General features: G+C 46.7%; 106 protein-coding genes, 1 tRNA gene, 1 other RNA gene and 1 riboswitch (1 of these 109 running past the window's edge). Of the genes, 53 read left to right on the top strand and 55 right to left on the bottom strand.

The window, feature by feature from the left end; all coding sequences use genetic code 11:
• Nucleotides 1-175: 175 nt before the first annotated feature.
• The 9 genes from K6Q96_RS10145 to K6Q96_RS10185 form a co-directional block, all read right to left on the bottom strand.
• A complete protein-coding gene (locus tag K6Q96_RS10145) occupies nt 176-466 on the bottom strand; it encodes a hypothetical protein (RefSeq protein WP_251875465.1) in 291 nt (96 codons plus the stop codon).
• A gap of 200 nt (nt 467-666) precedes the next feature.
• Nucleotides 667-1,278, bottom strand: coding sequence for a histidine phosphatase family protein (locus K6Q96_RS10150; protein ID WP_251875467.1), 612 nt, complete (start codon nt 1,276-1,278; stop codon nt 667-669).
• A gap of 156 nt (nt 1,279-1,434) precedes the next feature.
• A complete protein-coding gene (locus K6Q96_RS10155; RefSeq protein ID WP_251875469.1) occupies nt 1,435-2,172 on the bottom strand; it encodes a sugar phosphate isomerase/epimerase family protein in 738 nt (245 codons plus the stop codon).
• A gap of 360 nt (nt 2,173-2,532) precedes the next feature.
• Nucleotides 2,533-2,910, bottom strand: coding sequence for a hypothetical protein (locus K6Q96_RS10160; protein WP_251875471.1), 378 nt, complete (start codon nt 2,908-2,910; stop codon nt 2,533-2,535).
• A 166-nt stretch (nt 2,911-3,076) separates the two neighbouring features.
• On the bottom strand, nt 3,077-3,265 hold the full coding sequence (locus K6Q96_RS10165; RefSeq protein WP_251875473.1) for a hypothetical protein: 189 nt from the start codon (nt 3,263-3,265) through the stop codon (nt 3,077-3,079).
• A gap of 110 nt (nt 3,266-3,375) precedes the next feature.
• On the bottom strand, nt 3,376-4,185 hold the full coding sequence (locus K6Q96_RS10170) for a tetratricopeptide repeat protein (protein ID WP_251875475.1): 810 nt from the start codon (nt 4,183-4,185) through the stop codon (nt 3,376-3,378).
• Between the two features lie 220 nt (nt 4,186-4,405).
• Nucleotides 4,406-4,867, bottom strand: a complete 462-nt coding sequence (locus K6Q96_RS10175; RefSeq protein ID WP_251875477.1) for a RidA family protein — start codon at nt 4,865-4,867, stop codon at nt 4,406-4,408.
• A gap of 139 nt (nt 4,868-5,006) precedes the next feature.
• On the bottom strand, nt 5,007-5,360 hold the full coding sequence (locus tag K6Q96_RS10180) for a VOC family protein (RefSeq protein ID WP_251875479.1): 354 nt from the start codon (nt 5,358-5,360) through the stop codon (nt 5,007-5,009).
• A gap of 166 nt (nt 5,361-5,526) precedes the next feature.
• Nucleotides 5,527-6,183, bottom strand: a complete 657-nt coding sequence (locus K6Q96_RS10185; protein ID WP_251875481.1) for a DUF2268 domain-containing putative Zn-dependent protease — start codon at nt 6,181-6,183, stop codon at nt 5,527-5,529.
• Nucleotides 6,184-6,718: 535 nt separating this feature from the next.
• On the opposite strand from K6Q96_RS10185, the gene K6Q96_RS10190 reads away from it, so the two are divergent.
• Complete coding sequence (locus K6Q96_RS10190; RefSeq protein ID WP_251875496.1) at nt 6,719-7,411, top strand: transposase; 693 nt, start codon at nt 6,719-6,721, stop codon at nt 7,409-7,411.
• Nucleotides 7,412-7,764: 353 nt separating this feature from the next.
• Here K6Q96_RS10190 and K6Q96_RS10195 read toward each other — a convergent pair whose 3' ends face one another.
• Nucleotides 7,765-8,361, bottom strand: a complete 597-nt coding sequence (locus tag K6Q96_RS10195; RefSeq protein ID WP_251875498.1) for a class I SAM-dependent methyltransferase — start codon at nt 8,359-8,361, stop codon at nt 7,765-7,767.
• A 98-nt stretch (nt 8,362-8,459) separates the two neighbouring features.
• On the opposite strand from K6Q96_RS10195, the gene K6Q96_RS10200 reads away from it, so the two are divergent.
• Entirely contained in the window at nt 8,460-9,482 is a 1,023-nt protein-coding gene (locus K6Q96_RS10200) for an IS110 family RNA-guided transposase (protein WP_251875500.1), read from the top strand.
• Nucleotides 9,483-9,848: 366 nt separating this feature from the next.
• On the opposite strand, the gene K6Q96_RS10205 is transcribed toward K6Q96_RS10200, so the two are convergent.
• From K6Q96_RS10205 to K6Q96_RS10220, 4 genes are all read right to left on the bottom strand, one after another.
• Nucleotides 9,849-10,289 carry an HIT family protein gene (locus K6Q96_RS10205; RefSeq protein WP_251875501.1) on the bottom strand — a complete coding sequence of 147 codons (441 nt, stop codon included), beginning with the start codon at nt 10,287-10,289 and terminating at the stop codon, nt 9,849-9,851.
• Between the two features lie 113 nt (nt 10,290-10,402).
• Nucleotides 10,403-10,765, bottom strand: a complete 363-nt coding sequence (locus K6Q96_RS10210; RefSeq protein ID WP_251875502.1) for a hypothetical protein — start codon at nt 10,763-10,765, stop codon at nt 10,403-10,405.
• Nucleotides 10,766-10,886: 121 nt separating this feature from the next.
• Nucleotides 10,887-11,282 (bottom strand): hypothetical protein, encoded by a 396-nt coding sequence (locus K6Q96_RS10215; protein ID WP_251875503.1) that lies wholly within the window; start codon nt 11,280-11,282, stop codon nt 10,887-10,889.
• 155 nt (nt 11,283-11,437) lie between these two features.
• Entirely contained in the window at nt 11,438-11,962 is a 525-nt protein-coding gene (locus tag K6Q96_RS10220; RefSeq protein ID WP_251875504.1) for a GNAT family N-acetyltransferase, read from the bottom strand.
• A 138-nt stretch (nt 11,963-12,100) separates the two neighbouring features.
• On the opposite strand from K6Q96_RS10220, the gene K6Q96_RS10225 reads away from it, so the two are divergent.
• Nucleotides 12,101-13,300: an IS4 family transposase gene (locus K6Q96_RS10225; RefSeq protein WP_251875505.1), complete on the top strand. Its 1,200-nt coding sequence runs from the start codon at nt 12,101-12,103 to the stop codon at nt 13,298-13,300.
• 136 nt (nt 13,301-13,436) lie between these two features.
• Here K6Q96_RS10225 and K6Q96_RS10230 read toward each other — a convergent pair whose 3' ends face one another.
• The 5 genes from K6Q96_RS10230 to K6Q96_RS10250 all read right to left on the bottom strand — a co-directional run bounded on the left by K6Q96_RS10230 (nt 13,437) and on the right by K6Q96_RS10250 (nt 16,757).
• Nucleotides 13,437-13,850: a hypothetical protein gene (locus K6Q96_RS10230; protein ID WP_251875506.1), complete on the bottom strand. Its 414-nt coding sequence runs from the start codon at nt 13,848-13,850 to the stop codon at nt 13,437-13,439.
• 42 nt (nt 13,851-13,892) lie between these two features.
• On the bottom strand, nt 13,893-14,255 hold the full coding sequence (locus K6Q96_RS10235) for a hypothetical protein (RefSeq protein WP_251875507.1): 363 nt from the start codon (nt 14,253-14,255) through the stop codon (nt 13,893-13,895).
• Between the two features lie 102 nt (nt 14,256-14,357).
• Nucleotides 14,358-15,532, bottom strand: a protein-coding gene (locus tag K6Q96_RS10240; RefSeq protein ID WP_251875508.1) for an IS3 family transposase whose coding sequence is annotated in 2 segments (ribosomal slippage) — nt 14,358-15,247 and nt 15,247-15,532 — 1,176 coding nt in all. Because the reading frame shifts where the segments join, the coding sequence is not laid out codon by codon here.
• A gap of 86 nt (nt 15,533-15,618) precedes the next feature.
• Nucleotides 15,619-15,966: an NIPSNAP family protein gene (locus K6Q96_RS10245; RefSeq protein WP_251875510.1), complete on the bottom strand. Its 348-nt coding sequence runs from the start codon at nt 15,964-15,966 to the stop codon at nt 15,619-15,621.
• A gap of 137 nt (nt 15,967-16,103) precedes the next feature.
• Complete coding sequence (locus K6Q96_RS10250; RefSeq protein WP_251875512.1) at nt 16,104-16,757, bottom strand: hypothetical protein; 654 nt, start codon at nt 16,755-16,757, stop codon at nt 16,104-16,106.
• A gap of 667 nt (nt 16,758-17,424) precedes the next feature.
• On the opposite strand from K6Q96_RS10250, the gene K6Q96_RS10255 reads away from it, so the two are divergent.
• Complete coding sequence (locus tag K6Q96_RS10255) at nt 17,425-18,387, top strand: integron integrase (protein WP_251875514.1); 963 nt, start codon at nt 17,425-17,427, stop codon at nt 18,385-18,387.
• Between the two features lie 178 nt (nt 18,388-18,565).
• Here the strand turns inward: K6Q96_RS10255 and K6Q96_RS10260 are convergent, their stop codons facing one another.
• Complete coding sequence (locus K6Q96_RS10260; protein ID WP_251875516.1) at nt 18,566-20,080, bottom strand: fumarate hydratase; 1,515 nt, start codon at nt 20,078-20,080, stop codon at nt 18,566-18,568.
• Between the two features lie 317 nt (nt 20,081-20,397).
• On the opposite strand from K6Q96_RS10260, the gene pabB reads away from it, so the two are divergent.
• The 4 genes from pabB (at nt 20,398) to K6Q96_RS10280 (ending at nt 25,531) form a co-directional block, all read left to right on the top strand.
• Complete coding sequence (gene pabB / locus K6Q96_RS10265) at nt 20,398-21,750, top strand: aminodeoxychorismate synthase component I (protein WP_251875518.1); 1,353 nt, start codon at nt 20,398-20,400, stop codon at nt 21,748-21,750.
• 36 nt (nt 21,751-21,786) lie between these two features.
• Nucleotides 21,787-22,479: a CoA pyrophosphatase gene (locus tag K6Q96_RS10270; protein ID WP_251875520.1), complete on the top strand. Its 693-nt coding sequence runs from the start codon at nt 21,787-21,789 to the stop codon at nt 22,477-22,479.
• A gap of 201 nt (nt 22,480-22,680) precedes the next feature.
• The gene (locus K6Q96_RS10275; RefSeq protein WP_251875521.1) at nt 22,681-23,946 is read left to right on the top strand and encodes a serine/threonine transporter; all 1,266 of its coding nucleotides are present in this window, start codon (nt 22,681-22,683) and stop codon (nt 23,944-23,946) included.
• A gap of 223 nt (nt 23,947-24,169) precedes the next feature.
• A complete protein-coding gene (locus K6Q96_RS10280) occupies nt 24,170-25,531 on the top strand; it encodes an L-serine ammonia-lyase (RefSeq protein ID WP_251875522.1) in 1,362 nt (453 codons plus the stop codon).
• A gap of 107 nt (nt 25,532-25,638) precedes the next feature.
• Here the strand turns inward: K6Q96_RS10280 and K6Q96_RS10285 are convergent, their stop codons facing one another.
• From K6Q96_RS10285 to K6Q96_RS10300, 4 genes are all read right to left on the bottom strand, one after another.
• Complete coding sequence (locus K6Q96_RS10285; RefSeq protein ID WP_251875523.1) at nt 25,639-26,223, bottom strand: RNA polymerase sigma factor; 585 nt, start codon at nt 26,221-26,223, stop codon at nt 25,639-25,641.
• Between the two features lie 396 nt (nt 26,224-26,619).
• Nucleotides 26,620-27,843 carry an L-lactate MFS transporter gene (locus K6Q96_RS10290; RefSeq protein WP_251875524.1) on the bottom strand — a complete coding sequence of 408 codons (1,224 nt, stop codon included), beginning with the start codon at nt 27,841-27,843 and terminating at the stop codon, nt 26,620-26,622.
• A 683-nt stretch (nt 27,844-28,526) separates the two neighbouring features.
• Nucleotides 28,527-29,249, bottom strand: a complete 723-nt coding sequence (gene nfsA / locus K6Q96_RS10295; RefSeq protein ID WP_251875525.1) for an oxygen-insensitive NADPH nitroreductase — start codon at nt 29,247-29,249, stop codon at nt 28,527-28,529.
• 74 nt (nt 29,250-29,323) lie between these two features.
• On the bottom strand, nt 29,324-29,809 hold the full coding sequence (locus tag K6Q96_RS10300; RefSeq protein WP_251875526.1) for a YybH family protein: 486 nt from the start codon (nt 29,807-29,809) through the stop codon (nt 29,324-29,326).
• A 97-nt stretch (nt 29,810-29,906) separates the two neighbouring features.
• Between K6Q96_RS10300 and K6Q96_RS10305 the strand changes: the two genes are divergently transcribed.
• Complete coding sequence (locus tag K6Q96_RS10305) at nt 29,907-30,671, top strand: LuxR C-terminal-related transcriptional regulator (RefSeq protein WP_251875527.1); 765 nt, start codon at nt 29,907-29,909, stop codon at nt 30,669-30,671.
• A gap of 6 nt (nt 30,672-30,677) precedes the next feature.
• On the opposite strand, the gene K6Q96_RS10310 is transcribed toward K6Q96_RS10305, so the two are convergent.
• The gene (locus tag K6Q96_RS10310; protein ID WP_251875528.1) at nt 30,678-31,223 is read right to left on the bottom strand and encodes a dehydroquinate synthase/iron-containing alcohol dehydrogenase family protein; all 546 of its coding nucleotides are present in this window, start codon (nt 31,221-31,223) and stop codon (nt 30,678-30,680) included.
• 339 nt (nt 31,224-31,562) lie between these two features.
• On the opposite strand from K6Q96_RS10310, the gene K6Q96_RS10315 reads away from it, so the two are divergent.
• The 4 genes from K6Q96_RS10315 to K6Q96_RS10330 all read left to right on the top strand — a co-directional run bounded on the left by K6Q96_RS10315 (nt 31,563) and on the right by K6Q96_RS10330 (nt 35,970).
• The gene (locus K6Q96_RS10315; RefSeq protein WP_062661112.1) at nt 31,563-31,826 is read left to right on the top strand and encodes a GrxA family glutaredoxin; all 264 of its coding nucleotides are present in this window, start codon (nt 31,563-31,565) and stop codon (nt 31,824-31,826) included.
• Between the two features lie 217 nt (nt 31,827-32,043).
• Nucleotides 32,044-33,726, top strand: coding sequence for an aspartate:alanine antiporter (locus tag K6Q96_RS10320; RefSeq protein ID WP_251875530.1), 1,683 nt, complete (start codon nt 32,044-32,046; stop codon nt 33,724-33,726).
• A gap of 215 nt (nt 33,727-33,941) precedes the next feature.
• Nucleotides 33,942-34,616, top strand: coding sequence for a response regulator (locus K6Q96_RS10325; protein ID WP_251875532.1), 675 nt, complete (start codon nt 33,942-33,944; stop codon nt 34,614-34,616).
• A 1-nt stretch (nt 34,617) separates the two neighbouring features.
• The gene (locus tag K6Q96_RS10330; protein WP_251875534.1) at nt 34,618-35,970 is read left to right on the top strand and encodes an ATP-binding protein; all 1,353 of its coding nucleotides are present in this window, start codon (nt 34,618-34,620) and stop codon (nt 35,968-35,970) included.
• Nucleotides 35,971-36,103: 133 nt separating this feature from the next.
• Here the strand turns inward: K6Q96_RS10330 and pgsA are convergent, their stop codons facing one another.
• The 3 genes from pgsA to uvrY are packed head-to-tail and all read right to left on the bottom strand — an operon-like array spanning nt 36,104 to nt 39,187.
• A complete protein-coding gene (gene pgsA / locus K6Q96_RS10335; RefSeq protein ID WP_062661108.1) occupies nt 36,104-36,658 on the bottom strand; it encodes a CDP-diacylglycerol--glycerol-3-phosphate 3-phosphatidyltransferase in 555 nt (184 codons plus the stop codon).
• A gap of 42 nt (nt 36,659-36,700) precedes the next feature.
• On the bottom strand, nt 36,701-38,527 hold the full coding sequence (uvrC, locus tag K6Q96_RS10340) for an excinuclease ABC subunit UvrC (RefSeq protein WP_434802143.1): 1,827 nt from the start codon (nt 38,525-38,527) through the stop codon (nt 36,701-36,703).
• Nucleotides 38,528-38,542: 15 nt separating this feature from the next.
• Nucleotides 38,543-39,187 (bottom strand): UvrY/SirA/GacA family response regulator transcription factor, encoded by a 645-nt coding sequence (gene uvrY, locus K6Q96_RS10345; protein ID WP_251875539.1) that lies wholly within the window; start codon nt 39,185-39,187, stop codon nt 38,543-38,545.
• A 428-nt stretch (nt 39,188-39,615) separates the two neighbouring features.
• On the opposite strand from uvrY, the gene K6Q96_RS10350 reads away from it, so the two are divergent.
• The 4 genes from K6Q96_RS10350 to uraH all read left to right on the top strand — a co-directional run bounded on the left by K6Q96_RS10350 (nt 39,616) and on the right by uraH (nt 43,509).
• Nucleotides 39,616-40,332 (top strand): glutamine amidotransferase-related protein, encoded by a 717-nt coding sequence (locus K6Q96_RS10350; protein ID WP_251875541.1) that lies wholly within the window; start codon nt 39,616-39,618, stop codon nt 40,330-40,332.
• A gap of 193 nt (nt 40,333-40,525) precedes the next feature.
• Nucleotides 40,526-41,410, top strand: a complete 885-nt coding sequence (locus K6Q96_RS10355; protein ID WP_251875543.1) for a sulfotransferase family protein — start codon at nt 40,526-40,528, stop codon at nt 41,408-41,410.
• A 323-nt stretch (nt 41,411-41,733) separates the two neighbouring features.
• Nucleotides 41,734-42,945, top strand: coding sequence for an MFS transporter (locus tag K6Q96_RS10365; protein ID WP_251875547.1), 1,212 nt, complete (start codon nt 41,734-41,736; stop codon nt 42,943-42,945).
• A gap of 210 nt (nt 42,946-43,155) precedes the next feature.
• Entirely contained in the window at nt 43,156-43,509 is a 354-nt protein-coding gene (gene uraH, locus K6Q96_RS10370; RefSeq protein WP_251875549.1) for a hydroxyisourate hydrolase, read from the top strand.
• Between the two features lie 82 nt (nt 43,510-43,591).
• Here the strand turns inward: uraH and K6Q96_RS10375 are convergent, their stop codons facing one another.
• Together K6Q96_RS10375 and K6Q96_RS10380 are read right to left on the bottom strand one after the other, a co-directional pair.
• Entirely contained in the window at nt 43,592-44,134 is a 543-nt protein-coding gene (locus K6Q96_RS10375; protein ID WP_251875551.1) for a cytochrome P460 family protein, read from the bottom strand.
• Between the two features lie 22 nt (nt 44,135-44,156).
• Entirely contained in the window at nt 44,157-44,717 is a 561-nt protein-coding gene (locus K6Q96_RS10380; protein ID WP_251875554.1) for a cytochrome P460 family protein, read from the bottom strand.
• 166 nt (nt 44,718-44,883) lie between these two features.
• Between K6Q96_RS10380 and K6Q96_RS10385 the strand changes: the two genes are divergently transcribed.
• Complete coding sequence (locus K6Q96_RS10385) at nt 44,884-45,822, top strand: AraC family transcriptional regulator (RefSeq protein WP_251875556.1); 939 nt, start codon at nt 44,884-44,886, stop codon at nt 45,820-45,822.
• A 5-nt stretch (nt 45,823-45,827) separates the two neighbouring features.
• On the opposite strand, the gene K6Q96_RS10390 is transcribed toward K6Q96_RS10385, so the two are convergent.
• The 3 genes from K6Q96_RS10390 to K6Q96_RS10400 all read right to left on the bottom strand — a co-directional run bounded on the left by K6Q96_RS10390 (nt 45,828) and on the right by K6Q96_RS10400 (nt 49,203).
• Nucleotides 45,828-46,406, bottom strand: a complete 579-nt coding sequence (locus tag K6Q96_RS10390; RefSeq protein ID WP_251875558.1) for a hypothetical protein — start codon at nt 46,404-46,406, stop codon at nt 45,828-45,830.
• A 116-nt stretch (nt 46,407-46,522) separates the two neighbouring features.
• Entirely contained in the window at nt 46,523-48,349 is a 1,827-nt protein-coding gene (locus K6Q96_RS10395) for a M28 family metallopeptidase (protein ID WP_251875560.1), read from the bottom strand.
• Nucleotides 48,350-48,723: 374 nt separating this feature from the next.
• Nucleotides 48,724-49,203, bottom strand: coding sequence for a GNAT family N-acetyltransferase (locus K6Q96_RS10400; RefSeq protein ID WP_251875562.1), 480 nt, complete (start codon nt 49,201-49,203; stop codon nt 48,724-48,726).
• Nucleotides 49,204-49,578: 375 nt separating this feature from the next.
• On the opposite strand from K6Q96_RS10400, the gene K6Q96_RS10405 reads away from it, so the two are divergent.
• Nucleotides 49,579-51,210: an MFS transporter gene (locus K6Q96_RS10405; protein WP_251875564.1), complete on the top strand. Its 1,632-nt coding sequence runs from the start codon at nt 49,579-49,581 to the stop codon at nt 51,208-51,210.
• On the opposite strand, the gene K6Q96_RS10410 is transcribed toward K6Q96_RS10405, so the two are convergent.
• Nucleotides 51,207-51,893 (bottom strand): ribonuclease T2 family protein, encoded by a 687-nt coding sequence (locus K6Q96_RS10410; protein ID WP_251875566.1) that lies wholly within the window; start codon nt 51,891-51,893, stop codon nt 51,207-51,209. The genes K6Q96_RS10405 and K6Q96_RS10410 overlap by 4 nt on opposite strands.
• Nucleotides 51,894-51,956: 63 nt before the next feature.
• Entirely contained in the window at nt 51,957-52,448 is a 492-nt protein-coding gene (locus K6Q96_RS10415) for a DUF2867 domain-containing protein (protein WP_251875568.1), read from the bottom strand.
• A gap of 298 nt (nt 52,449-52,746) precedes the next feature.
• On the opposite strand from K6Q96_RS10415, the gene K6Q96_RS10420 reads away from it, so the two are divergent.
• From K6Q96_RS10420 to K6Q96_RS10445, 6 genes are all read left to right on the top strand, one after another.
• Nucleotides 52,747-52,893, top strand: a complete 147-nt coding sequence (locus K6Q96_RS10420; RefSeq protein ID WP_251875570.1) for a hypothetical protein — start codon at nt 52,747-52,749, stop codon at nt 52,891-52,893.
• A 105-nt stretch (nt 52,894-52,998) separates the two neighbouring features.
• Nucleotides 52,999-54,012 carry an adenosine deaminase gene (locus K6Q96_RS10425; protein ID WP_251875572.1) on the top strand — a complete coding sequence of 338 codons (1,014 nt, stop codon included), beginning with the start codon at nt 52,999-53,001 and terminating at the stop codon, nt 54,010-54,012.
• Nucleotides 54,013-54,089: 77 nt separating this feature from the next.
• Nucleotides 54,090-55,892: an amidohydrolase gene (locus K6Q96_RS10430; protein ID WP_251875574.1), complete on the top strand. Its 1,803-nt coding sequence runs from the start codon at nt 54,090-54,092 to the stop codon at nt 55,890-55,892.
• Between the two features lie 142 nt (nt 55,893-56,034).
• Nucleotides 56,035-57,255 carry a glycosyltransferase family 87 protein gene (locus K6Q96_RS10435; RefSeq protein WP_251875576.1) on the top strand — a complete coding sequence of 407 codons (1,221 nt, stop codon included), beginning with the start codon at nt 56,035-56,037 and terminating at the stop codon, nt 57,253-57,255.
• 279 nt (nt 57,256-57,534) lie between these two features.
• Nucleotides 57,535-58,761 carry a sodium/glutamate symporter gene (gltS, locus tag K6Q96_RS10440; protein ID WP_251875578.1) on the top strand — a complete coding sequence of 409 codons (1,227 nt, stop codon included), beginning with the start codon at nt 57,535-57,537 and terminating at the stop codon, nt 58,759-58,761.
• 163 nt (nt 58,762-58,924) lie between these two features.
• Entirely contained in the window at nt 58,925-59,908 is a 984-nt protein-coding gene (locus K6Q96_RS10445) for an FUSC family protein (protein ID WP_256481717.1), read from the top strand.
• A gap of 68 nt (nt 59,909-59,976) precedes the next feature.
• Here the strand turns inward: K6Q96_RS10445 and K6Q96_RS10450 are convergent.
• Both K6Q96_RS10450 and K6Q96_RS10455 read right to left on the bottom strand, forming a co-directional pair.
• Nucleotides 59,977-60,121: non-coding RNA, RtT sRNA (locus K6Q96_RS10450), on the bottom strand.
• A gap of 44 nt (nt 60,122-60,165) precedes the next feature.
• Nucleotides 60,166-60,256: transfer RNA gene (locus K6Q96_RS10455), tRNA-Ser, on the bottom strand.
• Between the two features lie 554 nt (nt 60,257-60,810).
• On the opposite strand from K6Q96_RS10455, the gene K6Q96_RS10460 reads away from it, so the two are divergent.
• From K6Q96_RS10460 to K6Q96_RS10485, 6 genes are all read left to right on the top strand, one after another.
• Nucleotides 60,811-61,956, top strand: coding sequence for an amino acid ABC transporter substrate-binding protein (locus K6Q96_RS10460; RefSeq protein ID WP_251875583.1), 1,146 nt, complete (start codon nt 60,811-60,813; stop codon nt 61,954-61,956).
• 84 nt (nt 61,957-62,040) lie between these two features.
• Nucleotides 62,041-63,249 (top strand): amino acid ABC transporter permease, encoded by a 1,209-nt coding sequence (locus tag K6Q96_RS10465; protein ID WP_251875585.1) that lies wholly within the window; start codon nt 62,041-62,043, stop codon nt 63,247-63,249.
• 3 nt (nt 63,250-63,252) lie between these two features.
• Nucleotides 63,253-64,353, top strand: a complete 1,101-nt coding sequence (locus tag K6Q96_RS10470) for an amino acid ABC transporter permease (protein ID WP_251875587.1) — start codon at nt 63,253-63,255, stop codon at nt 64,351-64,353.
• 18 nt (nt 64,354-64,371) lie between these two features.
• Nucleotides 64,372-65,121 carry an amino acid ABC transporter ATP-binding protein gene (locus K6Q96_RS10475; RefSeq protein WP_002539046.1) on the top strand — a complete coding sequence of 250 codons (750 nt, stop codon included), beginning with the start codon at nt 64,372-64,374 and terminating at the stop codon, nt 65,119-65,121.
• Nucleotides 65,122-65,334: 213 nt separating this feature from the next.
• The gene (locus K6Q96_RS10480) at nt 65,335-66,000 is read left to right on the top strand and encodes a Bax inhibitor-1/YccA family protein (RefSeq protein WP_251875589.1); all 666 of its coding nucleotides are present in this window, start codon (nt 65,335-65,337) and stop codon (nt 65,998-66,000) included.
• A gap of 92 nt (nt 66,001-66,092) precedes the next feature.
• Nucleotides 66,093-66,422, top strand: coding sequence for a TusE/DsrC/DsvC family sulfur relay protein (locus K6Q96_RS10485; RefSeq protein ID WP_062661065.1), 330 nt, complete (start codon nt 66,093-66,095; stop codon nt 66,420-66,422).
• A 40-nt stretch (nt 66,423-66,462) separates the two neighbouring features.
• Here K6Q96_RS10485 and yccX read toward each other — a convergent pair whose 3' ends face one another.
• Nucleotides 66,463-66,735, bottom strand: a complete 273-nt coding sequence (gene yccX / locus K6Q96_RS10490) for an acylphosphatase (protein WP_251875591.1) — start codon at nt 66,733-66,735, stop codon at nt 66,463-66,465.
• A gap of 98 nt (nt 66,736-66,833) precedes the next feature.
• Here yccX and K6Q96_RS10495 point away from each other — a divergent pair, with 98 nt between their 5' ends.
• From K6Q96_RS10495 to K6Q96_RS10535, 9 genes are all read left to right on the top strand, one after another.
• Nucleotides 66,834-68,219 (top strand): methyl-accepting chemotaxis protein, encoded by a 1,386-nt coding sequence (locus K6Q96_RS10495; protein WP_251875593.1) that lies wholly within the window; start codon nt 66,834-66,836, stop codon nt 68,217-68,219.
• 138 nt (nt 68,220-68,357) lie between these two features.
• Entirely contained in the window at nt 68,358-69,545 is a 1,188-nt protein-coding gene (locus tag K6Q96_RS10500; protein ID WP_251875595.1) for a class I SAM-dependent methyltransferase, read from the top strand.
• A 67-nt stretch (nt 69,546-69,612) separates the two neighbouring features.
• Entirely contained in the window at nt 69,613-70,275 is a 663-nt protein-coding gene (locus K6Q96_RS10505) for a YccT family protein (protein ID WP_251875597.1), read from the top strand.
• Between the two features lie 594 nt (nt 70,276-70,869).
• Complete coding sequence (locus tag K6Q96_RS10510) at nt 70,870-74,040, top strand: chitinase C-terminal domain-containing protein (protein ID WP_251875599.1); 3,171 nt, start codon at nt 70,870-70,872, stop codon at nt 74,038-74,040.
• Between the two features lie 273 nt (nt 74,041-74,313).
• Nucleotides 74,314-76,143, top strand: coding sequence for an ABC transporter ATP-binding protein (locus K6Q96_RS10515; RefSeq protein WP_289623561.1), 1,830 nt, complete (start codon nt 74,314-74,316; stop codon nt 76,141-76,143).
• Between the two features lie 122 nt (nt 76,144-76,265).
• The gene (locus tag K6Q96_RS10520) at nt 76,266-76,517 is read left to right on the top strand and encodes a hypothetical protein (RefSeq protein WP_251875601.1); all 252 of its coding nucleotides are present in this window, start codon (nt 76,266-76,268) and stop codon (nt 76,515-76,517) included.
• Nucleotides 76,518-76,566: 49 nt separating this feature from the next.
• A complete protein-coding gene (locus K6Q96_RS10525) occupies nt 76,567-76,824 on the top strand; it encodes a hypothetical protein (protein ID WP_251875603.1) in 258 nt (85 codons plus the stop codon).
• 295 nt (nt 76,825-77,119) lie between these two features.
• Nucleotides 77,120-78,496: a hemolysin family protein gene (locus K6Q96_RS10530; protein ID WP_251875605.1), complete on the top strand. Its 1,377-nt coding sequence runs from the start codon at nt 77,120-77,122 to the stop codon at nt 78,494-78,496.
• Nucleotides 78,496-79,512, top strand: a complete 1,017-nt coding sequence (locus K6Q96_RS10535) for a CNNM domain-containing protein (RefSeq protein ID WP_353621785.1) — start codon at nt 78,496-78,498, stop codon at nt 79,510-79,512. Before K6Q96_RS10530 ends, K6Q96_RS10535 begins: the two co-directional genes overlap by 1 nt.
• A gap of 103 nt (nt 79,513-79,615) precedes the next feature.
• On the opposite strand, the gene K6Q96_RS10540 is transcribed toward K6Q96_RS10535, so the two are convergent.
• The gene (locus tag K6Q96_RS10540; RefSeq protein WP_256481718.1) at nt 79,616-81,220 is read right to left on the bottom strand and encodes an ABC-F family ATPase; all 1,605 of its coding nucleotides are present in this window, start codon (nt 81,218-81,220) and stop codon (nt 79,616-79,618) included.
• 224 nt (nt 81,221-81,444) lie between these two features.
• Nucleotides 81,445-82,488, bottom strand: a complete 1,044-nt coding sequence (locus tag K6Q96_RS10545; protein WP_251875607.1) for an extracellular catalytic domain type 2 short-chain-length polyhydroxyalkanoate depolymerase — start codon at nt 82,486-82,488, stop codon at nt 81,445-81,447.
• Nucleotides 82,489-83,023: 535 nt separating this feature from the next.
• Between K6Q96_RS10545 and K6Q96_RS10550 the strand changes: the two genes are divergently transcribed.
• Nucleotides 83,024-84,085: an acyltransferase family protein gene (locus K6Q96_RS10550; protein WP_251875608.1), complete on the top strand. Its 1,062-nt coding sequence runs from the start codon at nt 83,024-83,026 to the stop codon at nt 84,083-84,085.
• Between the two features lie 526 nt (nt 84,086-84,611).
• Here K6Q96_RS10550 and K6Q96_RS10555 read toward each other — a convergent pair.
• The gene (locus tag K6Q96_RS10555) at nt 84,612-85,340 is read right to left on the bottom strand and encodes a helix-turn-helix domain-containing protein (protein ID WP_251875609.1); all 729 of its coding nucleotides are present in this window, start codon (nt 85,338-85,340) and stop codon (nt 84,612-84,614) included.
• Nucleotides 85,341-85,477: 137 nt separating this feature from the next.
• Here K6Q96_RS10555 and K6Q96_RS10560 point away from each other — a divergent pair, with 137 nt between their 5' ends.
• Both K6Q96_RS10560 and K6Q96_RS10565 read left to right on the top strand, forming a co-directional pair.
• Nucleotides 85,478-87,661 (top strand): sterol desaturase family protein, encoded by a 2,184-nt coding sequence (locus K6Q96_RS10560; RefSeq protein ID WP_251875610.1) that lies wholly within the window; start codon nt 85,478-85,480, stop codon nt 87,659-87,661.
• Nucleotides 87,662-87,674: 13 nt separating this feature from the next.
• Nucleotides 87,675-88,697: an enolase C-terminal domain-like protein gene (locus K6Q96_RS10565; RefSeq protein ID WP_251875611.1), complete on the top strand. Its 1,023-nt coding sequence runs from the start codon at nt 87,675-87,677 to the stop codon at nt 88,695-88,697.
• Nucleotides 88,698-88,759: 62 nt separating this feature from the next.
• On the opposite strand, the gene K6Q96_RS10570 is transcribed toward K6Q96_RS10565, so the two are convergent.
• Nucleotides 88,760-89,884, bottom strand: coding sequence for a M14 family metallopeptidase (locus tag K6Q96_RS10570; RefSeq protein WP_251875612.1), 1,125 nt, complete (start codon nt 89,882-89,884; stop codon nt 88,760-88,762).
• Nucleotides 89,885-90,078: 194 nt separating this feature from the next.
• Nucleotides 90,079-90,726, bottom strand: a complete 648-nt coding sequence (locus K6Q96_RS10575) for a hypothetical protein (protein WP_251875614.1) — start codon at nt 90,724-90,726, stop codon at nt 90,079-90,081.
• Between the two features lie 545 nt (nt 90,727-91,271).
• Here K6Q96_RS10575 and K6Q96_RS10580 point away from each other — a divergent pair.
• Both K6Q96_RS10580 and speG read left to right on the top strand, forming a co-directional pair.
• Nucleotides 91,272-92,474, top strand: coding sequence for a sugar transporter (locus tag K6Q96_RS10580; RefSeq protein ID WP_251875616.1), 1,203 nt, complete (start codon nt 91,272-91,274; stop codon nt 92,472-92,474).
• A gap of 159 nt (nt 92,475-92,633) precedes the next feature.
• Nucleotides 92,634-93,158 (top strand): spermidine N1-acetyltransferase, encoded by a 525-nt coding sequence (gene speG, locus K6Q96_RS10585; protein WP_002539068.1) that lies wholly within the window; start codon nt 92,634-92,636, stop codon nt 93,156-93,158.
• 68 nt (nt 93,159-93,226) lie between these two features.
• Here speG and K6Q96_RS10590 read toward each other — a convergent pair whose 3' ends face one another.
• The 6 genes from K6Q96_RS10590 to K6Q96_RS10615 all read right to left on the bottom strand — a co-directional run bounded on the left by K6Q96_RS10590 (nt 93,227) and on the right by K6Q96_RS10615 (nt 99,888).
• Nucleotides 93,227-94,201 carry an ABC transporter permease gene (locus K6Q96_RS10590; RefSeq protein WP_251875618.1) on the bottom strand — a complete coding sequence of 325 codons (975 nt, stop codon included), beginning with the start codon at nt 94,199-94,201 and terminating at the stop codon, nt 93,227-93,229.
• Nucleotide 94,202: 1 nt separating this feature from the next.
• Complete coding sequence (locus K6Q96_RS10595; protein ID WP_251875620.1) at nt 94,203-95,321, bottom strand: ABC transporter permease; 1,119 nt, start codon at nt 95,319-95,321, stop codon at nt 94,203-94,205.
• Nucleotides 95,318-96,862 carry an ABC transporter ATP-binding protein gene (locus K6Q96_RS10600; RefSeq protein ID WP_251875621.1) on the bottom strand — a complete coding sequence of 515 codons (1,545 nt, stop codon included), beginning with the start codon at nt 96,860-96,862 and terminating at the stop codon, nt 95,318-95,320. The genes K6Q96_RS10595 and K6Q96_RS10600 overlap by 4 nt, the downstream gene beginning before the upstream one ends.
• A 144-nt stretch (nt 96,863-97,006) precedes the next feature.
• Entirely contained in the window at nt 97,007-98,005 is a 999-nt protein-coding gene (locus K6Q96_RS10605) for a BMP family lipoprotein (protein WP_251875622.1), read from the bottom strand.
• A 220-nt stretch (nt 98,006-98,225) separates the two neighbouring features.
• On the bottom strand, nt 98,226-99,335 hold the full coding sequence (locus K6Q96_RS10610) for an endonuclease/exonuclease/phosphatase family protein (RefSeq protein ID WP_251875623.1): 1,110 nt from the start codon (nt 99,333-99,335) through the stop codon (nt 98,226-98,228).
• Nucleotides 99,336-99,387: 52 nt separating this feature from the next.
• Entirely contained in the window at nt 99,388-99,888 is a 501-nt protein-coding gene (locus K6Q96_RS10615) for a hypothetical protein (RefSeq protein ID WP_251875624.1), read from the bottom strand.
• Between the two features lie 388 nt (nt 99,889-100,276).
• On the opposite strand from K6Q96_RS10615, the gene mobB reads away from it, so the two are divergent.
• From mobB to fabV, 3 genes are all read left to right on the top strand, one after another.
• Nucleotides 100,277-100,858, top strand: coding sequence for a molybdopterin-guanine dinucleotide biosynthesis protein B (mobB, locus tag K6Q96_RS10620; RefSeq protein ID WP_251875625.1), 582 nt, complete (start codon nt 100,277-100,279; stop codon nt 100,856-100,858).
• A gap of 224 nt (nt 100,859-101,082) precedes the next feature.
• On the top strand, nt 101,083-101,538 hold the full coding sequence (locus K6Q96_RS10625; protein ID WP_251875626.1) for a methylglyoxal synthase: 456 nt from the start codon (nt 101,083-101,085) through the stop codon (nt 101,536-101,538).
• 10 nt (nt 101,539-101,548) lie between these two features.
• Entirely contained in the window at nt 101,549-102,745 is a 1,197-nt protein-coding gene (gene fabV, locus K6Q96_RS10630) for an enoyl-ACP reductase FabV (protein ID WP_251875627.1), read from the top strand.
• Nucleotides 102,746-102,806: 61 nt separating this feature from the next.
• Here fabV and K6Q96_RS10635 read toward each other — a convergent pair whose 3' ends face one another.
• Nucleotides 102,807-103,100 carry a winged helix-turn-helix domain-containing protein gene (locus tag K6Q96_RS10635; RefSeq protein WP_251875628.1) on the bottom strand — a complete coding sequence of 98 codons (294 nt, stop codon included), beginning with the start codon at nt 103,098-103,100 and terminating at the stop codon, nt 102,807-102,809.
• Nucleotides 103,101-103,352: 252 nt separating this feature from the next.
• On the opposite strand from K6Q96_RS10635, the gene K6Q96_RS10640 reads away from it, so the two are divergent.
• Nucleotides 103,353-103,604 carry a hypothetical protein gene (locus K6Q96_RS10640; protein ID WP_434802144.1) on the top strand — a complete coding sequence of 84 codons (252 nt, stop codon included), beginning with the start codon at nt 103,353-103,355 and terminating at the stop codon, nt 103,602-103,604.
• Between the two features lie 1,300 nt (nt 103,605-104,904).
• Here K6Q96_RS10640 and K6Q96_RS10645 read toward each other — a convergent pair.
• From K6Q96_RS10645 to thiD, 5 genes are all read right to left on the bottom strand, one after another.
• Nucleotides 104,905-105,849 carry an RDD family protein gene (locus tag K6Q96_RS10645; protein ID WP_251875630.1) on the bottom strand — a complete coding sequence of 315 codons (945 nt, stop codon included), beginning with the start codon at nt 105,847-105,849 and terminating at the stop codon, nt 104,905-104,907.
• A 664-nt stretch (nt 105,850-106,513) separates the two neighbouring features.
• Nucleotides 106,514-107,722 (bottom strand): voltage-gated potassium channel protein, encoded by a 1,209-nt coding sequence (kch, locus tag K6Q96_RS10650; protein WP_251875632.1) that lies wholly within the window; start codon nt 107,720-107,722, stop codon nt 106,514-106,516.
• A gap of 128 nt (nt 107,723-107,850) precedes the next feature.
• Complete coding sequence (thiE, locus tag K6Q96_RS10655) at nt 107,851-108,474, bottom strand: thiamine phosphate synthase (RefSeq protein WP_251879630.1); 624 nt, start codon at nt 108,472-108,474, stop codon at nt 107,851-107,853.
• A 14-nt stretch (nt 108,475-108,488) separates the two neighbouring features.
• Nucleotides 108,489-109,274 carry a hydroxyethylthiazole kinase gene (gene thiM, locus K6Q96_RS10660; protein ID WP_251875634.1) on the bottom strand — a complete coding sequence of 262 codons (786 nt, stop codon included), beginning with the start codon at nt 109,272-109,274 and terminating at the stop codon, nt 108,489-108,491.
• Between the two features lie 13 nt (nt 109,275-109,287).
• Complete coding sequence (thiD, locus tag K6Q96_RS10665) at nt 109,288-110,133, bottom strand: bifunctional hydroxymethylpyrimidine kinase/phosphomethylpyrimidine kinase (RefSeq protein WP_251875636.1); 846 nt, start codon at nt 110,131-110,133, stop codon at nt 109,288-109,290.
• 66 nt (nt 110,134-110,199) lie between these two features.
• Nucleotides 110,200-110,297, bottom strand: a riboswitch (TPP riboswitch).
• A gap of 182 nt (nt 110,298-110,479) precedes the next feature.
• Between thiD and K6Q96_RS10670 the strand changes: the two genes are divergently transcribed.
• The 4 genes from K6Q96_RS10670 to K6Q96_RS10685 all read left to right on the top strand — a co-directional run.
• On the top strand, nt 110,480-110,869 hold the full coding sequence (locus tag K6Q96_RS10670; protein ID WP_251875638.1) for a hypothetical protein: 390 nt from the start codon (nt 110,480-110,482) through the stop codon (nt 110,867-110,869).
• 86 nt (nt 110,870-110,955) lie between these two features.
• Complete coding sequence (locus K6Q96_RS10675) at nt 110,956-112,332, top strand: TolC family protein (RefSeq protein WP_251875640.1); 1,377 nt, start codon at nt 110,956-110,958, stop codon at nt 112,330-112,332.
• Nucleotides 112,333-112,345: 13 nt separating this feature from the next.
• Complete coding sequence (locus K6Q96_RS10680; RefSeq protein WP_251875642.1) at nt 112,346-114,091, top strand: efflux RND transporter periplasmic adaptor subunit; 1,746 nt, start codon at nt 112,346-112,348, stop codon at nt 114,089-114,091.
• On the top strand, nt 114,088-115,343 hold the beginning of the coding sequence (locus K6Q96_RS10685) for an efflux RND transporter permease subunit (RefSeq protein ID WP_251875644.1). The gene runs 1,873 nt beyond the window's last position; the window shows 1,256 of its 3,129 coding nt (coding positions 1-1,256); its start codon is at nt 114,088-114,090; its stop codon lies off the right edge, out of view. The genes K6Q96_RS10680 and K6Q96_RS10685 overlap by 4 nt, the downstream gene beginning before the upstream one ends.

The raw sequence follows: 115,343 nt of genomic DNA on the forward strand, positions 1-115,343 counted from the left end.
GACAGGGATCGCCTTTATAAGTCATCCGCACTGCCAATAGCGAGAGTAGAACCTTAATCACTTTTACAACAAGCTCGTTCTTTGCCTTTAGGCGGAGCTTTATTCCAAATATGATTTCGATTCTTGAGCCTCCTCACTCTATAACGGCGCGATAACAGGAACCTAGGCCAAATAACTAAGACATGATGGCTGTGCTTCTAAACAACGTCTTTTTGCAAGATAGGCAAATGTGTTTATAACGGGGATCATCATGAACTGTTAGCGGCTGAAAAATAACTTTATCTGAATGACAGCTAAAGCATTTAGCGTTTTCTGGGTCATCTGTTTTGCATTCTGGATGAGTATCTAAATACTCTGCGAGCGTTGGTAGTTTTCGCCAATTTTCATCCTGAGGCTTTGAATACAAGACAAAGTAATAAAATGCAGCCGCGCCTATCAAAACCAGCACTGCGACACCTAAATCCATTTCCACCTCCTAAGTCACCAAACCCTATCAACAGGAAAAGAGCATCCCTGATACGAATCTGGCGGAAATATTAGCAAATAAGCTGCATATACAGATAGAGAATGGATCATGTAGTGGCTCGCAATATTTGACAATGTTCTCTTGCCCGGATAAAGCTCTTACATGTTAGCTTTCTTACCCATTTAATCATTCAGCGATTCTTATTCATTGCAAATTTCGTCGCAGAACTGCTTAACGACTAACTGCGAACCAACACCACTGATAACTATGCTATGCGATAAGTTGGTAGCGAATGGCCCTTCCCATAACTCATCCAAGGGCTTCGACTGTAAACTTGTAAGTAATGTTTTAATTAATGCCGCGTGTGACACGACCAATATTCTTTTTCCTTCATACTCTTGCGAAATTCTTTTAATACAAGTAATAGACCGAACTTTTAAATCATGAAATGACTCTGCACCGCTCATTTGAAAGCAACCAGGTCGATTCCAGAAATCATAATAGTCTTCTGCATATTGTTCTTTAACTTCATGATGACTCATTCCTTCCCAAGAGCCCATATTGATCTCTCTTAGCTCGTCGGTCTCATATATTGGGGTATCTACGTCATTGACTAAGATCCTTGCCCTATCAGAAGCCCTCGAACTTGTCGAGCAAAAGACAGCATCAAATTCTAGGTGCTCAATCTTTTTTCGGGCAGCTACAGCTTGGGCTTTTCCAAGTTCCGTAAGAGGCGAATCTTTGAAGCCCTGCATGCGGCCTTCAATGTTCCATTCAGTTTCACCATGTCTAAAAATATGAATCTCTGTCACGTAAATTATTCCTTACTTACAGCGTCGGACAACTAGAAACGAAGACCCGACTAAGTGCGAGTGACGCCTTACCGAACCAACATTGATCATCGTAAACACGTAATCCCAATTTGACGTTAAAATTGCCGAGCGCTGCGAATCCAACTGAAGCGCTTGTTACGCAACTTTTTCACGCAGAAGGTTCAAGTGCTGCCAACTTTGTTTAAAGAGCGTTTTGAAATTCGAAGTTGGCTCAAACTCGACGACTACCCACTTAAGCCGATTAAGTTCACTAAGTTGTTTATATACTTCGGGTAACGGAACACTTCCCTGGCCCAGAGCAACAGACTCTGCATTGGCAAAATCTCTTAAGTGTAGGTGTGATACTTTGTCACTATGCTCATAAAGAAAGTCATTAACATTTACGTTAGCTAAATGAAGCCAACCGACATCAATGCAAAGATCTACATGTTCAAAATGAAGCTCATTTTCAAGTATTGAAAAAGGAGTAGAAGTTTCACCACGGTTTATTAAAAACTCGAAGTCATGGTTATGATATTGAAGCTTAATACCTTCTTTGGCATACAGTTCAGCCAAACTGTTTAAAAAACCACATGTGGTTTTGAAATTTCCCAGACTTCTATCGTGCCACCCCAAAGGACCAGAAACATATAAGTTTCGGCATTCATGACGGCTTAAATAGCTTATTAGCTCATTATGTTTCACGAGTTGTTCTGGCGCGACATGTACACCGACGCAATCTAACCCAAACTGATTAAGTTCTCTCTCGGCTTCTAGTAGGAAAGGGAATTCAACCCCATCATAGCCAGTCTCACCTATAAACTTGAGAACATGCTCTAACTCACTTTTCAAGACTTCTTCAGGAACACCAAATAACTGAGCTCCTATTTTCATCTACCCTCCTACGTTGCGTTTGCGATGAACGGACAGCGTAATCCGTGCGTCTAGCCACCGGAGATGGCGATGTTTGATGGCATTGTTATGTCCGATGCTCACTACTCCTTTTGTTTTTCTCTGTTGTGTGAGTGATTGCATTCTCACATCCCAAAAGTGCAGTATCTGCAAATACATAGCACCGCACTGACCATCAATCGCAAATTAACCCCTAGACAGAAACCTTAGAATATAACGTTGTGATAATGGGCTCTTTCCAAGTCATCCAAAACTACTTAATCCCTTGTATCCAAGTGACTTCTAGAAGGTACTGCATTGACAAATGCGTTTCGTTAATAGCCTTGTGAAGCCAGTGACAACCTAAGTACAATACGCCATTTTTGTTTCACTAGAAGTGCTTTGAGTGCTGAAACCAGATTCAGGACTTTTTGCAACGAAGTTGATGTGCTGATTAGCTATCCATTTCTCAAGTGTCATTCGGTTGAACTTTTTCAGAGCAACGTTATCCGGTTTATCAAAACTGAATCCGCCCTCGCACAGAACACCAGCCACCGCCTTGAACTTTGATTCTATTATGGTTAATGAAGGTTTACCTACTTTGCCGTCATATACCGCTAACAACAAGTATGCGCGTTCTTCTATGGCTCTGTTAAATATAACAACATTGGAGTTAGGTGAATTTTTAGAAGTACAAGCAAATAAAAATAGCGAAGCAAATGCCACCAAAACTTGTTTCATAAAAGCCTTTCTCTTTGAGGTATAACGCTGTAATGACGGGCGCTTACTAAACCACCCAAACTGATTTAATCCAATGTATTCACGCCACCTTGAAAAGGTGACGTGTGGACAAAGCGTCCCGGCCATAGCTTTGTTATACAAATGCATTTGGCCAAAGACCAAGAACTTATATAGCTTCAATAACCAGCTCTGCGTTAACTTCGCTTGAAGGAGAGGATATGATTACTTTACTATTGGGGCTCGGCACTTCAATTGTAAACTCAGCACCAGCAGCAACATTGAATCCAACTTTAATACCATCAATATCTAGGACGATGTCACCCGCATGTTCACTTTTGTTTCTGAAGGTTTTCATAAAATTTTCACCTTATTGTTAAAGTTATATAACGCTGCCACAAACGGCGAGCGTGTTTTTTCGATTTCAGTACCCGAATGGCGCGATGTTTAATAACCTTGGTATTTTTGTTAACTTCCCGGCTCAATGAAGCCTTTCACTATCTCATTAAATACAGATTGATAGGCTGCTGTGTTTACCAAGTCAGGTCGAGTTTTAGACAATAGAGAAAGAGTGACTTTTGCATTTTCAAAGTCTTCCAACGCTACGTGTGACATAGCCAAAACTAACATTGAACTTTCGTCCTCGCTCACTCTCTTATCAAGTTCAAATGCTTTCAATATAGAACCAACTGCGCTTTCATAGTTTCGCTCATTGAAATAAGCTTGGCCAAGGAGCGAATATGCTTTTGAGGTTTTTTGCATATTCAGCGATTTTTTAAAGTAAACTATGGCATCAGAGAAATCCCCTTGAAGAAAGAAAGTTGAGCCCAAACTAAAGAAAATAGCATGACTTACATCATTATCTTCAACCATACCTAAAAGTACTTTTTGGGCTTTAGCTAACAGTTCAATTTGAGATTTTTCATCTTGACTATATTGAGACTGTGTAATATACAACTGAGCCAAATCGTTTGCATAAGTGTTGTTTTTTTCAACTGAGCTTATAAAAGCTCGCTCTGCATCAGGAAAATTTCTCTGTGCCAAGTAAATATAACCTAATTGTCTTTCGAAGTATCCGTTATCTTTATCACACTGTCTTTCAAGTTTTCTCCAAGCATCTAAGTAACGAACCGGGGCATTCTGCAAATGATCATAATTTATGTCTTCCCAGAATAAAGTACATTCATCTAATATTTCACTATTCGCTACACTAGATGTACTCATAAAACCCAAAATCGTTCCTAGCATAAGGAATTTTGAAAGGAGATTTTTATTCATAAGAAATATCAAGCCTAAATTTAAAATTAAATAATTATTATTTTTCAACCCCTAGACATGTCATTAAAATAATTTTAATCAGATTTTTTCTCACCACCGATAAACATAACTCCCGCTTAACTTGCTACCAACTGCAACACACTCAAACGAGCCACCGTAATCACAAAAGCCAAACCGACCAAAAATGCCATAGGTTCGCAGCTTGAATTGCTTGTTATATTTAGTCTGCAATTTCAAATATGGAATCAATGATGATAGGTAAATTACCCCTTACGGACATGGCTCCAAAAACTGAACGCGCATGAACACCCTTTTCACCAAACACGTCAGCCATTAAATCAGAGCACCCGTCCAACACTTTAGGATGTTGTTCAAAGTCAGGGGTGGCATTAACAAAGCCTTGGAGTTTTACAACTCGGGCTACTTTGTCTAACGAGCCCAGTTCGAGTTTAACCGCCGACAAAATGTCTAAACCCGCAGACTTGGCAAAAGTGTACCCTTCTTCTGTTGTGTATTCTTGACCTAACTTACCCTTCGGTACTTTGCTTAAGCCCGCCACCGGCCCTTTACCTGAAACATAGAGTAAGTTGCCAGTTCTCACACAATTACAATAACTACCTTGAGGATCGCTTGCTTGAGGTAACTCCAACCCAAGCTCTGATAGTCTCATCTCGATGTCCATTTATCCTCCATGATTGAACAAAAATATAACGCCGCAATAACGGGAACTTACCAAACCGCCCAAAACTGATTTAACCCTTTGTATACACAACACCTTGAAAAGCTAAAGCAGTGACAAAGCGTCCCGTTGATAGCGCTTGTTATGTAACTTTTCCGCGCAAACCGATTAAGTTTCCGAACGGATCTTCGAGCTGACACATTATTAGCCCATGCTCAATCACCATTGGCCCCCGATACAACTTAGCTCCGAGGGCCTCCAGACTTGAAAGCCTCTCCGACCAATTTTCAACAAACCAGTAAACAACCGTACCCTTTTTGCCTTCTGATACTTTTTCATCTGCTTGGACTATCTCCAAACTAATGCTGTTTAGCTCAAGCACTGTAAAGTCTGATTCTGGGTAGTAAACAGATGATGCTTCTGGGAAGGCTTTTTGATACCACTTGAGTCCCTCTCTGATATCAGGAACATGGATAAGTACTGCTACTGGAATCATTGCTTTCCTTCGTACATAACGTTGCAATAACCGGCGCTTACCAAACCACCTAAAACTGCTTTAAGCCCTTGTATTAACGACACTTTGAAAAATTACCGCATTGACAAATGCGTCCCGTTCATGGCCTTGTTATGCCAGAAGCCTTGGGTTAAATTTGCCCCTAAATTTATGTAGTTAGTTGAAGTCCCGCATTCAAAAAGTGGTTGGCGTCTAACCCAATCATTTCAGCCTCAGTGGTGTTTTTGGTTTTTGCATATTCCGAAACCAAGTTGTAACCAATCCAATAGCCAGCGTATTTCGGAAACTCTTCCGGATGTGAACCTAGAAACAACTTATCAAATGAAAAATCCGTTGTATTCATAATATGTTTCATTTTCCCTAGCCCATTACGCCAATCATAGCTTTCTAATTCTCTAAATAATGACGATTGCTTCCCATTCGTAACCACATACTCAAAGTGACACGCCAAACCTTCCATGATTATTTGCTCTAACAAGGTCCCTGTTGGCATTTGGTAGCTCAGTCTCGTTGCGTGATGAAGCTCATGCGCAAGGACCTCAAGTAAATCCTCTTGAATAACTTTGGCAATATCGTTGCGAGAGCAATCAATTAACAATTCAACTCTATGTTCACTTAGCGCATAGCCACCCAAGCCTGAAGGTGACTCCTCACCTTTTTGGAATGGCGAAACGGTAATATCGATTCTAGATAATTCAAAAAACTCACTTATTCGATCTAAAGCGCGTTCAATTGTATCTTCCAGTAGACCTGAATAACCACTTAGCATTCCAGATGAATTGAGTATCGTAATATTTATTCCCAAATCTTACTCCATTAATTATGGCTGAGCTTAAACAGGATATAACGTCGCCTTAAAGGGCTAAAAACACACACTTAACGTGTTTTAACCACCGTAAACTACAAAATTTAAAAAAATCAAAAAATGATCCAGTGTTTTTAATCCCATTCAAGGCTTTGTTATGAGTTTGGTACAACATCAGCCGAACTAAATCCTCTGAAGAGATAGAGCATAAAACCCGACACGGCAGGAAAAAGGAGAGAAAACAAAACCAAGAGAACTTTGTTATAAACACGCTTTGCGGAAAAGGCCACACAAAATGAGTAAATAGTCATGTGCAGTAAAAACAACAGTACCATCGTCTTCAGCGATATCTCTGCCCAACCATCAACAGGCAAGTAGGTCAAAGCAATGGCAACCAAAAATGTGCCATAGCAACTAACACCAGCATACTTAGTTATCAATTTGGTTCCCTCCTAAAACTCATAACGAATGACATGGATTCCCCCTCACGAGGATTTGCCACACTTAGGTGTCGCGTTAAATATCGGAGGTAACCATGTCTTCTCAATTCTTTTGTGGCGTTGACCTCGCCAAACACCATTTCTCTCTCCACGCGGTTGATGACCGAGGAAAGGTCATCCTTCATAAATCCGTGTCACGTGCTAAATTGCTGACTACATTAGCAAATATGCCAGCTATGCGTATAGGCATTGAGGCGTGTAGTGGTGCGCATTATTGGGCCAGAGCGTTCACCCAATTAGGCCATGATACCCGCATCATGGCGGCTAAGTATGTCAGCCCATACCGCACAAAAGGCAAAAACGACCTTAATGATGCCATTGCTCTCTGTGAAGCCGTTCAACGCCCCAATACCCGGTTTGTTCCTGTTAAATCACCTTGGCGCCAAGCCATTCTTGCTGCCATCGGTAAAGGTGAGCAGTTCGACGCCGGCAGAGACTTTGCTGCTTGGTTGGGATTAGTTCCCAAACAGTATTCAACCGGCGGTAAACCTCGCCTTGGACGCATGAGTAAACGGGGCGACAAGTATCTACGAACCTTGCTAGTTCACGGCGCGAGGGCCGTCATAACCAACCTCGGGGAAAAACAAGACAGGCTCAGTACCTGGGGGAGAAGCGTCCTCGAACGACGAGGGATGAACCGAGCCATTGTCGCACTGGCAGCTAAGAACGCCCGCATTAACTGGGCGTTGTTACACAACCAAACCGAATATCAAGACTACGCCGCCTGAGTATGAGGCGGCGCAGGGAAACACACCAACCGGGTCATTGCAGACGCAGCTGATGAGGATAGGTTAAGACCATTTGCAGAGAGCCTGTTAATGCGGCGGACACATTGATGTCTTCTAACGCCAATCTGTTTAATAGAAAGGGGCACTGCAACCGCGTAATGTCATCAGGGCCATGACGTGAGTCAGTGAAAAGCCGAATATAGAGCGGCAGTCCAAAACCCATTTTCAAAAGTCTAGCGGATGCTTGACGAACGGGGGAATCCATGTAGCCGCGTTAAGTGGTGAGCGAACGTGTGCCATGTCTGAGCGAAGCGAGTTCGGCACACGTTTGCGAATCCGACTTAAACATTTTGTTATGTACGTCTTTGCACTACCAAAGAATATGTATGCCAGTGCTTTTCTTTACCAATCAGGGTTTTGCCAATTTCATCTCTTTCGTTGAATCTCAAGATGTCGAAATCTGTAAATATCTCGAGCAGCTCCTGTTTAGTCACAGGAGAAGTAGGAACCCGAAAACCACTAGCCCAGCTATCTTTGTACCCTAGAAAATCACCAGCAAATACACCACCAATTGCAATTGAGGATGTGATCTTTTTCACGGTTGATTTGAATGCGTCAGGATCAGCGAAGAAGAGACTTGAATTGGCAATTACAATACCTGCGGTTTCAAAGTTAAACGATTCAAATGATCGTTGCTGGAGGTAGACATTTTCTATTGAATCGAAGCGTTCACGACAAATTGAAATAGAATCCTCATTAACGTCGAAGCCAAAAACATCGAAACCTTGTTCATTTAAATAAGCAATGTCACTGCCAGTACCACAACCACAGTCTACAGCTACTTTGGAACTAGAACCATTGGATTTAACTACAAACTCGGTGCGTGGGTGATGTGGGCGAGATAGTGCTTTTTCATAGTACTTTCGCCAATTTTCGGTATTTTCATCCATGAATATTTATAACCCTCAAAGTACATAACGAATGACATGGATTCCCCCTCATGAGGATTTGCCACACTTAGGTGTCGCGTTAAATACCGGAGGTAACCATGTCTTCTCTATTCTTTTGTGGCGTTGACCTCGCCAAACACCACTTCTCATTGCACGCAGTTGATGACCGGGGAAAGGTCATCCTTCATAAATCCGTGTCACGCGCTAAATTACTGACTACATTAGCAAATATGCCAGCTATGCGTATAGGCATTGAAGCGTGTAGTGGTGCGCATTATTGGGCCAGAGCGTTCACCCAATTAGGCCATGATACCCGCATCATGGCGGCTAAGTATGTCAGCCCCTACCGCACAAAAGGCAAGAACGACCTTAATGATGCCATTGCTATCTGTGAAGCTGTTCAACGACCCAATACGCGCTTTGTTCCTGTTAAATCACCTGAGCGCCAAGCCATTCTTGCTATTCACCGAATGCGTGAGCATTGGGTGCAGGAGCGGACTGCCCTCATTAATCGTATCCGTGCTTTGCTCGCCGAATTTGGCATCGTCGTTCCAACCGGACGTGCCGCTGTCCATCGCGAGGTTCCTCTTATTCTCGAAGCCGCTGAAAACGGCTTACCTGATATCGCCCGTGCTGTCCTGGCAGATTGCTTCGAGCACTTACAGACACTGAATCAACGTGTCGAAGACACCGACCAGTGCTTTGAGATGGTAGCCAAAGCCAGCCCTACTGCGCAGCGTATGCTCAACGTCCGAGGCGTCGGACCTCAAACCGCCACAGCCATTATTGCTGCCATCGGTAACGGTGAGCAGTTCGACTCCGGCAGAGACTTCGCCGCCTGGCTAGGACTAGTCCCGAAACAGTATTCAACCGGCGGTAAACCTCGCCTTGGGCGCATCAGTAAACGGGGCGACAAGTATCTACGAACCTTGTTAGTTCACGGCGCGAGAGCCGTCATAACCAACCTCGGGGAAAAACAGGACAGGCTCAGTGTCTGGGGGAGAAACGTCCTCGAACGACGAGGGATGAACCGAGCCATTGTCGCACTGGCAGCTAAGAACGCCCGCATTATCTGGGCGTTGTTACACAACCAAACCGAATATCAAAACTACGCCGCCTGAGTATGAGGCGGCGCTGGGAAACACACCAACCGGGTCATTGCAGACGCAGCTGATGAGGATAGGTTAAGACCATTTGCAGAGAGCCTGTTAATGCGGCGGGCACGTTGATGCCTTCTAACGAATTAGGCACTGCAACCGCGTAATGTCATCAGGGCCATGACGTGAGTCAGTGAAAGGCCGAATGTAGAGCAGCAGTCCAAAACCCATCTTCAAAAGTCTAGCGGATGTTTGACGAACGGGGGAATCCATGTAGCCGCGTTAAGTAGTGAGCAACGCTTACACCTAACCTAACCCATTGTGCCGTATACACTAAAGCTGAATCAAACCAAAAATGCCGAGCGTTGCGAATCTGCCTTAAACGCTTTGTTAGCTGTTGCGCCGAAGTCTCGCGACTGACTCACCAACAACTGCCTTAACTTTTTCTGGGTCTTGGTTCTCACAGTACTCACGATTTATAAACAGCATCACATCATTGCCGTCAGGTTTATCGAATGTACAATTCGAATTCTGACAAATTTCCTTGATTACATTTTCACTAACTGGGACGGCATGAAAGTGACAATTGAAGCCCTTTGAGAAACCAAGTTTGGAGAAAATTACCTTTTGAGGAGAAAAATTTCTTTGAAGTAACCCTTCGACTTCCGCTAAAACCAGACCTAATGAAGCTAATGATTTTTGGCACAAATCCGATAGTTCCGTTGATTCCGACTTTGAAGCAACCATCAAATAACCGGCATAAGTAGAGTTCATCCTATGATTCACGACCCAATACTCATTTTCAAAAACTACATACTCATCTGGGATCATTATTTACTCCTAAGACAGCTAACGCCTCGCTTAACCGGCGTAAAATAGCAGGCTAAAATTAGCGACGAAGGAGCGCAAGCCTGCTGTTTTGCGTCCTTTGGTTTAAGCGTTTGTTATGAGTAAATAGAACTCCACTCTATAATTGAGTCCCATTCTAATTCTGACTCGACCACTTTACCTTTTGCGTGGTAATTCTTACGGTAAGAAAAGATATTATTGTTTAGCTTGAAACCACTAACAAAAACTTTTTCTACAACCTCTAAACGAGATACTAATTTATTTTCTAAATCAAAGATCGCAACTCTAGTTATTGGACCCTTTTTATAGTCAGTTGTCAGCCACTCTTCAATAGCTAAATAACGGCCATTTAATAATTCACTACGAGAGAAGCCATAAAAGAAGTTAGGAACTTTTTTTCCTTCAATCTCTAATGAGTAATATGCTGGACCAAACCTAATTTCATTCTCGTAGTTCAATTGATACCGCATACTCGAATTTACTCATAACGCCCGCTTAACTTGCTGCCAACTGCACCACACTCAAACGAGCCACCGTAATCACAAAAGCCAATCCGACCAAAATGCCATAGGTCCACAGTCAGGTTGAAGCGATTGTTAGCTTTGTGCGCTGATGCTCGTCTGGGATAGCTACAATCTGGAAGTCATCTTCATATATGACTAGACCCGGAACATCTGATGTTAACTCGGTAACTATGAAGCCACATTTTTCAACATACGGAATTATGGCAACTACATGAGCAATGATATCAACCGCTGTATCCTTAAACCAACAAACACCTTTCAAACTTTCTGGATTGTCAAAAACATCAGGAATTGGAAATGAACTCATCAACCATTCTAGATGTGTATCAAGGTCAGCTATACAGGTTCCCTCAGCTTGCCTTTCTCGACTGATGCGATAAGCCACGCCTAAGATTCCTTGATTCACTCCAGACTGTTTGTTGATATGCCCAACGACAAAACGTTTGAACACTATTTGTCCCTCATGACTCAATCAAAAAGCTAACGTCGCAATAACGGGCGCTTATCAAACCGCCAAAAACCGCTTTAATCCTTTGTATTCACAACACTTTGAAAAGCTGCCGCAGTAACAAAGCGTCCACGTTCATGGCCTTGTTAGGCGAAATTTCAGAGAGTTATACGCATGTCCGCACAATCAAAAAGACCATCACCCAAAGCGGGAAAACGCGTATGGTTTTTAAGCGTACCATGATTTGTAAAACCCGACTTTTCTAATACTCTTAAGCTTGCAACATGCTCGATGAAAGGACTTGTTCTTACTTCATTTATGCCCAAACTTCTTAAGTACTCCAGACCATTACGGCACAACTCAGTCGAAATGCCTCGATTACTAAATTTGTCTGATATACCAAAATGAATCTCAGCATGTTGTTCGTTAAACACAAAAACAACTAACCCAAACACAAAGTCATTTTGGGTTTCTGCCACACCATAAACGCGTACCTTGGGATGAATTTCTATATAGAATTTTCTCCACTGTTTGATTTTCGATAGAGTGGTTTTAGTCGAATCGTGAGGTGCTGTTGATATGAACCTTGCTGAAATACTAGAGCCAGAGTAAAGATTAAATAGAGAGTTCGCATCGGTCTCTCGAAGTTCCCTGACTCTAAAGATCTCGGTCTCAAAATTCATTGAACCTCCATTCGCCTAACGCCGCGTTCTAGCGAATCCCCTCAAAATTCCTTTTCTAAACAATAAGAAGGACGCGCACCGTACCCTTTGATCTAATGAATTTCGCCAAAAACACATTCCAATAAAAAGGAATTACCGATGCGCGATATTCAGATCCTACAAGAGACGCTAACCAATCATTGTCCCACTATTCATAAAAAACGACTTCAATCTCTGCTACTTGCGACTGAGTCTGCACTCGATGGGGCTGACCTCACTCTTACCAAACTTGGCCGGTCTCTTAACACCACAACCACGCCTAAACACACTATAAAACGGGTGGATAGGCTTCTCGACAATGTACAGCTACAGCGTGAAAAGGATGACATTTATAAATGGAATGCCCGACTTATTACTGGCGCTAACCCTTGCCCTGTCGTTCTTATTGATTGGTCTGATGCCAGAGAGCAACTGCGTTACATGACACTAAGGGCATCCATCGCGCTTAGCGGCAGAGCAGTCACTCTCTACGAGCAAGCCTTTGAATATGCACAATATAACTCACCCAACACACACCAGTACTTCCTTGATAAACTTGAGAAAATATTGCCTCAAGATGCTACGCCTATCATCGTTTCTGACGCGGGTTTTCGAAATACTTGGTTCCGTCAGGTTCAAGCTAAGGGATGGTTCTGGCTTGGCCGTGTTCTTGGTGAGGTCTCTATAAAGCTCGAACGAGACGATTGGCAATGGAACAAGAAGCTCTATCCCAAAGCGACGAGCAAACCTCTTTTTCTTGGGCGGTGCCAACTTGCTCGCCGCTCACCTCTCAACTGCTATGCATATCTTGTGAAACAAACACCTAAAGGACGAAAAGCCAAACGTCACTCTCGCACATGTCAGAAGCACAGTGCGTCTCGACTCTTCGCTAAAAATGCCAAAGAACCTTGGTTACTCGTTACCAACATTCCTACAAAAACGCTGAATGAAGTTCAGATCACTCACTTATATGCCAAGAGAATGCAGATTGAAGAAGCCTTCCGAGATTTAAAAAGCACAGCCTACGGCTTAGCATTACGTCACAACCGAACGCGTTGCACTAAACGACTGAATATATTGTTATTAATTGCACTGCTGACTGAGTTACTCATGTGGTGGAATGGCCTCGTTGCCACCCGAGCACAGTGGCAGTACGACTTTCAAGCTAACACTATCAAGCATCGTCGCGTGTTATCCGTCCCCCGACTAGGACGCGAAGTCAGAAAGCGGCAAAGGTACATCATCAGCGAACAGCAATATCGATGGGCTATCCTCGAGTATCTACAGCTGACTCATTATTCTGGACTCGGGCAATTATGAGGGGATCCTTCAGCGCCGCGTTAAGTGGTGAACAACGCGACCACCTAACCTAAACCATTGTGCCGTAAACACTTAAGCTGATACAAACCAAAAATGCCAAGCGTTGTGAATCCGCCTTAAACGCTTTGTTAAATGGTTATTCCTCGTCTGGATCAAATGTATATTCAGGATAATAGTTGAGAACATTGTACATTTTAGGTTTACCTCTTACGGTTTGAACCTCAACATCAACAACAAACGCGAGCTCTTGCCAAGGCTTACCTAAAGAAGGATCCGGATGCAACATCGCTTCTTTTAGTGCATTGTTTTCAAAAATAACTTTCAATGCTGATTTTGAAATGTCATCGATAATTGCTTTGTTACCTGTGTCAGAGTTGGGGTCAAACTTAGTTTGATACCAATACATTACCTTTTTAAGGTGTTTATTCTCTTGGGGAGTATCAATATCTTCAACCAAGCGACCGATACGGTTTTGAATTGCAGCGGCTTCAGTTGAATTGAGAATGAACTGATTGATAACCTTACCGCCATCTGAAACATTGATGTTCATTTGCGAACCATGGTCTTTAGCAATTGGCTCTACAATTTTGTTCTACTCTTGCAAATCTTGTTTGGTCATCTCTTTAGGTGGATGATTAGTATTACCCAGTAACCAATTACAAGTATTCTGAACCACACTTGCCCATTGGGCTAACGAACCGCCCTCCCAAATTAACGGAACTATAGGGGCAGCCTGTGAAACTAGCTCTACAACTATTGAGCCTTTCCTCACTTCTTTAATGAGTAATTCCGAACCAACATCTGTTAATACGTCGGTCTCTGACTCCACAAACTTGTGGAACTGCTTGTTGAACGACAACAAAGACAAAGAAAGGTCTTCTAGCCCAACAGGAAGCCTATTATCAATTGTTATCTCTAACTTTTTCGAAAAGTCGATTTCAATTATATTCGACATTATTTCCTAACCATTTAACGCTGCCATAAACGGCGAGCGTGTTTTGCGAGTCCAGCCCCCGTAGGGGGTGATGTTCCCCCGATTAAGCGGACACCTAATTACCTAAATCTGTTGTTTCTCAAACGCTATTGGAGATACATAACCGATACTCCCATGGAGTCGTGTTCGGTTGTAAAAGTAATCAATGTATCGCCGGAGTTTCTCTTCAAGCTGCACCAAACTTCCAATAAACGCATCCTTAATTAATTCGCCTTTCAGCGTTTTGAAGAAGGACTCCACTTCCGCGTTATCTGTGCAATGACCAGGACGATTCATACTTTGCATTGCACCGATACTGCTCAGGTAATGACGTACTCGATCCGCGCAATATTCACGACCTCTATCTGTATGGAATAATAACCCTTGCTTAGGCTTCCTAGCTCTCACCGCCTTCGTGATTGCGAGCATGGTCAAGTCCGTGTCTAGTCGATGACTTAAAGACCAACCCACAATTTTCCGCGAACATAAATCGATGACAACGGCTAAGTATCCCCACTTGTTGCCGACTCGAATGTAGGTCACGTCCGACGACCATTGCTGGTTAATTTTTAAGGGCTTAGACAACTCTCTACGACGATTTTTGAGCCCTTTGAAGAACGCTCTACTTTTGTTTCGACGGCGATAGACTCTGTCAACGCGTGCCTTTAATCCGGCCTCTTTCATCAGGCGAGCTACGCGTTTCTTACCCACTCTGACGCCTTCCTGCTTCAACGCTTCGTGTATTTTCGGGCTACCATATCTGCCTTCACTACGTTTGTGCAAAAGCGCTATTCTTTCGCCCAGCACCTTGTCTATCTGTGCATGCTTAGATACACCACGTTGCAACCACGCGTAGTAGCCACTACGTGACACCCTAAGGTGCAGGCACATTAACTTCACAGAATACACACCAGTGAACGCTTTTATGAATCGGAAGGCTTGCGCCTTTGTTCTGCTTGAAATCGTTGCCACTCCTTTAGGATGTCATTTTCCTCTTCAAGCTCTGCAATACGCTGTTTTAATGCAGATATTTCGTCTTGTGATTTTGGCTTATTCTGCGATTTTGGAGGGACTTTAGGCATACCAAACACTCCATCTAGGTAAGCCCGTCGCCACTTCGAAAGCATAAACGGATGGATATCTAATGCTTCTGCAACTGACTTGACTGTGCGGTGACTTTGAAAGCTCCACTCCACCGCTTTACGTTTAAAGTTTAGTGAATATTCCGCTGTCTTTTTTCCTGATTTGTAGGCTGGCATAAGGCCCCCTCTATGGACTGAAATGTGTGTCCACTAAATCGGGGGAGGTCCAGGGCGATGTTTGATGGCCTTGTTATGTTCTCAGGCTAATTGCCAATTTCGCTTGTTGAAAAGATCTGCTCATTACGCATTTCAACAATAAGTTCTTCTGAAATGTACTTTCTTCCGCCATGTTCAGCGAACCACTGCTCAATTCTATCGCTATGAGCTTCGTCAGCCCTAACTCCAGCCTCAATTTGCTCATATGCCTCTTTGCTGTCATATTCCCAAATAGCGAAAATCTCAACATCACCACTTTCCAGAGCCTTCATCCAGCGGCCCGTTAACCTTGCTCCGTGCTTTAGCTGATTAGGTAAATTGATCGTATTGAATAACTCATTAAAGCTATCGACAAACTCACTTTTTACGATGTAGAACTTTCTTCTATGAAACATCTACCTACCTTAATATGGTTACGACCTTGGACCTATTGAGAACATAACGCCCGCATAACGGGCAAATAATTAGCTTGGCTAAACTGAGGAACGAAGTGACAAAAGCCAAGCTTTATTTGTCACAGTTAATGCGCTTGTTAGCTACAATTTATTGATTCCAAGTAATAGCCAGAAACCCCCACTTTAACTGTAGCTTTGCAACTTCTATTACGTTTAGGACATAAATGGCCGTAATCATAGAGGCTCCATTCACCTTCATTAGGAACCTGTAATACAGAGTACAGGCCTTTACTTCTAGAATTACCAACATCAACACATCTAACATCTAAAACATCACGACTGTCTGAAAAAAACTTCGTTGGTATTGCCGGTATAGAAAAAATCAAAGCAAACAAAAAATAAGCACCGAAGGCGCTAAAAATAATTACACCTACAATGAATTTTGAGAGCTCAACAAACTCACCATCAAAAAACAGCTTTTTTAATCTATCAAAACCAGATGGCTCTTTCGATTTTCCTTCAAACACTTTAAGAAGGATAATAAAACCCAGAACAAACAATATAAATAAGCTAATTAGGGCATACGTTTTAACTATCGCAAACGTGTAATATGGGAAACGAGCATGATAGGCCAAATAAAACATAATTAAGCCTACTGACATCGCAATTACAAATTGTGATTTGGATACTCTCATTACAGACCAGTAGCTAACGTTCGAATAACGGGCGTTTACTAGCCCAAACTGATTGAAGCGCCGAAACCACTGCGTTTCTATGAAAAAATGCGCCACGAGTAAACGTCCCTCGTTCATTCGCTTGTTATGTTTACCTTACTTTTCCTGTCAACACTTTAAAAGTGAAAAAGATCAGTAAATATAGAAAAAACATACCATGCGTGAGAAAAAAAACTCCGAAAGTCCAGTAATGATATTGATATCTTATAGCACTGCCGTGTGATACGGTTTTCAAAAGGTTGGGATCATTTAAATACCCAAAGTATGCTATGCAAATCAAGGAAGAAGAAACAGCAACTAATGTAAGGAGTGCCCTAGCCATATGCTTTTTAAGCACATACTCGCACTTGGAGTGAAGCTCACGAAGGAGATATGCATAGACAAGAACGAAGGATACGGAAAAAGACAGAATAAAATAGTCATCCATACCTGTCCCTGCGTCTAACACAAGTCCAAACACAGGTATTGCAATTAAAACTATCGGATTAAATCTATATTTCATAGTAAACATAACAGTGTATTGGACACCAAAGTGGTGTATTTAAACACCCCATTGTGTCCACCAATAACAAGTCACTGTATTTTATTAGTGACCAACATATTGATTTCATTTATCTATCTGCAAGTTCTCAATTCCAGTCTGAGAAAATGCACCAAACCGCCTTGCTTCGGTATTATCGACCATTGACAACCACACTGGATAAAACCACAGGCACTCCAATCAATGAAATCTCTGTTCCTTCAAGCCATCAGCGAGCACATGTACAAGCGTCGCTATTCTAAGCGAACCATACAAACCTATCTTCGTTGGATTGCGGCTTTCATAAGGTTTCATGATATGCGACATCCCTCAACCATGGGTGACCCAGAAGTAGAGCAGTTTCTGAATTACTTGGTGAATCAGCGAGATGTCGCCGCCAACACGCAAGCCATTGCACTCAATGCATTGGTTTTTATGTATCGGGATTTTATTCAAAAACCACTATCACAAAAGCTTGATTTCATCTCGAGCCAAAAGAAAACCAAACTACCTGTTGTTTTAACCCGCGCCGAAGTGAAGCGCTTCTTGGAGCACTGCCCTGTTCAGCATCACCTGGCATGTTCACTAATGTATGGCAGTGGCCTGAGAATAATGGAAACGGTAAGGCTTCGCGTCCAGCATATTGATTTCGACTATAAATGCATTCGGGTGATTGATGGTAAAGGCGGGAAAAACCGTGTCGTTACACTTGCGCCAGAACTATTTTCGGCGATTAGAACTCAGATTGAACTCGTCCAATATACCTTGGTGACAGACAACGATAATCCATCTTTTTCTGGTGTATGGATGCCACACAGGCTGCGCGATAAGTATCAGTCAGAAAGTAAAGATTTACCTTGGCAATACTTATTTCCCGCCAAAGACCTCAGTAAAGACCCTGAATCAGGTCTTGTACGCCGACATCATATTGATGAAAAGCAAATCCAACGTGCAGTAAGGAAAACAGCAAAGAAAGCGGGCATTGATAAACACGTTACCCCTCACACCCTGCGACACTCTTTTGCTACACACCTTTTGCAGTCGGGTGCAGACATTCGAACGGTACAAGCTCAGTTAGGCCACTCAGATGTGCGAACCACTCAGATCTACACACACATCCTTCAAAATGGTGCGCATGGTTTAACCAGCCCGTTATCAAATATGTAAGCACGCTACCGCCCCTGTGCGCGCAACCCAGTAGTCGTATTGATTGAAATACTAATAAACTGGGCACCACAATAGAAATTCTGGGAATACTTCTACGATCAACCTCAAGCAATCGGTAAACAAAAACCGCGGCCTAGGCCGCGGTTTTATTTAGTTTTTAAACAGATACCTTTTGGACTTAGCCTTCCATTTCGGCGATTTTCACCTTCCAGGTGTCTGGGCCGATTTGGTGGGCGTTGTCACCGCGCGAATCGACGGCAACGGTCACTGGCATATCCACGACGTCAAATTCGTAAATCGCTTCCATACCCAAATCTTCAAACGCTACAACGCGTGCTTTCTTGATGGCTTTTGCAACAAGGTAAGCTGCACCGCCAACGGCCATCAGGTATACCGCTTTGTGTTCTTTGATGGATTCAACCGTTGCAGGACCACGCTCTGCTTTACCAATCATGCCGATAAGACCGGTTTCGCTGAGCATCATGTCAGTGAACTTGTCCATACGGGTTGAAGTCGTTGGGCCTGCAGGACCAACAGCTTCATCGCCGACTGCATCAACAGGGCCTACGTAGTAGATGAAGCGTCCATTGAAGTCCACACCTTCTGGCAGGCTTTGACCGCTGTTCAGCATTTCCTGAATACGTTTGTGCGCGGCATCACGACCGGTCAGGATCTTGCCTGAAAGCAGAACCGTTTCACCGGTCTTCCAGTCTTGGATATCTTCTTTGGTCACTTCATTCAGGTTCGCACGGCGAACGTTTTCGCCAACTTCCCAGGTCACTTCTGGCCATTCTTCCAGTTTTGGTGGCTGAAGGTCGGCTGGGCCCGAACCATCAAGGGTGAAGTGAACGTGGCGAGTCGCGGCACAGTTAGGGATCAAACAAACAGGCTTAGACGCTGCATGCGTTGGCGCGGTTTTGATTTTCACATCAACAACCGTGGTTAAGCCGCCAAGACCTTGTGCTCCGATACCCAGTTTGTTCACGCGGTTGAAGATATCAAGGCGAAGCTCTTCTTCTGCGTTTTCTGGACCACGGTCAATCAGCTCTTGAATGTCGATGTGTTCCATCAGAGATTCTTTTGCCAGCACAGCCGCTTTCTCTGCCGTACCGCCGATACCAATGCCGAGCATGCCCGGTGGACACCAGCCCGCACCCATGGTTGGCAGAGTTTTCTCTACCCACGCTGCTACATCGTCAGATGGGTTGAGCATTACCATCTTGGTTTTGTTTTCAGAACCGCCGCCTTTCGCCGCGATTTGAATTTCCACTTTATCGCCCGGCACCATGTTGATGTGAACTACCGCTGGGGTATTGTCTTTGGTGTTCTTGCGTGTACCCGCAGGGTCTGCAACCACAGAGGCCCGCAGCGGGTTGTCTGGGTTGTTGTATGCGCGGCGAACACCTTCATCGACCATTTGTTGTACGGTGAGGTCGCTTTCCCACTGAACGTTCATACCGATGTTCACGAAACAAGTTACAATCCCGGTGTCCTGACAGATTGGGCGTTTGCCTTCTGCAGACATGCGGGAGTTGATCAGAATTTGGGCGATGGCGTCTTTAGCCGCTTGGCTTTGCTCTTTTTCGTACGCCTTTTCGAGGGCTTGAACAAAATCGATAGGGTGATAGTAGGAGATGTACTGTAGGGCGTCAGCGACACTGTCGATGACATCTTCCTTACGAATGACAGTCATAGTTGCCTCTTTAATTTTTATGATTCCTTGGCGCTGTTCGCTCACTTATCAATGCAGGCTAAACAGTGCTTCCAGTCGAGCTTTGTATTACGAATAGGTATTACAAAATAGTAGGCCGCTTTCTCCTATTCGGCAGCTTTGCCAGAGAAGCGACCCTCTCGCGTCCTTGATTGGGCGAATGACTTTTCGCCGCTTGATTTTTCACTTTCCAAACTTAGCTTTAAAAGCCACGATTATGATACTCTTACGGCCGATTTAGCGCCAACAGACGCTTCAATGCCGATCACAAAAACACGAAAATGACCGAATCGAGACGAATGCCTATCACTCTGCAGTTTCTTCAGTACTCGCCATCAGCACTCACGTCGCTTTTTTCCCGTATTGAATCCCAACCTTGGGCAATGCTGCTGCAGTCTGCAGCGGAAAAACATCCGGATAACCGCTTTGATATTCTGGTGGCGGACCCCATCGCGACGCTTTGCAGTGAAAGCGGCATCAACCGCATTTGGCATCGTGACGGTCGCACCGCCTCCAGAGAGACTGATCCGTTCGAAGAGTTGCACGCGCTTCAGCTTTCCCTTTTACCTCGCACAGAGCCTATCGCACCTTGGCCATTCCTTGGCGGGGCTTTGGGTTACTTCGCTTATGATCTTGGCCGTCAGGTAGAAACTCTGCCTGAGCTGGCAACCCGTGATATCGACATTCCAGATATGGCGGTGGGTATTTATGACTGGGCAGTGATTGCAGACCATAAAGAGAAAAAGCTGGTGCTGATCCAGCCTGAAGGTGAAAACAAACTGGCATGGCTGGAAGGCCATAAGGAAGTTGAAGCCTCAGCATTCGCTATGAAAGGTGAATGGCAGGCGAACATGACGCCGGAAACCTATGAAGAGAAGTTCGACCGTGTGCAGGCGTATCTAAAGTCGGGTGATTGTTACCAAATCAACCTTGCTCAACGCTTTGAAGCGCCGTATCAGGGTAGCGAGTGGGAAGCTTACCAAAAGCTGGCCAAAACCAATGGCGCGCCCTTCTCCGGTTTTATTCGTTTGAAAGATTCTGCCATTCTTTCTGTCTCTCCAGAGCGCTTCTTGCAGCTTCATGGCAGGGAGATTGAAACCAAGCCGATTAAAGGCACCCGCCCTCGTAATAACGACTCTGCAGTTGATTCGGCAAACATCCATTGCTTGAAGAACGCGCAGAAAGATCGTGCCGAAAACCTGATGATTGTTGACCTGCTTCGCAATGATATTGGCCGAGTCGCCTCGCCAGGTTCGGTAAATGTACCTAAACTTTTTGATATTGAGACATTTCCAGCCGTCCATCATATGGTCAGTACCGTAACGGGGACGCTTTCTGATGATAAGTACGGTGAAGATTTGCTCCGAGCCTGTTTCCCTGGTGGTTCCATAACCGGAGCGCCCAAAGTGCGCGCGATGGAGATCATCGAAGAACTGGAGCCGCATAGACGCAGCATTTACTGTGGCAGCATTGGCTACTTGAGTCGTTGTGGCACCATGGACACCAGCATTACGATTCGTACGCTGGTCTGCCATCAACAACAAATATATGCCTGGGCTGGCGGCGGCGTGGTCGTAGACAGTGAGGCGGCATCGGAGTATCAGGAAACACTCGACAAGCTCAGTCGGATTCTTCCTGTGCTGACTTCATAAAAGGCGGTACAGCGCATTCTGAAGTAGGTAGGACGCATGTTAAAAACACCATGGATGGAAAACACCTCGCTACAGCAACCGGCCATTCTGGCGCATCAGACGCGCCAAAGCCCTATGCATCCCCTATCCCGCCATTGGTTAATACAGCGTTTTAGCCTGAGCCCCAGTTACCATTACGACAAACGCGTGATTCAACGTGCTACCGATGCCATGCGTCGGGAAGGAACACCAGATCTTCGTCCTGCCGCTGTGATGATCGCCCTTGCAGAACGTGATGGCGAACTGCATGTCTTGTTGACTAAACGCGCAACGCATTTGAAACACCATCCAGGACAAATTAGCTTCCCCGGCGGTAAAGTCGAAGAATCGGACACCGATATAGTGGAAACAGCAATTCGTGAAATGGAAGAAGAGATTGGCGTCACCACTGACAGAGCACATCTCCTTGGCTGTTTAGCGCCACTTCCAACCGTCAGCGGGTACCTTGTTACGCCTGTTATCGCCTTTGTGGATGCCGATTACTCGCCCGTGCTGGATGCCAATGAGGTTCATAGCCTTTTTGAGGTGCCACTCGCTCAATTTTTAAGACGCGACGCCATTACCAAGCAACCTTTCCATGTTCGTGGTAACACCTACCACATCTACGCCATGAGCTATGAAAACCACCTGATCTGGGGTGTTACGGCTCAGATACTTCACGCCCTCAGCCAGCAACTTGTCCTCAACTAAGTTTTAATACCTAAACTTTTTTTTGGGTCTTTAAACGGCATTTTTAAACCATAAAAAATGTGAATGTAGTAAGGTCAAATAAATTCGTCACACGAAATATTGTTACCGCAAAAATGATCCAAATCACAGTTTGCAGTGAAAAAATGTAAACAATACGCATCAGTTCCCGATCTGTTCCGTATTATTTTTGGTGATTAAACGATGCAAACTCAGTCAAGCACGACTTCGAGCGCAGGCAAAATGAAGTGGTCTGCTCAAGACACCACCTGGATGCTATCTCTGTTTGGTACAGCGGTAGGTGCAGGTATTCTGTTCCTTCCTATTAACGCTGGTCTGAACGGTTTCTGGCCTCTGGTTGCTCTGGCAATCCTGGTTGGTCCTATGACTTATCTGGCTCACCGTGGCCTTGCACGTTTCGTTCTGTCTTCCAAGAAGCCAGGCAGCGACATCACTGAAGTGGTTGAAGAGCACTTCGGTGCGACTGCGGGTCAACTCATCACTCTGCTTTACTTTTTCGCGATTTACCCGATCGTTCTGATTTACGGTGTTGGTATCACCAACACTGTTGACTCTTTCATGGTTAACCAGCTTGGCATGGAATCTCTGCCACGCGCTGTTCTCTCTATCATCCTTATCATGGGTATGATGTCAGTCATGCTGGCAGGTGAGAAACTGATGCTGAAAGTGACTCAGTTCTTAGTTTACCCTCTGGTTGCCATCCTGCTGTTTATGTCTATCTACCTGATCCCTGACTGGAACATGTCTGCACTGCAGCAAATTCCTACAGCGGGTGATTTCATGACAACCTTGTGGATCTCTATCCCAGTACTGGTTTTCGCGTTCAACCACAGCCCTGCGATCTCTGCGTTCTCTATGGCACAGACCCGTGACTACGGTGACAATGCTGAGCGTAAATCAAACCAAATCCTGTTGCGCACCTCGGGCATGCTGCTTGGTTTCGTTATGCTGTTCGTGTTCTCTTGTGTTCTGAGCCTGACGCCTGCTGATCTGGCAGAAGCGAAAGCACAAAACCTGGCGGTTCTGTCTTACCTGGCGAACAAGCACGAAAGTCCATTCATCTCTTACCTGGGTCCAGTCGTTGCCTTCGTTGCTATTGTGTCTTCTTTCTTCGGTCACTACTTGGGTGCACGTGAAGGTCTGAACGGTATCATCATCAAGCAACTGCGCTCTCGCGGTAAGCAAGTGAACATGAAGAAAATCGATATGTTCACCGTGGCATTCGTTATCATCACCAGCTGGATCGTGGCAACCATCAACCCAAGCATTCTGGGTATGATTGAATCACTGGGTGGCCCAATCATTGCGACCATTCTGTTCATCATGCCGATGTACGCCATCAAGAAAGTACCGTCTATGCAGAAGTACGGCGGTAAGGCGAGCAACATCTTCGTCACTTTCATGGGTATGGTAGCGATTTCAGCGATTATGTACGGTTTCATCGCCTAATTAATCGTGTAGAATGCACAGCCCCAAAAGAGCAAGGATGCTTAAATTCCTTGCTCTTTTTTGCTTTTTCACTGAGCCACGGAAAGGTACATACCCAACATTTAAGGTCAACAAAACCTAGGGTATATCGGCTCAGCAATATGTCGCCTCCACGGATGGATATAAACGAATTAATCCAAATGCCCGTCCATGTAAACCACGGGCATTGACTGAGGTATGACACATGATCAGCGTTTTTGATATCTACAAAATCGGCGTAGGTCCTTCCAGCTCGCACACTGTTGGCCCAATGAAAGCCGGTAAATCATTCATCGACGATCTGACCCGCATGGAGAAACTGCAGGACATCACCAAGATCACTGTGGATGTTTATGGCTCTCTGTCTCTGACCGGTAAAGGTCACCACACTGATGTGGCTATCATCATGGGTCTGGCGGGCAACTCTCCAGAGAACGTTGATATCGACAGCATTCCTGGCTTCATTGCGCGTGTTGAAGAAACCGAACGTCTGCCAGTAGGTATCCAACTGCACACTGTCGACTTCCCACGTGAAGGCGGTATGAACTTCCACACCACTAACCTGCCTCTGCACGAAAATGGCATGACCATTACTGCATGGTCTGGTGAAGAGAAAACCTACGCCAAAACTTACTACTCTATCGGCGGTGGTTTCATTGTTGATGAGGAGAACTTCGGCAAAGAAGACGAAAATAAAGTCGCTGTTCCTTATGAATTCAACAGTGCGGAAGAACTGCTGAACCATTGTAAAGAGACTGGCCTGTCAATCAGTGCGGTTGTGATGGCAAACATGCGTGCGATGCACACTGAAGACGAAATCGAAACCTACTTCGGTAACGTATGGCGCACCATGCGCGAGTGTCTGGATCGCGGCATGAACAACGAAGGTGTGTTGCCTGGTCCACTGCGTGTTCCACGTCGTGCGGCAGCGCTCCGCCAACAGCTTCTGTCTACCGAGAAGTTCTCGAACGACCCAATGGCAGTAGTTGACTGGGTAAACATGTTCGCGTTTGCGGTTAACGAAGAAAACGCCGCTGGCGGCCGTGTTGTAACCGCACCGACTAATGGCGCGTGTGGCATCATCCCAGCGGTTCTGGCCTACTATGACAAGTTCATTCAAACCGTGAGCCCACGTGAATACACCCGTTACTTTGCGGTTTCTGGTGCTATCGGTGGCCTGTACAAGCAAAATGCGTCTATCTCTGGCGCTGAAGTAGGTTGTCAGGGCGAAGTTGGTGTTGCGTGTTCAATGGCAGCAGCAGGTCTCGCTGAACTGATGGGCGGCAGCCCACAGCAGGTATGTATCGCTGCGGAAATCGGCATGGAGCACAACCTGGGTCTGACGTGTGACCCTGTTGCGGGTCAAGTTCAGGTTCCTTGTATCGAGCGTAACGGTATTGCTGCTATGAAAGCCATCAACTCTACCCGTATGGCGCTGCGCCGCTCTTCTGAGCCACGCGTGTCTCTGGACAAGGTTATCGAAACCATGCTGGAAACCGGTAAAGACATGAACGCTAAGTACCGTGAAACCTCTCAGGGTGGTCTGGCAATCAAAGTGATTTGCTAATCACCTTTGGTGATTCTCAATACACCACCTTTGGTGATTCTCAATACACCAAAAAGAAAACCGCCCAAGTAGGCGGTTTTCTTTATTCACGATTTGCTATTTGAATTTCAAGCTGTTGCAAGCAGGCCCTCCTCGTTCTTCAGTACATGCTTCTCTGCCGCATCAATGGCGCGGTAAAGACGCATTTTCGTCGCACTTAAACCAAGGCCAAGTACGTTACTGATTTCTTCGAGCGAGAGGTCATGTTCAAAACGCAGCACAAGGATTTCCTGTGCAGTTTTTGCCAATGATTGCACTGAGTTTGAAATACCCTGATCAGATGTCACGGGGCACTTCTCTTCAACGCCAACTTCCTCTTGCAACTCGTCTGAAACAAAACGTTGCGAGTGTGTCGCACGCTTCTTCAAATAGCTTCTGCACTGATTGTCTGCAATTGCATATAACCAGCTTCTGAATGCAGCTTCGCCGCGATAGGCGTGGATGTAGCGGAAACTCCGCACCAAGGTTTCTTGCAACACGTCATCCGCGTCATAAGGACAACCTAACCATGCCATGCATCGACGATGTAATGGTGACAGGTAGCTCGCGACCAGTTGGTCGAAGTAGTTGCGGGCTAACGGGTGCCCCGCCTGAATCTTAGCTATCTGTTCACGCTCACTGTTTTTAATACAGGTTGAATCCACTGAATGCATGTTAATACCCTCCTGGTATTCGAGTGGTGAACACAACCTAGCCAATGCAAACTGAACAATCAAACAGTGTTTTCTATTCAAAAATGCCTGTGTATATCAACAAACATGACCAGTTATTCATCACCGCTATTGAACGGCGTTTTATTATCAATCACTTATTGATACTGATTTAGAACAGCGTTCAATTACCCTAAAAAAGTTGCGACTTTAGAATGTCTCAGAAAGTCTCACCCGTGGAACACATTATCAGCTCTGGTCTAAGGTCAGACCTCGGATTTGCATATAATTCGGAGGGATTAATGATGCGATAAAGAGGACGAAAATGAGGAATTCTAGAAAGTTTGGATATAAAAAAACCCGCATAAAGCGGGCTTTGAAAAGCTTTGTTGTTAGCGATTACGCTGCAACTTTCTGAGCGTTTGCTGCTTCTGCTTTCACTGGTTTGGTAATGAAAGATAGAACAACCGCAACGGCCAGCATTGCTGCACAGATGGTGTATGCCATCACGTAGTTGCCGGTCATGTCTACTGCGGTTGCAGCAACAACAGGACCAATGAAACCACTCACACCCCATGCGGTGTAAAGCACGCCGTAGTTACCGCCGTAGTTTTTCAGGCCGTAGTAGTCAGCAGTGATAGATGGGAATACTGCCAGTAGTGTGCCGTAACCTACACCTGCAACAGCTGCACCTACCATCAGTGTGAACTCGGTATTGTAGGTGGCGAACATCATCATGTTGATACCTTGCATGATGAACGCCAGCATCAACGTTTTCAGGCCACCAATCTTGTCAGACAGGATACCTGCAGCAACACGACCGCCTGAGTTGAAGATAGACAGAACAACAACCAGAAACGCAACTTGAGTCAGGTCAGACTGGTTGATCGCGATAGAAGTGATGTTACCTATCACCATCAGACCCGCAGAAGACGCCAGCGCATACATCAACCACAGTGAATAGAACTGTGGAGTCTTAACCATTTCACGCCAACCCATGTTGCTGTCGCCAGCGCCTGCTTTCGCTACGTAGCCAGCAGGTGCTTCTGGCGTGTAGTCCGCAGGTGGGTTGTTAATTGTGCAAGCCAGTGGAACAGCGATGGCCAGAATACCTACACCGAGGATCATGAAACTTTGCTGAATGCCGTAACCTTCAATCAGCATAGAAGTCAGTGGCGCCAGATATACCGCCGCCAGGCCGAAACCTGCTGCGATAAGACCGTTAACCATGCCCTTCTTAGAAGGGTGGAACCACTTCATTGCTGCTGGAGACAGACACGCATAACCAAAACCGATACCACAACCAGTGATCACGCCGAAGCTCAGCAACAGAGTCATAGGAGATGAAGCAAAGCTAGATACGATCATGCCGATACCGACCATGATGGTACCCAGGATCAGAACTTTACGAGGACCCATGCGGTCTTGCAGGTTACCCGCCACCAGCAGAGAAAGTGCAAAACAGATGGTTGCAACGGTGTAAGGCATAGATGCATCTGCGTTCGACCAACCCTGCTCTACCAGTGACTGCTTGAATACAGACCACGCGTACAGGATGCCGATACACATATTGATAAAGAAACCGGCTGCAAGTACGCCCGTAGCTTTGTTCAGTTTGTTCATGTTACGACTCAATAAATTCACTAATAAAAGGTGTCGCCGGCAAAAGCCCCCTACTACGCCACCCAACCCAACATCCCCGCATAACTCGTTCACTAAAATGATGAATTAATAGTCAAAATTGCGAAGATATAAATTATTTTTGGCATTCTTCAAATTTGATGAGAATGACAGAAGCGCGCGGAGTCTATCAGGGAATGAGAGCGTGATCACCATCTACTTTTGTTTATCGCGAAAAAAGTTTTTTCTTCGGTGATTTATACCCAAACAACCTGAAGATGTAGAATTCAGCGAGATTGACTGGCGTTGTGATCGCGGCGTTCCTTTGCCGGTGTAGTCACCTCCATCAAAAAGGAACAACAAAGAGCACGACGTCAGTCAACTCGCCCGAAGGGAGGGCCTCAATGCGCCCACTTCTTTGTTAAATTCCATGAAAATAGAACCACTATTCCTCGCGAAATTTGCCTCGAATTGAACGCATTGATGACCTCTGAATACCAGCATCTTCAGGTTGCTTGGGTATATCGATCAATAGGTGTAACAAAACATGTAGGAACGTAGAAATGAAATCAGCCCGAGTCCCTTTGCAATCAAGGGTCGGGATGACAGATATCTATATCATGAAACGTCGATATTCTGATGCCATGCTGACCAAATCAAGGTCATTGACATCGTCTTAGAAAAGACTACTTGATGCTAAACCCTTTGCTTTCAAGGAAAGCTTTCATAAACGGACGCGCTTCTTTGCTGAGAGTCCCGGAAATTTGCTCACTCCAGCTCATCTCTTTGTTGCCGCCAGTGCGGGTTCGGTAATACTCGCGCACCTCATTGTCATAGTTTTCCAAAACAGCTTTATCCATCTCTGAATACTCATCGGTGTGAACAACTAATTCTGATGGCAAGCGTGGTTTCACTTCAGGATCTTGCGCCGGATAGCCAAGACATAGCCCAAATAAAGGAATCACCTGCTCTGGCAATTTTAGAAGGTTAGCGACTTTGTCAGGGTTGTTTCTGAGCCCACCAATATAAACACCACCCAACCCTAAAGACTCAGCCGCTATTAGGGCATTTTGGGCCATCAACGCGCCGTCTATCGCACCAATCAAGGTTTGTTCAGCAAAGCCTAATTGCGCATCTGGTTTAATCTGTAAATGACGGTTGAAATCAGCGCAAAATACGAAGAACTCTGCGGCATCAGCAACATAAGCCTGATTCCCCGCATATTCAGCAAGACGTTGCCTTTTCTGTTTATCGATCACCCGAATAATACTGGTGCATTGAATAAAGCTCGAGGTAGATGCCGCTCTCGCGCAATCGATAATCGCATTGCGTTGTTCATCCGTAATGCGTTGCTCAGTGAACTTTCTTATCGAGCGGTGAGAAAGAATGGTATTGATAGCGGTATTCATTAAGAAGGCGTCCCTGATTTATACCAATAGTGGCCAATAATGACATAAAGAACAAAGACGCCTGCATACGAAGCTTAATTGGCGTTAACAACGTCAAAAATTATTTTGGGTGGCTTAATACCGAAAGGATGCACGCGCCAAAGCACGGTGTAAGAACCTGTCTGTTGAATAGCGCCATCTGGGGTGTTAATGGTCAGTACATAGTTACCGGTTTCGACAACCTTACGAAATCCAGTTCGGATGATTTCAATCGGTTCCAGTTGAAGGTTATCGACGCCTTGCTCAAAACCAGCACGCCAAGCCTGAACAATGTTATCTCGATAATGTACGGACGGATTCTGATCCAACTTCAACGTGGCCGTTTTAGCGTAAAAAGGACCCAATTTGTCAGCATCTTTTCGATTGTATGTTTCCTGAAATAATTGGCTGGCGTTAGTCACTTGCCCGACAGGATCCATAGGTTTTACCCATCTCTGTTCCGATGCCGAGACAAAGCCGGAAAAGACGAAAAAGAAACTGGTGATGGCGATAAGAAATTGCTTTTTTTGTAGCAAGGACATGATAGCTCTCCATTGGTTATTTAACGTTCTTTTCGAGTTTAACCAGCGTTAAAGGTGGTGGGCGATGACAAGAAATACCTAAATCAGGGATGTTAGGATGCTAAGTTACTCAGATAGAAAAACGCTAAAACGAGATTTATTAGATAGACGTAGAAAATCTCTGGATGGTGCCACTCAAGACGCTATCGCTCATTTGATTCTTGAACTTGATGATCCCGGTGCGATGCTCAATATCGCTACCCGGTATTTAGGCGAGCACCTTAAGGCAAACCGTGTTGATGCCGGTTTATCTTCACGTAAAGAGCGCAACTACAACCCAACCAATGAATACAGCGATGCGACAGGAGAGTTACCGTCAATGATTGGTGCTCAGATCTCTAATCGACACCTGTCAATGCAAACCATATGGAAATCAAACGTTCCTGTTCCGTTTCATCATGTTCAATCCAACCCCTTATTGAACGGCCTTCATGATGCATTGGCTGAAGCCGAAGCAGTATCTATGATCGCCGTATCAGTAAAGGTTCCAAAAAAGGATCTCGCGGTCTTGTGCATAGACCAATGTGATGGACACCGAATTTGGACCCCAAAAGAAACGGAACACATTTACCAGTTTTCCAATACCTCTCTGGCACCACTGCTCAATGCAAGCAGGAGCTCTGCGGTAACTAAAGATTGCCTGATAACGAAAGCTGAGTTGCAGGTCGTCAAACTTGCAGCGGAAGGAAAAAGTTACTCACAGATCGCTGATAAGCTTCATAAATCGCAACGTACTATCGAGAATCAGTTAAGAAGCGCCAGAAAAAAAACCGGTGCACAAAATCAAACGGATCTTGTGCGCAGATGCATCCACTGGTTTTGAATATGGTTAGCTGGGATTTGCGCTCAAGAATTCAGAAACAGATACTTCATCGCATATCCGACTGAGAATATTGATCAATCGCTCTTCATTCAATGGCATCGCATTACCTTTGATTGAGCTTGATTTCATCGCCCTTGTCACAACATCTTTGAACACAGATTCGCAAAGCCCGTATTGGCAAAGAGGCGACAATTCCAGACGCTTCAAAGTGCGTTGCACCCAGACAATCCCATCACTTGGCTCAGCATTCATTCGCTCGGTCAGAATACAAGCCAACTGGCGGTAGCGGTTAAGCAGACTTAAGCGCCCTGCTTTACGTGCTGCAAGAATATTTTCGGCCATGACATAAGGGGCAAGTTGCGCCGTGATTGCTCCATGTGGCGTATCTAAAACCGCGCCCAGAGCTGCTGCCAAGCCATGCACTGCGCCTAATTTGGCGTTTGATTGCGCCATACCACCTAGCATGGAAGCGAATGCCATATCTGCCCGGGCTTTCGAATCATCATATTCACAGGCATGAACAATCCGCGTTGCGGTCATAAACTGAAACATCGCACCTCACTGGATCTGAACAGAAACGAAAAGCAAATCCTCAAAGCGACCCCCTCAAACTACGCACTTAAGTTAAAATAAAATTGATACAAAGCAGAAACTGAATGTTTAAAACTTCCCTGTTTTAAACATGTACAGCCTTCATCACACCCTTTCAAAAATGCGCGCTCTGTTCATTTTCCGATTGATAGATAATTTCGATTGAATTAAAAGACAAAACCTTCTTTTATCTGCCAGATGCTTAAGGCATAGTTGTTCTCAATCAGATGATGAAGCCGCGGGATAGCCTCCCCTACACACGGCACCATCTAATCAAATTAAATAAGAAAGGAAATGAATATGTTCGTGGTTATTTTTGGTCGCCCAGGTTGCCCATTCTGTGTTCGTGCAAAGGACCTTGCTGACAAACTGAAAGAAGAGCGTGACGATTTCAACTACCGCTATGTAGACATCCACGCAGAAGGCATCAGCAAAGCTGACCTTGAAAAAACCGTGGGCAAGCCAGTTGAAACTGTGCCACAAATCTTCGTTGACCAAGAACACGTTGGTGGTTTCACCGAGTTCGAAGCTTACGCAAAAGAAAATCTGGGTCTGTACCAGTAATTTCCTTTAGATTTTCCTGAAAAAGCCGGCAATCTTGCCGGCTTTTTTATTGTTCAAAAACAGAAAGTTGGCACCAATGCAGGCTTTCATACTTTCCATTAGGAAAGTCAGCAAAATTTAATACTATTTTTCATGCGAGTTTTCATTACATTTCATTGCAAATGCGTATAATGGCGCTCCAGAATTTCCCTTTGACCCGTGCGCGGATTACTGTTCAGTGAACATAGACGTCTACAACCTGCTTGTTAATAACGACATCCTCCTTCTTTTCGTTGTTTTGGCCATTGGCCTCACCATCGGCAAAATCAGAATCGGCAGCTTCCAGTTTGGTAACTCTATTGGTGTACTTGTCACCGCATTGTCTTTTGGCCATGCAGGCTTCTCGTTTAGCCCAGAGGCACTGAACATTGGCTTTATGCTGTTCATTTTCTGTGTAGGTATCGAAGCCGGACCAAATTTCTTTGGCATCTTCTTCCGCGACGGCAAATCCTATCTGGTGCTGGCATTTACCGTACTTGCCGCATCCGTTGGCATTACCCTTTTGATGCGTTACCAGTTTGGTGTGGATGGCAGCATTGCTACGGGCATGATGGCAGGAGCCATGACAGCAACGCCGGTTCTGGTAGGTGCGAAAGATGCACTAAACGCAGGACTTGCTGGCAGCTTCACCCCAGATCAACTCGCCGGGATGATTGATAACCTGAGCGTAGGTTACGCATTAGCTTACCTGGTGGGTTTGGTAAGTCTGATTGTGCTCGCGAATTTTATGCCCAAGCTGCAAAAGGAAAATCTTGAGCATTCTGCACAGAAAATTGCGATGGAGCGTGGGCTTGGTAATTCTTCACAACGCAAAGTCTACCTGCCGATTATCCGTGCATACCGTGTTGGCCCAGAGCTGATTAACTGGGTGGATGGCCGCAACCTTCGTGAGCTGGGTATTTATCGCCAGACGGGTTGCTATATCGAACGTATCCGCCGTAACGGCATTCTGGCAAACCCGGATGGTGATGCCATTTTGCAGGAAGGCGATGAAATCGCACTGGTGGGTTACCCTGATAGCCACGCTCGCCTGGACCCTTCTTTCCGAAATGGGAAAGAGGTATTCGATCGTGACCTTCTTGACCTCCGTGTGGTTGAAGAAGAAATCGTGGTGAAAAACGACGCCATTATTGGAAAACGCCTGTCTGATTTGAATCTGTCTGAGTACGGCTGTTTCTTAAACCGTGTGGTCCGCGCGCAGATCGAAATGCCAATGGACCACAACATCCTGCTTTCCAAGGGGGATGTGCTGCAAGTAAGTGGTGAGAAGCGTCGTGTTATGGGACTCGCTGAGCGAATCGGCTTTATCTCGATTCACAGTCAGGTTTCAGACATGTTGGCGTTCTGTTCTTTCTTCATCTTCGGTCTGATTTTTGGTTTGATCACCATGACGTTCGGGCAGATGACACTCGGCTTGGGTAATGCTTCAGGACTGCTGATTGCAGGGATTTTGCTGGGCTTCCTGCGTGCTAACCACCCTACGTTTGGTTATGTTCCGCAAGGCGCGATCAACATGCTGAAAGAGCTTGGGTTGATGACCTTTATGGTCGGTGTGGGTCTGAGTGCAGGTGGTAACCTGGTTGAATACCTCCAACAGATGGGTTTCACCATCATGTTTGGCGCATTGGCGGTGAGCGTGATGCCAGTGATACTGGCTTACCTGGTTGGAGCCTATATTCTAAACATGAACCGCGCACTGCTATTTGGCGCCATCATTGGTGCGCGTACCTGTGCACCAGCCATGGATATGATTAACCAACACGCTCGCAGCACCATTCCAGCGCTGGGGTACGCAGGTACCTATGCTATTGCGAATGTGCTGTTGACGTTTGCTGGCACACTTCTCGTCATTCTCACCTAATCTGACGTTCTCAGTCAGCAATGATTCAGCGAACAGGCGTTAAACTGTTCGTTGAATCATCCAAATCAATACAAGTCAGTACAACTCAGACATCAAGCCTTTCGAATTTGTTGGTTGGGAACAAACCGACAACTTCTTTGCCATCGTGCAAGATTTTCTCAGGAACTTTCGATAGGCTGGCTGAAAGCTAAGACAGATCAGTAAGGTAACGATTTATGCGCATTCTCATTGTCGAAGACGATCCACTTCTGAGCCACCACCTAAAAACCGAACTCTCCGAACTTGGCAATCAGGTTCACTGCGCGAAAACCGCCTCTGAAGGGCTGTTCGTTGCCAAAGATTATCCCAATGACATCGCAATTGTGGATCTGGGCCTGCCAGACAGAGATGGTCTTAGCCTGATCCGCGATATTCGACGTGCGGAAATTCGCATGCCCATCCTCATTCTCACTGGTCGTGCGAACTGGCAAGACAAAGTGTCGGGTCTCGATGCAGGTGCTGATGACTATCTGGTAAAACCCTTTCAGAAAGAAGAACTGGTAGCACGGCTTAATGCTTTGGTTCGCCGCAGTGCTGGCTTCGTGAAGCCGGAAGTCAAAGCCGACAAAATCTCCATCGACCTGTTGGCGAAAAAGGTATCGATTGAAGAAGCTCCTATCGAACTCACCGCTTTTGAGTACGACTTGTTGGAATATTTAGTGCGTCACAACCGCCAAGTTGTATCAAAGCAGCGTTTGTTGGATGTGCTCTATCAAGATCAAGAAGGTGATCCCAATACCATCGAAGTGATGATGAGCCGTCTTAGAAAGAAGCTCACCCAAGCTGGTCAGGATAACCCCATCTCTACCGTCCGTGGTCAGGGTTATATCTTTGAATTGCAGGTGACCTGATATGGCGCGGAAAATGATGCCTCAGATCCACAAGCGAGTCATTTCCACCTCCATTGCCATTATCTTCTTGTTCTCACTGTTGGTGGGCTTTCTCATCAATCAGGTTTACGTGAAGAACTACGTGGCCATGTATTCCTCCCAGTTGGTGGCACAGGTGCCTCATATCGTCGGTGAACTTCGCCGGGACAATATGCTGGAGCTTGGCCAGAACGCGCCGAACCAAGGCCAACCCATACCAGAAACTAAGCACTCTGATTATTTGGCATTTATCTGTGAACAAGACGGCTCAGCCTCTTGGATGTCATCTGAAGCGCGCAACAGCGGAATGAGTGACATTTGCCTGTATGTCCCTCACTCAATGAAAGAGCCGGACATGATCTACTACAAGGAATCTCCTTATGTTGTCCATGTCATCTCTGAAGCAACCTATTCCACCAGCGATCTTTTTATTGTGGTGCGTGATGTTACCCCTCAACTGGAAAAGCTCGCTCATGTAAAACGCCAAACGTGGTTCTATGTAGGATTAGCCTTCCTTGCCGCAACAGGCTTGCTTTATGCTGCGTCTTACTGGAGTTTCAGTCCGTTGCGTAAGCTCGCGGGAGAGTTAAACGAGATTGCAGAGTCACGCCGTGAAACCCTGGCTTCCGATTACCCTAAGGAATTGGAAGATGTCACCGATGCGCTAAACCGAATGATTACACTGCGTAAAGATCAGACACAACGCTATCGCCATGCGATGGATGATCTTGCCCACAGTCTAAAAAGCCGGTTGGCCGCCACTAACGCACTATTAGATGACAGCTCATTGAGCCGAGAAATCATGAGCAAACGCATCGTAGAACAAGTCAGCCAGATGGATGATATGGTTCAGTACCAATTGAAGCGAGCCTTAGTCGGTCAGCGTGGTTTGGTACGTGAGAAAACTGAACTACGACCCGTTATCGCCAGTCTGTCGGGTATGTTTTCCAAGATTTACAGCGATAAGCCTGTAAACGTTACGCTGAACCTTCAAGAGCTAACGTCACTACCATTGAACAAAGCTGACTTGACCGAACTGCTCGGCAACCTGCTAGAAAACGCCTTCCGTTTCTGTATAAGTGAAGTGCGAATCTCCAGCCGCGAAATGCTGGAGCACTGCGTACTCACGGTTGAAGATGACGGCCTTGGTGTGGCTGAAACGCTGCGTGAATCTATATTCCAACGAGGTGTGCGTGCCGATCAGTTGAACCCGGGAACCGGGATCGGTCTGGCGGTTTGCGACGAAATTGTCGAAAGCTATGGCGGTAAGATTCGCGTGATTGAATCGGAGCTGGAAGGTGCTGCATTCATCATGACCTTCCCGAAATTGCGATAGGATTACGGTGAAACGAATCTAACCGAACACGCCCTACTAAGCAGGGCATTTTCTGATCAAGAATCCGCAAATTGGTAGCAAAACTGCAGACACAAAAAAGGCCGCTGATGCGGACTTTTCATTCAATTCAGTTTTAATCATCTGCGTTCAGCAAATCGTCTTTAGCTGCCAACAGGTATTGGTACATCGACCAGTAAGTCAGTGCTGTCGCGATGTAAAGTGCTGCATAACCTACGTAAATCACCCACTCACTGTCGCGCCAAAGAAGCATAGTCAGAGCAAACATTTGTGCTGCAGTTTTGAATTTACCCACCCAGGAAACGGCCACATTCGCACGCTTACCCAGCTCTGCCATCCATTCACGCAAAGCTGAAATAATGACTTCGCGGGCAATCATCGTCGCTGCAGGAATAGTCACCCAAATAGAATTGTAATGTTCAGCGATAAGCACCAGCGCAATTGCTACCATCACTTTGTCAGCCACAGGGTCCAGAAATGCACCGAATCGGGTGGTTTGACCCAAGGTTCGAGCGAGGTAACCATCCAACCAGTCGGTGGCACCCGCGATAACGAAAATCAGAGCAGCAGCGAAAGCTGACCATTCATAAGGGAGATAGAACGCGATAACAAAAACAGGGATTAATGCGATGCGTATAAGGGTCAGGATAATGGGGATATTCAGTCGCATACTTATAATACTTTGTGAGTGACGGCCTATGGTGCTTGAAAGTCAGTGTTGTTGCAATGACGAATGAATCTTCTCAGCCAAAACACGACTTATACCCGGCACTTTGGCGATTTCTTCGACAGAAGCACGCTTAAGTTCCTGAATTCCACCCATGTATTTGAGCAACGCCTGACGACGCTTTGGCCCCACCCCTTCAATTTCTTGCAACACACTGCTCTTCCGCGCTTTGGCACGTTTCGCTCTGTGACCGGAAATGGCATGGTTATGGCTTTCATCGCGAATATGCTGGATGAGGTGTAGCGCAGGAGAATCTGACGGCATAGAAAACTCTTCCCCCGTCACTTTAATCAGGGTTTCGAGACCCGGACGTCTCGTCGTCCCTTTTGCCACGCCAAGCAACAGAGGATGCTTCGGCCAGTCGGCAAGCAGTGGCTTCACCACTTCCCACGCCCGGTTCAGTTGCCCCTTACCACCATCAATCAAAATGATGTCCGGGATCTTTTCCGGGTCGACCTGTTTGCTGTAGCGTCGCTTTAGCACCTGCGCCATTGCCGCATAGTCATCACCGCCAGTAATACCTGTGATGTTATAGCGACGGTATTCCTGTTTAACAGGACCATCCTGATTGAAAACCACGCATGACGCGACCGTTTGCTCACCCATGGTGTGGCTGATATCGAAACATTCCATGCGTTTCACCGATTCAAGTTCCAGCGCTTCCGAAAGCACACTGAATCGGTTGTGAATGGTCATCTTGTGGTTGATTTTGCTGGTGAGCGCCGTCGCTGCATTGGTTTGGGCGAGCTTGAGGAAACGAGCGCGGGCGCCTCGTGGTTTACATTGCAGGTGCACTTTGCGGCCTGCAATGTCGGACAATGCGGTTGCGAGGTCTGCCAGCTCGTCACCCAAATCCTGACCAATCAGAATACTGGTTGGAATAGTGTTTCCTTCCGCCTGTTTCACATAAAACTGACCGATAAAGCTCGAAACTAGTTCATTCACATCGGTATCAGCCGGCATTTTCGGGAAATAGCTGCGGCTGCCGAGCACTTTGCCCTGACGCAGGAAAAGCACGTGGATACAGGCCACACCGTTCTCAATAGAAACACCAATAGCATCCAGATCGTCATCGCTGTCTTGCGAAACGAACTGTTGCTCCTGAACGCGGCGTAGGGCTTGTATTTGGTCGCGATACTCTGCCGCTTTCTCAAACAGCAATGCATGGCTCGCGTTCTCCATTTTCTCCACCAGCGAAGCGATAACCTGACGATCTTTACCTTGCAGGAACAAACGGGTGAAGTTCACCAGTTCGTCATAATCTTCATCGGGAATGATGCCCTTTACGCAGGGGCCAGCACAGCGTTTGATTTGGTACATCAAACACGGGCGGGTACGGTTGGCATAAACGGAATCTTCGCACTGGCGAACTGGGAAAATTTTCTGCAACAAATACAGACTTTGGCGCACCGCACCGGCGTCAGGAAAAGGACCGAAGTATTCACCTTTGCGTTTTTTAGCCCCACGATGAACGGCAATTCGCGGGTGTTTGCTTGCAGAAAGGAAGATATAGGGATAAGACTTGTCATCACGCAACAGCACGTTATAACGTGGTAGGTGCTGCTTGATAAGATTGTGCTCGAGGATCAGCGCTTCTGTTTCGCTATGCGTGATCGTGACTTCGACGTTGGCGATATTTTTCACCAGCGCACGAGTCTTCTCTCCCGAGACATTAGTACGGAAATAGCTGGAAAGCCGCTTCTTGAGAGATTTGGCTTTACCGACATAAATTATCTCACCCGAAGCGTCCATCATTCGATAGACGCCGGGTTTGTCAGAGACTGTTTTTAGGAAATTTTTGGCATCAAACACAGCGAACAGAAATAGTTAAAGCGTTTCTGTATCTAGCATACCATGACGAATCGCCAGATGGGTCAGTTCAACGTCACCATTGATACCTAACTTACTGAACAGACGGTAGCGATAGCTGTTGACTGTCTTCGGGCTCAAGTTTAGCTGCTCTGAAATGTCAGTCACTTTCTGCCCTTTCGTAATCATCATCATGATTTGGAGCTCGCGCTCTGAAAGGTTTTTGAAAGGATTCTCCTGCGCAGGAGAAAACTGACTCAAGGCCATTTGCTGAGCAATCTCTGGTGAAATGTAGCGCTGACCGCTATTCACCGCACGAATTGCGTTAACCATTTCATTCGCTCCGGCCCCTTTCGTTAGGTAGCCAGCCGCGCCCGCCTGCATAACTTTGGTTGGAAATGGATTTTCTGTATGAATTGTCAGAACAATAATTTTTGCGTCTGGGTTATAGCGTAGGAGCTTTCTCGTCGCTTCCAAACCACCAATACCAGGCATGTTCATGTCCATCAAGATAATGTCTGCATGATTGCTACGACACCACTTGACTGCTTCCTCACCGCTTTCGGCTTCCCCTACCACTTTTACACCACGCTCGTCTTCAAGAAGACGGCGTATCCCTGTGCGAACCAGCTCGTGATCATCTACAAGGAAAACACTAATCAAGCTTGTTTCTCCACTATGATTTTGGCTCGCCATGCGCCGGGATGGCGCTCGACTTTCGATGCATATTACTTGAGTTTAACCCAACAATAAAAGAGCGAACACATTGATTCTGTGTAAGAGAGCATGTTTTTATAGCCAATCAGTCATAATTTAAACAACATGATGTCTCAAATTCGTCTTTTTTAAAAATTTGGCGGAAAATTTTCTATTGCGTACAGAAAGTTACGCCCTACTACCAATTTTTAGTTTTCTGTCCGAACATCTAAAAAGCGCGACACCTTGATATTATTGATCGGCATATTTTATGCTTTTTTAGGTCTATCGTTATCGTTTGCTTACACATTTGGTTGGTGAAATCTGCCTTTTGGGCTCACTTTTCCAGTAAGTCTTCACAGTCACACAAACCTTGCAAGGAGCATATTCTCGACATGAAGCTGGGCATTTTACTCTGCGACGATCACTACCCTGATTCCATCCCAAAGTATGGGCACTATGATGAAGCATTCAAGCGCATGTTTGAGGGCAGCAGCATATCCGCCTTCAAAAGCTACCGTTGCCACGAGGAAAAATATCCGTCCTCGCCAAAGGATTGCGATATCTGGTTAGTAACAGGCAGTAAATGGGGCGTTTACGACACTGACCCTTGGATTGAAGTTGTCGCCCAATTTGTCCGTGATTGTAATGAAACCAATCAGCCCATAATTGGCGTCTGTTTTGGGCATCAGCTTATCCATTATGCATTGGGAGGACATGTCGAGAAATCTGATAAAGGTTGGGGCATGGGCGTTTATCCCATCAAAAAAAACTTTCAACCTGTCGCTTCAGGCGTGGCTCTCTCCAAAACACTAAACTTGATTGCTTGTCACCAAGATCAAGTTATTTCTCCGGCAAATGGGTTCGACGTGATAGCAGGATCCGATTTCTGCCCTATCGCTATCACTCAGAAATCACAGACTGCCTTGACAATGCAATGCCACCCAGAATTTACGCCCGAGTTTCTCATCCAGTTGATTGAGCGTTTGCGTGAAAACGCAGGTAATGAGGTCGTTGATAATGCCATTAAGTCACTGGAGACTCTGGGTGAAGGCGATCGTGAACAAGTAATTTCACTGATTTTCAACTTCTGTAATAGGGAGAAAGACTAGCTTTCTTACACCCCACAAAAGTTCCCATTAAGCTTGAGTGCGATTCGCAACAGAATCGCCATTCTACATTTTCATTTTGCAATCCAAGATGACACCCCGTATTTCATACCGTTTTATCCCTATGAATTAATGGGTTAATCACTTTGGCACCCTAATTGCTCCTTGATGCATATAAATTCGAAGGAGTGTTGATATGAACAGAGCCTCAACCTTAAACCAACCGTTGATCTTTGTGGGCCCACCTCGCTCAGGAGTGACGCTCATCTCAGATATCGTGATGCATCACGACCAGATCTGTTGGCTTGATGAGAGCTTTGACAAACACCCTAAGTCTGATTTTCAGCATCGTCTTTTCAAACGCAAATGTGCATTCAGAAACAAAGCACTGCAAGACAACTCGTTTTTGGGATCGCTGGCGCGAGAGTTTTCCCCTGCACCGTCAGAAGCAATGAATTTCTGGGAAGACCATACCCGCGAAGAAATTGATTTTTATCGCGGCTTTGCCAGAGGTAAACACGCCACGCCTGTGGAAATATCCTCCATAAGGGAAATCCTTAGCCGTCGAGTTGAGCTCTCTAGCCGAAGCCGTCTTGCACTTCGATTTACGGGTCCTTCGCGCCTTTGTTATCTGAACAGTCTTTTCCCAGATGCCAAGTTTGTACATATTTGCCGCGACCCTGCCTCGACTGTGCACTCAATGATATCTAATGAAGAGTGGGAATATCAGGGTAAGAATCTCCTTTGGTGGCGCGGCGCTTACTCATTGCAGGAGCTTGCTCAGTACGATCGTCTCCGCGGTCATGCCGTTGCAGGAACTGCATTCCAGCTCAACAAACTCATTCAAACCGCTAAGGCAGAAGCAACAGAACTGGATTTGAACATGCTGTCTGTGAATTATGAGGACTTTGTTGCCGCACCAGAACGGGTAATAGAGAAAATCCTCGACTTCGCAGAGCTACCCGCCAATGAAACGGTCAATGCAGCACTGCAACAGAATGAAATCCGATGTAGCAACAAGGTCCTGAAAATGCCAGCTACCGACGTTAACACCGTGTATACATGGTGTCCGGCAACATAACTACTTCCATAATGTATAAGCCATGCGTTTTACGCATGGCTTATTTGCGTCTAATTCATTTGTTTCATGTCCTTATTCTCCCTACCCTACGCGCTCTTTTGGGTTCCGCTTTGAGGCACCATGTTTTCACAATCACTTTTCGCCCAGCTTGTTAGGTGGTTACTGGTACTGATTGTCACTCTGGTGAGCGTTCAATATTGCACACCCTTACAACGCGCTTTTGCAGATTACGCAGTAGATGGAGGGTGCCATCAACACCATCAAATGAATAACGAAAATCAGCCCCACGGGTCTCACATAACACCATAAACAAAGGTAACTTAATGAGTATTTTCCGCTTCCCGCTGCTTGTATGGCTGGGGATAGGGATTTTGATTATAAGCCTAGGGATCAGGCAATCTTTCGGTATCTTCATGATGCCTATCACTGACACTTTTCAGTCAGGTCGTGAATTTTTCAGCCTTGCTATTGCTCTTCAAAACCTTTTGTTTGGACTTTTCCAACCTTTCGTGGGCATGGCGGCGGATAGATTTGGTGCGAAACGCATTATCACCATGGGTGGCGTCGCTTATGCACTGGGTCTTTACCTCACTTCAATCGCAACCGGTACGGGTGTGCTCTACATCTCTATGGGTGTATTGATTGGTTTGGGCTTGAGCGCAACCAGCTACGTCATCATTTTGGGCGCTGTCGCCAAAGTCGTACCCGCGGAGCACACGGCAAAAGCGTTTGGTCTAACAACAGCCATGGGCTCATTTGGCATGTTCGCTGTGATCCCCGGTGCCCAGTCGCTGCTAGCAAACTACGACTGGCAGATTGCGATGCAGGTGTTTGCGATGTTCTGTACCCTGATGATCGCTTTCGCTGTTTTCATGAAAACAGCGAATTCTTCCTCTTCAGCGAGCGGGCAAGCGGAACCAGAACAAACACTAAAAGAAGCAATAGCTGAAGCAGCTCGCCATTCAGGCTATTGGCTGATCCATGCTGGTTTCTTCGTCTGCGGCTTCCAAGTGATGTTTATCGCGACTCACCTGCCGAGCTATATCGCAGACAAAGGTTTGCCAGGAAACACTGCTGCGATGGCATTAGCCTATGTCGGTATCTTCAACATTTTTGGCTCTTATTTCTGGGGCCTAATGGGTGACCGATTTAACAAGCGCTATGTAATGACTTCTCTTTACATGATGCGCTCAGTGGTACTAACTCTCTTTATTACCGTGCCTTTAACCACGAATACAGCCACTATTTTTGGCGCAGCCATTGGCTTCTGCTGGTTAGGAACAGTACCACTGACATCCGGTTTGGTGCGCCAGATCTTCGGTCCACGTTATATGTCAACGCTATATGGTCTGGTATTTTTCACTCACCAATTAGGTAGTTTCATTGGCGCATGGGTTGGCGGGCGTGTGTTCGACTACTATGGTTCTTACGAGCCAATCTGGTGGGCAACGATCGTTCTGGCATTCGCTGCAGCGCTTATACACTTACCGATAAATGATAAACCCGTCGTTCGTCCAACATTACAAAGTGCTTAATTCAAAACCGGGCTGTAGTCGCCCGGTTCTTACTCTCAACTATTTGCCCTTACCCTCAAAAAATATCCAAAATTCAACCGCATTCAGCGCTTGCTCAAACTTTTGTCACTTCGCGTTGGGATATTGACACATCAAATGCTAATTTTTTGTTAAGACCTCTTCAGGTCGGTATCACAGCAGAAAGTCGACGTCTCACACTGAGGTGAAAAAATGGGAAAACTGACGACGCATGTTCTGGACACCGCGCTAGGGAAACCCGCCAATGGTGTAAAAGTATCACTTTATCGAATTGACGAAGAAGGCCTTCACCCGCTGGCCACCACCATCACCAATAATGATGGCAGAACAGACTCACCGCTTATTGAGGAAGGGTTACTCACTTCAGGTCAGTATCAGCTTGTCTTCGCTACCGCTTCCTACTTCAGAAATACCAATACGCCTATGGAAACTGTACCTTTTCTTGATGAAATCGTGATTCGGTTTGGCGTTTCTGACCACAACAAGCATTATCACGTCCCACTGCTTGTTTCCCCTTATGGTTATTCAACGTATCGCGGAAGTTAAAAAGACTTCATAGGAATTAATAAAGCCAGCCTTTTGGCTGGCTTTTTCTTACGAGGGATTAGTTATCCATTAACCTATTTTGCTATTCACTCAGGATTGGATATGCTTCGGTGTAAATCCAATCATTGGCTTTTGCCGGTACATGGCAGCCAAGACAATCCGTTTTGTAATCTGCAGAGGCATTCTTGTTCATATCATCAGTTTTGAACAGGGCCCAGCCCCAGCCATCACCCCACGAACCATTGTCGGAAAAGCGGCCTTTGCCGTCTTTCACCATCACAAACCATTGCTTAAGATCACCGGTTTCATGGCTGACGCCGCTTCCGGTTGTGTAGTTACCCGTGTTGTGAGCACGCAACTCTTTCACAAGGGTTGCACCATCTGGGAATTTACCGTTCTTGCGAAACGCTTCCACAGCTTCTTTTTCGGTGTAAACACCATGGAAACCGCTTGCACCGCCTTCAGGAACAAACCAAGATCCTAAATGGACCATGTTAGTTCTAAAGTCTTTGGGAAAGCTGATGTCTCCTTTGTCATCAACATAAGGTGAAAACGCGTCATTGGCAGCAAGTGCGGTAAACGCTGTACCTGCAGCAAGCAAGCCGACAAGAAGTGCCTTCTTCATACATTACTCCATTGCTTTCTGATTATTTAAGGCTGGAACTGTGTCCGCCAGTGGCTGCCTCACCTTTTGCTTTTCCTGCACGCAACACCGGGTAGTATTGCGTAAAGACGAAGTCATCCGCTGCTGCAGCTTGGTGACAAGCATTGCATGCTGCTGCAGGGAAAGCCTTTGCGCTCTCTGTCAGAGCTGTGTGATCAGGCGTTGAAAAGCTGTAGTAAGACCAATGACCTGGCTCATTTGGGTTCAGGCTCTTACTCTTGATAGTGGCTTCCAGACCAATGAAGTCACCTTGAAAATAACCATTGCCACTGACGGCAGCTTTACTACCGACGCTAACAAGTTCTTTAATGATGATTGTCCCATCTCGGAACTCGCCCTTCTCTTTCCATACCGCCCAGCTCTCAGGATCGATATAGACATTGTGATGCTCTGGGAATGCCGCCTTGCCATTGTTCATGTCATTTGGTGTCACTGGTGTGCCGACATATACCCACTCGCGGTAGCCAGTAGGGCGCTGTAGCTCACCATCTTTAACGGTGAAATAGTCCTTGGCGATAGCAGCTGTTGAAACGAATCCACTCATACCGATTACCGATGCTAGGATTAGAGGTATGTACGTATTTGCATTTGCTATGTTTTTCACATCCATTTTCTCACCTTGCTTACAGTTAAAACTCTCAATAGGAGAGCATTGAGCATCAGTCTAGGCTAAATTAGCAACCAACATTACCTCATAGGGAATCAGATCAGTGCCTCAGGGAATCAAAAGCGAAGAAACCTTTAATTATCTCTCGGATGTCTTTGAAACTCTTAGGTTTAGGGGGAATATCTTTTTCAGTTCCGATCTCAGTGCACCTTGGGGCATGGATCTGGAAAAGCGGGGCTTCCCGCGGTTTCATATTGCCCTCAAAGGTAGCTGCTTTGTTGGTCTGGACAAGGCTGAGCCTCTTGAAGCAAACGAGATGGATATCTTTCTATTACCTGGGGGGGATGCGCATTGGCTAGCGGATTCACCGGAGAATGAGAGAACGCTAAGACACATCGCTGAGGATGCATGTGAGCTAGGTAAGCCCTTATTTCAAAACGGACCAACCACTCACAAGTTAATGTGCGGTCTTATTATGTTTGATGCTGGTTTAAGCCACCCCATTATTGATGCGCTACCGCCTATTATCCACCTCAACAACATCGGACACGACAGCACTATCTGGCAAATCGTCATATTGATAGACAAAGAGATTGCGGAACATGGATATCGTAAAAATGCCATCGTCGATAAACTAACAGAAGCGCTATTTCTAAAGATAATGTCTCACTTCTTAATCGAAAGTGAAGAAAACTTCAGTTTCCTAAAAGCCGTAAAAGATAAACGTATCCATCAAGCTCTCATGTTGATGCATCGCGAACCTGGAAAAGACTGGACACTCGAAGAGATTGGACGCCAGGTAGGCATGTCTAAAGCCACGCTGGTTCGTCATTTTCAGGAAGCGCTTGGAATGGCACCTATTGCCTACCTTAGCCAATGGCGGCGCCTCAAAGCCTATAACGCCTTAAGATACACCAAAGACCCGATTGATAAGATTGCGCTGTCTTTAGGGTTTACTTCTGGGAGAACTCTCAGCCGCGCTCTCGTGAGGGAACTCGGGATGACGCCAGCGGAAATTAGGAACAAGGAACACTTGAACTAAAAAAACTAAAATCCCACTGTCCATCCATCAGGTAAGCCGCGTGATATTAATTCTTCACGGGCTTTATCTGCTCCTTCTTTGTCGTAGGTCCTGAACCTAGCCCTAAAAGTGGAGCTTCCCGTTTTGTCGAACGTTTCTGTGCCAACAAAGCCTCTACTAGCGAGCGTCACAGTGTTTGCCTGGACTTCAAAATATACGCTGCTTGAGTAGGTTAGATAGGATTTAGCACCGTTGAGCGTATACCTATTTCTGGCATAACATTTGTATTCAGTGAAGACATAATCACCAGGTGCTAAGCCAGTTATTAAACCCATATTAGAGGTATTGTTTAAGAACAATTCCCAAGTCTGACTTTCTCGAGGTTCTGAAGGCTTCCAAAACGCCTTCTCCACATCAAAAACAATCGAGCGACATGCATATTTTTTATTCACTGGGATATCGCTCAAGTCTATAGGAATCACAACAGCTCCTGTTCCATTTGCAGGCGGAAGATTTTCTGCGGTTTTTGGTATCCCTGCGCAACCAATCACACCAATAGCAACTGACGAAAAGAGCATCGCCCTAAATATTTTTATTTTTTTCATTTGTTTGCTCCTTGAATTAACAAAACAAGGATAGCTGAAAACTTGACACTTTAATGTCTTTAATTGAAGACAAAAAAGGGAGCCAAACGGCTCCCTTTTTTGTCTAGCTCATTGTGTTACTTGCGATCTTGGTCGAAGTCGCCATGGAAATGACCATGATCTGCCACTTCACGTGACGCAGATTTGATCTTCTCACCAATACGGTGCTCGTGTTCATGATCATGTCCGTCATGAACGGCCAAGGTTCTCAGCGTACGAGTTTCTGGTGCTGCATCCTGTTGGTTTTTGTCATCAGCATACAGGTCTTCACTCATCGCATAGAAGGTTGCCACGTAAGCCAGTGCTCGCGAGTTCATCTCCATCGCAACGCTGTTGACGTTGTTGATGTCATCACACGCCTGGTGGTAACACTTATCGTAGGCGACATCCACTTCACCGCCAAACTGTTCTACTTCCTCTGCTGATTTGGTTTTCTCAGCACCGGTGAACAAGCCACCAAATGCAATGCCCCAGTCTGCAAAGCCTGAGTAGTCAGAGCGCTTAGACAACGCCTGAGGAACCGTCACTTCGTCTTTGTCAGTAAAGAACTCGTTAAACAGGCCTTCAATATGACCTGTGCCTTCCGGCGGCTCGAAGTCACCTGGGTAGGCGTTGTCAGGGCTGTCTTTGGTGTCAGATAAATCGCCATCCATGACGCCATAGATGTAGTTAGGTGACGCAATCATGTCGAAGTTGAGGTACATCTTAATCGGGTTGATTTCGAGGTAACGCGCTTCGACCATCTCACGCTGTTCATCCGTTAGCTCACTCGGGTCAGAAATACCCAACTCTTCCATGATTTGCGCTTGCGCATCCGCGTAGTAAGCGCCAAACACTTCGCCTGTGTAGTATTCAGAACCCACAAGGCCTGCTTCTTCCGCAGCCCACCAAGCAAAACGCACTTTATTTTTCTGGGTGACTGGCAGTCGCTTCATTTTCTTCTTGAGGCGGATGGCATATTCTAGAATCGCCGCTGAACCAGACCCGTTATCCTGAATACCCGGGCCCTCAGGTACAGAATCCAAGTGCGCACCAACCATCACAATTTGGTCAGGGTCACCCGCTTTGGTTTCAGCCAATACGTTTTCCGTTACCACAACTTCATCCTGTGTCTGGACAGACAGTGCTGCGGTAATCGCGCCCGATTCCAATGCGTCATACCAGCCTTTACCCAAGTCGTAACGCGCGCCAAACGCTGGAATAGTGGCTGCAGAGTCGCTACCTAAGGTGCCGTTAACCACACCTTTGCGCCCTTCGTCATTGCCTTGGTTGAAAACAATTACGCCTACTGCGCCAGCATTTTCAGCATTCACAACTTTGGAATCAAACGTACAGCCACCCCGCTGGATAACAGCCACTTTTCCAGTTACATCAACACCTTCAAAGTCTGAGGCTTCACAGCCATCGGTATCGTCATAGTCAGGCGAATCAAAATTAAAGTCGGGAGTAACAAAAGCGATGTCTGCACTAATTGCGCCATCTGAACTACCTGAATAAGACATGGCCGCATAGTCTGCTGGAATATCATCAGTCGCATCACGAACATGCACCAGTTGCTGTCCGTTAACGCTCAAAGTTGTGCCATCAAGCTCAACCCAACTACGGAAATCAAATTCCTGTAGGGTGACTTCATAGCCATGCTTCTCAAGCGTTTTCATGATGTAGTCTGCGGAATTCTCATAACCGTCAGTCCCTGCTGCACGGGTGATGGAATTACCATCCGGCGTTGGAACAGAAGCCGCTTCCAGCGCCTCCAGATGGTCAAACAGGTTTTTCTCTTTCATCGCTTTACTGACTTTGTTTGCAACCCACCTTGGATCTTCACAGCCTGCAAAGCCTGTTAGTAGTGCTGCACTCATTGCAATCACTACAAATTTTTTACCACTAACGTTGAATGTTTTCATTTGTGTCGTCCTTTTTAATTGACGCCATCAGTCAAACATTCACATCAATAATCTTCCAGAAAATCGCTTTATTAAACTTTTGTTAACGGAAAGGGTGTCACAATTTCTCACTGAAAAGAGAAAAAGCTTTCACTAGAAATATATGAACAGTTCAAGAGGCAGATTTTACTTAATAAGATAACACTGTAAGAAAAATAAATCAGCACTGCATTTTAGTTATTTATTTAAACAGACATCTTTATATATGGATATAACATTACAATTTCAACAAATTTAATAAACATCATAAAGCATTAAAATGCAAAATTCCAATTGGTATATTCACTTTCTGACGTTTATCAATTCTGACTTAAACAATTATCATACAAGATAAACTAGCTCTCTTTGTGCAACTTCGCCCGCATGATGTGTTGCGGACCAACGGGACCACCGAGGTAGAGCTCTCCGGTATCCTCGAATCCACCTTTCATGTAAGTCTGATAGGCGACTTCATTCTTACAATTCACAGTGAGATAAACCCACGTAAAAGTCTTAAATTCTTCACTAATTGAACTTGCTAATATAGAGACCGTCTTTTTTCCAATTCCTTTTCCTTGATACCGACGATCAATAGCAAAACTTCTGAGTCCTACCCCGGTATTATTTTTACCTAATACCTCCGAGTGAAAATCATTATCTATTTTGAAATATCCAACTAGAGTGTCACCCTTGGAAATAACAAACCTAACAATATTCGCTTCGGTATCAGAGACGAAATTTTCTGGTGACGCAGTAAACTTGACTTGTTCTTCTTCCAACAAGATAGCGAGCACGTCTATCTCATCTTCTTGTTTGAATTTCCTAATCGTTATCATTTTAAACCCTTTAATCTTATACCCTATATGAATATCAGAAGTCTGTGTTTACGTTTTATTTTTTACCTAAAAAATCTATAGACACTTGAAACCTTTCCATGCCGAATTCCTTCAGACTACTCAAAACTAGACCATACTTATTCATGAATAAGAAACCTGTCGGATTTACGAGAGCCAGCAGTGAAAGCCATTGAGTTCTCTCATTACCACGCACTCTCAGTGGTAACATTTTCAGGCTAACACGCATTTTTGAAGCTCAGAGTCGGTTTGATAGAAAACTCTCATAAAAACTTCAATCTTTTGCTCTTTAAACCACTCATGAAAAGGTTCCAATTCTTTCACTTTTGGAGCTGGTATTACGCGGCATATACGGACATGAAAGCAAATATATTCATACGGATACGACCCATTCTCTTCACGATATTTGGGTTTGCTATCAGCCACAACCTCTTTTTTGTCATGCTACCTATTCGCATGAAGGAAAACGGCTATCCGACAGCCGATATCGGTCTGGCAATGAGTATGTTTGCTGTAGGCGCAATTTGTGCCGGACTGTTTGGCTCCAGAGCAGTGCTCCGTGCCGGACACATTCGTGCATTTGCTTCAATGGCAGCGACGCTTTCCATCGTTTCTGTCGTCCACAGCTATACCACGGACATCGCCGTCACGGCCGCTTTGCGCGCGGTTGCGGGGTTTTGTTATGTAACCTCATTCATCACGCTGGAAAGCTGGCTGAATGTACTCAGTGACCGCAGCAACCGGGGGCGCGTTTACGGCACATATCAAATCTGCTTTGCTATCGGTTTCGGTACGGCACCTTTTCTTTTCAGTGCGTTTAATGAGAACGACCCTAGACTTTTTGGTGTGATTTCCGTTTTTCTGTGTGTGTCACTCATCATTATGTCGATGAGTCGCTTACCTGCACCCGAATTGCCCAAAAAAGCCGTTCCTATTTCACTGAAAAAGCTCTGGCAATACTCTCCTTCAGGAACATTGGCCTGCTTTTGTGCCGGATTAATTAACGCTGCCAGCGTTTCGCTTATTTCGCTTTACGCCTATAGCAAGGGCATATCTGGCATTTGGCTATCTTTGATTCTGGGTTCTTATCAAATGGGCGGCTTGCTAACTCAGTTTCCAACAGGTTGGCTGGCTGATCGCTATGACAAACGTGTCGTGGCATCAGGCCTTATGTTTATGGGGATTATCAGCAACAGTCTGATCGTATTGGATAACTTCTATCCCTACCCGATTGAAATTCTCGCAGTACTGTTCTGGATTTCAGGCGGTTCTGGCGTAGCCTTATTCCCACTCGCCGTCACTCAGGTGTTTGACCATATTGATTCAAAAGAAGCTATGCCAGCCACCAGCACGATGCAAATCTTACTCGGCGTCGGCGGTGTTATTGGTCCCATCGTAGCCAGTTTCCTGATGAACGAATTCAGCGTGGTTTGGCTGTATTACTACATCATTACTGTCCATATCTTTGTGTTTGTGTTCCTCATGGCACGAAAACTCTTTGTGCGCACGGAAACCCTGCCTGCAGCCTCGACCTTCAAGGTCAACGTTCAACCTCTGGGTAGCTCTAGCGACTATGACCCAATGATGGACTTCAAAGATATCGACAAGGCTAACCCTGAGCTCAAACTTTTGATTGCAGCTCTTGGGCAAAACCCTTCAGACCCTGGCATTTTGATTCGACTTGCCCTTCAAGGCTCCTCGCTTAACGCTAATGACGTAGCAAAGAATATTGTGCTTGCTTACCCGAAACGAAGTGGTGACATGCTTCGCCACTTGATTGAGCAGTTCCCCAAACGGCGATTGGAAGTAGCTTACTCGCTTCATGACCTGTTCATATTGAGGAAGGAGCGGATTAACAGCCTGCTGCAGGAAGCTTTGTTGGATGGCGCTTCAGAGGAAGAGGCGACGAAGATTAATGAGTTGTTGGACGACATCGCCAAGGCTAACAATAAGCCTGACGAAAGCGATGCCGCCAAAAAGCCCGCTTAGCGCTTTCGCGGGCAAGACATCAAGTTGAATGCTTTATCAAAGCAGATACCAAATTCATGTCGGCTTTGGTGCAGCCAAGTGTCTTTAAGCTCAGGATTGTTATCACGCATCCAGCGGATCGCTTTTTTAGCATTGAGACTGGCTGGCGGCAACTCAAATTGCTTGGCAAGCTCCAGCGTTTTATCGAAGTATTTTTCTGCCGTATCAAAGTCGCAAGCTCCATGCTTTTCCCACTGACCTTGTAGCAATCGCGTACCCGGGCTCATGCAGAGGTAAGGTTTGATGGTGTCCAACGGAAGAGGCTGCAAATCCCCTTTGCAGAATCGCGGATGTCCTTTGTTGTTACCAGATTTGTAGGCCTTTTCTGATTCTCCCCAAAGCCCATGAATCACCCAACCAAAGTCGTTGCCAGATTCACATTGAAAGCGGACGGAATTTTCACGACCTTTTCGCTTCATGGCTTTACAGAAGCCCGGCGAATTGGAGTAAACCAACAGGAAGAAATCGGTAGGAATGTTTTTGTTTTGGTAGTCGAGACGGTTGTCATAGCGCAGGTTGAGGTCAGAGACATCAATATCACAGCTTTCGAGAGTTAAAGCGTGAGCGCTTGTTACTGAGCCGAAGAAAAGCGCTAAAGCAGCAACGAGCGAAAAGTGTTTTAGTGAAGGAAGGAATCGAAGCACAACGCATACCCTGATAACCAATGGATGGCTTGAAAGATATTATGCTTCGTATCAATTGTCACATCAGAGCTTCTTGAGTGTCGCTGGCACGATAATTTTGTGCACTGGCCCAACGAAGAACATATATACCTTGCCGAAGGTGTTTTTAACGTGAACAACAGAGCTCGCCGTGACCGACGCTTTGTCACCGTGAGGTTCAACAAAGAATGACAACTTCACGTCTAGATGTTTATCTCTGTCTTCCATGATCACTTCTGAGTGAGATTTGTAGATCATTTCGAAAATGCCGACTTTATCACCCACCTGATAGTCATCTGCCGTTTTCTTAGGGTAAAAGTCATCGAGATTACCAAGGTGTTTTAAGCCCATCCTAGAAACCACTTCGTTGCGGATTTTCATCAGCTTGTTCACCCAATCTGGTGTGCTTTTCATCACCCGGAGATAGACCTCCATGGCTGATTCGCCCTGATAATCGATCTCTTTGGTGAAGTTATCTGCAAAATAGGCATTGTCTGAATAACGATGAAGCTCAGTGAAACCGGGGATTCCATCCATGATTTATCCTCTCTTAATGATTTGACGATTCGTCATTTTTTAATACCGTATCATATGCATAGAGAATTAGGTATGCTCGAATTCATTTCTGGTCACAAAAACCAGACGTGAAAAAACCGCAAACTATTTACGGTTTAGTGATTGACTTACCTGATGGTTACCATTAATATCCGCGCCCAGCAAAAAGAGAGCTATAAATAGATAATCTTTTCAATGGCTTAATAGATAGTTGTCAGCTTTTCCCGGTCAGTTTTTTTCTTTTTTAGTAAATAGGAAGACGACAAAATCTGGAATCGGCATGACTGCAAAAGCACATACTCACCTCAATACGAACTGGCAATCCAAAGCCATTTTTAGCGTCGCATTCTCAATGAAACGCTTATGGATAGAACATAATTTAACCACCAAAGGTCAACAGACCCTAGATGCAACCCCTAAAATTTGACCGATGGGTCAACACCAACTAGCTTTTATCCATACAGCATTCCATTCTCAAGATTTTGCCCTTCCAATTTATATTTTTCAGATAGTTACAAACAGGGAGAAGACGATGGAAAAGTTTATCCGGTGTTTACCTAAGGTCGAGTTACACCTTCATATCGAAGGCTCCTTAGAACCAGAATTGATGTTTGAGTTAGCAGAAAGGAACGGTATTTCAACGCCCTATTCCAGCGTTGAGGAAGCCAGAAGCGCCTATCACTTCCATAACCTTCAATCATTTCTCGATATTTACTACCAAGGTGCCAATGTCCTCATTACCGAACGCGATTTCTTCGATCTGACTTGGGCTTATCTGCTTCGCTGCAAAGCTGACAACGTCATGCATACGGAAATCTTCTTTGACCCACAAACCCATACTGAGAGAGGTATTGCCTTCGATACCGCTATTAATGGCATTTATCACGCGCTCCGTCAGGGCGAAAAAGAGCTGGGTATCACCAGTAGACTCATTATGTGTTTCCTCCGCCACTTATCAGAAGAAGCTGCTTTTGAAACGCTCGAAATGGCGAAACCTCACCTCAATCGCCTTGTTGGTGTTGGTCTAGATTCCTCTGAGCTTGGGCACCCACCGGAAAAATTCGAGCGCGTTTTTGCTGAAGCCAGAGCGCTTGGACTAAAAACCGTAGCCCACGCGGGTGAAGAGGGGCCACCTAGCAATATTTGGGATGCCATAAATCTGCTCCATGTCAGCCGCATCGACCACGGAGTTCAAAGCAGTGAGGATCCTAAACTCGTCAAATCTCTGGCACTTTCTCGAATACCACTGACTGTTTGCCCGCTATCTAACATCAAGCTTCGCGTGTTCGACAAAATGGAGGAGCACAACATTCTCACTCTTCTGGACCAAGGTCTTTGTGTCACTGTGAATTCTGACGATCCTGCGTTTTTTGGTGGTTATATGACAGACAATTTCATTGCCCTTAATAATGCACTGTCACCCAGCCTATCGCAGTTGGCGCAATTTACCCGTAACGCTATTGAGGCCTCATTTGTATCTGATGAGCGCAAGCAGGAAATGATGCAAAATCTGGACGACTTTTGGGATAAACACGGCATACACTGATTCCAATCAGCTTGGATACCCAAACAACCTGAATGAAAGGCGGGCTTGGCCCGTCTTGTCTTTCCTGAGGAGTCTCTATGAAAGCTTCAATCGCTGCCGTTTTAGCGCTGTTTGTTTCCGCTCCAGTCTTAGCGACCAGTCCACCCAAGCCTTTTGCCGACACTATTTACCATAATGCGCAGGTCGTTACCGTGAATGACGCTCAGCCTGAGGCTCAGGCGGTAGCGATCCTGAATGGGAAGATTTTGGCAGTCGGGGAAAATGCCGATGTGTTGCATTTAAAAGGCGACAAAACCAAGGTTGTCAACTTAAAGGGACTCACAATGATCCCTGGATTTATTGACGCCCACGGCCACGTGATGAATACCGGTTTGCAGGCGGTTTCTGCGAACCTCTTGTCGCCGCCGGATGGTCCCGTGACTGATATCGCGAGTTTGCAGCAAGCCCTTAGAAAATGGGCGGAAGTGCCTGTCAACAAAGCGCAGGACTTTATCATTGGATTTGGCTATGACGACTCCCAGCTTAAAGAAAAGATACATCCGACGCGATTTGATCTTGATAAAGTCTCAACCGACGTTCCCATCCTGATCATTCACCAATCAGGGCATCTTGGCGTGATGAACAGCAAGGCGCTGGACATGATGAAGATCACTGCGAAAAGCAAGAACCCTCCCGGGGGAATTATTCGCCGTGTGAAGGGGAGTGACGAACCCAATGGCGTACTGGAAGAGTCCGCTTTCTTTGGCGCTTTGATCCCGCTATTTTCGCAAATCAGCCCCGATGAAAACGAAATGCTATTCCGTGCAGGTATGGATTTGTACGCCAAATACGGTTACACCACGGCGCAGGAAGGTAGGTCCATGTCCGACAGCATCAAAACCATGTATGAGATAGCCCAGCATGACCCTCTCCCCATTGATGTTGTGGCCTACACTGACATTCAACTCGGTACCGAGACACTGAAAGCGCCCTATCTCAGCGACACCTATACTAACGGCTTTCGCTTAGGCGGCGTCAAACTGACGCTGGATGGCTCGCCACAGGGGAAAACTGCCTGGCTGACCAAGCCATATCTTATTCCACCAGAGGGCCAAAATGCTGACTACCGTGGTTACGCCATCATGTCTGATGAAGACGCCGAGAAGTATGTCGGCATGGCGATGGAAAACGGCTGGCAACTTCTCACCCATGCTAATGGTGATGCATCGATTGACCAGTACATCCGCGCAATAAAGAATGCGACAGCGAAATACGGCGTAAAAGAGCGTCGATTCGTGGCTATTCACGCACAAACTGCACGTGAAGATCAGGTTCAGGCGTTCAAAGACCTCAACGTTATCCCGTCGTTTTTCCCTATGCACACCTTCTATTGGGGAGACTGGCATGCACAATCCGTTTTGGGTGATGAACGTGCTGAGAACATTTCCCCAACGGGCTGGGCACTAGATAGAGGCATGATTTTCACTTCCCATCATGATGCGCCGGTCGCCTTCCCGGATTCGATGAGGGTCTACTCTGCAACAGTTAACCGCATTACACGTAGCGGTCGCATTCTGGGTAAAGATCAGAGAGTTTCTTCAATGACAGCTCTGAAAGCGCAAACCATCTGGTCTGCCTATCAACATTTTGAGGAAGACACTAAAGGCTCGATTGAAGTAGGCAAGGTCGCCGATTTGGTTCTACTTTCAGATAATCCTCTCACCATCGACCCAATGAAACTCGCGAACATTTCTGTTTTAACAACGATTAAGAACGGGAAAATCATTTATACCAAAGCCAACGACAAAACGGCTTTGGAAAGCTGTGCCAGTTCGACCAGATGCCAGAAACTCGCCTCTCATACTATGATGATTGCGGGCCTGATCCCTCATAAGCACTAGGCAAAAAAGTCAGAAAGCTGCAAAAACAGGCTGCCATTAATGTGCAGCCTGTTTCGTTTGGGTATAGGCTTATTGATAGGGGATAAAATAGCCGAGCATGATCCTGAACACTGGTTCCAGTGTTCACACACAGGGGTTTGCTATGCGCTTTACAACGACTTTGGAGAACGGACTTACGTTTCGAAACCTCCTCAATCTTGCACTGGCAGCATCGTCGGTGCTGTTTTCTGTTGTCTTTATTTACTGCATTTATCGACTTTTCCAGACCTATGACTGGGGACAGCCTTTCACCAAGTTTTTGTGTTTCAGTGGACTATTCGCGCTTTGTCTAACCCTTTTCAGGCATCGTCAACAAACTCAGTCCCTCCCCAATTTTCTGTTTATTGGTGAAGCCCTGTTTGCCTCGCTGGTTGTTATTGCCATTTTCTACCGTATGTTAAACGGCTATGGCGATGCCCTTTTCACCGCACCTACTGTAGACATTGGCTATACCACGGAGCACGCAGCGAGACTCTTTTTCCTCCAAGGTGAAAACCCTTACCTCAGTCAGGAAATCAACATCAGGCCAGAGCTCGCTGCCGAACACAGAGGCTTTCATTACGGTCCGGCAATGCTGCTTGGTTATGCACCTTCTGCATTTTTCCCGGGGGTTGGTTACAAAGTCATGAGTATGGTTTTTCTCGCCATTGCAGCTATTTCCATGTGCTTGCTTATCGTCGGCAACATGAAAGATCAAAATCGCTGGCAAGTCCGGAGCACTGTACTTGTCGCTTTAATGCTATTTTTCTTGCCGGAACGTCTTTGGTACGAGGTTTTCCAGGTTGGTGCGAACGACATCTATCCAGTCTCCCTGTTACTTTTGGGAATGGTATTCGCACAGCGGGATAAGTGGCTTTGGGCTGGTATTTTGATGGGATTATCGTTTGCCACCAAGTTCTCCCCTGCCGCTTTCCTGCTCGCCATGTTCCTTCGGAAAGACATCAGAATGATGTTTCTGGCAGGGTGCGTGATTGGTGTAACACCGATGATGGCATTCCTTGCATGGGATTACCAAAGCCTGATGGAGAACGTCTTCTTTCTCCGGTTTGGCCTCAACTATGACTCCACCAGTTTGTACTCCATTACACCACCAGTACTGCACGTACTGTTCCCACTCGCACAACTCAGTGCTTTGGTATATTTGCTGGTAAGAAACTTTGGACGGACGTTATCCACCGAGGAAACCCTCGTCTGCTTCACCTTGCTACTGATCATCATTGAGGTCACCTTCAAGGAGATCCACGCTAATCACCTGATTTGGTTTTATCCTCTGATTGCCTTCATCGTGGCGACTTATCGGCATAAACTGTTTCCGCAACGCTAGGTAGGGTCTGTTGACCCTACCTACTCTTCCTAAAAACAGAAGATCGCGCCTTTTTGGCGCGGTCTTTTTTGTACCCAATCCTACATAATCTGAGTGAATATTTTCCCGGATAGACTTGTCATTCTATTCAACAATATGAGATAACATCGCCCTGTTTTAAGCCAGCAAGCGCTAGCGGTTACGGATACCGCCACCAGATTTAGTCAAAAACTCTCTCCATAGCGCGCTAGAACGAAGACTCTCACTCATTACGGACGATGATGAGAACACAGAGGCTTTATGAATCAACTCATTTCCGTGGGCGCACTCGAATCCTTCCTGATTGCGATTTTCGTACTCTTCCTTGGACACTTTATTAACGCCCGCGTATCCGTATTTAAGAAGTTCAACATCCCTGAGCCCATTGTCGGTGGTTTGGTTGTGGCTGGTGCAATTACTGCACTGCATTTCAATGGTATTGAGCTGGAGTTTCATCTTCCGCTTCAGCACACCTTTATGCTGATGTTCTTTGCAACCGTCGGACTGGCAGCGAACTATACCCAGCTTCTAAAAGGCGGTGCGAAAGTCTTTATTTTCCTTGGTGTTGCATCACTATATATCGTGCTGCAAAACGGCATTGGTATCTCGATGGCGACTGCGCTGGGGCTAGACCCGCTGATGGGTTTGATTGCCGGCTCCATTACCTTATCTGGCGGTCATGGTACTGGTGCCGCTTGGTCTCAGACTTTTCAGGATGTTTATGGCTTGGAGAATGTGCTCGAGATTGCCATGGCATCCGCCACTTTTGGCTTGGTGATGGGCGGCGTTATTGGCAGCCCGGTTGCTCAACGTCTGGTTGAAAAGAATAAACTCAAATCCCAGTACGGCAACACCAACAATACGCATGAGCAATTCCCTGAACTGGTCACGTATAACGAGAATGAGCAGGACAAAGTCACCGCGAAAAAAGTCATCGAAACCCTGTTTGTGTTGTTGATCTGTGTGACAGGCGCAAAGTATCTCGAGCAGTGGGTCAGCAGTTTTGAAATCAGCTGGCTGATGATCCCTGACTTTGTTTATGCCCTATTTATCGGCGTAGTCATTACCAACGTTCTCGAAGTGACTAAAGTAGAAAAGCTGGATGTGGAAACCGTCGATATTTTGGGTACGGTTTCACTGGCACTGTTCCTTGCCATGGCGCTAATGAGCCTGAAGCTTTGGAACATTCTCGACCTGGCGCTGCCATTTCTGGCGATTCTGATAGTGCAGTCATTGATGTTGGCGCTGTTCTCCTACTTCATAACCTACAGAGTGATGGGCAGAAATTATGATGCCGCAGTCATTTCCAGCGGCCATTGCGGTTTTGGCTTAGGCGCAACGCCGACCGCCGTGATGAATATGGGTTCAGTGGTAAACCGGTTTGGCCCTTCACCGCAAGCCTTCATGGTGGTCCCGATTGTGGGCGCGTTCTTTATTGATATCGTCAACCTCATCATTTTACAGACAACGCTGACGTTCATCGGCTAACACAATCCCCGCTTTGGGCGGGGATTTGTCTATTCCTGACTGTCGCACTATTAGAAAAGCAAATTTGCACGACTGTGAATAAGCTTTTTGCATCATTCTTCCAGCGCATTTCGCTATGTCCCATTACCGCAGTTTTGCAATTCAACATTCACGGCTGCTTTATATGCTGAGGGTCGCATTGGTAATGGGATTAATCCTCGTGATTGTCAGACAGTTCAACCTTCCTTATGGTTACTGGGCGCTGATCACCGCGGTCACCATACTCGGTGCAATTCCCTTTGTTGGTGGTGTGGTATCCAAAGCAAACCAGAGAATTTGGGGCACGGTCGCTGGAGCCGCTGTAGGGTTAGCCCTTTTCCTTATCCCTCCGCAATATCATTGGACACATCACCTCGCTTTTTTTGGCCTACTTATCAGCACTATGTACTTCACGCAAGAGAAATACGCTTACGCTGCACTCATGGCAGCGATAACCATAGTGATCGTGGCTGGTGGTGGCCCAGCCGATTTTGAAGCGGCAGGCTGGCGTATTCTCAACGTTGTTTGGTCAGCAGTATTGTCGATTCTCGCCAGTCTTTATGTTTTTCCAGCCAGAGCTACCGATCAATTCATCTACCTACTTGAATCCTTTTGCCATCAATGCGGTCAGTTTTATCATCAACACAATGAAACCATGTCAGACAATACATTTGTCCCACAAAATGCCATTTCGCTGTCTAACCTGATTGAGAAGCAACAAGGCTTACTGCCACATGCCGCGAGAGAATCCGGCCCGTTAAAGCCTGTTTTGGTCTCTATTCTTTCCATAGAAAAACGCATTCATACCGACTTGGAAACCTTGATGAGCACAAACTGGGATAGCCAACAAGGGAAAGAGAAGATCGGCGATCTTGATGGATTGAAAACGGCTAAGGAAGAGTTAGCGTCACAATTTGATGCGCTGAGAGATGGCCTGGTGAACCGTGAAGTCAATATCTTGGATTCAGAATCTTTGCTCCTGATGAGCCTCAAACCCAAACACCAATTGTCTGACGATGATGATGCGAGTGACATCAGTTATTACGGTTATCTTTGGTTGAATCGCGAACTTGCTAGACAGTTGGTGCACCTTACCGTAGCAGGCAAGAAACTTTTCCAGTATCGATAAGTGGAGATCGAAATCAATACTGATAGAAACGAAAAAGGCCGCGGATAATTAAGCGGCCTTTTCTAATGTGGCGGAGAGATAGGGATTTATGCGGTCGCTTCGCGCCCTTCCCTGCGGGCCGTTGCCTATTCGGCTTCGCCGGGCAACGTTGTCTCGCTTCGCTCGGCTGAACCTAGAGTCTAGGGTTCTTCACCCTATATCTTGCGAGGGTTCAGAATGCAAAAAGGCCGCTGATAGTTCAGCGGCCTTTGCTAATGTGGCGGAGAGATAGGGATTTGAACCCTAGATACGCTATTAACGTATGCCGGTTTTCAAGACCGGTGCTTTCAACCACTCAGCCATCTCTCCGTAAGTGCTGCGTATACTAATGTGCAGTTTGCATGGTGTAAACCCATTATTTATGCATTTTAGTTCGAATGCATACATTTAAGCCATCATGTGCATATACCCTTCAGCTCCTGACACATATTCAATCAGTTATCCCTAAATAAGCTTTATATTGAATCTGAAAGTGCATAAACATCTAATCAAACTTGAGACAGTATTCTAGTCACAACTAAACCCTAAAAAACAATCGGGTAATGGCGTTGTTGCCATGTGTTGATTATTCGTTAAACATTTTCACCTCTCATTTACATAAAAACAGCATGTTAGGTGTTGTACTTCTTCACATTTTCTCCCAAAAAATGTCTCATTTCTTCGAAGATCAATGCCTAGATCACACCTCTAAACTGTTCAATTTGCGCCCATGTTTTCAACCCCTATACTAAATTTTGTTAACTATGTGTTAATAAAACTTCGAAATGGTTTTACGAGGTTCACATCATTTTTAGGCTGCTTGCCTCTTATGAGCCTTGTCCATGAGTAACAAACCAGTAATAACCAATAAAGGATTGATAGGTATGGTTAATAAAAAGTCGACACTCGGGCTCGCAGTGCTCTCAGCTCTACTGCTTGCAGGCTGTGATAGCGGTGGTAACAGCGCTGAAAGTCAGAAACAAATCGACGACCTTCAAAAGCAGGTAGCTTCGCTCGAGAAGCAACTGTCTGAAGCAAAAGCGAGCACTGCACAGGCACCTGCTCCTTCTGCCCAAGGTGAAAATACTCTGGAGAAAGTGAAGAAAGCAGGCGTTATTAGCTGTGGTGTGAGCACCGGTCTTCCAGGCTTCTCTAACCCTAACGCTAACGGCGAGTGGGAAGGTATTGATGTTGAGTTCTGTCAGGCAATGGCTGCTGCAGTACTTGGCGACAAGAGTAAAGTTAAATTCGTTCCCCTGACAGCGAAAGAGCGTTTCACCGCGCTGCAATCTGGTGAAATCGACTTACTTTCCCGTAACACCACCTGGACACTGCAACGTGACGGTACTCTGGGCTTGAACTTTGTTGGCGTTAACTACTATGACGGCCAGGGCTTCATGGTGAAAAAAGATTTGGGCGTGAAGAGCGCTCTGGAGCTTGATGGAGCGTCGGTATGTGTTCAATCGGGTACAACGACAGAGCTTAATCTATCTGACTACTTCCGCTCTAACGGCATGTCTTTCAAACCAGTGGTTTACGATACGTACGATGCAACTGTAAAAGGCTTTGAGTCAGGCCGCTGTGATACACTCACTACTGACCAATCTGGTCTGTATGCATCACGCATCAAGCTGGCTGATCCAGCCAGTGCTGTTGTACTGCCAGAAATCATCTCTAAAGAGCCTCTGGGTCCTGTTGTTCGTCAAGGTGATGACAACTGGTTCAACATTGCTAAATGGACCTTGAACACCATGATCAATGGTGAAGAATTCAACATCACTTCTGCAAATGTCGATGAGATGGTGAACTCTAAAGATCCAAACATTCGCCGTATCCTGGGCCAAGACGGTCCTAAAGGTAAAGGTCTCGGCCTGAATGATGACTGGGGTTACCAAGTAATCAAACAGGTAGGTAACTACAACGAGAGCTTCCAGCGCACTGTCGGCTCTGACTCTCCACTGCAAATCTCACGTGGTGTGAATGCGCTTTGGAGTGACGGCGGCATCCTGTATGCGCCACCTATCCGCTAATAAGTCGTTCGTTTAATAAACGCATGCTGGGGCACAGGATTCTGTGCCCCATAATTAACGTTATAAGGATAGAGGTGCAGATGTATGGCATCTAAAGATAATGCGCTGAACTCAGGATCCGTCGCACGACCTGAGAAGAAGCAAAGCATCATTTACAATCCGACCTTCCGCTCTGTCGTATTCCAAGCTGTAGCTATTATCGCGCTGGTGTTTTTTGTCTACACCATCGTCAACAATGCCCTGACCAATCTTGAGTCACGTGGTATTGCTACAGGGTTTGATTTTTTGACACAGGAAGCGGGATTTGGGATTGGTTTGACGCTGATTGAGTACGATGAAACGTATTCTTATGGCCGAACCTTTTTCGTTGGCCTGTTAAATACCGCGTTGGTCTCCGTGCTCGGTATCGTCTTTGCAACTATCATCGGTTTTCTGATGGGTATCGCGAGACTATCGAACAACTGGCTGCTAAGCCGTTTTGCTGCGGTTTATATTGAAATTTTCCGAAATATCCCGTTGCTTCTTCAAATTTTCTTCTGGTATTTCGCGGTTCTTCAAGCTCTGCCATCCCCAAGAGAAAGTATCAGTATTGGTGAATCCTTCTTCCTTAACGTGCGAGGTATGTTCTTTACCCGTCCCGTCTTTGAGGAAGGTTCCACCATCATCTTTGTTGCGTTAGCTGCTGCGCTGGTTTTCAGCTTTGTGCTGGCCAAATGGGCAAAACGCAAACAGGAAACAACAGGTGAACAAACGCCGGTATTTACCATTTCATTGGCAGCCATCATAGGATTACCGCTGATAGCGTTCTTCGTTGCGGGTATGCCGGTATCACTGGAATACCCAGAGCTGAAAGGGTTTAACTTCCGCGGAGGGATTTCCATTATCCCTGAGTTAGCGGCGTTAACACTCGCATTGTCTATTTACACGGCCTCTTTTATTGCAGAGATCGTGCGCTCCGGTATTAATGCTGTGAGCCATGGACAAACAGAAGCAGCGATGGCATTGGGCTTACCGCGCGGTAAAACACTGCGATTGGTTATTATCCCGCAAGCAATGCGCATCATCATCCCACCTCTGACCAGCCAATACCTGAACCTGACAAAGAACTCATCACTAGCGATGGCTATCGGTTATCCGGATCTGGTGTCAGTGTTTGCGGGTACGACCTTGAATCAAACGGGTCAGGCTATCGAGATTATCGCTATGACGATGGGGGTTTATCTAACTCTCAGCCTACTAACGTCCTTGCTTATGAATATTTACAACGCCAAGATGGCACTGGTTGAGAGGTAACCCATGACAAGAAAACATGAGTTTCAACCTGATCTGCCACCACCACCTAATACGGTAGGTGCGGTCGGTTGGCTGAGAAAAAATCTCTTCTCTAGCCCGCTGAATTCAGTGATGACAGTCGTGCTGGCCTATATCGCCATCATGGCGCTATGGTCTGTGTTCGACTGGGCGTTCTTGAATTCAGACTGGGTTGGCACAACGAGGGAAGACTGTACAAGTGATGGCGCTTGTTGGGTATTCATTAATGTTCGCTTTGAGCAGTTCATGTTCGGGTTCTACCCGAGTGAAGAACTCTGGCGTCCTAAACTCTTCTACGCGATTCTGGCTATTTTCACGGCACTGCTGATATACGAAAAAACGCCAAAACGCGGTTGGATTCTGCTGCTGTTCTTGGTGGCATTCCCCATCATGGCGGTCTTCCTGCTGTTTGGTGATGTTGCTGGTCTGCCTAAAGTGGAAACGCACCTTTGGGGTGGCTTATTGATCACCATGATCATTGCCATTGTGGGTATCGTGATTTCACTGCCTATCGGTATTGTGCTGGCACTGGGCCGACGTTCAGAAATGCCTATCATCCGAAGCCTGTCTACCGTCTATATCGAGGCATGGCGTGGTGTTCCGCTGATCACCGTTCTGTTTATGGCGTCGGTGATGTTGCCGCTGTTCATGTCAGGTGAATCGGAAACCAACAAGTTAGTGCGCGCACTGATTGGTGTGGTCATGTTTGCTTCGGCATACATGGCAGAGGTAGTACGTGGTGGCCTTCAGGCAATTCCAAAGGGCCAGTATGAAGCCGCTGACGCCCTCGGACTCACATACTGGAAGAAGATGAATCTCATCATCCTTCCTCAGGCGCTCAAAATCACGATTCCATCCATCGTAAATACCTTTATCGGTCTGTTTAAAGACACCAGTCTGGTTCTGATTATCGGTATGTTTGATGTACTAGGTGTCGGCCAAGCCGCCAATACCGACCCGAACTGGCTCGGTTTCGCAACAGAAAGCTACGTGTTCGTTGCTCTCGTTTTCTGGATCTTCTGTTTCGGCATGTCGCGCTACAGTATCTATCTGGAAAACAAGCTTCATACCGGTCACAAGCGATAAAGAACAAGGATTGTATTTATGAGTCAACAAGACGCCCCTGTTATCAAACTGACTGATATGAACAAATGGTACGGTCAGTTCCATGTACTGAAAAACATCAACCTGTCGGTCGCGAAAGGTGAGAAAATCGTTATTTGTGGTCCTTCAGGCTCAGGTAAATCCACCATGATTCGATGCATCAACCGTCTTGAAGAGCATCAACAAGGCTCGATCGTTGTTGCAGGCACAGAATTGACGGACGATTTGAAAAACATCGAAGCGGTGCGTAAAGAAGTCGGAATGTGTTTCCAACACTTCAACCTCTTTCCTCACCTAACGGTTCTGGAAAACTGTACCCTTGCCCCTATTTGGGTGAAGAAGATGCCGAAAGACGAAGCAGAAGCGATCGCCATGAAGTATCTCGAGCGTGTAAAAATTCCAGAGCAGGCTGACAAATACCCAGGTCAATTGTCTGGTGGTCAGCAGCAGCGTGTGGCGATTGCCCGTTCACTGTGCATGAACCCTAACGTCATGCTATTTGATGAGCCAACTTCGGCTCTCGATCCAGAAATGGTTCGTGAGGTGCTGGATGTCATGGTTGAGCTGGCAGAAGAAGGCATGACCATGCTGTGTGTGACGCACGAAATGGGCTTTGCGAAAGAAGTAGCTGACCGTGTGATCTTTATGGATGCTGGTGAAATTATTGAAGAAAACGTTCCAGAGGAGTTCTTCAACAACCCTCAATCGGACCGAACTCAACTTTTCCTCAGTCAAATCCTGCATCACTAATTGTTAATAAAAAGCCGCTACACTTACTGGGTGCAGCGGCTTATTAACATCTATTTACAAACTCGAATGCGACCGTATGGCACGATACTTTAGTATTTTCAGAGGCTAAGCCGCATTATTATCATTTGTGCGACAATTGTGACTTGAAAAATTAAGCCGAAGACGCCATTAATGTCGTAATAGATACTATATGTACCCCATTGGGAGAAACCTATGAACGAACGTTTTGTTTCAGCCAGTCAAACACAAGAGAGTGCGTTGGCGACAAACAAAGTACTGCGTAACACCTACTTTCTGTTGTCACTGACTCTGGTATGGGCGGCTCTCGTAGCCGGCGTATCAATGGCTGCTAACCTACCTTACCCAGGTATCATCATCACTCTGGTTGGTTTCTACGGTCTGCTGTTCTTGACTGAAAAGAACAAGAACAACTCAATGGGCCTGGTGTTTACCTTCTTGTTCACCGGGTTCACCGGTTACACTCTCGGCCCTATTTTAAACATGTATGTAGGTGCTGGTATGGGCTGGGCAATTGCTCCGGCACTGGGTGGCACAGCACTAACCTTCATGGCGTGTTCAGCCTACGCACTAACTACCAAGCGTGACCTTTCGTTCCTGAACGGTATGCTGCTGGCTGGTTTCGTTGTGCTGGTAGTGGGTATGATTGCAAACATCTTCCTGCAAATGCCAATGCTGTCTGTCGCAATCAGCGGTATCTTCGTGCTGTTCTCAACAGGTGTTATCTTGTTGACCACTCAGTCTATCGTTCGTGGTGGTGAGACTAACTACATCTCCGCGACAATCAGCCTGTACGTGTCTATCTACAACCTGTTCCTGAGCCTGCTGCAACTGCTTGGCATTTTCGGTGGCGACGATTAACCGAACATATTGATTTGAAAAAGCTCCTTCGGGAGCTTTTTTTGTTTCTGTTTAGGTATTATCCTTTGCGCGTTCGAAATACGAGGTTATCCATGTTGGAATTAAACGGTAAACAAATCGAGACCGATGCTCAGGGTTACCTGAAAAACTTTGCTGATTGGCATGAAGAGTTAGTTCCGATGCTGGCTGAACAGGAAAACATCGAGTTGACTGAGGCGCATTGGGAAGTGGTCTACTTCGTGCAGGACTTTTATAAAGAGTTCAACACCTCCCCTGCCATTCGCCTCCTGGTGAAGTCGATGGAACAAAAGTATGGCCCGGAAAAAGGTAACAGCCGTTACTTGTATAAGTTGTTCCCTAAAGGTCCAGCAAAGCAAGCGACCAAGCTAGCGGGTTTGCCAAAGCCAGTAAAATGTATTTAAAAAAGGAGCCTTTGGCTCCTTTTTGCGTTTCCAATGTCTGCTATTGAATAGAGAAGCCATCAATCGCCTGCCAATCAACATACTCACGTATCAAATTCGTAACGTTTGCTGTCGGTGGTCCCTTGTCCAGCCAAGTTAACAAAGCCTCAACATTCTTCTCGTCACCGCACATTAAAACAGTCACAGTACCGTCGGTTTCGTTTCTCGCATAACCACTCAGTGACAACTTCAAGCCTTCGTGAGCCGTGTGAAACCTGAACCCAACGCCCTGAACTCGACCAGAGACGGTTGCCTTGACGCATATTTGTGACATTTATCACCATTCCTGTATTAGTGTTGTGCATATGTAACGGTGTAATATTCCATACGGTATATATGCACGTGCTCACATTTATTGGGGGAGCTAACATCATGAAAGAAACTCCATTCCGCTGGATCGATCAGTACCTGATCAAACTCAGTCTGAAAGAAAAATTCTACGCACTTTATGTTTTCATTTTTGCTCTTGCTATCGCAACGGGTTCAATTTTTTATTCTGCTTCTCAAGCTCAAGTTGCACAGGTACAAGAAAAACATAGTGCAGCATTAACCGCCGTGTTGTCTCACTACGACATCAGTGCCAACGAAGCCGCAAGTGTTCTAGCGCAAAATGGTATCAAGCAAACATCTGCCTACGGCGCGCCAGCGGCTTACGAACCGACTTACACAGATGGTTTCTGGGCGCAAATCAGCGCAACCTCTTGGGTGGTGATGCTTGCTTTGTTTGTTCTGGGTCTGATGACACTGCATTACGTATCGAGCTTTATTGGCGGTGCCATGTATACCATGAACCACGCCCTTCAGCGCATGCTGGATGGAGACCTGACAAGCCGAATGAACTTTTTCCCAGTTCGCGACGAATTCAGTGTGATTGCAACTACTGTCGACAAAGTTGCCGACCGCGAGCACGAACTTGTTAAAGCAATCAAGAATGCTTCAGAACTGATGGAAGAACTTTCTGCAGATCTGGGTCGTCGAAGCGCTGATAGTGAGAACCTCTCAACGGAGCAACGTACTTACCTTGATTCTCTGGCAAGTGCGACGGAAGAAATGGCAGGCTCAATCCGTGACGTTGCTTCCCATGCAGAGCAAACCTCAGACGAAATTTCTGAAGCTGGCGTTGCTTCTCAACAAAGCCGTACTCAGGTAACCCAAACTCTGCAAGCGATTCAGGCACTGGCATCAGAGATCGAAGCAGCATCCCAGGCAGTGGCTTCACTGGAGCAAAATTCCAATGAAATCGCCAGCATGGTTGCGACTATCAGTGCGATTTCAGAGCAAACCAACCTTCTGGCACTTAACGCGGCGATTGAAGCGGCGCGTGCAGGCGAGCAAGGCCGTGGCTTTGCTGTTGTTGCAGATGAAGTGCGCTCTCTGGCAGGTCGAACACAACAGACGACTGTCGAAATTCAACGGATGATTCAGGATCTTGAGAATAACACTGCGCATCTGCGTGGTGTGATGCAGGGCACTGTTGATAACGCAGCGGCGAGTGAAAGCCTGATGCAGAACATCGATCTGGAAATCAGCTCTATCTCAGAACGTAGCCAGCGTATTACCGATCGCAGCACTGAAATAGCAACTGCTGCGAACCAACAAGGCAGCGTTGCTGGCACCATCTCCTCAGATGTTGAACGTGTGCGCCAGCAAGCTTGGCAAGTAAGCGAAATGATTCAGCAAACATCTCAAGATGTCACTAATCTGCAAAAACAATCGTCCAGTCTTACTGATCTGGTGAAAGGCCTTCGCACCGAATAACGGTTGTTCTGATGAAAAAACGGCCGCCTAAAGTGCGGCCGTTTGCATTATTGCCAAGCTTCTCTGACAATACACCACCTTTTACCGGTTACCGCGTTTTCAAAGCTCGGTACCCATATTTTGAAGTTAGGAAAACCAATGAATCCGTCTGTTTATCTGGTTAAAGGCCGTGAAAAATCATTGCGCCGTCGCCACCCATGGGTTTTCTCCCGTGGAATTCAACGCGTAGAGGGTAAACCATCCCTCGGTCAAACAGTGGATGTATATGATCATCAAGGCCAATGGTTGGCTCGCGGTGCGTTTTCTCCTAATTCCCAAATTCGTGTCCGTGTTTGGACTTTCGAACAAGAAGAAGTCAACGTCGAATTCTTCAAAAAACGCCTTCAAGAAGCGCAAGGTCTGCGTGATGTTTTGGCTACCCGTGATGGCCTGACAGGTTACCGCCTGATTGCCGCTGAATCTGATGGTTTACCTGGCATCACTATCGATCGCTATGAGAACTTCTTGGTTTGTCAGCTATTGAGTGCTGGCGCGGAAGCGCAAAAAGACAATCTGGTCGAGGCGCTTATCGCACAGTACCCAGAGTGCAGTATCTACGAGCGTTCAGATGTATCAGTACGTAAGAAAGAGGGCCTGAAAGAGCGCACAGGCGTTCTACACGGTGATTTACCACCAGCCTCTGTTGTGATTGAAGAAAACGGTGTGAAAATTAGTGTCGATATCACAGGTGGCCACAAAACCGGCTTCTACCTTGACCAGCGCGACAGCCGAGAAGCGGCAGTTAAATACGTTAACGGCAAGCGTGTACTGAACTGTTTCTGTTACACAGGCGGGTTTGGTCTTTACTCGATGAAGGGCGATGCAGTAGAAGTCATTAATGTGGACGTTTCACAACCTGCGCTGGATATCGCAAAATCTAATGCCGAAATGAACGGTTATGACCTGTCGAAAGCACAGTTTGTAAATGCGGATGTATTTAAGTTGCTTCGCGAATATCGTGACGCCGGTGAGCTGTTTGACGTTGTCATCATGGATCCACCTAAGTTTGCTGAATCTAAGGCACAATTGACTGGTGCATGTCGCGGTTACAAAGACATCAACATGCTGGCTATGCAGATCCTGAAGCCTGGTGGAACGTTACTGACTTACTCTTGTTCTGGTCTGATGGACAACGCTTTGTTCCAGAAGATCATTGCGGATGCAGCACTGGATGCACATCGCAGCGTTCAATTTATCGAGCGCTTTGAGCAAGCCGCCGACCATCCAATTGATAGCGGCTACCCAGAAGGTTTCTACCTGAAAGGTTTCGCGTGCCACGTTAAATAACTATAAAACAAGCAGCTCAAAGACCATGTCTTATGGGCTGCGCTTTACATCTTTCTTGGGGAACACAATGAAGAGAAAATTCGCTTTTGCGTCGGTGTTAACCGCATTGCTTTCTTTTGGCGCTCACGCTGACGTCAAACTTAATTTGAACGATAACGTTGAGCTACTTACCTACAACGGTAAAACTCACAAATCTTCTGTATTTGGCAAGGAAGAATCGGTGGTACTTCAAAATGGCACCCAACAGGTGGCATTTCGCTATGTGGAAAGCTTTGAGGGAGGCAAAGACGTATCTTTTGTCCGCTCTGATGTGCTGGTCGTTAAGTTTTATGCGGCTGATACCGAAGTTTTCTTCGATTTCCCAGAACACAAAAACAAGCGTCAGGTTCGACAGTTCAATGACAATCCTGAATTCGCCATTCTGGATACCAACGAATCCCCTATCGCATTTGAGCAGAACAAACTGCTTAAATCAGGCTTCCAACTGAGTCGCGATTACCTCTCCGAAATGCAACGCTTTAACCAAACAGATGCACCAGCATCATTGCAGCTGACCGCATCAGAAGTCGTTTCACAGCCAAAAGTACAGTCAAATAAAGCTCCACGAGCAAAAGTGGTTGTTGGTGGGCAAGATGCATTGAATGAAGTGGAGTACCAGCTCCACTACTGGTTTGAGAAAGCAGATGCCGAAACACAAGCACGCTTTAAAGCCTTTTTAAACGCTCGCTAAGCACTCAACATTTGAGAGAGGCCGCAGTTCAAGTGGCCTTCTTTTTTTCTGCCTATTAACAGGGTCTGTTGACCTTTGGTGGTTGAATTTTGTTCTAGCCATGAGCGTTTTAGGCGTGGCGAGGTGTTTGCCGCCTAGTCACTCTGAGCAAATAGACCTCAACAAAGCATAAAACTGAGTCGCATTCTTCCCTGTTCACTCCCAAAGTTATCGACACTTCTTTCGCAACACATCTCTCAGAAAAACGAATACTGTTAACAATATTCATGATGTTAGTAATGAAAAACCATTTAGAAACTAAATATAGACATTTATTGTCGACATTTATCATCTGACATTGTGTATCTCACCTTTGCTGACGAGCATATATTCACCGCACAAATTTAATGCAGCATGTGAAAATTTATCCATTGAAACTGTGAGTCGTTACCAAGAGCGTAAAGCTTTTCAATTCAGGAACTGATTAGAGATCTAAATCTGACGAAATCTGGGGTGTCTCACTCTTGCAACTCCTCTACTTTATTCATTGCGCGATTTAAGTGCGCTAACAACATACAAATTAATAGATAACATTTTATTTTCGAGGGATATCCAATGGATGTGACAGGTAAGAGCAAAGGATTCGCGCTCTCGGCAATCGCCGTAGCGTGTATGTTCTCTTTCAATGCACAAGCTGCTGTTGACTGTACCAACATTGAAAAATGGTCAGCAGACAAAGCATATGGCGGCGGCTCAACAGTTCAAAACGACAACAAGGTTTATACCGCTAACTGGTGGACAAAGGGTAACAGCCCAGCAACTTCATCAGGCGATTACAAAGAATGGACGCTGGTTGATCAGTGTGATACTGGCGATGTAACGCCACCGGATAATGTTCTACCAACTGTATCTCTGGACTCGCCAAGCTCATCTGACGTAATCAACACAGGTGACGTTGTCACAATCAACTCAACGGCATCAGATTCAGATGGCACCGTTGCTAACGTCGAATTCTTCGTTGATGGCGCGTCTATCGGTTCAGATACTTCTTCTCCATATTCCTTTAACTGGACGGCGGCAGAAGGTGAGCACATTATCTTCGTTCGCGCGACAGACGATAAAGGCGCAGCAACGCAAAGCGCGCCAGTTAAAGTATTCGTACAACCTAGCGTGGTACTGCCAGACAACGAAGCACCAACCGTGTCTGTTGCAGCATCAGCAACAGCTGTTGATCAAGGCGCAGTTGTTACCCTGACAGCAGATGCAGCGGACTCTGACGGCACTGTATCAAAAGTTGATTTCTATGCGGCAGGCCAATTGGTTGGTACATCAACCGCAGCTCCATACACCCTGGATTGGACAGCAAGCAAAGCGGGCAACGTCTCTGTATATGCGAAAGCGACAGACGACAAAGGCGCATCAACTGATTCTGCACTGGTCACTGTTGCCGTAGCGGGCATTCCAACGGTATCTAACTGTCGTCCAGAAGGTCTATTCCAAACACCAGGTGTTAACGTTCCATACTGTACGATCTACGATGCAGAAGGCCGTGAGGACATGGGTGCTGACCACCCTCGCCGTATCATCGGTTACTTCACCAGCTGGCGCTCAGGCGATGACTCGCAAGCCGCTTACCTTGTTAAAGATATCCCATGGGAAGAACTTACCCACATTAACTATGCATTCGTAAGCATCGGTGCTGACGGTAAAGTAAACGTCGGTGATGTGAACGATCCAAACAACGCCGCAGTTGGTAAAGAATGGCCAGGCGTAGAAGTTGATCCAGCACTTGGCTTTAAAGGTCACTTCGGTGCACTTGCAACATACAAAGCGAAACATGACGTTAAAACACTGATCTCTATCGGTGGTTGGGCGGAAACCGGCGGTCACTTCGGCCTTGACGGTAACCGTGTAGCAGACGGCGGTTTCTACACCATGACCACCAACGCTGACGGCTCAATCAACCATGCAGGTATCCAGAAGTTTGCGGACTCTGCTGTTGAAATGATGCGTAAGTACAAGTTCGATGGTCTGGATATCGACTACGAATACCCAACCTCAATGGCCGGTGCTGGTAACCCTTACGATAAAGAGTTCATGGAACCACGTCGTCAATACCTGTGGGCTTCCTACCAAGAGCTGATGCGCGTCCTTCGTGAGAAAGTCGACATCGCTTCTGAGCAAGACGGTCACCACTACATGCTGACCATCGCAGCGCCATCTTCTGGCTACCTGCTGCGCGGTATGGAAACCTTCGATGTGACCAAGTACCTCGATTACGTCAACATCATGACCTACGACCTGCATGGCGCTTGGAATGATCACGTTGGCCACAACGCAGCACTGTTCGACACAGGTAAAGACTCTGAGTTGGCAGCTTGGAACGTATATGGCACCAGCCAGTATGGCGGTATCGGTTACCTGAACACTGACTGGGCGTACCACTACTTCCGTGGCTCAATGCCAGCGGGCCGCATCAATATCGGCGTTCCTTACTACACCCGTGGTTGGCAGGGCGTAACAGGCGGTGAGAACGGTCTGTGGGGTAAAGCAGCACTTCCAAACCAAGCTGAGTGTCAACCAGGCACCGGCGAAGGTGAGAAGAACAACTGTGGTCACGGCGCGATCGGTATCGACAACATGTGGCACGATACCGATCCAAAAGGTAACGAAATGGGTGCAGGTTCTAACCCAATGTGGCATGCGAAGAACCTTGAGCATGGCATCTTTGGTACCTACGCATCTGCGTACAAACTAGACCCAGCAAACGATCCACAAGACGTTTTGAAGGGCACTTACCAGCGCAACTACGACTCAGTCGCTGTTGCACCATGGCTCTGGAATGCTGAGAAGCAAGTGTTCCTGTCGACTGAAGATGAAGCGTCAATCAAAGTAAAATCTGATTACGTTATCGACAAAGGTATCGGCGGCATCATGTTCTGGGAACTGGCGGGGGACTACGCATGTTACCAACTGGACGCGAACGGCAACCGCACTGACGTTGTAGACCCAACCGAAAATGCTTGTACGACTGGTAACGGTGAGTTCCACATGGGTAACACCATGACCAAAGCAATCTACGACAAGTTTGCAGCAGCCACACCTTATGGTGCGAAACTGTCTGAAACTGCAATGCCAACCGAAGCGGTTGATATTACGGTTAGCGTAGGTGGCTTCAAAGTGGGCGACCAGAACTACCCAATCAACCCGAAAATCACTTTCACCAACAACACTGGCGTAGAACTGCCTGGCGGTACTGAGTTCCAGTTTGACATTCCGGTTTCAGCACCAGACAACGCGAAGAGTCAGAATGGCGGTAAAGTGAAAGTCATTTCTTCTGGCCACACCAAAGCGAACAACATTGGTGGCCTGGAAGGTACTATGCACCGTTTAGCGTTCTCACTACCAACGTGGGACTCTCTGGCTCCTGGTGCAACGTATGAACTGGACTTTGTGTACTACCTGCCAATCTCTGGCCCTGCGAACTACACAGTAAACATCAACGGTGTTGATTACGCATTCGCATATGAGTACAGCGACCTGCCATTGGCAGACCTGTCAGCAGGCGGTGGTAATGGTGGCGGTGACAATGGTGGTGGCACAGGTACTTGTGACACGACTGGCATCGTGGTTTACCCAAATCTACCTCAGACTGACTGGGCAGGTAACCCAAGCCACGCAGCCGCAGGTGACAAAGTCGTGAAAGACGACGTTGTTTACCAAGCAAACTGGTGGACTGCTTCTGTTCCAGGTAGCGATGGTAGCTGGACCAAAGTGTGTGGCTAATCCACTAATTTAAATCACTTAAGTAGACAAAGCCGACTCAATTGAGTCGGCTTTTTATTGGCCATCACACTGGAAAGTACTCTATGCCTGTCTGTTCAGAATAATTGAACAGTTCCGTAGAAAACATTGGCATTATTCAATGCGATAAACCTGTTAGAATCACCTCGTCTTTCACTAAAGTTCGCGTCAATGGTTTTGGAAAACGGCGATTTATCAACGCTTTCCCCCTACATTTCTGATTTTGTTCGCGACCATCCTACTCCGGAAGGATTCATGATCTATAAATTGTTCGAACGCGTTACGCTAGCCTTTCCACCAGAGCAACCGGAACAGCCACCTAATGGCCTGCTTGCATTTTGTCGCCACTACACCAAAGGTTTTGAACGACCGCTGATTACCATGGCGGTGCTCACGGCATTTATCGCCATTGCGGAAGTATCACTGTTTGGCTTTATGGGACAGCTGGTTGACTGGCTGACTAATCAAGATAAAACCACGTTTCTCGCCGACGAGGGTAATACTCTGATTGGGATAGGGCTGCTTATCCTAATTGGTATGCCAATACTTGTCGCTGTGCATTCTTTGGTTTTGCACCAGTCGCTACTTGGTAACTACCCAATGTCCATTCGCTGGATGGCACACCGTTACCTGCTGAAGCAGAGCATCGGCTTCTATCAGAATGACTTCGCAGGTCGTATTGCAACCAAGGTCATGCAGACTGCGCTGTCTATCCGCGAAACCGTGATGAAGCTGCTGGATGTGGCGGTATATATTGCCGTCTACTTTATCTCCATGCTGTTTATCGTTGGCCAAGCAGATATCCGTCTTATGCTCCCAATGCTGGTTTGGTTGATGGCCTACATTGGCATCCAGATTTACTTTGTCCCCAAGTTGAAAGCAGTCTCCACCGAGCAGGCAGATGCCCGCTCGTTGATGACAGGCCGTATCGTGGACAGCTACACCAACATCGCCACGGTCAAACTGTTCTCACATACCGATAGAGAGACCCAATACGCCGAAGAAGGCATGGGCGTATTTATGGACACGGTTTACCGCCAAATGCGTCTGGCGACCGGCTTTAATATCTCGGTAGAGATCGCTAACTACGCCCTGCTGTTCTCCATCAGCGCCATGTCTATCTGGCTCTGGTTGGACTCCGCGATCACCGTAGGCGCGATAGCTATTGCGGTCAGCCTTGCACTGCGCATCAACAGCATGTCGAAGTGGATAATGTGGGAAATCGGTTCGCTGTTTGAAAACATCGGTACCGTAGTAGATGGAATGGCGACGCTTTCCAAGCCTGTCGAAGTGTTGGACAAGATGAACGCACCTGCATTAGAGGTGCCTCAAGGCGCTATTAACTTCACCGATGTTCGCTTCCATTATGGTGAAGGCAAAGGCGTGATTGAAAAACTGAACCTCAACATCAAGCCGGGTGAAAAAGTCGGTCTCGTTGGTCGTTCAGGAGCAGGTAAATCAACCTTAGTGAATCTTCTAATGCGTTTTCACGATGTGGAAGGCGGTGAAATCCGTATCGACGGTCAGAACATTTCAGCCGTGACACAGGATTCACTGCGCGCCAATATCGGCATGGTGACTCAGGACACTTCCCTGCTGCACCGCTCTATCCGTGAAAACATCCTTTACGGTGACCCAAATGCCAGCGAAGACGCGATGCTCGCCGCTGCGAAGAAAGCACAAGCTCACGACTTTATCGAAACCCTGAGCGACCCACATGGTAATCGTGGTTACGATTCGCAGGTAGGTGAACGCGGTGTGAAGCTGTCTGGCGGTCAACGTCAGCGTGTGGCAATTTCCCGTGTTCTGCTAAAAGACGCGCCAATTCTTATTCTTGATGAAGCGACTTCAGCGCTGGATTCGGAGGTGGAAGCAGCAATTCAGGAAAGTCTTTATCAATTAATGGAAGGTAAAACCGTTATCGCCATTGCTCACCGACTTTCCACCATCGCTGCGATGGACAGACTGATTGTGCTTGATCAAGGTGAAATCGTGGAACAAGGCACCCACCAAGAGCTGATTTCCAGTGGTGGCATCTACGCTCAACTCTGGCAGCATCAAACCGGTGGCTTTATTGGTGACTGAACCCGATTAAGTTAGGGAAAAGGACGCTTTGGCGTTCTTTTTTGTCTCAGTTATCTTTCAAAATCGCAAAGTTAGGAAAGCTCTCCTACCCTTGTATTGAATCATTGTAGGGGATGAGATTTATGTTCAACGTGAAAACCACCATAAAAACAACTCTTCTGGCCACCGCAGTTTTCGGCCTCACCGCTTGTTCTGATTACGACCCTGTTGCAGAGAGTGACTGCGGTAAAGTTGTTAGCCATGCTCAGAAAATTCTTGGTGCATTAGCACCTTCAGCGGGTGAATTAATGAGCCAGTGCAAAGCAGCTTCCGACAGCGAACGCGGTTGTGTGATGGCATCGACCAAAAAAGGCCAACTCGCGCAGTGCCTATAATCGAATAAACTGTCGTATACTGGCGCCCGTTTTTTAACGGGAGCCATGTATGCAACGTTCCACTCTTATCGGCCTGAAAGTTGGCCTGCTCGCCCTTCTTCTTTTTATTGGTATGCTCGGCATGAGCACCAACTCACCCGCAACAGAATGGCTCAAAGAAGCGTTTTTGGGCATAAGCTTTGCATTTGCATTTGGCTTGGGCGCTCCGGAAGCACTGGCTTACATGCTGGCGACAATCGTGTTTATTGCGGTTTTCTGTGTGGGGTATTTTGTAGGGAAGAAGGCTTCTGGCAGATTGGATAGCTAAAGCTGACTACACTTCCGACTAAACCAAAGTTTTTGTAACAGCCCGTAAGCCCCAAAGTGGCCAGACTCGCCGTCATTAATCGCGATTTTCGGCCATTACGGGCCGCGTGGAAACCCCACTGGCCGTATGTCTCAGTAAGTTTGCAGGGGATAATCAAACTATTCACTAGACTATTTCCACATCGCGGAAATATACTGCGCTTCCTGTTATTACTGTAGGAATACTTTGTGGACCCCAACTCTAGTCAATTGTGTCAAACCTTACTGGCTTCTCGTCACCAAGGGAGGACGCAACAATGATTGAGACCCTTCTTACCCTTCTGTTCGGCATTCTATTTATCTTGGCTATTATCGCAGCAAACGGCTACTTCGTTGCCCAAGAGTTTGCTTACATGGCCGTGGACAGAGCAAGACTCGCAACGCTGGCAGCCACTGGCGATGAAGCCGCAAAACGCGCGCTCAAAGTCACCAAACGTACCAGCTTTATGCTTTCCGGTGCCCAACTTGGCATTACGGTAACCGGCTTGGTGTTGGGTTTCGTTGCAGAACCCCTTGTTGGCCAGTCGCTGGGCGTATTGTTGCAAGGTTTTGGGTTATCGCTAGAGGCGGGTATCGCTCTAGGTACCGTCATCACTTTGGGTGTCGCTATGGTCGTTCAAATGATCATGGGCGAGCTGTACCCGAAAAACCTCGCGATTGCGAACGCAGAGCCAATGGCTCGCATGATGTCCCGCTCAACACTAATTTACATGTCTGTGTTTGGCTTTTTCATCAGCTTCTTCGACAAATCAGCAAACCTTCTGCTTCGCGCGGTTCGCATTGAACCAGTGCACGATCTTGACGTGAGTGCGTCAGAAGAAGACTTGCACCATATCATCGCTAACTCGCGTGAAACAGGTGATATCCCAGTCGAACTGTCGCTGATGATGGATCGTATTCTGGATTTCCCAGAGCGCGACGTAGAACACGCGATGGTGCCTCGTTCACAAGTGGATTGGGTTGAGCCAGAAACCACATTGACTGAATTAGTGTCGCTAATGGCACAAGCACATACCCGTTACCCAGTGGTTAACGACGATGATGCGCCTGTGGGTGTGGTTCATTTGCCTGACGTACTGGCCCGTATTGATGCCGGCCATGCTGACGACACTGTGGAATCAGTGATGCGCCCTGCTACCGTGCTGCCAACGCTTATGAGCCTACCAGACGCTCTGGATCAGCTAGAAAAATCAACTAACCATCTGGCGTGTGTCATTGACGAGTACGGCGGTTTTGCTGGCGTACTGACGATTGAAGACCTTGCAATGGAAATCGTGGGCGAAATCACCGACGAGCACGACGCGGACGCGGCTGATGCCGTTGTGCCACAGAGCGACAATGTATGGCTGATGGTAGGTGACGTCCACATCGACGAAGTGGAACGTGCGATTGGCTACGACCTGCCGAAAGACGATGTGGAAACCATCGCCGGTATGTTGATTGCGGAGCGCGGCGCACTTCCGGCTGAAGGTGAGACAGTCGTTATCGAACTGCCAGTCGACCCATCCGAATTTGCTTCTGGCGAGCTGTTCAAGCGCCATCTTGAAGTTGAAGTGTTGCGTATTGAGCGACACGTTCCAACAGAGGTGCGCGTCAAACTTGTAGAGAATCCAGTTGAGGAGGGTGAAGAATGATGACCGATCCGTTGATTGTCACTTTGGTGACCTCTGCCCTCATCATACTGAGTGGCTTCTTCGTTATCATCGAATTTGCATTGATGGGTGCACGCCGCCACCGCTTGGAAGAAATGGCTGTGGAAAGTGCGTCTGCACGCGCTGCGCTGCGTGGCATGAATGACCTGACACTCATGCTAGCCGGTGCCCAGTTGGGCATTACCTTCTGTACCTTTGCGTTGGGTGCAGTCACCAAGCCAGCGGTAGACCATTGGATTGGACCCGTGTTTGCCTCGATGGGCATGCCGGAATGGGCGGTAGATGGTGCTTCGTTCGGTTTTGCACTGTTCGTCGTGACCTTCCTTCACCTTGTTGTCGGTGAAATGGCACCCAAGTCCTGGTCGATTGCACATCCTGAAAAATCAGCACTGGCGATTGGCCTTGTAGCACGCGCTTACGTGTGGCCACTGCGTCCGTTGCTGAACTGGATTAACCGCATTGCGAACAGACTGGTGAAAGCATCTGGCGTTGAGCCAGTTGAAAGTGCCGCTGTCGGTGGGCAGGACATTGATACCATCCGTCAGCTCGTCGAACACTCAGGTAAAGTGGGTACACTGCAACCGAGTATTCAGAAGCAGCTTTCTGGTCTGATTGACCTGAGTTCAATCCCAGTTGAAACACTGGTCACGGAAGGTCAGGTCATGGCGCATGTTGACAAGCGCGCAACCGTTGCGGAAGTTCGCAAGGTGTCGATGGAATCTGGACACATGCGTATTCTGGTATTCGGCAACCGTGGCCTGAAACCACTTGTGGTTCACGTCCGTGATACCCTGCTGGAACCCGCTGACCGCCCTGCACGTGAAGTCGCACGAAAAGCGCATGTACTTGATGCCAACACACCGGTATACGAAGCGCTGGCGCGTATGCGAGAAGCAAGTGTGCAGATTGCTGTGGTGAGCAAAGGCGACAAGATGATTGGTGTCGTCACGCTGGCAGATATCCTGAAGCGTGTGCTGCCAACATCAGCTGCGAGCTAACCGTCCCGCTATTATCCCAATAAAAACGCCACCTTTTCAGGTGGCGTTTTCGTTTTTATCAAACCTTGAATCACAAGCGTTTACATGAAATCTGATAGTCAGCTTAGGCCGCACTCAACACTTTCTGCTGATGAGCAAGATACTCTTCGTATGTGCCTTGGAAGTAATCCAGCTTCTTGTCTTTGATTTCGATAACCGCCGTCGCCAGTGATGAGACAAACTCGCGATCGTGACTGACGAAAATCAGCGTTCCAGGATACACTTTCAGCGCGCTGTTCAGTGCTTCAATTGCTTCCATGTCCATGTGGTTGGTTGGCTCATCCATCACCAGCACGTTGATGTCTTGCATCATCAGTTTGCCGAATATCAGGCGGTTCTTCTCGCCACCCGAACAGTTTCTGGCTTTCTTGTTGACATCATCTTCGGTAAACAGCAGACGCCCCAGAATCGCACGCACAATCAGGTCGTTATGCTTTGCAGTACGCCACTGTGAAATCCACTCAAAGATGGTCATGTCGTTGTCGAAGTCAGCAGTACAATCCTGAGGACAGTAACCGACAGACGCATTCTCCGCCCACTTCACCACGCCTTCGCTTTGCTCAAGCTCGTTCACCAAACAGCGCAGCAGCGTGGTTTTACCCACACCGTTCTCACCGATAACCGCAAGGCGTGAGCCCGCTTCCAACAACAGGTTGCCATTTTCAAACAGCATCTCGCCATCGTAGCCATGACCCACTTCTTGCAACTCAAGTGCCTGACGGTGCAGTTTCTTACCTTCACCAAAATCAATCGACGGACTGATACGGCTAGAGGTTTTCACTTCATCCAGCTTGATTTTGTCCATGCGTTTCGCGCGCGAACTCGCCAGCTTTGCTTTAGAGGCGTTGGCACCAAAGCGGTTCACAAACTCTTGCAGCTCGTTAATTTCGGCCGCTTTCTTGGCGTTACTCGCCAGCAATTGCTCTCGTTGCAAACCAGATGCTTCCAGGAAGTAGTCATAGTTACCCGGATAGATGCGCAGCTCACCATAATCAATGTCAGCCATATGGGTACAGACCGTGTTCAGGAAGTGACGGTCGTGCGAAATGATAATCATGGTGCACTTACGCTGGCTTAACTCTTCCGCCAACCAACCGATGGTGTGAATATCCAGGTTGTTCGTCGGTTCGTCCAGTAGCAGAATATCTGGGTTCGCAAACAGCGCCTGCGCCAACAGCACACGCAGTTTCCAGCCCGGCGCAACGTGCTGCATCAAGCCAAAGTGCAGGTATTCTTCAATACCTGCTTTGATCAGGATATCGCCCGCGCGGCTTTCTGCGGTGTAGCCATCCATTTCTGCGAACTCGACTTCAAGCTCCGCGACTTTCATGCCGTCTTCTTCGCTCATTTCCGGCAAAGAATAAATGCGGTCACGCTCTTGCTTCACTTCCCACAGCTTCTTGTCACCCATGATGACCACATCAATCACGTTGAAGTTTTCGAACGCAAACTGATCCTGACTCAACACACCCAACTTCAATCCCGGTGCGATCGACACGTTACCAGAGCTAGGTGCCAGTGCGCCGCTCAAGATCTTCATAAAGGTCGATTTGCCACAGCCATTCGCGCCAATCAGGCCATAACGGTTACCGTTACCGAACTTAGCTGAGATGTTTTCAAACAACGGCTCCGCGCCAAATTGCATGGTGATGTTAGCGGTTGAAATCAATGAAGTAATCCTAGGTGAATAATGAGAAGTGTTCAGAGCGCCACTTTATGTGGCACGAACAAACAGTCGGCGAATTATACAGACTAAATTGGGATTGAACAGGTGGTAGCGGTAGAGGTTTTCAATACGAATACTCAACTGACTCAATAGGCAGCCAATACCATAGGCATGGAGACGAAAACGCCACTGCATAGGAACAGTGGCGTTAATTGCGCTGCGCGAGTTTAAGATGCGTTAGGGTTTTGAAGCAGGTGCTTCACCATCTTATTGACCGCATTCATCTGCGGGCCTGATTTAAAGGAGTAGTCGTAGCGGGTGTAACCCCACCAGTCCCAACAACCGTTCGGATTAATAATTTGACGAGTTTTTGCCTGTGGGTAAAGCACAATGATGTTATTGGCATCGGCCCACTGGTTAATCCCGACTTCTTTGGCGTATTCGTCGCCAATGGTGCCTTTGTTTTGCTGACATCCGTGGAAAGCGACATGTACTTTACAGCTGCTGCCCGTGGTGCAGTTATCTGGGACGAACACAAAGCCCTGATCATCCATGCTGGTCAAAGTGCTGGTAAAGAAAGGACGCTGGTCAAAAACGTGGAGTTTGCCGGGTTTCTCGGGTGCTTTTTCTTTCAACGGACCGACAATCCAAGAGAGCATTTCGCCAGCGCTGTCGTAGTTACAATTGTTGATGTAGGGGCTTTGCGTGGTGTTGCACTCGCTGCCAAATTCGTCAGTCACAAAAGCGTGTCCTGCGGGAACGGTATCAACGAAGTTGATGTTATCGCCCATATTCACCTGCTCGTAGTATTCGTTTACTGCTTTCATGGTGACGGGTTTTACAGTTGGATCTTCTGTGCCACTGAATAGCCACACTTTTTGATTGGCAATGTTGGTGATGTCGTCGATTTTGCCGTCTTTTTCGCGCTTCTTGGTTAAAGACAGCAGGCTGTCGACATTTGCGCCTTTTTCCATGCAGTGAAATGCGCGGGTAATACTGTTCATGTTTGCCAACGGATCTTCCGGATCAAAGCTCAGTACATTGACGCAGTCATACGGAATGCCCGCAATCACGCCAACACCTTTCACTTCAGAAGAGTAAGCAACGCTGTACTGCACAGCCATTGCACCACCAGAGGATAATCCAGAAACCGTCACGGTTTCACTGTCTGCGCCAAGTTGAGGGAGGGGATCTGCCTTGTCGTTATTCGCAAATGTTGCCGTACTAAAAAGTAGTGCTGAAACAACCAGCGCATTGGTTATTGTTTTCATCTTGAGCCCTTAAATGTTTATCCATAACTGTTGTTGTATGTGATGCAGAGAGAAAGCCAGCGCTCCGCATTGGGCTAGTGCCCATTTTTGTATAGGAAGTTATTGATTGCATGTCAAACTTTCTAGGCATTCTTTGTATTTGAGGTAACAGGTCGCTACCTTAGAGGGAGATTTAGTGCGTGTTTGGACACAACTCATTTAGCTGCAATGGCCTAAATCAGTCTAGAAAAAGTACCTTAAATACCAGTTAGCATTTTACGCATCATGATTAAACACAACCTCACAGTGCATTTTTGAAGAGATTTGTCTATTGCAAGCCACCCTATCTCTCTAGAAGTAAAAAAATCTAGCCACTGGATTAAGCAGTTAATGCGATCAACAAGGACTTGTTACTACCACTTTACTACCTCAGATTTTAAAGCACTTTTCTATCTTTCACATTTTGTAAATCTTAGACTGCTATGTTGACGCAGATTACTTTGAGTAATATTTTATTGAGATAAATCAAAAGGCTAGTAATTAAATGAACAACTCAATGCAAGTTAAGCGTTATGACTATCTGGATAATATCAAGTGGGTGATGACGATATTGGTGATTTTGCATCATAGTGCAGCCACGGCAGGTTTAGACCCAATTGGTTACAATTTACCGCATGTCGAGGAAGCGATGCAGTACCAGTATCAGATTCTGGATACATTCAATAGGATCAACCAGTCGTTTTTTATGTCACTGTTTTTCTTTATCTCCGCCTACTTCGTGATTCCCTCTTTTGAGCGTAAAGGGGCAGGTACATTTATGCTAGATAAGCTTAAACGCCTCGGTATCCCAATCCTCATAACCTTATTTTTGTTCTTTCCAATTGGATCACTCGAGTTTGCCACATCAAATCTAAAAGGCTTTTTCCTTCACGGAAATATTGACTTAGGAGTCACTTGGTTCTGCTGGACCTTGATCGTATTTAGCGGGGTATATGTATTGTGCCGTACTATCAGTGAAGGGAATCAAAAGGTTTACATTGATAAGCCTTTTCCGGCGCTTTGGAAGATAGTATTGTTTGCCGTGATAATGATTCCGGTCAATTTCTTTGGTTTGTATCTGATGGAAGTGTTGGGTCAGAACTTCTTAGGATTTCACCTTCTAAAATACTTCCCTATTTATGTCAGCATGTTTTACTTTGGCATCGTGGCTTATAAGTACCAGTGGTTAGATAAGCTGGAGTTTAAACATGCCTTTTCAGGGATCCTGATGTGGATTGTAGCGACAGTATTCATCTCTCGGTTAACATCAGGCTTTGGACTAAATGATGAGATGGTAACTCGTGGATTTACAGCGATTGGAATGTCGATGTTTCTGCTATATATCTTCAAGATGCTTTTCAATAAAAAAGGAAAATTGAGTTCAATGTTGGCACGAAGCGCTTTTGCTGCTTATGTGGTACAGAATGTCCCAATGTATTTCACCGCTGACTTTTATCAGCACTTCATGACCCAAACCCCTTTAATTAACTTTGTGGTCATTGCCATCCCCTCAGTGGTCGGCTCTTTTGCGATTGGCTATCTTATCTGTAAGACTCCAGTCCTAAAACGTATCTTCTGATCAGTCTAAAAGTTTGACTCTGTAACCCAGGTAACTAAGTCACAGACAGGCGGGCTTTTTCGCTTTCCAGTCCGCTGGCTGTTTTTTGAGGCCAGCGCTCTATTTATCAATACAAAGCTCCTTGTGGGCTTTTGTTATGTGTACTTTCAACACTAGCAGCCTCATTTCAGTCTACAGGGAATAGATGTTGCCTATTTCGGTGATTACGAACTCTTGTATCGGTTGATTCAAAGCACTTGAATCAATACATTTCCTCTTCCTCTCTCTATTCTCGATAATTGTACTAAAACGCTTATTATTTCTTGTTTTATACTAGGACGTGTACTTTAAGAAAAAACAGGCGGGGAAATATACATATCAAAAGTAGTTGACCGAATGGGTTGGTAAAATATAGATAATAAGCGTAGATAGATAACAAATGAGCGTCTTGGTATTTTGGTATTGGGCCAACTCATTAGGCTCAAAATATCATTCGTTTATAAAAGTGTAAAATCTGCGTTTTGGCTTATACACTTTCAACGGAATATTAATTTCGTCGCTTATGTGCAACTAAACTAAAAGTCCAAGGTTTCAATGCCAACATTGTGGCATAAGCCTTGCGCCGATGTTTTGGCAAGGTGCGATCTGCGGCAGAGAGTTGGCGAATTTGATGCTTAAGCGCATCGAGCTTGTTTTCTATAATAGTTACCGAACTTGGTGATAGCTCAAGGGCATCAAAGAGAAACCAGTCATTCTCTGAAAAACCAGTTTGCATAAATTCTTGTTGGATTTGTTTTTCAAACGCTTGGCGCACGGGACCATTGTCACGCCAACGTATTACTGCCGCTGTTTTCAGCTTCACACTGTCGTCAGCGTTTAACTCCAGTAATCCTTGCTTTTGCAAACCAATAACGATCTGAATTACCTCTGGCAACTGCCATTGGTAATCATTCACAATTTCACTGATTGTCCATCCATTCAGCAACATATGAAAACAGCTCAGAGCTTCCACATTGTTAGCAAGATATTGCTCTTGCATGTCACTTAGTTGATCCGGCAACTGAGCGCTTTGCTCTGCTTGTAGCAATAAATTAGACAAGGGAATGGCAAATAAATGCGCAATATGATTTAGCTGCGCCAAACTAAATTGCCCATTAGACATCAGTCGCTTTATGGAGGACTCACTCAAATTCATCTTTCTTGCAAACGCCTTATAAGGCCATTCACGTCGCTTTAGCTCTTGTTTAATCACATAAACTAGACTGTGTTCGATCATATAGTCACCAAATCCTGCTACCACTGGTACTATATATCGATACTTGTTTATTTTCAGGTTTATTTTTCACTACCCCCTGGACAAAATATTTAGACATTTAGACGTCGGTCTAAATTCACTGCCCAGAGGATATCACCGTGAAATTTGCGTATCTTGCGCTTGTTCTAACGCCAGTTTCTATTTTCATAGCGTTCGGTAAACCATGGCTATACCTGCCATTGGCGGGGTTAGGCATCATGAGTATTTTACTTTTTGAATATAAAAATACTCATCGACTTGATTGGCGCGCAAATCTTGCCGAACAATGGAGAAATGTCGTCTATCTCATCTCGATTCAGTTCGTCCTTGTCCAACTGCTTACCAGACTGTTTCACGCGATACCCAAATGGGATTTTTGGCCAAACAGCTTTCCCGTTTGGGCGCAGCTAACCCTATTGCTAATCACTTCAGATTTCCTGCGCTATTGGCAGCATCGCTTTGCACACAGTCACTATTGGCAATTACACGCACGCCACCACCGCCCAGCCAAGCTTCATGCTGCCAATGTGGTTATCTTCCATCCATTGGATAAAGCAATTCAGCTTTGCGCAGATTTACTGCCGTTTGTACTGCTTGCAGTAAACGCTGAAGTACTGCTGGCCTATGGGTTACTGTATGCTCAGATCGGCTTTCTGCAGCATAGCAATGTGCGCTGGAATCTTGGATGGTTGAATTACATCTTTGCTACCGGTCAACTTCACCAATGGCATCATCGGCTAGACAAGAACTATGGCAATAACCTTAGTATTTGGGATTGGATATTTGCAACTGCTTATCTCGCTGACAGTCCCCCAGAAAGAGTCGGTGCAAGCAAACCCACTGCAATTAAGCCAAATCTGTTCATACAGCTTTATTTACGTTGGCAATATCGCAACGCGACCAAACGGCAAAAAAAACTACTGGTAGAGCTCAATCAAATTCGCGCTCAATCCGAGCAGCTACAAAAATATGAAGACCATGGGTTTGAACAGGCTTTTTCCAAAGGCAATATTCACGGCAAACCCTTACTCGCTTTAGCAAAAACCAGTGGTACAAGCACCAAAAGCAAATACTTGCCAATCACCAAAGAGTATTGTCAGCTGATTACAAAATCCTTTCGCCAGTTCGCAATTTTACAGTTCATCACCCGCCCATGGCTCATGTTGGGTAAATCTTTGACCATCGCTGGCGATTGTGCCGAAGAGCAGCAGTTTGGCTTTGATGCCGGTGCTGCCTCCGCTTGGTTTAATCGCTTTAGCCCAAATTTTAGTAAAAAACGTGAATTATTTGATAGCCAGCTCTTATCAGCTCTGAGCTTTGAAGATAAACAATATGTCAGTTTGTTGATGGCCATGACTGAGCCAAAGCTGATGAGGCTCGCTTCAGCAAACCCTTCGACATTGGTATTGTGGTTGCAGCAACTTCAGGACAAAGCAGAAGATCTAGAGCAGGATTGGAATAGTCATGGTGCCAGATTTAAATTTACTCACCCCAAAATCTATGCCTGGTTAGCACCGCGACTCAGTAAGCTCGACTTTGTAGGTACTGACATAGCTCTAATCTGGCCTAACCTCAGCGTCATTCATTGTTGGCAATATGGTAATTGCCAGTTCCCCGCAAAACGCTTACAAACCATCATGGCACAGGTGCAAATTGACGATATTGGCCTGCTCGCAAGCGAAGGAGTTATCAGTCAAAGTCTAGAGCCCATTCATCAAGGCGGAGCACTGTCGCTGGATGACATTTATTATGAGTTTTTTGACCATCAGCGGCATCAAGTCGAGCTCGATAAACTTGAGAAAGATAGAACCTATTATCTGGCGATTTCATCTAAGTGGGGTCTGAACCGTTACTGGTTGAATGACATAGTAAAAGTAGTAGGCTTTATCGGAGAATGTCCGCGAATTATCTTCCAGCAAAAGGGCGAAGGTTGCACTTCACTGACCGGTGAGAAACTACACGAACAGCAGGTACAAGCGGCGATAGCCCAGGTTTTACCCAATCAATCACCATGGTTTTTGATGTTGGCTGAGCCAAGTACCCAAAAGTATCATTTGCTGATCAATACAGAAATAGACATCTATGCATTCGATCAAGCGCTACAAAACATCAATATCGAATATCAAAGCAAACGTCAAAGTTCACGCTTATCCATTCCGCTGATGCAACTAATGAATAAAAACATCGAACAACACTACCGAAACTGGTATCTCGATAATGGTGTCCGCCCCAGCCAGTACAAGCGTATCGCTTTGAAACTGACCACTAGTGAGCAATATCCATGGCAACAACAGTCGAAGTAAGAGGATTATTACTATGTCGGTTAAGTTATATTGGCAACGGGATAAACTAATGCAGACGTTTAGTCATGCACATACTACTCATTCACACCAATCCAGTGTCTTGGTTGAAATCCAATTACTGGGATACCGAGGGCTGGGTGAGGGCTGTCCGCGGGAATTTATCGATAACAACAAGCCAGATAAAGCTCAAGAATATGTACAAAGCTTGTTTGAGCAGTGGATAAATCTTGGTTCGAATATTTGTGCGCTTTCAAAGATGAGAAAAAAAACAGTCTACCCTGCTTTTTATTGCGCATTTGAGCTTGCAGCACTTAACTGGCTAGCTGCGCAAAAAGGTGAAACTGGACAAGCGAAAATGCCCGTTATGACTGGAGTCATTCCTATTACCAGTCATGTCAAACAACGCTGGTTATATCGTACCTATCGGATGTTAGGTGTTCCTCACATTAAACTTAAAGTAAAACAAGACCAGCTTGGCATTGTTGAACAGCTTAATCATGGGATTAATCTGCGCCTTGATGCGAATAATGGCTTTGAAACGAGTGAAGCTTGTATACAGGCTCTTGAGAAATATAAAGATAAGATTGGCTACATAGAAGAACCCGTGCCTGTCCGCGATTTCGAGGGAATGAATGCAGTCGCCTTAGCACTTAACAGCAAAATCATTGTAGATGAGAGTTTCACAACCATAGCAGACATCAAAAAATTTGATCCAAACATCCATGTGCTTAATGTCCGCATCAGCAAACTTGGAGGTTTACTGAATGCTTTAGAGGTGGTCAAACAAGCAAGCTTGCGAGGCTTTGAGATGATTTTGGGGTGCCATGTTGGGGAGAGTAATGTGCTCACACGCGCTGGAATACAGTTATGGCATGCGGGTGAAACAATGGGAGTCAATTGGCTCAGTAATGAACTTGGTTTAAATGCCTGGTTATGCGGCGATTGGAAGAGCCCTTATAAACTTACACCTTGGCGTAAGGAGCTTATGTGTCCTAGTCTCTTCGATAATCAGGCGTATCAGAATTGTCAATTTTAACACGCTCACTACTCATTTAATAAACGCCACCTCTCGGTGGCGTTTCACCTTAAATCAATACATTACAGCTTTGGCAATGTCGCCCAAATGGCGGCCAGCATATCGCTACCGAAGGCAGCACTGCGATCTGGTGACCAGCCGTAAATTTCGTCTGGCTGATCGTTGTGGTCTTTAAATGGCATTTCAACGGTGTAAGACAAACACTTGAACTGCTCTGCCACCCAGTTAGAACCAACAGTCAGATTAGCTGTGCCCGGTGCACTTTTCGGATAGCCGTGGTCGTCCTGAAACTCTGGAGTGATAGTCAGCAGCGCTTGCTTGAAGTGCGCTTCCAGCGCGGCGAATTCTTCATCGTAGGAAGGAATGCCTTCACTGCCTGCCACAAAGTTGTAGGGAATGGCTTCGTCGCCGTGGATATCCAGGAACATATCTACGCCCGTTTCCAGCATACGTTCACGCACGTAGAAAACCTCTGGGCTGCGCTCTATCGTCGGCGTTTGCCATTCGCGGTTAAGGTTTGCGCCGACCGAATTGTGACGAAGGTGACCGCGGATACTACCGTCTGGGTTCATGTTTGGCACAACACGAATAACTGCATTATCAATTAGCGCTTTGCCGACGGTGTCGGTTTCATCCAGTAGGCGCATCAACAGGCCTTCAATAAACCACTCTGCCATGGTTTCACCCGGGTGTTGGCGGCCAATCACCCAAATATTCTTTTTACCTTCGGCTGGTTCGCCAATGGTCAGCAGGCTGATGTCGTTGCCATCAATGGTTGCACCCAGTGTTTCCAATTTGCAGGCATAATGGGTTTGCGCTTCGTGCAGCAAATCTTGATGACGCTCGTAAGAGTAAGGCGCGAAATAGGCAAAATACATGGAGCTTGCTTCCGGTATCACCGAGAAACGCAGGTTTTCGCCATCAAACTCTGAAGGAATACGGAACCACTCGTCACGGTCGTAAGACGCGACTACATCGTAATCCTGCCAACCTTCTGGGTAAGCGGATTTAGCAAGGTTCAGCAGAGTAAACTGGTGCAGTTCCTGCGAATCACTTTCCAAACGGAAGTGGAACCATTGCGCGGTTTCTGTGTTGTTGTCGGCTGGGATTGAAAGCTGGATATTGGCTGGTGAGTCAGCGGAAACCACCTGAATGTTGCCGCTGTCAAAGTTGCTGAAGATTTTCATTATTGATCGTCTTTCTTATCGGAATTTGTGAAATACTTTAGCATAAACAATTTTTCGTTAAAGCGATAAAAGACGTATTGAATCGTTAAATCTCACAGCCTAAGCCTTTTATCAAAAGACTATATAAACTTTAAAAATCAAATGATTTAAAATGGCCACAGCTCCACGCGATGTGGCCACACTAACACTAAAATTTAAAAGTATTTTACCGAAACGTTTTGACTATGGCGGACTCTAGCATGTTCGGGAATGAGGAATCTCATACGAAATCCATTAATACTTGGGGAGCCTTGACGATGATAAATCGCAATGTGAGTCAATATAGGAGCATAGGTAAACTCTTTGTTTTCATTAGCAAATGACACAACAGATTTCTCAATATAGTTTTTGCCAGGATTGGTACCAGACTTAACATCAAACCCATCACCTTTCAATCGCAAAAACTGTATACCAGACTCTCCTACCAGATAATTTTCTTTAACGATTATCTTTTGTAACCAATGCTTTTTTGGTGAAAAACTATACCGCGGTGACTCGTTACCACCGAGATTATAGTAAAAGGTATCTGTCCCTCCTCCTCCAATACTACTATTGTATGCGTCTCCGTTAAAACCGGTAACAAAATCTGTACTTACTACGTAAAGATCAATCCTACTGCCACTAATCTCGTCTTTTGGATGTTTAGTGCTTTCACCAATAACAATCTCTACGGTCTTTAATTTGTAAGGGCCCCATTGCTCCCATTCGTCTTTTACTGTTTTGTCGACTGTTCCAGAAATAGACGGAAGTGAAAAAGTCAGGGTTATTAAAGTAAAAATTGATAGTAAGTTTCTTAGCTTCATGCTTAATCCTCAGTGTTTTCAATATTTGTAGGATGAAGATGTCGTTAGAAAATAATTATGTAAAGAATGATAAAAGTACCACTTAGAATTTAAAACCTCCCGGATTTTCATGTCACTTTTTATCGATATAATGGTAAACAAATAACATCAGATCACATTGTTTCGTGTCGATACATAATGAAAGTAAAGAGGAAAAAACCAACAACTCCCACTTAGGGAATGAACATTGTTTTTGCTGTTAGAAAATATCACTCAAACTTAAACCACGCGGTTTCAATCTATATTCATACTTTAATGGTATCTAACCTCTCTCAGTGTCTTCTATGGGCACTCCCTCTCCACAAAGCGAACGGAAATTTTCAAGTAAAGGTTGGGTTGGTGACATGGCTTGGTTGCCAGAAGTCGCCCTCGCTTGCCCTTACCTGTTAAGCTCTCGGTAGAATTGATTGCAAATTTTTTGACCATTGCCTCTTTTTTGAACCTGCATTACACTCGCGTTCCTTTTTCGTTTGTTGTTTATTTTTTGCCTGTCGCTTCTCATCACCATGCACACCAAAAACCAAAACCTGCTGCCTTGGCTCAGAGTGTTTCTGATCGCCCTGAGCGCCTTTATTTTCAATACCACCGAATTTGTCCCTGTCGGCATGTTGGCGAACCTTGGCGAAAGCTTTGGTATACGCCCAGCGGAAGTCGGCCCAATGCTGACGATTTACGCCTGGATTGTGGCGCTGGCTTCTTTGCCAGTAATGTTACTGCTTGCCAATTTTGAGCGTCGTCGCCTGATGTTGGGCGTATTCGCATTGTTTGTTGTAAGTCATGTCATTTCTGCCATGGCAACCAGTTATAACATGCTGCTGGTTTCCCGTGTTGGTATCGCATTTGCGCACTCGGTGTTCTGGTCGATCAGTGTTGCGATGGCTGTAAGAATGGCTCCGAAAGGCAAAAGAGCGGTGGCAATCAGTCTACTTGGAACCGGTACAGTGTTAGCCATGGTGATGGGGGTGCCATTGGGTCGCGTTGTTGGCGAATGGTTCGGCTGGCGCACGACTTTCGGTGGCATTGGCGTAATTTCCGGCGTGCTGATGTTGGCACTTTGGCGCTGGCTGCCTGAGCTGCCGGTTTCCAACTCCGGCAACCTATCCAGCCTGCCCGAGATTGCGCGTAATAAGCCGCTGCTGAGCCTGTATCTATTGACGGCGATTATCGTCACTGCTCATTTTACGGCTTACACCTATCTTGAACCGCTGATTCAGCAGGTTTGGAGTTTGAGTGCGGATGTCACCACCTGGGCGCTGATGACTTACGGCGCAGCGGGTATTGTTGGCAGCTTGTTGTTCAGTCGCCTTCAGCCTCGTCATCCAAACACCCTCCTGATTCTGGGCTTTGGTTTGCTGGCGTTCTGCCTTTCTATGCTCTCGAGATCCGGCGTTGGAATATTCCAGCTTTTCCCGAGTGTGGCACTTTGGGGCGCAGTGATGATGACAGTCGCCCTCGCCTTGCAAACACGCGCACTGGAATACGGCTCGAAAGCGACCGATATCACCATGGCTATCTACTCCGGCATTTTTAATGTGGGGATTGGCGGCGGCGCGCTGCTGGGTAGTCAGGTTGTGCTTCACTATGGCGCGGCGAAAAACGGCCTTGTTGCCCTTGCTGTGATCAGCTTTGGCCTACTGCCACTTTGGTATTTGGTACGGAAGAAGAGAACAGACGACACGGAGCCAGAGTTGGTTCAAGTGCCATCTTAATAGCCAGAACGAAAAGCCGCTGACCAAAATCAGCGGCTTTTATCTATAGGCAGTCAAAACGTCAAAACATTTCATTTCCCTACTTCGAAATCCGGTGATATCTTCCGTCGCCGACAAAAATTCAGTCGCGCTACCAATCACCTTAGAACGAGAAATAGTATGCAAAACGCTATTCGATTGCGCGCCCTTGAGCAAACCGATCTTCGCTTTATCCACCAGCTAAACAACAACCGCTCTATCATGTCATATTGGTTCGAGGAGCCCTATGAGTCTTACTATGAGCTGGAAGATCTGTTCAGAAAGCACATTCACGACAGCACCGAGCGTCGTTTTATCGCAGAGAACGAACAGAAGCAGGCGGTGGGCCTTGTGGAGCTAGTCGAGATCAACTCGATTCACCGAAATGCTGAGTTCCAAATTATTATCGCGCCGGATTTCCAAGGTTGCGGCTATGCGAAAACACTTATCAATAAGGCGCTGAACTACGCCTTTACGATTCTGAACCTGCACAAGGTTTACCTGAATGTGGCAGTGAACAACGAAAAGGCGATTCACTTGTACAATAAGTGTGGCTTCGTTGAGGAAGGCCATCTTGTGAAGGAGATCTTCGTGAACGGTGAGTACTGCGACATTAAGCGCATGTACATTCTTCAGGATGACTACTTGGCAAAGCGAAACGCTTAACCGCAGATTGCTAGAGAACAAAAAACGAGGGCATTTGCCCTCGTTTTGTTTTGTGCTGATTTAAGCCATTAACGTTCTTTTTCGTAAGGTCGCCCAATTGCTTTCGGCGCAACGGCTTTACCGATAAAGCCAGCCAGCAGTACCACAGTCAGCACGTAAGGTAACGCAGAGAACAGCTGGGTTGGCAACACGCCAATCAGCGGAATCGACACACCCTGCATGCGTGTTTCCAAGGCCGAGAGGAAGCCGAACAGCAAACAAGCCAACAGCGCATTGCGTGGCTGCCATTTACCGAAGATAACCGCTGCCAGCGCAATATAGCCCTGACCTGCTGTCATCTCCTTACCAAACGCCGCATTCTGTGCAGTGGAAAGGTACGCACCCGCCAAGCCACACAGTAATCCAGCTATCAGCACCGCCCGGTAACGCAACCAAACGACTGAAATACCTGCCGTATCAATCGCATTCGGCTCTTCACCTACCGCACGCAGACGTAAACCGAAGCGTGTTCTGAACAACACCCACCAAGTGATGATCACTGCTATAAAGGCCAGATACACCAGAATGTTGTGACCGGAAATGACATCGCGATAAAGCGGACCAATCACAGGGATGGTATCGCCTAGCCATTCGGCACCCGGCAGTTCAGCCGGGAGGAAGCGCTGATCGTTGTGCAGCGTTGGCGTTTGACCACCACGCTGAAACCAAGCATGGCCGAGGGTAATCGTCATTCCTGAGGCGAAGAAGTTCACCGCTAGGCCAGAAATAATCTGATCGCCTTTTTGAGTGATGGACGCATAGCCATGAACCAACGCCAACATCATTGAGCCAGCAATCGCGGCCAGCAGGCCAAGCCAAGGGTTACCCGTCACGTAGGAAACCGCAGCCGCAGCAAACGCAGCAAACAGCATTTTACCCTCAAGACCGATATCGACCACGCCAGCACGCTCAGAGAAAATCCCCGCCATCGCTGCGAAAATCAATGGAACAGCAAGGCGCAGTGTGGAGTCGGCAGATGAGAGGATCCAGTTAAACCATTCCATGTTACGCCCCCTCTACTTGCGTGTTGCGGCGCATAAAGAAGCCTTCGACCGGCTTGCGGATTAATCTGTCGAGCGCTCCCGTAAAGAAGATCACCAGACCTTGAATCACCATAATCAGTTCTGGGTTTAGGCTTGGCATTTCAAACTGCAGCTCTGTACCACCTTGATAAAGCGCACCGAACAGCAACGCAGCAACCACAATCCCGAATGGGTGGTTACGCCCCATCAGTGCCACGGCGATACCGATGAAACCGAAGCCACCGGTGAAGTTCAAGATCAGGCGGTTTTGCGCGCCATAGACTTCGTTCACCGCCATCAAACCTGCCAGTGCGCCAGAAATGGTCATCGCGATAATGATGATTTTTTTGGCATCAATACCTGCATACTCTGCCGCCGTCGCGTTCTGCCCTACGACGCGAATCGCGTAGCCAAGGCGGGTTCTGAACATCAGTACCCACACCAGATATGCCACAAGCAGTGCAATTAGAATGGAAGGGTTCAGCAGAGAGAATGGCAGTTCGAGACCATAGCTTGCGCCGAGTTCATAAAGTTTCGGGAACACGGCTTCGGGGTTGAAGTAACGCGAATCGGTCGAGTTACCACCATATTTGGCGATGTGTTCAACCAACGCGTAACCCATCACGGAAAACGCAATAAAGTTGAACATGATGGTGGTCACCACAATGTGCGAACCACGTTTTGCCTGCAAGTAACCCGGCACTGCGCCCCAAAGCGCACCGAAAGCCGCCGCAACCAAAATAGCCAATGGCGCCATAAGCCACATGTTGAGCACACCATCAAGCAGCAGCATCAAAATGCCGATGCCTAAACCTGCGATGTAGGCCTGCCCTTCACCGCCGATATTGAACAAACCTGCGTGGAAAGCGACAGCTACGGCAAGCCCTGTAAAGACGAAGTTTGTTGCGTAATACAGGGTGTTATTCAGTCCGCCAAATTCCAGATTAGTCGCACCCTGAATCATCACGCTGAATGCTGCGGTTGGGCTTTCCCCCACTAGCAATACCACCAAGCTTGAAATTACCAGAGCGACAGAAAGCTGAATAAAAGGAACCAGAAAGGTTTTCACCCACATTGGGGCGCTTTGTTGAGGTACATTCATGCTGCGCCCTCCTCTTCTGCGGCGTTCGCCATCAAGATACCGAGTTGACGCTCGTCCATGTCTTTGGCAATCACATCACCGGTGATTTCGCCATCTACCAATACGATGATGCGGTCGGACAGCGACATGATTTCTTCAAGCTCTGTCGAGACCAGTAGAATCGCGGCACCAGCATCTCGGGCGGCAATCAGGTTGCGGTGGATAAATTCAATGGCACCGATATCCACACCACGGGTTGGTTGACCAACCAGAAGCACTTCTGGCTCGCGCAACATTTCACGGGCAATGATGAGCTTTTGTTGGTTACCACCGGAAAAGTTAGCGGATTTCAGTTGTGGATCAGCAGGACGCACATCGTACTGCTCCATCATGTCTTTGGTCGCTTTTTCAATCGCCACCGGGTCGAGCAAGCCTTTGCCGTAAGCAATGTCATGCTGGAAGCCGAGAATGGCGCTTTCTGAGGCTGGCATCGCTTTTACCAAGCCTTGTTTGATACGGTCTTCCGGAATATGGCCGACACTCAAACGTCGCATTAAGCCTGCATCACGACTGTCTTTATTACCGAACTTCTGGCTGCCTTTGGAGGTATTTAGGGTAAAGTCCCCTTCCTGCGGAACCGTGACACCTGAAAGCACAGAAAGCAGTTCGGACTGGCCATTGCCTGAAACACCTGCAACACCCAGAATTTCACCGGCTTTAAGGCTGAAATTCAGATTCTTTAAGCGCTTAACACCACGGCTATCGAACCAGGAAACGTTATTCACGCTAAGGCGCTCTTCGCCCGGCGTTGCTTCCGTTTTGTCGACGCGCAGTAGCACCTTGCGCCCCACCATCAATTCCGCCAGCTCATCAACATTGGTTTCTGCTGTTTGTCGATGTGCGACCATGGCACCCTGGCGCATGACAGATACAGAATCGGTGATCGCCATGATCTCTTTCAGCTTGTGGGTGATCAGGATGATGGTCACACCCTGTGATTTCAGGGTGTTGAGGATCTCGAAGAACTGTTCAATTTCCTGCGGCGTCAAAACGCCTGTTGGTTCATCCAGAATCAGAATGCGTGCGCCACGATACAAGGCTTTTAGGATTTCCACGCGCTGCTGAATACCAACGGGAAGCTCACCGACAATCGCATTGGAATCAACGGTCAATCCGTATTCTTCTTCAATTTTCTCCAATGCGCCGCCGACATTTTTTGAGGCCACGTCCAACAGGCTGTGTCCTTCTGCGCCGAGCATGATGTTTTCGAGAACAGAGAAGGTTTCCACCAACATGAAGTGCTGGTGAACCATGCCGATGCCATGGGATATGGCATCCTGAGAATCTTTGATATTTACGGTTTCCCCATCGACTTCGATGGTGCCTGAATCAGCTTGGTAAAAACCGTAGAGAATCGACATCAGGGTCGATTTACCTGCACCGTTTTCCCCGACAATACCGTGGATGGTTCCCGGCATCACCGTGAGGTCGATGTCTTTATTTGCATGAACTGCGCCGAATCGCTTGTTGATTCCTCGCAGTTGAATGGCGGGTTGTGTCATGCCTGCTCCTTGGCATCAATTTAAGAACGACGTAAGCGATTATTCTTGTGAGAGCAATACGTTAAGTAACAAGGCAAATCGCTATCTTTTGATGCAATTCGCCCCCAGATGGCGCAAGCCAGACTGGGGGCGAGACAAACGAAATTAGTATTCGCAAGAATCGGTGCTGAAGTAATCGTGAACCACGATCTTACCTGCGATGATGTCATCACGGATTTGCTTCACACGCGCTTCCATTTCTGGGGTCACGAGGTCACGGTTGTACTCGTCCAGTGCCCAGTCAACGCCGCCTTCTTTAAGACCCAACGCCTGCAGACCTGGGGTGAATTCGCCGTTTTTAGCATCATTGAATGCGTCTTGTACCGCAACGTCTACACGCTTAACCATAGAAGTCAGCATCACGCCTGGGTGCAGGTAGTTTTGGTTTGAATCAACGCCAATTGCGTATTTCTCGCCGTCAACGGCTGCTTGGTAAACACCTACACCGGTACCACCCGCTGCTGCATATACCACGTCTACGCCTTTATCGAACTGAGATTTCGCCAGCTCAGCACCTTTAGTTGGGTTGTTCCATGCTGCAGGGGTAGAACCTGTCATGTTCTGAATAACGTCCGCGCCTTCTGCTTCAAACTTCGCGCCTTGCTCATAGCCACACGCAAACTTACGGATCAGAGGAATGTCCATACCGCCGACGAAACCGACTTTGTCACTCTCACTCTTCATGACTGCCAGCGCACCTACCAGGAATGAGCCTTCGTGCTCTTTAAACACCACAGAGCGTACGTTTGGTAGATCGACCACTGCATCGATGATAACGAATTCCGTTTTAGGGAATTGCTTCGCCACTTTCTCTACGATAGGTGCTTGTTGGAAACCTACTGCAACGATTGGGCTAAAACCACGCTGAGCCATACGCAGCATTGCTTGCTCACGCTGTGCTTCATTGGTGATTTCAAACTCACCGTAGCTGATGCCTGTTTCTGTCTTAAACGCTTCTGCGCCAGTGTAAGCCGCTTGGTTGAATGATTTGTCGAACTTACCACCCATATCGAAAATGACAGAAGGCTTGAACTGAGCTGCTGACGCCGATGCAGACATAAGACCCAGGGTAACTGCTGCAGCCAGTGAGGTGATCGTTTTCATCCTTGATACTCCATCTATTGAGGAAATCCGTTATTTGAGAAATTTATACGCTAGCCACATGAAGACTCAGAGCTTCATATGATTCGGATATATGTATTCATAGGACAAATTAACATTTCATCCACAAAGTACGGACAAATATCGTTCCGCTTGCGATGAAATCTTGAACACATTCACACCCAGCCTTATTTTCTGTGCTCATCTTCTCGTTTTCACGAGTTTACTCCTGTGAAGCTCCCTGCAATATCACATCCACCCATACAAGACGGTGGTCCGAAGATCGACCTGATACCGGCTTACCGCTCTCGTTATAGATGAATGACGCTAATGCATCGTTCACTTTTGGCCAGAAAACCCCCGAATCGACAGGTTTAAGATGATGTGACGGCAGCACATAATCCAGTCTCAGCCCACGGTTGTGGGTCGCACGGCTTTTGCCTCTCATCCGTGAATCAGAGATACACGCAGAAGCACCTGCGCCCTGGGGTTGAACGTCATGAAGGATAGGGTCAGACAGCAAGGTACGGATTTGGGCTCTGTCTCCGTCACCGTTGGCGGGGTCCGCATTGAGATCTCCCATGATCACAAAGGCGTCACGGCTATCCAGCCCACCGCCCTTTCCTTTGTCGTCTACGAGAAACGCAGCGTTGGTGACGATGTCATGCAGCAACCTGAGCTCATCTGCATTTCTTCTGAGATTTCGCCTCTCCGGCCCATCAAAAACCGGTGGTGTTGGGTGACACGCCACTAAATGAATAAGCTGGTCGCCAACGAGCACAGGCAGCGCAATGTGGTTCTTGGATGATAGGCGGATAGATTGCAGCCCTTTCGCCTGAAAGTAGGATTCAGGAATGCGGCTACCGGGGAAACCCTGCCAAAGAAGAGTCTGCCAACTGCGACTGTTTTCGATATCAAGCGGGTATTTACTGAGGATGACGAACCCGTACTGGCCATGATGTCTCGCAAATCCATGCGCTCTTTCTGGTGACAGGGAGACATCATCTCCCTCAACGACAGGTAATCCCGTATTTGTCGCAGGAAGGTAGGTGTGAGGGAAATGAATAGCGGACTGACCGTATTGTGATTTTTCCAGATATTCCTTTTGGAAAAACGCCAGCATGCCATCATCACCGCCATGTCCCACATGGTCGAACTCGCAGAGCAATAAAACATCTGGTTGAGTATTTTGGATGATGGCCGCTATGTTAGCGAAACGGCGAGATGTATCCCCTTTCAGTTGACTGAAGACTTCGCCGGATTTATCTGCAGACATAGCGACATTAAACGTCGCAAACCTCAGCGCTTTTTGCTCAGATATGTGCTCAGACATGATGATACTACTCGCTCGTTTTCAGTCAGCAAATGGTAACCCTCCAAGCCCCCTAAGAACAGCGTTCCTGACTAAGAACCATCGACAAAGCTTCGCGGATATACTTGGCATCAGCCTCTGCTCGATGTGGTGCTGGCCCCAGTGATTCCAGCGCCGTGAGAAAATCTTCCCGATTAATTCCATCATGGTTTAGCAGCCAATGGCCCACTTCTGTAAGCGTAAAGGTTGGTCGCATGTGCGCGGCTCTATAAAGTCGACCCAGCCAGAACAAATCCCACTGGCTGTCGCATAACACGTCGTCGTAATAACAAAGTGCACTGTTAAGGTGTGTGCAAACGTCTACGACGGAGAGCCCTTCTGTCTTTAGCGAGAAACGGCTCAAACCGTGTATTTCAGTCTCGGCAAACTCATCCCAGTATTGCCAGTTTTCGGGGGAGGAATCTGGGTTGATCAGCAAGCTGACGCTGTTGCCATCGGGCAAGCTATAGCCAACTTCAATGGGATATGAAGCTTCCGTGAGGCCAGACGCTTCAAAATCGAGGGTAACCCACATATTATCGCTCCATGATAATGTTGTGTTCATAATGGTTGGCGAGAATACCTGTCTTACGCGGGCCGAATGCTACGGGCGCATCCAATTTGCCCTGCAATATCATCCCAGTAACGCATAATTTGTATTCAGCTGTGATTGTATACCTCAGACCAAAAACCTGCGGGATTTCTGGCCAAAGTAGAGAGGTTTATCCCATCGCTCTGTGAATAAATCGGTTTCGGCTGGGATTTCTCAGAGACTGTGCTACCACCCATATGCAACAGTGAACGATTAACATACGAACCTAAATGTAGTGCGTTTCATTTTTTCTGCACGAAAAAACATTAACAGTATGGCATATTCATTAGCGATTTATCACTTTTTAGAAAATTAGCCACTGGCGATATAGATGACATCCCAATCAAACATTCTGACACCCGTACTTGGCTTTGCTGGATTTAGCGGCTCAGGCAAAACCACCTTGCTAGAAGCCGTTATCCCTCACTTGAAAGCATCTGGCTTACGGGTTGGACTTTTGAAACACAGCCATCACAACATCGAACCAGATAAACCCACCAAAGACAGCTACCGACTCCGCTATGCGGGCAGTGATCAGCTTTTATTAGCAACATCTAAACGTCATATGTTGTTTTTCGAGTATCACGACGAGAAAGAACGCGAGCCTGAACTGAGAGAATGTTTGACTCAGCTCGATCATTCGCGGCTTGATATTGTTCTTGTTGAAGGTTTTCGCGATGAAACCCTGCCAAAAATCGAAATCCTCAGACCAAGTTACGGAAAGCCGACTTTATTTACGAACGATAATCATATTATTGCCGTCGCTTATGACCAGAAACCTGATGCTTTTGATGCGTTCAAGCTGCCAAGTCTCGATCTGAACCAACCTTCAGACATTGCTGAATTCATAAAACACTGGCTGATAAATGCGCCCGAAAGTGAGAAATTTCTCGCTTATGATTCTGAGCTGTAAAAACACCCATTTTGCCTAACATATTGACGTGAATATGCGCATTTGCGGTGCCACAATCAAATCGTGTCGGGACTCTTGGCGTCATCTGTATATTATTACATCAGCCAATTTGATGCATATAAGGCGAATTGACGATCTATGTCGGCCTTTTCCCATTTTTGTGTCGCCCGTTTCGGTTAAAAACTTCAAAATGGGTCTTTCTAAAAATGCATAAGAAGTTAGATATGAAGTCAACTACCCGCACCGTCAGTCCTTGTAAACAAGTCGCGCTGGTTGCCCACGACCACTGCAAATCAGATTTGCTGCGTTGGGTGAAAGAACACAGAGACGCCCTTGCTCACCACCAGCTTTTCGCCACAGGAACTACCGGTAACATTCTGAGCCGAGAAACTGGCCTATCCATCACTTCTTTAATGAGTGGTCCAATGGGTGGTGATCAACAGCTGGGCGCAATGATTTGTGAGAAGAAAATCGACGTGCTTGTCTTCTTCTGGGATCCGCTCAGCGCCGTACCACATGACCCGGATGTCAAAGCGCTGCTCCGCATCGCTGCAGTGTGGAACATTCCGGTGGCTATTAACCGTGCATCAGCTAACTACCTCATCACTTCACCAATGATGACGCACGAAACTAATATCGAAGTGCCAGATTACGACAAATATCTATCAGAAAGGCTTTAATCTTTAACTCATGATTATCCAGCCCAAAATTCAAGGGGTGGTCGCGCGTAGCTGCCACCCTTTCGGTTGTCAGGCCGCTATCTTTGAGCAAATTTCTAAATCACTCTCGCAACAATCCTCGTCGGGTACACTTCCAAAACGTGTTTTAGTACTGGGCGCCTCGTCTGGGTTTGGTCTAGCTTCCCGCATTGCGCTGGCATTTGGTCCAGCCAAAGCAGCAACCATTGGCGTTTCTTTTGAACGCGGCGTGTCTGAGAAAGGCATTGGTAGCGCGGGCTGGTACAACAATATCTTTTTCCATGATGCTGCAGAAAAAGCAGGATTGATATCCACCAACATTGTGGGTGATGCATTTTCTGCTGAGACCCATGAGCAAGTGGCAAAATCGATTGAACAGGATTTGGGAGGTCAGGTTGATTTGGTCGTCTATTCCCTGGCAACAGGGATTCGGCCTAACCCGGAAACGGGTGAATTTTGGCGTTCGGCCATTCGGCCTGTTGGTGAAACCGTTGAAGGCTATTCCGTTAACTTCGAGAAAAACAGTCTGGATAAAGTTTCGCTGCCGCCTGCGACCAAGCAGGAAATCGACGAAACCGTGAAGGTAATGGGCGGAGAAGACTGGTTAAGCTGGATGCAGTTCCTCAGCGAGAGAAACCTGCTTTCAAAAGGTTGTGAAACCGTTGCGTACTCTTATATTGGCCCTGAGTATACTCATGCCATTTACCACAAAGGCACACTGGGGTTCGCGAAAACCCATTTGCATAATACCCGCGATGACATCAATACTCTGCTGAAGAACATTGAAGGCACTGCCAACATTGCAGTGTGTAAGGCGCTGGTCACCAAAGCCAGCGTGTTTATCCCAGGGTTGACTCCTTATCTTTTGGCGCTGTATCGCGTAATGAAGGCCAAAGGTTTGCACGAAGGCTGTATCGAACAGATGAACCGCTTGTTCTATGGTAAATGGCAAGATGCAGCCGACCGTGATGCAGAAGGTCTTATTCGAATTGATGACTGGGAATTACGCGATGATATTCAGCTTCAAGCGAACGCATTACTCGCGGAAATGACACCGGATAACTTCACTAAGATTGGCGATTACGAAGGCGTATTGGGCGAGTTTTTGCAGCTCAACGGCTTTGAATTCAATTCTGTCGACTACACCCAAGAGGTCGATATTGAAAAGTTGAAAGCGCTTCGCCCCTAGCATTCAGGTTGGTTCAGACAAGAACATAAAATGGCAGGGTTAACCTGCCATTTTCTATCGATTATGGTGTCGTTGGATAGTCCAACAAGGCCTTGATCTCGACGAGATGCTTTCTCACCCAGGTGCGGTTTATAGCGCCCCAGTCTTTAATCTCATACCCACCGTTTTTATTGGCACCGACAAATTCGGTTTCAATGTCCAATTCGCCAAGCGCTTCAATCGTGTCCTGAGCCGTTCGTCTCGGCATGCCGGTTTCGCTCATGATGGCAGGGACAGTATTTACGCCATTGTCGATAAGATGGGCCACCAACAGGCGACGATAGAAACTGGTTTTGGTTTTGCTCGGTTTACTCAAATGCTTTCCCTTTCAGATTATTAGCCTGATTTAGACTGACTTTGAGTGTAACGCCAAAGCATCGCAGAAAAATGTTATCCGCTGTTTTTAGTGCAGCAACTCACGTCATTGTGTCCACCCATAAGTGAAATCATGCGTAATGCAACAATCCACACCCAGTCTCAGCAATAATACGGGATTCACCGACTGCACGCTGAGATGCGTGCCAGACTGTTCGGTGCTCAAACTATTCCGATATCAAAACGGAGGTTAGTGAAGGCTCAGCAAAAAACAAAAGTATCTACCCACGAGACCATGGAGAATGCTTATGGTGACGACGTCGAACATAAGCACAACAAAGCTCACCTCGATTACCGCGCCCATGAGCCCAGCCATGGACACCACTTGCATGGTGGTGTGAATTCGCACAAAGGGACTCACCACCACCACCGCACAACACACCACCACCATCACTACTATGGTCCGGTGACGATTGTCATGGGCCCGGACGAGGACGACAAATAATAGATGACAGGTAGAGCCCGATGATCGTCGGGCTATGTCCAGATTAGAGATACACTGATACACCAACGGCGAATCTAGGCTTTATTGCCATATGCAAACAACCTCTTGGCGTTGGGCTGGTTTTTTCCTCACATACAAACTGACCTGTAGCACTAGACGCTCTCATAGCGAGTATGGTTGAAAATAGGTTCCTGTCAGTTTCGTTGATGCTGCAATATGAGCCATTGGATAACTTGACGATTGGATTTAGGCTTTGCCCAGCCCAATAAGTAACAACTTGTTCGATTTTTACATTGTTGTTCCAATGCCAGCCACCATCAAAATGGGGGTATCAGCACTCACTCCGAATGAGTTCACTAAAAGAGAAAATAAAATTAGATTAATTGGCTTCATTAAATAGAATCCTTCCTATATACCGATAATTAGTCCCTGGAACCATATAGACAACCCAGTAAAATGGCTCTCTCTTAGAGGAATCAAACACTCTCAAGGTAAGTGAAGAGTCATCTGTGATAATTTTATAAACCCTTTCATTTACCCTAGAAGAAAACGTTTTATCTGTGAATTTTTTCGAAAGCCCCTGCAAAGAGCTAACGATCGCACTTGAATCTTGAGGCTTTCCATCTAAAAAAACAGAGTATTCACTATAAGGCTTGGACACAAAGCTCCTTATTTCTGACTCTACTTTAATTTTAAGAAATCCATCGAAAAAAAAACTTCCCCAGAAAAAAATGACAGCGAAAAACAAACGGACTGAAGCCCGAAAAGGCTTTCGCGCTTTAATCTTGATAATCAGAAAAGAAATCAAAACCAGAGGAAAAGAAAAAAAGGACTTTACCAATAGAATAATATATATCTATGTAGTCTTTTAAGCTCATCGTTATCAACAAACTCTTACTGTATTGAAGGTAGTTCTTAGTTAGGCCAAATATCCTACCTTAGAGGAATCCCAAACTCCAGCCGTATGGTCGTACCTATTACCCATCGGTTAGACCCTAGCTGTAAAACCAAGACCCAATCATTTCTCTCGCCATCAATAATTAAGGCCGCTGCTGAGTTCGGTAGTATCACAAGTATTGATAGAACAGTATACTTTGAGTAGTGTTCCTTCTTCATCTTTTGCATTCCCTATAAAGTAATCACCCTTGTAAAGTGGTGAGATTTTAGCTGAAGAGTAAAAAGACAATTTCGATTCCCCCTGATAATATGCGTCAATCGAAAATTATATATAGATGAGTATCTCTTCTAGCACTCTGATTGCTAATAGAAGTAGCATACGTAGCTCTATTAATTATTTTCTTTATTTTAACCTCGTTAAATCCTTAGGGCTGAATCTATAAACGTTGCTATACCACCTTGATGAAATACCAATATCATAGCCGTAGGTAAGCGTTACTTGAATGAAACTATTGTTTAGTGAATCTGGGTACACATCCACTATAATTGCAGCCAACCGCTTTGCAATATTAGCATCATAAACACCTTTTTTATGAAGAAAAACATTAGCTTCAACAAATTTTATTGTTTTGCTGCTAGAGTCAAACGAGTTAAAAGTACTCGAAACTTCTTGAACCGTCGCACTTTTTACTAGTTTATTTTTTCTTATCTCTCTTTCAGTTTCTAACAGACTTATAAAATCCTTAGATTTGACCAAATCAGATGTAAAGATAGGAGAAAGAAAGGATGTTATAAGAACCAACGTTACTATAACCAGATGCGGTTTCCATATTGAAAGAGGAGTACCAATACTACCATTAACACTCACAACATAAGTCCCGCTTACTAGATCATGTAGTGACTGTCTAGTAACACGATTGAAGATATATAAATAAAGTATAGATAGGAAGCCACCCAATATAATAAAAGACAATGGATAAATTAAGTATGGAAGAAGTACTTCAGAAGGGAGTTGCGCTACAGAAAGAAAAACTGGAATCAAAACAATGCTAGATCTCAAAAATGACATTGGCAGACTAACTGTTGAGTTTGATGAATCTACAACTCTTATCTTTAACAGCATCTTGCCTAATGTTTGGCCATTCACTAAAGAGCTATTCATTACTCCAAAATAGATAATCGATATAGCAAAGCCAACTAATAAACCCCACCCACCAAGCTGAGCGAGAAAGTCTTTTTGGGTGATACCTAAAAGATTCCCGACAATTGCTAAAAATAGAAAATCAGCACATAAAGCTCCGATTCTTCGCCAGAATCCACAAATCCATGTTTCTTGTGCTTTCCCCAAAATAAAGCCCTTAGTATGAGATAGAGTGACCTTTGTGAAAATACCCCAAAACGGTGTGCTTCTGTATTATGCGACACCTTTTCTAGTCCTGCATGTACCAACAGTGCAAAGCTCTGGGTCTTTAACTTCCCAACTCCATCCATTAATTAAGCATCCAATCGTCACCTACCAGACGTAGAGTTTGAAGCAGGCAAGGACGATTGACACAGCCACAAGGCCAATCCAACCGATTGAACGTGTCACTGACTCCGGTGATTGGGTGTTGATTTGAGGGAATAAAATCGCCCCTAAAGACAATAGAGGTACCAGACCGTATAGCTGCCCCATTTGTGATGAAGTCCCTAGCGGAAACGGGGGAACAAACACATTAAAAATCGTAGTTGAATAAGGAATTCAGGTCGTGTCCTACCAGTGCCCCATTTAGAGGAACTACGGAGAACTAATTCCATAAATTCATAATATTAAATACTTACAGTAATTTTGGCCCCAAATGTATACCAGCGGCAGAAGCAAGTTTGATTCTGCTTTTGGAGGTCTTGTTTGGACCACTACTGGTTTGGCTAATTCTAGGAGAAGTGCCAACTCCCTCTGTGGCAACGGGTGCAGGTTTAATTGTCGTAACTTTGGCAGCTCACCCCCTCTGGAATCAACGCAAGCAAAGCCGTTAGCTTTCTTTTTCTTTCACCAAACCATCACCGGAGCGCAGCAGCATACCCAACAACTGCTCATTGCTAATAGGCTCGCCAGACAACACACTGGCGAGGATCTCGCTGCCAAACAGCTGAGGCGATAGCAATACGTCCGCATTCACCCGCTTTACTTTCTTCATATTCTTGGCGTCATTCACCGCGGTGACCACTTTAATATCTGGCGAGATGGCCTTTACCGAAAGTACGATAAACGCGTTGGTGGCATCATCTTCCGTTAAGGCCAACACAGCACGACAATGCTCGACACCCGCTTCTAGCAGCACATCACTGTCGGTGCTGTCACCAGAGATAATATCGAGCTTGGTTCCGACTCTTTGCTCAATCTGGGCAAACTTATCTTCGTCTTCAATCGTCACCATAGTGACGGGCAATTCACGCTTATGAAGCTGCCAAATGGTGCTGGATGCCAGCACTGAAGTGCCACACACAATAAAGTGGTTTTTCCTGTTCATTGGCTTTTGTACTCCTTTCACAAGCTTGTTTAAACCACCGCGGATAATCGGGCCAAACACAGTAGTCAGAGAGGTGGCGAATACGGTGATCCCCGCGATGATGACGGAAATGGTAAACAGCCTTGCCGCTTCGGTTTGAGGGATAATGTCGCCATAACCGACGGTGGTCATGGTCACCATGGAAAAGTAAAACGCCGTCATCAAATCATGGATAGCGGGATGGAAGCCTTCACCGAAATAGAGCGCTCCGTAAGTGGAATAGAACAGCAAGACGGCAAAACTGATAAAGGCTGCAATACCGCCTGCTGTGGCACTGGAATGGTTGAAGTCTTTGCTGAGCAAGATCAGCAGCAACACGGCGCTGGCGCTCCAATACAAATGCGCGCCAAGATGCGGGAAGAAGTGCCAGGTAAAGGTGAACACAATCATCAGCAGAATCAGGCTTACCGCCCAGGCAATCCGCGCCCGAAACAGCAAGCCAAAGGCGTTTAGCATCAAGAAGATACCGAGGAGTAACCAAGGCCCATTGACCGCATGTGTCCAGTTGATGTCGGTAAAGCTTTTGATGTGGAACAGCGCAACCAAATCGAGGTTTTGCCCCCATACAGAACGGAAGATCAGAAAGCCATTGATAAACACCAATGCGGCGACCAGTGAGTGACGAACACGACGCCAGAAATCGAGAGCTTTTTGAAGAAGATGAATGTGCAATCTGGTCACCTGAGAGACTAATCCGATGGGAGTATAGTTCTCAGCCCGTTATCGCTATGTTTTGTTGCCAAGACAGTGGGATGCAAAAGAAAACCCGCGCTGGGCGGGTTTTCAAGACTAATTTTGATTCAATCTGCACGGTTCATTTGGGTAAGGATTTCCTCAGCCGCCCGCTTCGGCGATTGCGCATGGCAAATTGCTGAAACTAAGGCAACACCTGCAAGCCTTGTCGCCATCACCTCTTCAAGGTTAGAGGTGTTAATGCCACCAATCGCAACAATCGGATAGCCGCTTTGCTCAACGGCTTTTCGTAGCCCTTCAATGCCCCATTCTTTCTTGATATTGGGTTTTGTTGGCGTCGAAAATATCGCACTGAGACCAAGATAATCGACAGGTAAGCTATCGGCTTCTTCAAGCTGGGCTTCGGTTTCAATCGACAGCCCCAGCAGTTTGTCAGGACCAATCAAATCACGGGCAATATCCGCTGGCATGTCCGACTGTCCAAGGTGCACGCCATCCGCATCAACCGCTAAAGCCACATCAACGCGGTCATTGATGATAAGTGGAACGCCGGTTCCCGCCAGAATCATTTTCACCGCTTTTGCCCGCTCGATAAACGCCCTGACATCACCGTGCTTCTCTCGCACCTGCACCATCGTGACACCACCTACCACGGCTTCGAATACCACGTTTTTCAACGTATCCAAATCCTGTTGGTCATCAGTCACCAAATACAAGCGATATGGGTTCACCGTCTTTTCCGTGTTCATGAGATTTTCAGGCGTTTGAGAAGCGTCGCTTCATCTAATTGGTAAAGTGCATCCAGGATCTCAACTTGCAAACTACCCGGTCCCTTTGCCCTTTCAGCGGCTATTTCTCCTACCACGCCCATGACGGCTGCGGCTGCAAGTCCGGTGGTCTCCCCGACAGCTGCAAATGCGCCAGTAAGAGCAGACAACGAACAACCCATGCCCGTGACGTAAGGCATCATTTCATGGCCATTGTTGAGCCGGGTTTCCCCTTGGGATGTCACGATGTAATCAGTCGCGCCAGAGACCACGACGTTACAGTTGTAAGCATCAACCAAATACCGCGCTGCCCCAAGTGCGGCTTCGCTGCTGTCCAGCGCATCCACACCTTTGCTTTGCGCTCGCTCACCCGCCAATGCGATGATTTCTGAGGCATTGCCCCGAATGATGAGGGATTCAGCCCAGGCTGCGATTTGTCTTGATGTCTCTGTGCGAAGCGCGCTGGCTCCACAACCGACAGGGTCCAGCACCACGGTTTTCTTGTTCAGATTGGCTTGCTCAACGGCATGAATCATGCGCGGTGTCCAAGCGCTGTCCAGCGTACCGATATTGATCACCAAGGCACCGGCAAATGACATCATCTCTGCCATTTCCTGCTGGGAGTGCGCCATGATTGGGGACGCACCGAGCGCCAGCAACGCGTTGGCAGAGTTATTCATCACCACATAGTTAGTAATGTTCACCACCAGCAGTTTGGACTCTCTAACCTGTTTAAGTGCCGCTACGATCGTTTCTATGTTCATCGCCTGCTCCTTTTCAGCGCACCGCGCCGTGTCCTTGGTAAAAGTGATTTACCGGGCCGTGGCCCTGCCCAACTTCGAGTTCGTCTGCATGAGAAATGGCCTCAGAGATATAGCGCTTGGCAAGCGCTACAGCCTGACTTAACTCATTGCCTTGCGCCAGATAAGACGCAATAGCCGAAGACAGCGTGCAACCTGTGCCGTGCGTATTTTTGGTCTGCGTGCGTTTGGCAGAGAAAGTTTCTACGTGGTCTTCGAAAATCAACAGGTCATTGCTGTTTTCGTCGGACTCCAAATGCCCACCTTTCAAAAGCACCGACCCAGCACCCAAAGCGCGCAAGTCTGCAATCATCTCACTCATTTCTTGCTCTGTTTGGGGCACATTCGCATCCGTTAATGCTGCCCCTTCCGGTAAGTTGGGCGTAATGATATTGGCCAACGGCAGCAGTTCACTTTTCAGCGTGCTGATGGCCTCTTGCTCCAGCAGCAAATCGCCACTGGTTGCGACCATCACAGGGTCAACCACCAGATACTGAGGGCGATAATGGCGGATTTTGTCTGCGACAACTTTGATGATATTGGCATCTGCCAACATACCGACTTTCACCGCGACCACATTAAGATCGGAAAACACCGCATCCAACTGGTGGGCTACATGCTCGATAGGAATAGGAAAAATGGCAGACACGCCATGGGTGTTCTGCGCGGTAATTGCTGTGATCACCGAGCACGCATAACTGCCTGTCGCTGACATGGCTTTAATATCCGCTTGAATACCTGCGCCGCCACCGCTATCAGAACCAGCAATGGTCAACACAATAGGAGTGCATTTTGATGATATGGGATTGGAAGATGTGTTCATATGGGTTCCCTTTAAAGACTCAGGGAACAGAGAACGAGCGATAGGAGAAATCTGAAGGAATGCATATCGTTCGAAATCATAGTTCCCTACGTCAGTACTAACTGCCTCAGGTTCAACGGGTCACGCGATGCGTTCTCAGCCAAATGGCTCCCCGACTATGTCTCTGATAGTAACAAGTTCGGTGTTTAGCGCAATCACTAAGTAAGATTCAACGTTTTGTTCTGTGGAGAACCACGCACTGGTGGGAAAAACCAGCAGTCTGTAGCGAGTGATAGGGAAAATCATTGACCTTACCGTAGGGGGAAGGTTTATTCTAAATCGAATGTGGTTTCGCTATTGAAGTCAGATGCGTATTTCTTCTCTCAGAAAATACTGGATATCCATCATCAGCCTGCTTGCCATGCTGGTGTCGGCTATTGCATCTGGCTCCCCAATGAATGCAATGGAAATGATGACGCAACATCATCAGCCTGTTGTCGCCTGCGAAATGAAAGAGCAAATAGCTAACCCGCATGCCGGTCACACCATGATGACCGAATCCTCTGCCCCTGACTGCGGCTCAGCAGCAGGCATGGACCACAACTGTTGCCCAGCAACCTGCTTCTCTGCCTTTGCACTTTTCACTGACCAACAAACATCCCCCGTCAATCAGGCCAAACTGGCACTGATGAATACCGACCTGTCAGCCCAGACGGTCTATCAACCACAGTCTCTCTACAGACCTCCAATATCCTAAATCCATCATCTTGACCTTATTGCGCCCGAAATAAGGCGCTGAGTGTGTTTTCGCGTCGCTTTTCGACGCCAGAAATGGATTTAGTTATGAAATTCAAACCAAGCTTACTGGCTTTGTCGGTATGTGCTCTAGTCTCTGTCTCTGCACCTGTTTTTGCCCACAATATGGCAACAGCAGCTGAGATAACGGCCAAGCAAGACTCTCTGACACAGTTGATTGAACAAGCGCTGCGCTATGATGCCAGTCGCAAACAGTTTTATGCGCAATCTCAAGCCATGCGTGAAACCGGCATTGCCAGCGCAACACTGATGGATCCGAAACTAAAATTCGGGTTCGGCGGGTTACCTGTCGACAGTTTTCAGTTCGACCAAGACCCAATGACCAATATCTCTTTGGGTCTGATGCAACAATTCGAACGTGGTGAAACCCTCTCGCTACAGCAGAAAAAAGCTAATCAGCAGGCTGACGGTATGTCACTTCAGGTCGACGCCCGCGAGCGCGATATTGCCAATGGTGTTACCCAACTTTGGCTGGAACTGGGGTATCAGCAACAAGCCGAAGATATCCTGAAAGAAAACCAACGCCTGATGCGCGAACTGGCCAACTTCATTCAAACCAATTACTCGATTGGTAAGAATGAAGCGCAGGACCTACTGAATGCCCAACTGCAAGTCAGTAAGCTGGATGAAAAGCTTCAGGCCAATGCTCAGATGCAGCGCCGCATTAACTCACAGCTTTCCGAGTGGCTGGGTACAGAATGGCTGGCACAAAATGGTCAACTTCTCACGTTAAACCAACTCGATTGGCAACACCTGAATCAACGCATTGAACGCTCAGACGGCACAGAGCATTACGCGCTATTGGTCGATCACCCTATGGTCAAAATGACTGATGCTGCTATTTCAGCCAGCGAAACGCAGGTAGAAATTGCCGAGCAAGCTTATGCACCGCAATTTGGTGTAGAAGTCATGTACGCCTACCGACAGGCAAACGGTATGAACGGTCAACCAGCTTCCGATTTGGTCAGCGCTTACCTGACCATGGATTTACCGCTGTTTACGGATAACCGTCAGGATAAAAACCATGCCGCTGCCCAGTATCAGGTAGGTGTGGCTAAATCCCAGAAAGATCTTCTCCTCGCACAGATGAACGCCAAGGTAAATGCCTTGCTCGTTGACAGGGAAAACCTGGAACAGCGTTTGGAGCGCTACCGAAACACCCTGATTGAACAAGCAAAGGCACGTACTCAAGCCGTTGAGCGTGGATATCAGAACAACACCGCACAGTTCAGCGATGTGATTACCGCTGCCAGCGATGAGCTGACACTCGCACTGGAAAAACAGCGCCTTATCACTGACCTGAACTTGGTCAACAGCAACCTCGCTGCTTTGCTGGGTGGCTTTGACTATCGCGTCGAAACGCCGGATATCGCACAACCAACAACAAGAAACGCTCATCAGTAACGGGGAAAGAACAATGAAAACAATGCAAGTAGCCACATTGGCGTTACTGGTCGGTGGCGTGATTGGGTTTAGCGCGAATCAGTTTTTGGCAGGGCACTTCTCCGGCGAACATAGCCATGATATGTCGGCCATGGCGGAAAGCACTTCATCTGCTGGCTCAGACGAGCCTCTGTACTGGGTCGCGCCGATGGACCCTAACTATCAGCGCGATAAGCCGGGTAAATCACCGATGGGGATGGATTTGATCCCGGTTTATGCCGAAGACCTGGCTGGGGGTAACGACAAACCCGGCACAGTGAAAATCGACCCTGCGGTTGAAAATAACCTTGGCGTGAAAACGGCAGCCGTTGAGTTATCCCAACTATCTCCACGCATCGAAACCGTCGGTTACATCGCTTTCGATGAGAGCCTGCTATGGCAAACCAACGTCCGTGTCGCGGGCTGGGTTGAGAAACTTTACATCAACGCAGTCGGTGAGAAAGTCAGCAAAGGCGATGTGCTTTTCACGCTTTATTCTCCTGAACTGGTAAAAGCACAGGAAGAACTGCTCAACGCCTACCGCACTGGCCGAAATGGGCTGGTCAAAGGTGCGACTGAGCGTCTGGTTTCACTTGGCGTCGACCGTGAACAGATCCAGCAAATTAAAAAACGCGGCAAAGCCTCCCAGACCATTGAAGTAAAAGCACTGGCAGATGGCGTTATCGCAAGCCTGAACATCCGCGAAGGGGGTTACCTTTCCCCTGCCCAAGCGGTGATCAGTGCTGGCCCATTGGAAGAAGTCTGGGTTGATGCCGAAGTCTTCGAACGTCAGGCGCATTGGGTGAAAGCTGGCAGCAAAGCCACCATGACGCTCGACGCGATTCCCGGTCAGGAATGGCAAGGCAAGGTCGACTACGTTTATCCGATTCTGGATCCGAAAACACGTACCCTTCGCGTTCGCCTGAAATTCTCGAATCAGGATGGCGATCTCAAGCCCAACATGTTCGCCAATATCGCGTTGCAACCCGTGACCGATAAGGCGGTGCTGACGATTCCTAAGTCGTCAGTGATCCGCTCTGGCGGCATGACCCGCGTTGTATTAGCCGAAGGCGAAGGCAAATATCGCTCTGCCCGCATCGAGGTTGGTCGCGAAGCAGGCGATAAGATCGAGGTGCTGCAAGGGCTGACAGAGCAAGATCGCATTGTCACTTCTGCACACTTCATGCTGGATTCTGAGTCTAGCCAATCTGCAGATTTGGCTCGCATCACTTCTTCTCAAGATCAGGGTGTAGAGCCACCACCTGAAACCCAGTGGGCAAAAGGCGAAATCACCGATGTCATGATGGGTCACCGTGTGCTGACCATCAACCATGAACCTGTTCCTGAATGGAACTGGCCGGGCATGGTGATGGATTTCACCTTTGCAGAAGGCATCGAAATGGGCGACTTCTCTGCTGGTCAAGCCATCGACTTCGAGATGCAGAAAGGCGATTCCGGTCAATACGAAATCGTTGATTACAAAGTCAGTGAAAGCACAACACCAAATGAAGTTTGGGTCGTCGGCGATATCTCCATGTTAATGGCAGATTTCGGCATGATCACACTCAACCACCAGCCGGTAGATGAGTGGAACTGGGAAGCAGGAGAAATGAACTTCTCGGTGGATGGAGATGTTGACCTTGGCAGCTTTGCAGAAGGTCAGACAGTACGTTTTCAGGTTCAGAAAAACGGTTCTGACTACACACTGAAAACGCTGGAGCTGAATGGAGGTAATCAATGATTGGCGCGATTATTCGCTGGTCGATTGCCAACCGTTTTCTGGTGTTGGTTGCGACCTTATTCCTGACGTTGGGTGGTCTCTACAGCGTAAAAAATACGCCTGTTGATGCCATTCCTGATTTGTCTGATGTTCAGGTGATCATCAAAACCACCTATCCCGGCCAAGCGCCACAGGTGGTTGAAGATCAGGTCACCTACCCGCTCACTACCGCGATGTTGGCAGTGCCGGGCGCAGAAACCGTACGAGGCTATTCCTTCTTTGGCGACTCGTACGTTTACATCATTTTCAATGATGATACCGACATGTATTGGGCACGCTCCCGTGTGTTGGAATACCTAAGTCAGGTTGCACCCAAACTGCCTCCAAATGCCAAACCCAGCCTGGGGCCAGATGCTACCGGTGTGGGCTGGATTTACAGCTACGTGTTGCAGGACAAAACCGGGCAACACGATCTGGCTGAACTTCGCAGCTTACAAGACTGGTTCCTGAAGTACGAGCTTCAAACGGTCGAAGGTGTGTCAGAAGTGGCCACTGTCGGCGGCATGGTGAAGCAATATCAGGTGCAAATTGACCCTGCCAAACTGCGTGCTTACGACCTGACTTTGCAACAGGTCAATATGGCAATCCAGAACGGCAACCAAGAAGCGGGCGCGTCGGTGATCGAAATCGCCGAAGCTGAGCACATGGTACGCACTACTGGTTACCTTTCCAGCGTGGAAGATATTCAATCACTGCCTATCAAGGTAACCGACAAAGGCACACCTCTGTTACTGGGTGACATCGCGGATATCAACATCGGCCCGCAAATGCGCCGCGGTATTTCCGAGTTTAACGGTGAAGGTGAAGCAGTTGGCGGCGTGATTGTCATGCGCTTTGGCGAGAACGCCAGCGAGGTGATAGCCAACGTTAAAACCAAACTGGAAGACCTCAAACGCAGCTTGCCGGAAGGCGTGGAAATCGTCCCGACCTATGACCGCTCGACGCTGATTGATGCGGCCGTTGAGAACCTCTGGAAGAAGCTCGCGGAAGAGTTCATCGTGGTTGCGGTGGTCTGTGCCCTGTTCCTGTTCCATATCCGCTCGTCGCTGGTTATCGCCATCAGTTTGCCTATCGGTATTCTGTCTGCGTTTATCGTGATGCACTGGCAAGGCATTAACGCCAACATCATGTCGTTAGGTGGTATCGCCATTGCCATCGGTGCCATGGTGGACGGCGCTATCGTGATGATAGAGAACGTCCATAAGCATATTGA

Source organism: Grimontia kaedaensis, from assembly GCF_023746615.1.
Classification (GTDB): Bacteria; Pseudomonadota; Gammaproteobacteria; order Enterobacterales; family Vibrionaceae; genus Enterovibrio; species Enterovibrio kaedaensis.

What these genes read in the sequence shown, in the direction of transcription:
- K6Q96_RS10145 (WP_251875465.1), bottom strand. Translation starts at nt 466, where the DNA reads ATGGATTTAGGTGTCGCAGTGCTGGTTTTGATAGGCGCGGCTGCATTT.
- K6Q96_RS10155 (WP_251875469.1), bottom strand. Translation starts at nt 2,172, where the DNA reads ATGAAAATAGGAGCTCAGTTATTTGGTGTTCCTGAAGAAGTCTTGAAA.
- K6Q96_RS10160 (WP_251875471.1), bottom strand. Translation starts at nt 2,910, where the DNA reads ATGAAACAAGTTTTGGTGGCATTTGCTTCGCTATTTTTATTTGCTTGT.
- K6Q96_RS10165 (WP_251875473.1), bottom strand. Translation starts at nt 3,265, where the DNA reads ATGAAAACCTTCAGAAACAAAAGTGAACATGCGGGTGACATCGTCCTA.
- K6Q96_RS10170 (WP_251875475.1), bottom strand. Translation starts at nt 4,185, where the DNA reads ATGAATAAAAATCTCCTTTCAAAATTCCTTATGCTAGGAACGATTTTG.
- K6Q96_RS10175 (WP_251875477.1), bottom strand. Translation starts at nt 4,867, where the DNA reads ATGGACATCGAGATGAGACTATCAGAGCTTGGGTTGGAGTTACCTCAA.
- K6Q96_RS10180 (WP_251875479.1), bottom strand. Translation starts at nt 5,360, where the DNA reads ATGATTCCAGTAGCAGTACTTATCCATGTTCCTGATATCAGAGAGGGA.
- K6Q96_RS10190 (WP_251875496.1), top strand. Translation starts at nt 6,719, where the DNA reads ATGTCTTCTCAATTCTTTTGTGGCGTTGACCTCGCCAAACACCATTTC.
- K6Q96_RS10195 (WP_251875498.1), bottom strand. Translation starts at nt 8,361, where the DNA reads ATGGATGAAAATACCGAAAATTGGCGAAAGTACTATGAAAAAGCACTA.
- K6Q96_RS10200 (WP_251875500.1), top strand. Translation starts at nt 8,460, where the DNA reads ATGTCTTCTCTATTCTTTTGTGGCGTTGACCTCGCCAAACACCACTTC.
- K6Q96_RS10205 (WP_251875501.1), bottom strand. Translation starts at nt 10,289, where the DNA reads ATGATCCCAGATGAGTATGTAGTTTTTGAAAATGAGTATTGGGTCGTG.
- K6Q96_RS10220 (WP_251875504.1), bottom strand. Translation starts at nt 11,962, where the DNA reads ATGAATTTTGAGACCGAGATCTTTAGAGTCAGGGAACTTCGAGAGACC.
- K6Q96_RS10225 (WP_251875505.1), top strand. Translation starts at nt 12,101, where the DNA reads ATGCGCGATATTCAGATCCTACAAGAGACGCTAACCAATCATTGTCCC.
- K6Q96_RS10230 (WP_251875506.1), bottom strand. Translation starts at nt 13,850, where the DNA reads ATGAACATCAATGTTTCAGATGGCGGTAAGGTTATCAATCAGTTCATT.
- K6Q96_RS10235 (WP_251875507.1), bottom strand. Translation starts at nt 14,255, where the DNA reads ATGTCGAATATAATTGAAATCGACTTTTCGAAAAAGTTAGAGATAACA.
- K6Q96_RS10245 (WP_251875510.1), bottom strand. Translation starts at nt 15,966, where the DNA reads ATGTTTCATAGAAGAAAGTTCTACATCGTAAAAAGTGAGTTTGTCGAT.
- K6Q96_RS10255 (WP_251875514.1), top strand. Translation starts at nt 17,425, where the DNA reads ATGAAATCTCTGTTCCTTCAAGCCATCAGCGAGCACATGTACAAGCGT.
- K6Q96_RS10260 (WP_251875516.1), bottom strand. Translation starts at nt 20,080, where the DNA reads ATGACTGTCATTCGTAAGGAAGATGTCATCGACAGTGTCGCTGACGCC.
- pabB (WP_251875518.1), top strand. Translation starts at nt 20,398, where the DNA reads ATGCCTATCACTCTGCAGTTTCTTCAGTACTCGCCATCAGCACTCACG.
- K6Q96_RS10270 (WP_251875520.1), top strand. Translation starts at nt 21,787, where the DNA reads ATGTTAAAAACACCATGGATGGAAAACACCTCGCTACAGCAACCGGCC.
- K6Q96_RS10275 (WP_251875521.1), top strand. Translation starts at nt 22,681, where the DNA reads ATGCAAACTCAGTCAAGCACGACTTCGAGCGCAGGCAAAATGAAGTGG.
- K6Q96_RS10280 (WP_251875522.1), top strand. Translation starts at nt 24,170, where the DNA reads ATGATCAGCGTTTTTGATATCTACAAAATCGGCGTAGGTCCTTCCAGC.
- K6Q96_RS10285 (WP_251875523.1), bottom strand. Translation starts at nt 26,223, where the DNA reads ATGCATTCAGTGGATTCAACCTGTATTAAAAACAGTGAGCGTGAACAG.
- K6Q96_RS10290 (WP_251875524.1), bottom strand. Translation starts at nt 27,843, where the DNA reads ATGAACAAACTGAACAAAGCTACGGGCGTACTTGCAGCCGGTTTCTTT.
- nfsA (WP_251875525.1), bottom strand. Translation starts at nt 29,249, where the DNA reads ATGAATACCGCTATCAATACCATTCTTTCTCACCGCTCGATAAGAAAG.
- K6Q96_RS10300 (WP_251875526.1), bottom strand. Translation starts at nt 29,809, where the DNA reads ATGTCCTTGCTACAAAAAAAGCAATTTCTTATCGCCATCACCAGTTTC.
- K6Q96_RS10305 (WP_251875527.1), top strand. Translation starts at nt 29,907, where the DNA reads ATGCTAAGTTACTCAGATAGAAAAACGCTAAAACGAGATTTATTAGAT.
- K6Q96_RS10310 (WP_251875528.1), bottom strand. Translation starts at nt 31,223, where the DNA reads ATGTTTCAGTTTATGACCGCAACGCGGATTGTTCATGCCTGTGAATAT.
- K6Q96_RS10315 (WP_062661112.1), top strand. Translation starts at nt 31,563, where the DNA reads ATGTTCGTGGTTATTTTTGGTCGCCCAGGTTGCCCATTCTGTGTTCGT.
- K6Q96_RS10325 (WP_251875532.1), top strand. Translation starts at nt 33,942, where the DNA reads ATGCGCATTCTCATTGTCGAAGACGATCCACTTCTGAGCCACCACCTA.
- K6Q96_RS10330 (WP_251875534.1), top strand. Translation starts at nt 34,618, where the DNA reads ATGGCGCGGAAAATGATGCCTCAGATCCACAAGCGAGTCATTTCCACC.
- pgsA (WP_062661108.1), bottom strand. Translation starts at nt 36,658, where the DNA reads ATGCGACTGAATATCCCCATTATCCTGACCCTTATACGCATCGCATTA.
- K6Q96_RS10350 (WP_251875541.1), top strand. Translation starts at nt 39,616, where the DNA reads ATGAAGCTGGGCATTTTACTCTGCGACGATCACTACCCTGATTCCATC.
- K6Q96_RS10355 (WP_251875543.1), top strand. Translation starts at nt 40,526, where the DNA reads ATGAACAGAGCCTCAACCTTAAACCAACCGTTGATCTTTGTGGGCCCA.
- K6Q96_RS10365 (WP_251875547.1), top strand. Translation starts at nt 41,734, where the DNA reads ATGAGTATTTTCCGCTTCCCGCTGCTTGTATGGCTGGGGATAGGGATT.
- uraH (WP_251875549.1), top strand. Translation starts at nt 43,156, where the DNA reads ATGGGAAAACTGACGACGCATGTTCTGGACACCGCGCTAGGGAAACCC.
- K6Q96_RS10375 (WP_251875551.1), bottom strand. Translation starts at nt 44,134, where the DNA reads ATGAAGAAGGCACTTCTTGTCGGCTTGCTTGCTGCAGGTACAGCGTTT.
- K6Q96_RS10380 (WP_251875554.1), bottom strand. Translation starts at nt 44,717, where the DNA reads ATGAGTGGATTCGTTTCAACAGCTGCTATCGCCAAGGACTATTTCACC.
- K6Q96_RS10390 (WP_251875558.1), bottom strand. Translation starts at nt 46,406, where the DNA reads ATGAAAAAAATAAAAATATTTAGGGCGATGCTCTTTTCGTCAGTTGCT.
- K6Q96_RS10395 (WP_251875560.1), bottom strand. Translation starts at nt 48,349, where the DNA reads ATGAAAACATTCAACGTTAGTGGTAAAAAATTTGTAGTGATTGCAATG.
- K6Q96_RS10400 (WP_251875562.1), bottom strand. Translation starts at nt 49,203, where the DNA reads ATGATAACGATTAGGAAATTCAAACAAGAAGATGAGATAGACGTGCTC.
- K6Q96_RS10405 (WP_251875564.1), top strand. Translation starts at nt 49,579, where the DNA reads ATGAAAGCAAATATATTCATACGGATACGACCCATTCTCTTCACGATA.
- K6Q96_RS10415 (WP_251875568.1), bottom strand. Translation starts at nt 52,448, where the DNA reads ATGGATGGAATCCCCGGTTTCACTGAGCTTCATCGTTATTCAGACAAT.
- K6Q96_RS10420 (WP_251875570.1), top strand. Translation starts at nt 52,747, where the DNA reads ATGACTGCAAAAGCACATACTCACCTCAATACGAACTGGCAATCCAAA.
- K6Q96_RS10425 (WP_251875572.1), top strand. Translation starts at nt 52,999, where the DNA reads ATGGAAAAGTTTATCCGGTGTTTACCTAAGGTCGAGTTACACCTTCAT.
- K6Q96_RS10430 (WP_251875574.1), top strand. Translation starts at nt 54,090, where the DNA reads ATGAAAGCTTCAATCGCTGCCGTTTTAGCGCTGTTTGTTTCCGCTCCA.
- K6Q96_RS10435 (WP_251875576.1), top strand. Translation starts at nt 56,035, where the DNA reads ATGCGCTTTACAACGACTTTGGAGAACGGACTTACGTTTCGAAACCTC.
- gltS (WP_251875578.1), top strand. Translation starts at nt 57,535, where the DNA reads ATGAATCAACTCATTTCCGTGGGCGCACTCGAATCCTTCCTGATTGCG.
- K6Q96_RS10445 (WP_256481717.1), top strand. Translation starts at nt 58,925, where the DNA reads ATGCTGAGGGTCGCATTGGTAATGGGATTAATCCTCGTGATTGTCAGA.
- K6Q96_RS10460 (WP_251875583.1), top strand. Translation starts at nt 60,811, where the DNA reads ATGGTTAATAAAAAGTCGACACTCGGGCTCGCAGTGCTCTCAGCTCTA.
- K6Q96_RS10465 (WP_251875585.1), top strand. Translation starts at nt 62,041, where the DNA reads ATGGCATCTAAAGATAATGCGCTGAACTCAGGATCCGTCGCACGACCT.
- K6Q96_RS10470 (WP_251875587.1), top strand. Translation starts at nt 63,253, where the DNA reads ATGACAAGAAAACATGAGTTTCAACCTGATCTGCCACCACCACCTAAT.
- K6Q96_RS10475 (WP_002539046.1), top strand. Translation starts at nt 64,372, where the DNA reads ATGAGTCAACAAGACGCCCCTGTTATCAAACTGACTGATATGAACAAA.
- K6Q96_RS10480 (WP_251875589.1), top strand. Translation starts at nt 65,335, where the DNA reads ATGAACGAACGTTTTGTTTCAGCCAGTCAAACACAAGAGAGTGCGTTG.
- K6Q96_RS10485 (WP_062661065.1), top strand. Translation starts at nt 66,093, where the DNA reads ATGTTGGAATTAAACGGTAAACAAATCGAGACCGATGCTCAGGGTTAC.
- yccX (WP_251875591.1), bottom strand. Translation starts at nt 66,735, where the DNA reads ATGTCACAAATATGCGTCAAGGCAACCGTCTCTGGTCGAGTTCAGGGC.
- K6Q96_RS10495 (WP_251875593.1), top strand. Translation starts at nt 66,834, where the DNA reads ATGAAAGAAACTCCATTCCGCTGGATCGATCAGTACCTGATCAAACTC.
- K6Q96_RS10500 (WP_251875595.1), top strand. Translation starts at nt 68,358, where the DNA reads ATGAATCCGTCTGTTTATCTGGTTAAAGGCCGTGAAAAATCATTGCGC.
- K6Q96_RS10505 (WP_251875597.1), top strand. Translation starts at nt 69,613, where the DNA reads ATGAAGAGAAAATTCGCTTTTGCGTCGGTGTTAACCGCATTGCTTTCT.
- K6Q96_RS10510 (WP_251875599.1), top strand. Translation starts at nt 70,870, where the DNA reads ATGGATGTGACAGGTAAGAGCAAAGGATTCGCGCTCTCGGCAATCGCC.
- K6Q96_RS10515 (WP_289623561.1), top strand. Translation starts at nt 74,314, where the DNA reads ATGATCTATAAATTGTTCGAACGCGTTACGCTAGCCTTTCCACCAGAG.
- K6Q96_RS10520 (WP_251875601.1), top strand. Translation starts at nt 76,266, where the DNA reads ATGTTCAACGTGAAAACCACCATAAAAACAACTCTTCTGGCCACCGCA.
- K6Q96_RS10525 (WP_251875603.1), top strand. Translation starts at nt 76,567, where the DNA reads ATGCAACGTTCCACTCTTATCGGCCTGAAAGTTGGCCTGCTCGCCCTT.
- K6Q96_RS10530 (WP_251875605.1), top strand. Translation starts at nt 77,120, where the DNA reads ATGATTGAGACCCTTCTTACCCTTCTGTTCGGCATTCTATTTATCTTG.
- K6Q96_RS10535 (WP_353621785.1), top strand. Translation starts at nt 78,496, where the DNA reads ATGACCGATCCGTTGATTGTCACTTTGGTGACCTCTGCCCTCATCATA.
- K6Q96_RS10545 (WP_251875607.1), bottom strand. Translation starts at nt 82,488, where the DNA reads ATGAAAACAATAACCAATGCGCTGGTTGTTTCAGCACTACTTTTTAGT.
- K6Q96_RS10550 (WP_251875608.1), top strand. Translation starts at nt 83,024, where the DNA reads ATGCAAGTTAAGCGTTATGACTATCTGGATAATATCAAGTGGGTGATG.
- K6Q96_RS10555 (WP_251875609.1), bottom strand. Translation starts at nt 85,340, where the DNA reads ATGATCGAACACAGTCTAGTTTATGTGATTAAACAAGAGCTAAAGCGA.
- K6Q96_RS10565 (WP_251875611.1), top strand. Translation starts at nt 87,675, where the DNA reads ATGTCGGTTAAGTTATATTGGCAACGGGATAAACTAATGCAGACGTTT.
- K6Q96_RS10570 (WP_251875612.1), bottom strand. Translation starts at nt 89,884, where the DNA reads ATGAAAATCTTCAGCAACTTTGACAGCGGCAACATTCAGGTGGTTTCC.
- K6Q96_RS10575 (WP_251875614.1), bottom strand. Translation starts at nt 90,726, where the DNA reads ATGAAGCTAAGAAACTTACTATCAATTTTTACTTTAATAACCCTGACT.
- K6Q96_RS10580 (WP_251875616.1), top strand. Translation starts at nt 91,272, where the DNA reads ATGCACACCAAAAACCAAAACCTGCTGCCTTGGCTCAGAGTGTTTCTG.
- speG (WP_002539068.1), top strand. Translation starts at nt 92,634, where the DNA reads ATGCAAAACGCTATTCGATTGCGCGCCCTTGAGCAAACCGATCTTCGC.
- K6Q96_RS10590 (WP_251875618.1), bottom strand. Translation starts at nt 94,201, where the DNA reads ATGGAATGGTTTAACTGGATCCTCTCATCTGCCGACTCCACACTGCGC.
- K6Q96_RS10595 (WP_251875620.1), bottom strand. Translation starts at nt 95,321, where the DNA reads ATGAATGTACCTCAACAAAGCGCCCCAATGTGGGTGAAAACCTTTCTG.
- K6Q96_RS10600 (WP_251875621.1), bottom strand. Translation starts at nt 96,862, where the DNA reads ATGACACAACCCGCCATTCAACTGCGAGGAATCAACAAGCGATTCGGC.
- K6Q96_RS10605 (WP_251875622.1), bottom strand. Translation starts at nt 98,005, where the DNA reads ATGAAAACGATCACCTCACTGGCTGCAGCAGTTACCCTGGGTCTTATG.
- K6Q96_RS10610 (WP_251875623.1), bottom strand. Translation starts at nt 99,335, where the DNA reads ATGTCTGAGCACATATCTGAGCAAAAAGCGCTGAGGTTTGCGACGTTT.
- K6Q96_RS10615 (WP_251875624.1), bottom strand. Translation starts at nt 99,888, where the DNA reads ATGTGGGTTACCCTCGATTTTGAAGCGTCTGGCCTCACGGAAGCTTCA.
- mobB (WP_251875625.1), top strand. Translation starts at nt 100,277, where the DNA reads ATGACATCCCAATCAAACATTCTGACACCCGTACTTGGCTTTGCTGGA.
- K6Q96_RS10625 (WP_251875626.1), top strand. Translation starts at nt 101,083, where the DNA reads ATGAAGTCAACTACCCGCACCGTCAGTCCTTGTAAACAAGTCGCGCTG.
- fabV (WP_251875627.1), top strand. Translation starts at nt 101,549, where the DNA reads ATGATTATCCAGCCCAAAATTCAAGGGGTGGTCGCGCGTAGCTGCCAC.
- thiM (WP_251875634.1), bottom strand. Translation starts at nt 109,274, where the DNA reads ATGAACATAGAAACGATCGTAGCGGCACTTAAACAGGTTAGAGAGTCC.
- thiD (WP_251875636.1), bottom strand. Translation starts at nt 110,133, where the DNA reads ATGAACACATCTTCCAATCCCATATCATCAAAATGCACTCCTATTGTG.
- K6Q96_RS10670 (WP_251875638.1), top strand. Translation starts at nt 110,480, where the DNA reads ATGCGTATTTCTTCTCTCAGAAAATACTGGATATCCATCATCAGCCTG.
- K6Q96_RS10675 (WP_251875640.1), top strand. Translation starts at nt 110,956, where the DNA reads ATGAAATTCAAACCAAGCTTACTGGCTTTGTCGGTATGTGCTCTAGTC.
- K6Q96_RS10680 (WP_251875642.1), top strand. Translation starts at nt 112,346, where the DNA reads ATGAAAACAATGCAAGTAGCCACATTGGCGTTACTGGTCGGTGGCGTG.